Source organism: Microbacterium sp. SA39 (assembly GCF_000967865.1).
In the GTDB taxonomy this organism is placed as follows: domain Bacteria; phylum Actinomycetota; class Actinomycetes; order Actinomycetales; family Microbacteriaceae; genus Microbacterium.
Genome location: NZ_JXRU01000038.1, coordinates 112,402 through 226,043, shown reverse-complemented (window position 1 = coordinate 226,043; position 113,642 = coordinate 112,402). Strand labels below are relative to the sequence as shown.

113 protein-coding genes, 1 tRNA gene and 1 other RNA gene (2 of these 115 only partly in view) are annotated in these 113,642 nt (G+C 68.1%); 81 read left to right on the top strand and 34 right to left on the bottom strand.

Translation table 11 applies throughout. The annotated features are described in order from the left end of the window. Positions 1–1,312, top strand: partial view of a PhoX family protein gene (locus RS85_RS15895; RefSeq protein ID WP_046014435.1) — the 3' portion only. It extends 743 nt beyond the left edge of the window; 1,312 of the gene's 2,055 nt are visible here — the last part of the coding sequence; its start codon lies off the left edge, out of view; its stop codon occupies positions 1,310–1,312. Positions 1,313–1,352: 40 nt separating this feature from the next. Here the strand turns inward: RS85_RS15895 and RS85_RS15890 are convergent, their stop codons facing one another. Continuing rightward, positions 1,353–2,711, bottom strand: coding sequence for a flavin monoamine oxidase family protein (locus tag RS85_RS15890; RefSeq protein ID WP_082087671.1), 1,359 nt, complete (start codon positions 2,709–2,711; stop codon positions 1,353–1,355). Between the two features lie 132 nt (positions 2,712–2,843). Here RS85_RS15890 and nusA point away from each other — a divergent pair, with 132 nt between their 5' ends. The 5 genes from nusA (at position 2,844) to RS85_RS15870 (ending at position 9,865) form a co-directional block, all read left to right on the top strand. After that, entirely contained in the window at positions 2,844–3,830 is a 987-nt protein-coding gene (nusA, locus tag RS85_RS15885) for a transcription termination factor NusA (protein WP_046014434.1), read from the top strand. Positions 3,831–3,889: 59 nt separating this feature from the next. Then, positions 3,890–4,144 (top strand): YlxR family protein, encoded by a 255-nt coding sequence (locus tag RS85_RS19335; RefSeq protein ID WP_082087659.1) that lies wholly within the window; start codon positions 3,890–3,892, stop codon positions 4,142–4,144. A 94-nt stretch (positions 4,145–4,238) separates the two neighbouring features. Continuing rightward, positions 4,239–6,998: a translation initiation factor IF-2 gene (gene infB / locus RS85_RS15880; protein ID WP_046014433.1), complete on the top strand. Its 2,760-nt coding sequence runs from the start codon at positions 4,239–4,241 to the stop codon at positions 6,996–6,998. 111 nt (positions 6,999–7,109) lie between these two features. Beyond that, positions 7,110–7,535, top strand: a complete 426-nt coding sequence (gene rbfA / locus RS85_RS15875) for a 30S ribosome-binding factor RbfA (RefSeq protein WP_046014432.1) — start codon at positions 7,110–7,112, stop codon at positions 7,533–7,535. A 119-nt stretch (positions 7,536–7,654) separates the two neighbouring features. Then, on the top strand, positions 7,655–9,865 hold the full coding sequence (locus tag RS85_RS15870; RefSeq protein ID WP_046014431.1) for a helix-turn-helix transcriptional regulator: 2,211 nt from the start codon (positions 7,655–7,657) through the stop codon (positions 9,863–9,865). Between the two features lie 19 nt (positions 9,866–9,884). Here the strand turns inward: RS85_RS15870 and RS85_RS15865 are convergent, their stop codons facing one another. Further along, positions 9,885–10,763 carry an A/G-specific adenine glycosylase gene (locus RS85_RS15865; protein WP_046014530.1) on the bottom strand — a complete coding sequence of 293 codons (879 nt, stop codon included), beginning with the start codon at positions 10,761–10,763 and terminating at the stop codon, positions 9,885–9,887. Between the two features lie 57 nt (positions 10,764–10,820). On the opposite strand from RS85_RS15865, the gene RS85_RS15860 reads away from it, so the two are divergent. From RS85_RS15860 to RS85_RS15830, 7 genes are all read left to right on the top strand, one after another. Then, positions 10,821–11,252 (top strand): hypothetical protein, encoded by a 432-nt coding sequence (locus RS85_RS15860; RefSeq protein WP_046014430.1) that lies wholly within the window; start codon positions 10,821–10,823, stop codon positions 11,250–11,252. 46 nt (positions 11,253–11,298) lie between these two features. Further along, complete coding sequence (truB, locus tag RS85_RS15855; RefSeq protein ID WP_046014429.1) at positions 11,299–12,192, top strand: tRNA pseudouridine(55) synthase TruB; 894 nt, start codon at positions 11,299–11,301, stop codon at positions 12,190–12,192. Then, positions 12,189–12,557, top strand: a complete 369-nt coding sequence (locus RS85_RS15850; RefSeq protein ID WP_046014428.1) for a hypothetical protein — start codon at positions 12,189–12,191, stop codon at positions 12,555–12,557. Before truB ends, RS85_RS15850 begins: the two co-directional genes overlap by 4 nt. An 84-nt stretch (positions 12,558–12,641) precedes the next feature. Further along, positions 12,642–13,052 carry a hypothetical protein gene (locus RS85_RS15845; RefSeq protein ID WP_200894855.1) on the top strand — a complete coding sequence of 137 codons (411 nt, stop codon included), beginning with the start codon at positions 12,642–12,644 and terminating at the stop codon, positions 13,050–13,052. Then, a complete protein-coding gene (locus tag RS85_RS15840; protein ID WP_046014426.1) occupies positions 13,049–14,002 on the top strand; it encodes a bifunctional riboflavin kinase/FAD synthetase in 954 nt (317 codons plus the stop codon). The genes RS85_RS15845 and RS85_RS15840 overlap by 4 nt, the downstream gene beginning before the upstream one ends. Before the next feature lie 208 nt (positions 14,003–14,210). Then, positions 14,211–16,355 carry a DEAD/DEAH box helicase gene (locus RS85_RS15835; protein ID WP_046014425.1) on the top strand — a complete coding sequence of 715 codons (2,145 nt, stop codon included), beginning with the start codon at positions 14,211–14,213 and terminating at the stop codon, positions 16,353–16,355. A gap of 216 nt (positions 16,356–16,571) precedes the next feature. Next, positions 16,572–17,600, top strand: coding sequence for a 6-phosphofructokinase (locus RS85_RS15830; RefSeq protein ID WP_046014424.1), 1,029 nt, complete (start codon positions 16,572–16,574; stop codon positions 17,598–17,600). A 13-nt stretch (positions 17,601–17,613) separates the two neighbouring features. Here the strand turns inward: RS85_RS15830 and RS85_RS15825 are convergent, their stop codons facing one another. After that, the gene (locus tag RS85_RS15825) at positions 17,614–19,713 is read right to left on the bottom strand and encodes a S9 family peptidase (protein ID WP_046014423.1); all 2,100 of its coding nucleotides are present in this window, start codon (positions 19,711–19,713) and stop codon (positions 17,614–17,616) included. A 156-nt stretch (positions 19,714–19,869) separates the two neighbouring features. Here RS85_RS15825 and RS85_RS15820 point away from each other — a divergent pair, with 156 nt between their 5' ends. Continuing rightward, positions 19,870–21,228, top strand: coding sequence for an inorganic phosphate transporter (locus RS85_RS15820; protein ID WP_046014529.1), 1,359 nt, complete (start codon positions 19,870–19,872; stop codon positions 21,226–21,228). Then, entirely contained in the window at positions 21,225–21,560 is a 336-nt protein-coding gene (locus RS85_RS15815; protein WP_046014422.1) for a hypothetical protein, read from the top strand. Before RS85_RS15820 ends, RS85_RS15815 begins: the two co-directional genes overlap by 4 nt. A 21-nt stretch (positions 21,561–21,581) precedes the next feature. Here the strand turns inward: RS85_RS15815 and RS85_RS15810 are convergent, their stop codons facing one another. Then, positions 21,582–22,148, bottom strand: coding sequence for a TetR/AcrR family transcriptional regulator (locus tag RS85_RS15810; protein WP_046014421.1), 567 nt, complete (start codon positions 22,146–22,148; stop codon positions 21,582–21,584). A 62-nt stretch (positions 22,149–22,210) separates the two neighbouring features. Between RS85_RS15810 and RS85_RS15805 the strand changes: the two genes are divergently transcribed. Both RS85_RS15805 and RS85_RS15800 read left to right on the top strand, forming a co-directional pair. Next, positions 22,211–23,131: a phosphodiesterase gene (locus RS85_RS15805; RefSeq protein WP_046014420.1), complete on the top strand. Its 921-nt coding sequence runs from the start codon at positions 22,211–22,213 to the stop codon at positions 23,129–23,131. A gap of 60 nt (positions 23,132–23,191) precedes the next feature. Continuing rightward, a complete protein-coding gene (locus RS85_RS15800) occupies positions 23,192–24,652 on the top strand; it encodes an aspartate ammonia-lyase (protein WP_046014419.1) in 1,461 nt (486 codons plus the stop codon). 77 nt (positions 24,653–24,729) lie between these two features. Here the strand turns inward: RS85_RS15800 and RS85_RS15795 are convergent, their stop codons facing one another. Then, a complete protein-coding gene (locus tag RS85_RS15795) occupies positions 24,730–25,599 on the bottom strand; it encodes a fumarylacetoacetate hydrolase family protein (RefSeq protein ID WP_046014418.1) in 870 nt (289 codons plus the stop codon). 90 nt (positions 25,600–25,689) lie between these two features. Between RS85_RS15795 and RS85_RS15790 the strand changes: the two genes are divergently transcribed. Both RS85_RS15790 and RS85_RS15785 read left to right on the top strand, forming a co-directional pair. After that, the gene (locus RS85_RS15790; RefSeq protein ID WP_200894853.1) at positions 25,690–26,925 is read left to right on the top strand and encodes a PrsW family intramembrane metalloprotease; all 1,236 of its coding nucleotides are present in this window, start codon (positions 25,690–25,692) and stop codon (positions 26,923–26,925) included. Between the two features lie 41 nt (positions 26,926–26,966). After that, the gene (locus RS85_RS15785) at positions 26,967–27,674 is read left to right on the top strand and encodes an alpha/beta fold hydrolase (protein WP_046014417.1); all 708 of its coding nucleotides are present in this window, start codon (positions 26,967–26,969) and stop codon (positions 27,672–27,674) included. A 112-nt stretch (positions 27,675–27,786) separates the two neighbouring features. Here the strand turns inward: RS85_RS15785 and RS85_RS15780 are convergent, their stop codons facing one another. Next, positions 27,787–28,494, bottom strand: a complete 708-nt coding sequence (locus RS85_RS15780) for a cache domain-containing protein (RefSeq protein ID WP_046014416.1) — start codon at positions 28,492–28,494, stop codon at positions 27,787–27,789. A gap of 37 nt (positions 28,495–28,531) precedes the next feature. After that, positions 28,532–29,338, bottom strand: coding sequence for a FadR/GntR family transcriptional regulator (locus RS85_RS15775; RefSeq protein ID WP_152642444.1), 807 nt, complete (start codon positions 29,336–29,338; stop codon positions 28,532–28,534). A 114-nt stretch (positions 29,339–29,452) separates the two neighbouring features. On the opposite strand from RS85_RS15775, the gene RS85_RS15770 reads away from it, so the two are divergent. From RS85_RS15770 to RS85_RS15740, 7 genes are all read left to right on the top strand, one after another. Then, a complete protein-coding gene (locus tag RS85_RS15770) occupies positions 29,453–30,523 on the top strand; it encodes an ABC transporter ATP-binding protein (RefSeq protein WP_046014415.1) in 1,071 nt (356 codons plus the stop codon). 50 nt (positions 30,524–30,573) lie between these two features. Next, entirely contained in the window at positions 30,574–31,758 is a 1,185-nt protein-coding gene (locus RS85_RS15765; RefSeq protein ID WP_046014414.1) for an extracellular solute-binding protein, read from the top strand. A 61-nt stretch (positions 31,759–31,819) separates the two neighbouring features. Beyond that, positions 31,820–32,647 (top strand): ABC transporter permease, encoded by an 828-nt coding sequence (locus RS85_RS15760; protein ID WP_046014413.1) that lies wholly within the window; start codon positions 31,820–31,822, stop codon positions 32,645–32,647. Between the two features lie 7 nt (positions 32,648–32,654). Continuing rightward, positions 32,655–33,467 (top strand): ABC transporter permease, encoded by an 813-nt coding sequence (locus RS85_RS15755; RefSeq protein ID WP_046014412.1) that lies wholly within the window; start codon positions 32,655–32,657, stop codon positions 33,465–33,467. A gap of 40 nt (positions 33,468–33,507) precedes the next feature. After that, complete coding sequence (locus tag RS85_RS15750; protein WP_046014411.1) at positions 33,508–34,890, top strand: flavin monoamine oxidase family protein; 1,383 nt, start codon at positions 33,508–33,510, stop codon at positions 34,888–34,890. Between the two features lie 89 nt (positions 34,891–34,979). Beyond that, a complete protein-coding gene (locus tag RS85_RS15745) occupies positions 34,980–35,348 on the top strand; it encodes an FKBP-type peptidyl-prolyl cis-trans isomerase (protein WP_046014410.1) in 369 nt (122 codons plus the stop codon). Positions 35,349–35,529: 181 nt separating this feature from the next. Then, positions 35,530–36,084, top strand: coding sequence for a YceI family protein (locus tag RS85_RS15740; RefSeq protein ID WP_046014409.1), 555 nt, complete (start codon positions 35,530–35,532; stop codon positions 36,082–36,084). 31 nt (positions 36,085–36,115) lie between these two features. On the opposite strand, the gene RS85_RS15735 is transcribed toward RS85_RS15740, so the two are convergent. Beyond that, positions 36,116–37,408, bottom strand: a complete 1,293-nt coding sequence (locus tag RS85_RS15735; RefSeq protein WP_046014408.1) for an MFS transporter — start codon at positions 37,406–37,408, stop codon at positions 36,116–36,118. Between the two features lie 189 nt (positions 37,409–37,597). Between RS85_RS15735 and rpsO the strand changes: the two genes are divergently transcribed. The 3 genes from rpsO to RS85_RS15720 all read left to right on the top strand — a co-directional run bounded on the left by rpsO (position 37,598) and on the right by RS85_RS15720 (position 39,242). Beyond that, positions 37,598–37,867, top strand: a complete 270-nt coding sequence (rpsO, locus tag RS85_RS15730; protein WP_046014407.1) for a 30S ribosomal protein S15 — start codon at positions 37,598–37,600, stop codon at positions 37,865–37,867. A gap of 156 nt (positions 37,868–38,023) precedes the next feature. Beyond that, entirely contained in the window at positions 38,024–38,902 is an 879-nt protein-coding gene (locus tag RS85_RS15725; RefSeq protein WP_235282460.1) for a hypothetical protein, read from the top strand. Next, entirely contained in the window at positions 38,889–39,242 is a 354-nt protein-coding gene (locus RS85_RS15720) for a transcriptional regulator (RefSeq protein WP_046014405.1), read from the top strand. The genes RS85_RS15725 and RS85_RS15720 overlap by 14 nt, the downstream gene beginning before the upstream one ends. Positions 39,243–39,251: 9 nt before the next feature. Here RS85_RS15720 and RS85_RS15715 read toward each other — a convergent pair whose 3' ends face one another. Next, entirely contained in the window at positions 39,252–40,256 is a 1,005-nt protein-coding gene (locus RS85_RS15715; RefSeq protein WP_046014404.1) for an isopenicillin N synthase family dioxygenase, read from the bottom strand. A gap of 118 nt (positions 40,257–40,374) precedes the next feature. Here RS85_RS15715 and efeU point away from each other — a divergent pair, with 118 nt between their 5' ends. Genes efeU through efeB form a run of 3 tightly spaced genes read left to right on the top strand, consistent with a single transcriptional unit; the run spans position 40,375 to position 43,885 of the window. After that, on the top strand, positions 40,375–41,319 hold the full coding sequence (gene efeU / locus RS85_RS15710) for an iron uptake transporter permease EfeU (RefSeq protein ID WP_082087670.1): 945 nt from the start codon (positions 40,375–40,377) through the stop codon (positions 41,317–41,319). After that, the gene (efeO, locus tag RS85_RS15705; RefSeq protein WP_152642443.1) at positions 41,316–42,548 is read left to right on the top strand and encodes an iron uptake system protein EfeO; all 1,233 of its coding nucleotides are present in this window, start codon (positions 41,316–41,318) and stop codon (positions 42,546–42,548) included. Before efeU ends, efeO begins: the two co-directional genes overlap by 4 nt. A gap of 26 nt (positions 42,549–42,574) precedes the next feature. Next, entirely contained in the window at positions 42,575–43,885 is a 1,311-nt protein-coding gene (efeB, locus tag RS85_RS15700) for an iron uptake transporter deferrochelatase/peroxidase subunit (RefSeq protein ID WP_082087658.1), read from the top strand. Here the strand turns inward: efeB and RS85_RS15695 are convergent. Beyond that, positions 43,882–44,757 carry a serine hydrolase domain-containing protein gene (locus RS85_RS15695; RefSeq protein WP_046014402.1) on the bottom strand — a complete coding sequence of 292 codons (876 nt, stop codon included), beginning with the start codon at positions 44,755–44,757 and terminating at the stop codon, positions 43,882–43,884. The genes efeB and RS85_RS15695 overlap by 4 nt on opposite strands. A 9-nt stretch (positions 44,758–44,766) precedes the next feature. Then, entirely contained in the window at positions 44,767–45,897 is a 1,131-nt protein-coding gene (locus RS85_RS15690) for an acyltransferase family protein (RefSeq protein ID WP_046014401.1), read from the bottom strand. A gap of 110 nt (positions 45,898–46,007) precedes the next feature. On the opposite strand from RS85_RS15690, the gene RS85_RS15685 reads away from it, so the two are divergent. Next, positions 46,008–47,234 (top strand): LLM class flavin-dependent oxidoreductase, encoded by a 1,227-nt coding sequence (locus RS85_RS15685; RefSeq protein ID WP_046014524.1) that lies wholly within the window; start codon positions 46,008–46,010, stop codon positions 47,232–47,234. A gap of 1 nt (position 47,235) precedes the next feature. Beyond that, positions 47,236–47,880 carry an FMN reductase gene (locus RS85_RS15680; RefSeq protein WP_046014400.1) on the top strand — a complete coding sequence of 215 codons (645 nt, stop codon included), beginning with the start codon at positions 47,236–47,238 and terminating at the stop codon, positions 47,878–47,880. A 50-nt stretch (positions 47,881–47,930) separates the two neighbouring features. Here the strand turns inward: RS85_RS15680 and RS85_RS15675 are convergent, their stop codons facing one another. Together RS85_RS15675 and RS85_RS15670 are read right to left on the bottom strand one after the other, a co-directional pair. Continuing rightward, positions 47,931–48,626 (bottom strand): response regulator, encoded by a 696-nt coding sequence (locus RS85_RS15675; RefSeq protein WP_046014399.1) that lies wholly within the window; start codon positions 48,624–48,626, stop codon positions 47,931–47,933. Further along, positions 48,623–49,906 (bottom strand): ATP-binding protein, encoded by a 1,284-nt coding sequence (locus RS85_RS15670; RefSeq protein WP_046014398.1) that lies wholly within the window; start codon positions 49,904–49,906, stop codon positions 48,623–48,625. Before RS85_RS15670 ends, RS85_RS15675 begins: the two co-directional genes overlap by 4 nt. Positions 49,907–50,053: 147 nt before the next feature. Between RS85_RS15670 and RS85_RS15665 the strand changes: the two genes are divergently transcribed. After that, positions 50,054–51,490 (top strand): cation:dicarboxylate symporter family transporter, encoded by a 1,437-nt coding sequence (locus RS85_RS15665; RefSeq protein WP_046014397.1) that lies wholly within the window; start codon positions 50,054–50,056, stop codon positions 51,488–51,490. Positions 51,491–51,563: 73 nt separating this feature from the next. Here RS85_RS15665 and RS85_RS19760 read toward each other — a convergent pair whose 3' ends face one another. Then, positions 51,564–51,740 (bottom strand): DUF5302 domain-containing protein, encoded by a 177-nt coding sequence (locus RS85_RS19760; protein WP_160298640.1) that lies wholly within the window; start codon positions 51,738–51,740, stop codon positions 51,564–51,566. Between the two features lie 37 nt (positions 51,741–51,777). After that, on the bottom strand, positions 51,778–52,362 hold the full coding sequence (locus tag RS85_RS15660) for a DedA family protein (protein ID WP_235282458.1): 585 nt from the start codon (positions 52,360–52,362) through the stop codon (positions 51,778–51,780). 139 nt (positions 52,363–52,501) lie between these two features. Here RS85_RS15660 and RS85_RS15655 point away from each other — a divergent pair, with 139 nt between their 5' ends. Next, entirely contained in the window at positions 52,502–54,442 is a 1,941-nt protein-coding gene (locus RS85_RS15655; protein ID WP_046014396.1) for a GDSL-type esterase/lipase family protein, read from the top strand. Positions 54,443–54,455: 13 nt separating this feature from the next. Here the strand turns inward: RS85_RS15655 and RS85_RS15650 are convergent, their stop codons facing one another. Next, positions 54,456–55,766 carry a UDP-glucose dehydrogenase family protein gene (locus RS85_RS15650; RefSeq protein WP_046014395.1) on the bottom strand — a complete coding sequence of 437 codons (1,311 nt, stop codon included), beginning with the start codon at positions 55,764–55,766 and terminating at the stop codon, positions 54,456–54,458. Positions 55,767–56,133: 367 nt separating this feature from the next. On the opposite strand from RS85_RS15650, the gene RS85_RS15645 reads away from it, so the two are divergent. The 5 genes from RS85_RS15645 (at position 56,134) to RS85_RS15625 (ending at position 61,571) form a co-directional block, all read left to right on the top strand. Next, positions 56,134–58,410: a polyribonucleotide nucleotidyltransferase gene (locus tag RS85_RS15645; RefSeq protein ID WP_046014394.1), complete on the top strand. Its 2,277-nt coding sequence runs from the start codon at positions 56,134–56,136 to the stop codon at positions 58,408–58,410. A 220-nt stretch (positions 58,411–58,630) separates the two neighbouring features. Further along, on the top strand, positions 58,631–59,671 hold the full coding sequence (locus RS85_RS15640) for an aldo/keto reductase (protein WP_046014393.1): 1,041 nt from the start codon (positions 58,631–58,633) through the stop codon (positions 59,669–59,671). A gap of 70 nt (positions 59,672–59,741) precedes the next feature. Continuing rightward, entirely contained in the window at positions 59,742–60,344 is a 603-nt protein-coding gene (locus tag RS85_RS15635; protein WP_046014392.1) for a histidine phosphatase family protein, read from the top strand. 52 nt (positions 60,345–60,396) lie between these two features. Continuing rightward, complete coding sequence (gene dapB, locus RS85_RS15630; protein WP_046014391.1) at positions 60,397–61,137, top strand: 4-hydroxy-tetrahydrodipicolinate reductase; 741 nt, start codon at positions 60,397–60,399, stop codon at positions 61,135–61,137. Continuing rightward, the gene (locus RS85_RS15625) at positions 61,134–61,571 is read left to right on the top strand and encodes a hypothetical protein (RefSeq protein WP_046014390.1); all 438 of its coding nucleotides are present in this window, start codon (positions 61,134–61,136) and stop codon (positions 61,569–61,571) included. The genes dapB and RS85_RS15625 overlap by 4 nt, the downstream gene beginning before the upstream one ends. A 22-nt stretch (positions 61,572–61,593) precedes the next feature. Here the strand turns inward: RS85_RS15625 and RS85_RS15620 are convergent, their stop codons facing one another. From RS85_RS15620 to RS85_RS15610, 3 genes are all read right to left on the bottom strand, one after another. Then, positions 61,594–62,019: an OsmC family peroxiredoxin gene (locus RS85_RS15620; protein WP_046014389.1), complete on the bottom strand. Its 426-nt coding sequence runs from the start codon at positions 62,017–62,019 to the stop codon at positions 61,594–61,596. Between the two features lie 85 nt (positions 62,020–62,104). Next, positions 62,105–62,677 carry a DUF4395 family protein gene (locus RS85_RS15615; RefSeq protein ID WP_046014388.1) on the bottom strand — a complete coding sequence of 191 codons (573 nt, stop codon included), beginning with the start codon at positions 62,675–62,677 and terminating at the stop codon, positions 62,105–62,107. Positions 62,678–62,698: 21 nt separating this feature from the next. Continuing rightward, positions 62,699–63,112, bottom strand: a complete 414-nt coding sequence (locus RS85_RS15610; protein ID WP_046014387.1) for a thioredoxin family protein — start codon at positions 63,110–63,112, stop codon at positions 62,699–62,701. Positions 63,113–63,230: 118 nt separating this feature from the next. Between RS85_RS15610 and RS85_RS15605 the strand changes: the two genes are divergently transcribed. The 17 genes from RS85_RS15605 to dapF all read left to right on the top strand — a co-directional run bounded on the left by RS85_RS15605 (position 63,231) and on the right by dapF (position 79,342). Continuing rightward, the gene (locus RS85_RS15605) at positions 63,231–64,040 is read left to right on the top strand and encodes a thymidylate synthase (RefSeq protein ID WP_046014386.1); all 810 of its coding nucleotides are present in this window, start codon (positions 63,231–63,233) and stop codon (positions 64,038–64,040) included. Further along, positions 64,037–64,513 carry a dihydrofolate reductase gene (locus tag RS85_RS15600; protein ID WP_046014385.1) on the top strand — a complete coding sequence of 159 codons (477 nt, stop codon included), beginning with the start codon at positions 64,037–64,039 and terminating at the stop codon, positions 64,511–64,513. The genes RS85_RS15605 and RS85_RS15600 overlap by 4 nt, the downstream gene beginning before the upstream one ends. Continuing rightward, entirely contained in the window at positions 64,513–65,274 is a 762-nt protein-coding gene (locus RS85_RS15595; RefSeq protein WP_046014384.1) for an SDR family NAD(P)-dependent oxidoreductase, read from the top strand. Before RS85_RS15600 ends, RS85_RS15595 begins: the two co-directional genes overlap by 1 nt. Positions 65,275–65,340: 66 nt before the next feature. After that, a complete protein-coding gene (gene dapA, locus RS85_RS15590) occupies positions 65,341–66,318 on the top strand; it encodes a 4-hydroxy-tetrahydrodipicolinate synthase (protein WP_046014383.1) in 978 nt (325 codons plus the stop codon). A 53-nt stretch (positions 66,319–66,371) separates the two neighbouring features. Continuing rightward, positions 66,372–68,048 carry a ribonuclease J gene (locus RS85_RS15585; RefSeq protein ID WP_046014382.1) on the top strand — a complete coding sequence of 559 codons (1,677 nt, stop codon included), beginning with the start codon at positions 66,372–66,374 and terminating at the stop codon, positions 68,046–68,048. Positions 68,049–68,128: 80 nt separating this feature from the next. Continuing rightward, complete coding sequence (locus RS85_RS15580) at positions 68,129–68,623, top strand: GNAT family N-acetyltransferase (protein ID WP_046014381.1); 495 nt, start codon at positions 68,129–68,131, stop codon at positions 68,621–68,623. A gap of 72 nt (positions 68,624–68,695) precedes the next feature. Then, positions 68,696–71,407, top strand: coding sequence for an FtsK/SpoIIIE family DNA translocase (locus RS85_RS15575; protein ID WP_046014380.1), 2,712 nt, complete (start codon positions 68,696–68,698; stop codon positions 71,405–71,407). Continuing rightward, on the top strand, positions 71,407–71,982 hold the full coding sequence (gene pgsA / locus RS85_RS15570) for a CDP-diacylglycerol--glycerol-3-phosphate 3-phosphatidyltransferase (protein ID WP_046014379.1): 576 nt from the start codon (positions 71,407–71,409) through the stop codon (positions 71,980–71,982). Before RS85_RS15575 ends, pgsA begins: the two co-directional genes overlap by 1 nt. After that, positions 71,979–72,467: a CinA family protein gene (locus RS85_RS15565; RefSeq protein WP_046014378.1), complete on the top strand. Its 489-nt coding sequence runs from the start codon at positions 71,979–71,981 to the stop codon at positions 72,465–72,467. The genes pgsA and RS85_RS15565 overlap by 4 nt, the downstream gene beginning before the upstream one ends. A gap of 141 nt (positions 72,468–72,608) precedes the next feature. Next, the gene (locus tag RS85_RS15560) at positions 72,609–72,917 is read left to right on the top strand and encodes a helix-turn-helix domain-containing protein (protein WP_046014377.1); all 309 of its coding nucleotides are present in this window, start codon (positions 72,609–72,611) and stop codon (positions 72,915–72,917) included. A 22-nt stretch (positions 72,918–72,939) separates the two neighbouring features. Then, positions 72,940–73,164, top strand: coding sequence for a DUF3046 domain-containing protein (locus RS85_RS15555; RefSeq protein ID WP_046014376.1), 225 nt, complete (start codon positions 72,940–72,942; stop codon positions 73,162–73,164). Positions 73,165–73,431: 267 nt separating this feature from the next. Beyond that, entirely contained in the window at positions 73,432–74,481 is a 1,050-nt protein-coding gene (recA, locus tag RS85_RS15550; protein WP_046014375.1) for a recombinase RecA, read from the top strand. Beyond that, positions 74,481–75,359 (top strand): regulatory protein RecX, encoded by an 879-nt coding sequence (locus RS85_RS15545; RefSeq protein ID WP_046014374.1) that lies wholly within the window; start codon positions 74,481–74,483, stop codon positions 75,357–75,359. The genes recA and RS85_RS15545 overlap by 1 nt, the downstream gene beginning before the upstream one ends. 46 nt (positions 75,360–75,405) lie before the next feature. Next, entirely contained in the window at positions 75,406–76,953 is a 1,548-nt protein-coding gene (gene miaB / locus RS85_RS15540; RefSeq protein WP_046014373.1) for a tRNA (N6-isopentenyl adenosine(37)-C2)-methylthiotransferase MiaB, read from the top strand. Then, a complete protein-coding gene (gene miaA, locus RS85_RS15535; protein ID WP_046014372.1) occupies positions 76,950–77,864 on the top strand; it encodes a tRNA (adenosine(37)-N6)-dimethylallyltransferase MiaA in 915 nt (304 codons plus the stop codon). The genes miaB and miaA overlap by 4 nt, the downstream gene beginning before the upstream one ends. 34 nt (positions 77,865–77,898) lie before the next feature. Continuing rightward, positions 77,899–78,426 carry a dihydrofolate reductase family protein gene (locus RS85_RS15530; protein WP_046014371.1) on the top strand — a complete coding sequence of 176 codons (528 nt, stop codon included), beginning with the start codon at positions 77,899–77,901 and terminating at the stop codon, positions 78,424–78,426. Between the two features lie 43 nt (positions 78,427–78,469). Then, positions 78,470–79,342 carry a diaminopimelate epimerase gene (gene dapF, locus RS85_RS15525; RefSeq protein ID WP_046014370.1) on the top strand — a complete coding sequence of 291 codons (873 nt, stop codon included), beginning with the start codon at positions 78,470–78,472 and terminating at the stop codon, positions 79,340–79,342. Between the two features lie 21 nt (positions 79,343–79,363). Here the strand turns inward: dapF and RS85_RS15520 are convergent, their stop codons facing one another. Further along, positions 79,364–80,005, bottom strand: a complete 642-nt coding sequence (locus RS85_RS15520; protein ID WP_046014369.1) for a class I SAM-dependent methyltransferase — start codon at positions 80,003–80,005, stop codon at positions 79,364–79,366. Between the two features lie 244 nt (positions 80,006–80,249). Between RS85_RS15520 and hflX the strand changes: the two genes are divergently transcribed. Continuing rightward, a complete protein-coding gene (gene hflX / locus RS85_RS15515) occupies positions 80,250–81,584 on the top strand; it encodes a GTPase HflX (protein ID WP_442921984.1) in 1,335 nt (444 codons plus the stop codon). 6 nt (positions 81,585–81,590) lie between these two features. On the opposite strand, the gene RS85_RS15510 is transcribed toward hflX, so the two are convergent. Further along, positions 81,591–82,253: an SIMPL domain-containing protein gene (locus RS85_RS15510; protein ID WP_046014367.1), complete on the bottom strand. Its 663-nt coding sequence runs from the start codon at positions 82,251–82,253 to the stop codon at positions 81,591–81,593. 151 nt (positions 82,254–82,404) lie between these two features. On the opposite strand from RS85_RS15510, the gene ssrA reads away from it, so the two are divergent. Then, positions 82,405–82,774, top strand: a transfer-messenger RNA (tmRNA) gene (ssrA, locus tag RS85_RS19330). 71 nt (positions 82,775–82,845) lie between these two features. Here ssrA and RS85_RS19755 read toward each other — a convergent pair. The 4 genes from RS85_RS19755 to RS85_RS15495 all read right to left on the bottom strand — a co-directional run bounded on the left by RS85_RS19755 (position 82,846) and on the right by RS85_RS15495 (position 85,001). Further along, the gene (locus tag RS85_RS19755) at positions 82,846–83,016 is read right to left on the bottom strand and encodes a hypothetical protein (RefSeq protein WP_160298639.1); all 171 of its coding nucleotides are present in this window, start codon (positions 83,014–83,016) and stop codon (positions 82,846–82,848) included. An 88-nt stretch (positions 83,017–83,104) separates the two neighbouring features. Beyond that, positions 83,105–83,617: a GNAT family N-acetyltransferase gene (locus RS85_RS15505; protein ID WP_046014366.1), complete on the bottom strand. Its 513-nt coding sequence runs from the start codon at positions 83,615–83,617 to the stop codon at positions 83,105–83,107. A gap of 4 nt (positions 83,618–83,621) precedes the next feature. Further along, positions 83,622–84,188: a hypothetical protein gene (locus RS85_RS15500; RefSeq protein ID WP_046014365.1), complete on the bottom strand. Its 567-nt coding sequence runs from the start codon at positions 84,186–84,188 to the stop codon at positions 83,622–83,624. A 15-nt stretch (positions 84,189–84,203) separates the two neighbouring features. Beyond that, on the bottom strand, positions 84,204–85,001 hold the full coding sequence (locus RS85_RS15495) for an inositol monophosphatase family protein (RefSeq protein ID WP_046014522.1): 798 nt from the start codon (positions 84,999–85,001) through the stop codon (positions 84,204–84,206). A gap of 154 nt (positions 85,002–85,155) precedes the next feature. Between RS85_RS15495 and RS85_RS15490 the strand changes: the two genes are divergently transcribed. Together RS85_RS15490 and RS85_RS15485 are read left to right on the top strand one after the other, a co-directional pair. Next, positions 85,156–85,228 (top strand) — tRNA-Lys (locus RS85_RS15490). Positions 85,229–85,313: 85 nt separating this feature from the next. Then, entirely contained in the window at positions 85,314–85,754 is a 441-nt protein-coding gene (locus tag RS85_RS15485) for a protease inhibitor I42 family protein (protein WP_046014364.1), read from the top strand. Here RS85_RS15485 and RS85_RS15480 read toward each other — a convergent pair. The 4 genes from RS85_RS15480 to RS85_RS15465 are packed head-to-tail and all read right to left on the bottom strand — an operon-like array spanning position 85,738 to position 88,720. After that, positions 85,738–86,220 carry a YbaK/EbsC family protein gene (locus RS85_RS15480; protein ID WP_046014363.1) on the bottom strand — a complete coding sequence of 161 codons (483 nt, stop codon included), beginning with the start codon at positions 86,218–86,220 and terminating at the stop codon, positions 85,738–85,740. The two genes, RS85_RS15485 and RS85_RS15480, sit on opposite strands and share 17 nt — an antisense overlap. Before the next feature lie 13 nt (positions 86,221–86,233). Continuing rightward, positions 86,234–87,463, bottom strand: a complete 1,230-nt coding sequence (locus RS85_RS15475) for an MFS transporter (RefSeq protein WP_046014362.1) — start codon at positions 87,461–87,463, stop codon at positions 86,234–86,236. Next, entirely contained in the window at positions 87,460–87,897 is a 438-nt protein-coding gene (locus tag RS85_RS15470) for a MarR family winged helix-turn-helix transcriptional regulator (protein WP_046014361.1), read from the bottom strand. Before RS85_RS15470 ends, RS85_RS15475 begins: the two co-directional genes overlap by 4 nt. Positions 87,898–87,931: 34 nt before the next feature. Beyond that, positions 87,932–88,720, bottom strand: a complete 789-nt coding sequence (locus RS85_RS15465; RefSeq protein WP_046014360.1) for an IclR family transcriptional regulator — start codon at positions 88,718–88,720, stop codon at positions 87,932–87,934. A gap of 105 nt (positions 88,721–88,825) precedes the next feature. Between RS85_RS15465 and RS85_RS15460 the strand changes: the two genes are divergently transcribed. From RS85_RS15460 to RS85_RS15450, 3 genes are read left to right on the top strand one after another with little or no spacing between them, the layout of a single operon-like run. Continuing rightward, on the top strand, positions 88,826–89,614 hold the full coding sequence (locus tag RS85_RS15460) for a CoA transferase subunit A (protein WP_046014521.1): 789 nt from the start codon (positions 88,826–88,828) through the stop codon (positions 89,612–89,614). Position 89,615: 1 nt separating this feature from the next. Next, positions 89,616–90,284, top strand: coding sequence for a 3-oxoacid CoA-transferase subunit B (locus tag RS85_RS15455; protein WP_200894852.1), 669 nt, complete (start codon positions 89,616–89,618; stop codon positions 90,282–90,284). 7 nt (positions 90,285–90,291) lie between these two features. Continuing rightward, the gene (locus RS85_RS15450; protein ID WP_046014359.1) at positions 90,292–91,506 is read left to right on the top strand and encodes an acetyl-CoA C-acetyltransferase; all 1,215 of its coding nucleotides are present in this window, start codon (positions 90,292–90,294) and stop codon (positions 91,504–91,506) included. 31 nt (positions 91,507–91,537) lie between these two features. Here the strand turns inward: RS85_RS15450 and RS85_RS15445 are convergent, their stop codons facing one another. Together RS85_RS15445 and RS85_RS15440 are read right to left on the bottom strand one after the other, a co-directional pair. Next, positions 91,538–91,837, bottom strand: coding sequence for a hypothetical protein (locus tag RS85_RS15445; protein ID WP_046014358.1), 300 nt, complete (start codon positions 91,835–91,837; stop codon positions 91,538–91,540). 9 nt (positions 91,838–91,846) lie between these two features. Next, positions 91,847–93,052, bottom strand: a complete 1,206-nt coding sequence (locus tag RS85_RS15440) for an aminotransferase-like domain-containing protein (protein ID WP_235282457.1) — start codon at positions 93,050–93,052, stop codon at positions 91,847–91,849. A gap of 189 nt (positions 93,053–93,241) precedes the next feature. Between RS85_RS15440 and RS85_RS15435 the strand changes: the two genes are divergently transcribed. The 7 genes from RS85_RS15435 (at position 93,242) to ilvC (ending at position 102,064) form a co-directional block, all read left to right on the top strand. Beyond that, positions 93,242–94,507 carry an MFS transporter gene (locus RS85_RS15435; protein WP_046014357.1) on the top strand — a complete coding sequence of 422 codons (1,266 nt, stop codon included), beginning with the start codon at positions 93,242–93,244 and terminating at the stop codon, positions 94,505–94,507. A gap of 71 nt (positions 94,508–94,578) precedes the next feature. Beyond that, positions 94,579–96,009 carry an alpha,alpha-trehalose-phosphate synthase (UDP-forming) gene (locus RS85_RS15430; protein WP_046014356.1) on the top strand — a complete coding sequence of 477 codons (1,431 nt, stop codon included), beginning with the start codon at positions 94,579–94,581 and terminating at the stop codon, positions 96,007–96,009. A 26-nt stretch (positions 96,010–96,035) separates the two neighbouring features. Next, positions 96,036–96,833, top strand: coding sequence for a trehalose-phosphatase (gene otsB, locus RS85_RS15425; RefSeq protein WP_046014355.1), 798 nt, complete (start codon positions 96,036–96,038; stop codon positions 96,831–96,833). Between the two features lie 9 nt (positions 96,834–96,842). Further along, a complete protein-coding gene (gene ilvD, locus RS85_RS19910; RefSeq protein ID WP_046014354.1) occupies positions 96,843–98,561 on the top strand; it encodes a dihydroxy-acid dehydratase in 1,719 nt (572 codons plus the stop codon). 51 nt (positions 98,562–98,612) lie between these two features. Then, positions 98,613–100,415 (top strand): acetolactate synthase large subunit, encoded by a 1,803-nt coding sequence (locus RS85_RS19905; RefSeq protein WP_046014353.1) that lies wholly within the window; start codon positions 98,613–98,615, stop codon positions 100,413–100,415. A 3-nt stretch (positions 100,416–100,418) separates the two neighbouring features. Beyond that, positions 100,419–100,931: an acetolactate synthase small subunit gene (ilvN, locus tag RS85_RS15410; RefSeq protein WP_046014352.1), complete on the top strand. Its 513-nt coding sequence runs from the start codon at positions 100,419–100,421 to the stop codon at positions 100,929–100,931. Between the two features lie 104 nt (positions 100,932–101,035). Then, the gene (gene ilvC, locus RS85_RS15405) at positions 101,036–102,064 is read left to right on the top strand and encodes a ketol-acid reductoisomerase (RefSeq protein ID WP_046014351.1); all 1,029 of its coding nucleotides are present in this window, start codon (positions 101,036–101,038) and stop codon (positions 102,062–102,064) included. A gap of 123 nt (positions 102,065–102,187) precedes the next feature. Here ilvC and RS85_RS15400 read toward each other — a convergent pair whose 3' ends face one another. Beyond that, a complete protein-coding gene (locus RS85_RS15400; RefSeq protein ID WP_046014350.1) occupies positions 102,188–103,126 on the bottom strand; it encodes a hypothetical protein in 939 nt (312 codons plus the stop codon). A gap of 81 nt (positions 103,127–103,207) precedes the next feature. On the opposite strand from RS85_RS15400, the gene RS85_RS15395 reads away from it, so the two are divergent. The 3 genes from RS85_RS15395 (at position 103,208) to serA (ending at position 105,767) form a co-directional block, all read left to right on the top strand. After that, on the top strand, positions 103,208–103,681 hold the full coding sequence (locus tag RS85_RS15395; RefSeq protein ID WP_046014349.1) for a hypothetical protein: 474 nt from the start codon (positions 103,208–103,210) through the stop codon (positions 103,679–103,681). Continuing rightward, the gene (locus tag RS85_RS15390) at positions 103,678–104,010 is read left to right on the top strand and encodes a hypothetical protein (protein WP_046014348.1); all 333 of its coding nucleotides are present in this window, start codon (positions 103,678–103,680) and stop codon (positions 104,008–104,010) included. Before RS85_RS15395 ends, RS85_RS15390 begins: the two co-directional genes overlap by 4 nt. Positions 104,011–104,162: 152 nt before the next feature. Next, positions 104,163–105,767, top strand: coding sequence for a phosphoglycerate dehydrogenase (serA, locus tag RS85_RS15385; RefSeq protein WP_046014347.1), 1,605 nt, complete (start codon positions 104,163–104,165; stop codon positions 105,765–105,767). A gap of 68 nt (positions 105,768–105,835) precedes the next feature. Here serA and RS85_RS15380 read toward each other — a convergent pair whose 3' ends face one another. Further along, complete coding sequence (locus RS85_RS15380) at positions 105,836–106,378, bottom strand: TetR/AcrR family transcriptional regulator (protein ID WP_046014346.1); 543 nt, start codon at positions 106,376–106,378, stop codon at positions 105,836–105,838. A 63-nt stretch (positions 106,379–106,441) separates the two neighbouring features. Between RS85_RS15380 and RS85_RS15375 the strand changes: the two genes are divergently transcribed. From RS85_RS15375 to RS85_RS15350, 6 genes are all read left to right on the top strand, one after another. Further along, the gene (locus tag RS85_RS15375) at positions 106,442–107,977 is read left to right on the top strand and encodes an MFS transporter (RefSeq protein WP_046014345.1); all 1,536 of its coding nucleotides are present in this window, start codon (positions 106,442–106,444) and stop codon (positions 107,975–107,977) included. Positions 107,978–108,052: 75 nt separating this feature from the next. Continuing rightward, positions 108,053–109,096 carry a 3-isopropylmalate dehydrogenase gene (locus RS85_RS15370; protein WP_046014344.1) on the top strand — a complete coding sequence of 348 codons (1,044 nt, stop codon included), beginning with the start codon at positions 108,053–108,055 and terminating at the stop codon, positions 109,094–109,096. Positions 109,097–109,157: 61 nt separating this feature from the next. Then, positions 109,158–110,258, top strand: coding sequence for a branched-chain amino acid aminotransferase (locus RS85_RS15365; RefSeq protein WP_046014518.1), 1,101 nt, complete (start codon positions 109,158–109,160; stop codon positions 110,256–110,258). A 406-nt stretch (positions 110,259–110,664) separates the two neighbouring features. Further along, on the top strand, positions 110,665–111,426 hold the full coding sequence (locus RS85_RS15360; RefSeq protein ID WP_152642442.1) for a hypothetical protein: 762 nt from the start codon (positions 110,665–110,667) through the stop codon (positions 111,424–111,426). A gap of 117 nt (positions 111,427–111,543) precedes the next feature. After that, positions 111,544–112,320, top strand: a complete 777-nt coding sequence (locus RS85_RS15355; protein ID WP_046014342.1) for a fumarylacetoacetate hydrolase family protein — start codon at positions 111,544–111,546, stop codon at positions 112,318–112,320. Then, entirely contained in the window at positions 112,317–113,024 is a 708-nt protein-coding gene (locus RS85_RS15350; RefSeq protein ID WP_046014341.1) for an MFS transporter, read from the top strand. The genes RS85_RS15355 and RS85_RS15350 overlap by 4 nt, the downstream gene beginning before the upstream one ends. Positions 113,025–113,071: 47 nt before the next feature. On the opposite strand, the gene RS85_RS15345 is transcribed toward RS85_RS15350, so the two are convergent. Then, positions 113,072–113,642 carry the 3' portion of an acyl-CoA dehydrogenase family protein gene (locus RS85_RS15345; RefSeq protein WP_046014517.1) on the bottom strand. 674 nt of this gene lie beyond the right edge of the window, so 571 of the gene's 1,245 nt are visible here — the last part of the coding sequence; the start codon falls outside the window, past its right edge; it ends in the stop codon at positions 113,072–113,074.

Sequence of the window (113,642 nt, the reverse complement as noted above, 5' to 3'; positions counted from 1 at the left end):
GGGTCCGGCCGCCGGGTCCGACCTCGTCAAGACGGCCGCAGACCCCGACGGCCGGTGGGTGCACGGCACACTGGGAAACTGTGCCGGAGGAACCACGCCGTGGGGCACGATCCTCTCCGGTGAGGAGAACTTCCCGGGCTACTTCGCCTGGGCGGCGGACACCGCAGAGCAGAAGCGGTACAGCGGTACCAGCACGACGTCGACGTCGACCGGGTGGGAGAAGTACGACCCGCGCTTCGATGCGCACAACCCGGACTACGTCAACGAGCCCAACCGGTTCGGCTACATCGTCGAGATCGACCCGCAGGATCCCGAATCGACTCCGCGCAAGCACACCGCCATGGGACGATTCAAGCATGAGGGCGCCAACGTCCGCGTCGGCGAGGACGGCCGGGTGGTCGCGTACATGGGCGATGACGAGCGCAACGACTACCTCTACAAGTTCGTGTCGAAGAACCGCATCTCCGGATCGCGGAAGAAGAACCTCACGCTGCTGAGCGAGGGCGACCTCTTCGTCGCGAAGTTCACGGGTGACTCGCCGATCGATGAGATCACGGGCACGGGTGCGCTGCCGTCAGACGGCGCCTTCGACGGCACAGGGTCGTGGGTGCCGCTGACGCGGAACGGCGAGAGCATCGTGCCCGGATTCACGACCGAGCAGGTGCTCGTGTACACGCGGCTGGCAGCGGATGCCGTCGGCGCCACCAAGATGGATCGCCCGGAGGACGTGGAGCCGAGCCCCGTCACGGGCAAGGTGTACGTCGCGCTGACGAACAACTCTCAGCGTCGTGCGGTCGACGAGGCGAACCCCGTCACCGGCAACCGCTACGGACACGTCATCGAGCTCACCGAGACGGCAGGGCAGAGCGGCACGACCTTCGGGTGGAGCATCCTGCTGCTGTGCGGCGACCCGGCCACTTTCGGTGGGGCGTACTTCGCGGGATTCCCCAAAGAGCAGGTCTCACCGATCTCCTGCCCCGACAACGTCGCGTTCGACTCCGAGGGCAACCTCTGGATCTCCACCGACGGCGCCCCCGGCACCATCGGCTATGCCGACGGTCTCTTCAAGGTGCCGCTCACCGGGAGCGAGCGCGGTCATGTCCAGCAGTTCCTGGCGGTGCCGCGGGAGGCCGAGACCTGCGGTCCGGTCATCCACGACAAGGAAGGGCTGGTGTTCGTCGCCGTACAGCACCCGGGCGAGGACGGCACATTCGCCGCCCCGAACTCGCTGTTCCCGGACTACGGTTCGAGCGCCCCCGGCGACGTCGCGACCGCGCCCCGGCCGTCGGTCGTGCAGGCCTACCGCGGTTGAGCGCGCCGCCGCAGGCGGGGCGCGTTCGATGAGCGGATGCTCAGGCGCGGGGGGCGTCCGCCTCCCGCGCCCGTATCCCCGCCGCGAAAGCGACGAGGTCGACGGCACGGCCCAGGATGCGCTCGGCGGCACGGTGTCCGGAGTAGTAGGCGGCGCCCACCGTCGCGGGCTCCTCGCCCCAGGTGGCTTCCCCGGCGAGATGCAGCACGCCGTCCACCGGACCCGCGAGTTCGTCGTGGTCGTGGTGGGAGGATCCGACGGCGAGGTGCGAGTACGAACCGCGCGAGAAGTCGTCCTCCCCCCAGTGCGTGACCCAGTGAGCGACCGGGTCGCCGACCGCGTCTCCGTAGAGAGACCGCAGCGAGCGGACCACGTCGGCGACCACATCCTCGTCGGCGAGCTCCTGCATGTGACGCCCGAACGGCCCGGCGGCGAACGTCAGCAGCGTGGGGATGCCGCTCACGGCCGAGACGTCATACCAGGAGTGCCAGTGCTCGCCCGCCTCGCCGAGTGCCCGTATGACGTAGGTTCCCTCATCCCAGAAGCGCCGTGGGAACTGCAGGAAGATCTTGTTGAACACGCCCATGCCAAGACGTTCGATGGGGCCGGTGACGGCGTCCGGCAGAGCCGGCTCGAAGGCGATCGCCCTGGCTTTGAGCACCCCCAGGGACACCGTGACGACGACGTGGTCTGCTGCGAACACCCCGACGGCGGTGTCGACGACGACCCCGTCCGGGGACCGGACGACCCGCGTGACCGCATGGCCCAGGCGGATGTCGAGTCCCTGCGCGATGCGGCGAGGCAACTCGTCGTATCCGCGGGGGAAGATCACCTCGTCTCCGTCGATCGCGTCCTCATCCAGGCCGTGCGCGTCGAGATCTCCGATCCAGGCGCCGCACTGCTCCTCGACCCGATGCCGGAAGAACTCCCGCACGTCGTCGATGCGCTCCGGAGAGAGCGCAGATCGGTCCAGGGCGCGCTCCGTCACGTCGAGGTAGGTGTCGCCGGGGGAGGAAGTGCTGATCTCCTCGGCGAGCAGGCGCTCGGCGTGCTCGACATCGGCGATCCAGCCGGCAGTCGCCGCGGCATCCATCGCATTCCCGTCACCGTCGAAATTCTCGATCGGCCGGCCCCCGACCTGGAAGCTGCCGACCGTGTACTCCAGGGTCGGGATGTCGAGGGCCTGCACGAGATCCCAGAGGGGCGAGCCGTCGATGCCGTGCACCCAGGAGGCGCCGCGGTCGACGGGGAAGCCGGCCGCGCGGTCGGAGTGCATCCGGCCGCCGATGCGGTCGCGCGCCTCCAGGACGAGCACGTTCCGGCCGGCGTCCACCAGCATCCTGGCGGTCGTGAGGCCTGACATGCCGGCCCCGATCACGATGGTGTCGAACGTGTTCACGTGGTCCTCCTGCGGCGACTCCGTCGTGGCTGCGCGGCTGCCGCCGTGGCAGCGGGCGCGGATCACAGGGTATCGTGGTACGGATGTCGCGCGTGTGAACAGGCGCGACGAGAGCTGAATAGGGAGGCCGTCATGGACATCGAACTGAGTCTGCTGCGAGGCATCGAGAAGGAGAAGGCGATTCCCTTCGAGGAGCTCGTCTCGATCATCGAGCAGGCGATCATGACCGCCTACTCCAAGCATGTCGCCGTGGACGGCGACGCGCCCGAGGGCGTGCGTGTCGAACTCGATCGCAAGAGCGGTCACGTCGCCGTGCTCCAGGTCGTCAGAGACGAAGAGGGCGCCATCATCGGCGAAGAGGACGCGACGCCGGACGACTTCGGTCGCATCGCCGCGTTCGCGGCCAAGCAGGTCATCAGCCAGCGTCTGCGCGACATCGCGGACGACGTCGTGCTGGGCGACTTCAAGGACAAGGAAGGCGACATCGTCGCCGGCGTGATCCAGCAGGGGCCCAACCCCCGCATGATCCACGTCGACCTCGGCGCCGTCGAGGCCATCCTCCCGCCCGAGGAGCAGGTACCCGGGGAGGTGTACGCGCACGGCTCCCGCCTGCGCGTCTACGTCACGAGCGTGGCCAAGGGCCTCAAGGGGCCGCAGATCACCGTCTCGCGCACGCACCCCGGTCTCGTCCGCCGGCTCTTCGCCCTCGAGGTTCCCGAGATCGCCGCCGGTCTCGTCGAGATCGTCTCACTCGCTCGCGAGGCGGGCCACCGCACGAAGATCGCGGTGAAGGCCAACGACCCCTCGATCAACGCGAAGGGCGCCTGCATCGGCGAGATGGGACGCCGCGTCCGGGCCGTCACGGAAGAGCTGGCCGGCGAGAAGATCGACATCGTCGATCACGACCCGGATCTCGCGACGTTCGTCGCCCATGCCCTGTCGCCGGCGAAGGTGACGAGCGCCTTCGTCCTCGACGCGGGAACCAAAGCCGTCCGTGCTCTCGTGCCGGATTACCAGCTGTCCCTCGCGATCGGCAAGGAGGGGCAGAATGCCCGCCTGGCCGCCAAGCTCACCGGGGCGAAGATCGACATCCAGCCCGACAGCGTCCTGGACGACTGATCGCATCCGCCTCTCGACTCTCCGAGCGGGAGCGAGGGGCGGGGGAACGCAGGTGTAAGATGGAACCCGTACGAACGTGCGTCGGCTGTCGCATGCGTGCTTCCCGCTCCGCTCTTCTCAGAGTGGTGTCCCAGAACAACGTGCTCATCATCGATGAGCGTGCTGTCCTGCCGGGGAGGGGCGCATGGGTGCATCCGACAGAGGAATGCATGGATGCCGCTCTGCGGCGTCGCGCATTCGGACGAGCACTGCGCGTGCCCACTCAGCTGGACACGCGGAACTTCGAACAGCACCCACCAAGAAACAAAGGCTGAACAGCTATGGAAACAAAGTGAACGGCTCGAAATGAGACCCGTCCGCGACTAGTGGTCTGCCCTGTCTGGGTGGACCGACTCAGACAGGAGAATTGTGGCTGGTAAACCACGCGTACATGAGATCGCCGCCGAACTCGGCGTCGACAGCAAGGTCGCTCTTGCAAAGCTCAAAGAACTCGGCGAGTTCGTGAAGAGCCCGTCTTCGACCATCGAACCGCCGGTGGCGCGCAAGCTGCGCGCGGCGATCGAGGCCGACGGCTCCCTCAAGACCGGTGCGGATGCCGCACCTGCGGCGAAGGCTGCGGCGAAGCCCGCCGCCAAGCCCGCTGCCAAGCAGGCGCCGACCCCGGGCCCCAAGCCCGGCCCGAAGCCCGCTCCGGAGCCTGCTCCCGAGCCCGAGGCTCCGGCCGCGCCTGCACCGGCGCCGGCAGCAGAGGCTCCGGCCGCGTCGGCCGAGCCGACGGCAGAGAAGTCCGCCGAGGGTGGTGCACCGAAGCCCGGTGCCCCGCGCCCCGGCAACAACCCGTTCTCCTCCGCGCAGGGGATGGGCCAGCGTCCGGCGGGTCCCCGCCCGGGCAACAACCCCTTCGCTTCCGCGCAGGGCATGGGCCAGCGTCCGAGCCCGACGCCGGGTAACATCCCGCGTCCGCAGGCACCTCGCCCCGGCGCTCCGCGTCCGGGCGCTCCGCGTCCTGGTGGTCCCGGCCGTCCCGGCGGCGCAGGTCGTCCCGGTGGCGGCGGCCGTCCCGGCGGCGCACCGTTCCAGCAGCGTCCCGGCGGCCCTGGCCGTCCCGGCGGCGCCGGTGGACCCGGTGGAGCAGGTGGCCCCGGTGCACGTCCCGGCGGCGGCGGCGGTTTCGCCGGTCGTCCCGGTGTCGGCGGTCGTGGCCGTGGTCCCGGTGGAGGTACCGCAGGTGCCTTCGGCAAGGGCGGCGGCAAGAGCAAGCAGCGCAAGTCGCGGCGGGCGAAGCGTCAAGAGTTCGAGATGCGGAGTGCTCCGGTCGTCGGTGGCGTCAACGTCACCCGCGGCAACGGGGAGATCATCCGCATGCGTCGCGGCGCGTCCATCGCGGACTTCGCCGACAAGATCGAGACGCTGACCGGCTACACCGTGCAGCCGGGAACCCTCGTCACGATCCTCTTCAACCTGGGCGAGATGGCGACAGCCACCGAGTCGCTGGATGAGGCGACGTTCGAGGTCCTCGGCGAGGAGCTGGGCTACAAGATCCAGATGGTCTCGCCCGAGGACGAGGACAAGGAGCTCCTCGAGGGCTTCGGTCTCAACCTCGATCAGGAGCTGGAGGAGGAGAGCCAGGACGACCTCGAGATCCGTCCGCCGGTCGTCACCGTCATGGGTCACGTCGACCACGGTAAGACCCGTCTTCTCGACGCGATCCGTCAGACCAACGTCATCGAGGGCGAAGCCGGTGGCATCACGCAGCACATCGGTGCGTACCAGGTGTGGACCGAGCACGAGAACATCGAGCGCGCCATCACCTTCATCGACACCCCCGGTCACGAGGCGTTCACCGCCATGCGTGCCCGTGGTGCGCAGGTCACCGATCTCGCGATCCTCGTGGTCGCGGCTGACGACGGCATCATGCCGCAGACGGTCGAGGCGCTCAACCACGCCCAGGCGGCGAACGTGCCGATCGTGGTCGCGGTCAACAAGGTCGACAAGCCCGATGCCAACCCGTCCAAGGTGCGCCAGCAGCTCACCGAGTACGGTCTGGTCGCCGAGGAGTTCGGTGGAGACGTCATGTTCGTCGATGTGTCGGCACGTGCCGGCACCGGCATCCAGGAACTCCTGGACGCGGTGCTGCTCACGGCAGACGCAGGTCTCGACCTGACGGCCAACCCGAACAAGGCCGCTCGCGGTGTCGCCATCGAGGCGAAGCTCGACAAGGGTCGCGGTTCGATCGCGACGGTGCTGATCCAGTCCGGAACGCTCCGGATCGGTGACGCGATCGTCGCAGGCACGGCTTACGGTCGTGTGCGGGCGATGGCCGACGAGAACGGCGACGCCGTCCTCGAGGCCTACCCGTCGCGTCCGGTGCAGGTGCAGGGTCTCAACTCCGTGCCCCGTGCAGGCGACGTCTTCATCGTCACCGAGGAAGACCGCATGGCGCGCCAGATCGCTGAGAAGCGTGAAGCCGTCGAGCGCAACGCCCAGCTGGCCAAGGCCCGCAAGCGCATCTCGCTCGAGGACTTCACCCGTGCTCTCCAGGAGGGCAAGGTCGAGTCGCTCAACCTCATCATCAAGGGCGACGTGTCCGGTGCCGTCGAGGCGCTGGAGGAGTCGCTCCTCAAGATCGAGGTCGATGACTCGGTGCAGCTGCGCATCATCCACCGCGGTGTCGGTGCGATCACAGAGTCTGATGTGAACCTGGCGACGATCGACAACGCGATCATCGTCGGATTCAACGTGCGTCCCGACACGAAGGCGCGTGAGCGCGCTCAGCGTGAGGGCGTCGACATCCGGTTCTACTCGGTGATCTACAACGCCATCGATGAGGTCGAGAGCTCGCTCAAGGGCATGCTCAAGCCGGAGTACGAAGAGGTCCAGTCGGGCGTCGCCGAGATCCGCGAGGTGTTCCGCTCCTCCAAGTTCGGCAACATCGCCGGTGTCATCGTGCGCTCGGGAACGATCACGCGAAACGCCAAGGCACGTGTCATCCGGGATGGCGTCGTCGTCGGCGATGCCCTCGCCATCGAGTCGCTGCGTCGATTCAAGGATGACGTCACCGAGGTCCGCACGGACTACGAGGCCGGTATCGGTCTCGGCAAGTTCAACGACATCCAGATCGGCGACGAGATCGAGACGATCGAACTCGTCGAGAAGCCTCGCGGCTGATCAGCATCTCCGGTCGTTGAGCGAGAAGCGAAGCGACGAGACGAGACGTCTTGCATGAGGCGTCTCGTCTCGCTTCGCTCGCTCAACGACCGACAGTCCTAGGAGAGAACAATGGTTGGTGAACGACAGGCCCGTCTCGCGGACCGCATCCGTGTGATCCTCGCAGAACGCCTCGAGAAAGGGCTTCGCGACCCGCGGCTCGGCTTCGTGACGCTGACCGACTGCCGCGTCAGCGGCGATCTGCAGCATGCTTCCGTGTTCTACACGGTGCTCGGCACGGAGGAGGAGCGCATAGCGAGCGGCGAGGCTCTGACCTCGGCCACCGGGATGCTGCGCAGTGAGGTCGGACGGCAGCTCAGCACTCGTCTCGTCCCGACTCTCGAGTTCATCCCCGACGCGCTGCCGGAGAACGCCGATCACATCGGAGCGCTGCTGCGTCAGGCTCAGGAGCGTGACGCGGAGGTCGCGAGGCTCGCGTCTTCGGCGTCGCACGCCGGCGACGCCGATCCCTACCGCACGGACGACGAGCAGGACTGACCCTCGAACAGCACCGGTATGTGAGCCGCTGCGGCGACCGATGTACCGGTGCACCGGTATACAGCGTCGGCTCAGGTCTCTCCACGGGTGCCTGAGTTGCTAGCCTCACCTCTGCGGGATTGCTTCCCGCCGAGCTGAGGGGGATCGGCATCGAGGGTCTGAACGCGCAGGGAGTCGGGTCGACATCCTCCGACGCCGTCGAGACGATCCTCGACCACCTGCTCACGGACGGACTCGGCTGCGCGCCTCACGTTCTGTCGCGTCTGGTCGCGGAGCTCCGCGGAGACGAGCGGGCGATCCGTCAGATCGTCGAGCGTCTGACACCGGCGCAGCGGGGCGGCCTCCGCCCTCTGCCGATTCCGCTGCCTGTGGTCCCGGCCATCGCAGCGCTCTTCGGGGATCTGATCCTCCCGGCACGCGACAGGGACCTGCTGCTGGCGCTTTCCGTGTGTCTCGACGACGACCTCGGGCCGCTGGTCGAGTTCGACGGACGATCCGCTGCCGAGATCGCGGCGGCCCCGGTGGGCAGGCACCTCATCGTGCGCGCGGGTCGAACTCATTTCGCCGAACCGCGGCTGGCGATCTGGGTGCGCGGACGCACGGATCCGACCGTCGTGCGTCGGATCCACGACCGGCTCAGCGAGGTGTTCGGGCACCGCGGCGATCGTGTGAGCGCCGATTGGCATCGCGCTCGTGCCTCGCTCGACCGCGACCCCGCGGCGGCGGCCGAACTCACACGGATCGCGCGCGAGCTCTCCGAGGCCGGCCACCCCGATCGCGCTCTGCTGCTCGCCCGCGAGGCGACTGTGCACGCCGCCGGGGCCGCGCGTGACGAGGCGAGGCTCGTCGCAGGCGCATCGTCGGTGGGCGCAGGATTCGCAGTGGAGGCCGCCGAATGGCTGGGAAGCCTGTTTCCGGGCGGCACAGAGCGGTACCGCCTGCAGGGGCTCGCGGGGCTGATCACGGCGCGCGCGCACCTGCAGGGGATCGTGCCTGAGGTCGACCCGGACTCGCTGAGGCCTCGATCCGATGATCGTGACGACTGGTACGCGTGGACGCGCGCGGCGGCGCTGGCGGCTGTCCTGTGCGCGGAACGCGGCGATCGGTCCGGCATGAGAACGTGGCTGAAGGCTCTCCGCGCGGGCACGGCTCGAGTCGGAGCTGAAAGAGAGCTCCGAGATCCCGTGGTCGCCTTGAGCTGGCTCATCGTGGGCGAGCCGGATCTCGACGGTGCCGTCGGGACCGGGCCGCTCACTGGACGGATGCTGCGCGCACTGCGAGCAGCGATCGAAGGTGACGTCGACTTCGGCCTGCGGGTTCTGACCGCGGCGGACTCTCCTCTGAGCGCGGACCGAGATCCCCTTGTCGAGGGATTCGAGCACAGCCCGGTCGTGCGTGCCTATCAGGCGGTCGTCGAGGTGCTGCTGCTGATATGGCGCGGCGACATCGGATCGGCGGACGAGCGGATGCGATCCGCGGCGCTGGAGCTCCCGATCGGGATACCGCTCGCCGGGCTGGGCGTCGTGCTGGTGCGCCGGCTCGACCTCGCGGTGCGCGGCGAGCTCGGTCCGATCTCGCGAGCCCTCACGGCCTCTCTGCCGCCTGCCGCCAAGATCGACGTGATCGTGGACCGAGGGATCGAGTCCTTCCTCGCGGGAGCATTCGGCGGGGCCGCGTCGTCGATCCGGCTCTGGCTCGATCTGGGAGCGCCGCAGACCACCCTCTCGGTTCCCGGGCTGGACGAAGTGGCCCTCACGAACGAGATCGGAGACGCCGCTCCGACCTTCGTCGGTCCGCCCGAGGTCTTCCTCGCACACGAGCTGCGCATGCGGCTCGCGACAGCCACCGACGGCCGCTGGCGGATGGAGCACGACGCGGTGCAGGAGGCGGCCCGCACGCTCCGGTCGCCCTTCGCCCGCGGGCGGGTCGAACTGATGCTGGGCGCTCACTGCGCCATCCGAGACGAGTCGGCCGTCGCCCGTTCTCATCTGCTGGCCGCCCAGCATCTGTTCGAACTCTCCGGGGCGGTCGCCTGGGCGCGATCGGCAGGTGATCGACTGGCGAGGCTCGAGCCGGACGAGAGCGATGTCGCGGCGGTCGCCGACCCGCTGTGGTCATGCCGGCACGCGTGGACGCGACTGTTGACCGCCCGCGAGCTCGAGGTCGCGATGCGCGCCGTCGCCGGAGCCCCGAATCGAGACATCGCCGCAGCGCTGAACGTCTCGGTCAGGACGGTCGAGGTGCATCTCGGCCGGGTGTTCGCGAAGCTCGACGTGCGTGGGCGTGTGGAGCTCACGGCTCTCGCGCACCGCACCAACCAGCACCTGTAGACGGCACGACGGAAGCCGGTCACCGGGGGAGTGAGAGCGACTCGCCGTCCGCCTCGGCCAGGCCGTCGGCGATGAGTGAGTCGATCGCCCGGTCGCGCTGCCGGGCGTCGGGCCAGTCCGGGAGAACCGCGTCGAGCGGGACATGAGCGGGCGCGGCATCCCGGAGCAGCCGGAGTACCGCGCCGCGCGCCTGCCGATCGGAGCCCTCGAATGTCGCCTGGCGTCGTCGGGTGTCGCCGGTGTCAGGTCGCCCGGCGGAGAGCCACACGCAGGTACCGGCGAGGGGACAGGCCTCGCATCGCGGGGCGCGTGCGGTGCAGACGACGGCCCCGAGCTCCATCGCGCCGGCGTTGAACGCGGCGGCATCGGCATCCGATTCCGGCAGCAGCGACTCCATGAGCGTCAGATCCCGGCGCGACGGCGGGGACGGCTGGGCTCGTCCCTCCACCGCCCTGGCGAGCACGCGCCGGGTGTTGGTGTCCACGACGGGATGTCGCTCGCCGTATGCGAAGACTGCGACGGCCCTCGAGGTGTAGTCGCCGATGCCGGAGAGGGCGAGAAGGGCGTCGATGTCGCGCGGCACGATGCCGCCGTGACGTTCGTCGATCTCGATGGCCGCGCGGTGCAGCCACAGGGCCCGGCGCGGGTAGCCGAGGTTCGCCCACTGGCGTACGACGTCCGCAGTCGATGCGGCAGCCATCGCCGACGGCGTGGGCCAGCGCGCCAGCCACCTCTCGAGATGCGGAATGACGCGCGCGACCGGCGTCTGCTGCAGCATGAACTCGCTCACGAGCACGCCCCAGGCACGGAACTCGTCATGGAACGCCGAGCGGCGCCAGGGCAGATCGCGCGCCTCGGCCCGATACCATCGGAGCACTGGCTGGACGAGCTCCTCGATGGGGGTTGAGGAGATCGCGGACACGACGCCAGCCTATGCGACGCAGGTATCGGGCCAGTGGAACTGGGCGGCGACTTCGCCGCCAGGCTCGGTGCGCTTCCCGACACGTGGCGGAACGACGAGGTCTGCTCATGGACCGCGTGGTGGCAGGCCGACGATTCGTCGTACTGTCTGTTCGTCGTACGCGGGACTGAATCCGAGACCGCCCCCATCGGCGAGATGTCGGTCTACTCCGCCGCGCAGGACCTCGGCGGCGTCGAGGGTCCTCGCACCGCGGAGGGCTTGGGCGTCGGGGCGACGACGGACGAGGTGCTCGCGGCCCACCCCGATGCCGAACGGGGCACTGCGGGGATCGGAATCGGTACGTGGGTGCGTCTCGCGAGTGAAGCGGATGGACGCGTCTTCTTCCAGTTCCGAGAGGGTGGGGATGTGACGAGCAGCGTGGTGGTGACCACCCGGGACCAGCCTTCGTACGAAGTGTGCGGCTGAGCTGGGGATGCGCGGTCGCGCTGCACGCGCATCGTAGGCTGGGGGGATGGTCTCGCCCGGAATCCTCCTCGTCGACAAGCCCGCAGGGCTGACCAGCCACGACGTCGTCGCACGTGCTCGTCGCGCCTTCGGCACCCGCAAGGTGGGTCATGCCGGAACGCTGGATCCGATGGCGACCGGTCTGCTGGTGATCGGCATGGAGGGCGCGACGAGACTGCTCACCTATGTGGTCGGCGCGGACAAGACGTACGAGGCGACGATCCGCCTCGGACAGACCACGGGCACGGATGACGCCGACGGCGAGATCCTTGTGCAGGCCCCGACCGACGCGTGGGCGACGGTCACAGGCGAAGCAGTGAGCTCTGGTGTCGCGGCGCTGACGGGCGAGATCTCGCAGGTTCCGAGCGCCGTTTCTGCGATCAAGGTCGACGGGCGTCGTGCCTACGACAGGGTGCGTGCCGGCGAAGACGTCGTGCTCGCCGCGAGGAACGTGACCGTGTCCCGCTTCGAGGTGATCGCCCGGCGCCCCGGTGAGGGCGTGCTGGATCTCGACGTGATCGTCGACTGCTCGTCCGGCACCTACATCCGCGCGCTCGCCCGCGATCTCGGCGCCGCGCTCGGGGTCGGCGGGCATCTCACCGGTCTGCGCCGCACTCGCGTCGGCCCGTTCGAGGTGGCGGACGCCGTCGCCCTCGACGCGCTCGCGGATGCCCGGACCCTGACGCCGGCGGACGCCGCGAGCCGGATCCTGCCCGCATTGACGGTCTCGGCGGAGGAGGCGCGCGATCTCCGACACGGCAAGCGGCTGAGTGACCAGGCCGCACGGCTCGAGGGCGCACTCGCCGCGGCCATCGATGAAGAAGGCGTCCTGGTCGGGATCGTCGAACGACGAGGCGCCGATCTCAAGAGCGCCATGAACATGCCCGGGGGCGCGCCGTGATCATGTGGTTCACGATCATGCAGATCGTCGTCGCCGCGGTCGCCGGCGCCTTCTGCATCGTCGCGGGGCTCGGGGGTCGCCGACCGAGCGACTACAGCGTCGGCGCCCTCGCGATCGTCGAGCTGCTCCTCGTCATCCAGGTGGTCGTCGCGATCGTGTCGCCGCTCGCCGGCAATCCGCCCACCGGTGATCTGCTCGAGTACTGGGTCTACCTGGTCTCGGCCGTGCTGCTGCCGATCGGAGCCGTGATCTGGGCGCTGATGGAGCGCAGCAGGTGGAGCACGGTCATTCTGGGAGTCGCCGCCCTGGCCATCGCGATCATGCTGTGGCGCATGCAGGTCATCTGGTCCGTCCAGATCGCGTGACGCCCGAAGCGCGCGCGGAGTCCGGGAACCTCCCACGGCTCTAAGATGGAATGCGCTATGAGCACCACCGCCCCCTCCACTCGGATGACCGGAATCGGTCGCGTCCTCGTGATCGTCTACGCCGTCATGGCGCTGGCCGCCACGGGGCGCAGCTTCGTGCAGATCGTCCGCCGGTTCGAGGAGGCGCCGCTCGCGTATTCGCTGTCCGCCGTGGCCGCGGTCGTGTACGTGCTCGCCACCCTCGCGCTCGTGCTCTCGCGTCACCGCGGGTGGTACACCGTCGCGTGGATCGCGATCGTCTTCGAGCTCACCGGAGTTCTCGTCGTCGGGCTGCTCAGCATCCTGCTGCCCGCACTCTTCCAGCACGAGACCGTCTGGTCGCTGTTCGGTCGCGGCTATCTGTTCATTCCGCTGGTGCTCCCGGTCTTCGGCATCTGGTGGCTCCGCACCCATCGTCCGGCGCGCGCCGAACGGCCCGTCGAGGCCGCCGCATGATCGTCTTCCGGAGCCCTGCCGAGGTGCCGGACGACTTCGGCCCGTCGGCGGTGGCCATCGGCAAGTTCGACGGGGTCCACGCCGGACACCGCGCGGTCATCCAGCGCCTCGAGGAGGCGGCCGAGGCATCGGGTAGCCGCTCGGTCGCAGTGACCTTCGATCGCAATCCGCTGGCGGTCCTCCGGCCCGATCGGTGCCCGGAGAACGTCGTGACGGTCGATCGCAAGCTCGAGCTCCTCGGCGAGCTCGGACTCGACGCGACACTCGTGCTCACCTTCGACGAGGAACTCGCCGCACGCAGCGCGGAGGACTTCGTCGTCGACATCCTGGTCGATGCGCTGCATGTGTCGACGGTTCTCGTGGGGGAGGACTTCCGCTTCGGTCGCGGTGGAGCGGGGACCCCGGCGCTGCTGCGGGAGATGGGCCCGGCGCACGGGTTCACCGTCGAGGTCGTCGACGACGTGTATCTGCCGGGATCGGAGCGACGCGTCTCGTCGACCTGGATCCGCGAGCTGCTGATCGAGGGTGACGTCGCGGAGGCGACGCGCGTGCTCGGGCGCCATCCCGATGTGCGGGGCGAGGTCGTGCACGGACTCAAGCGGGGCCGTGAACTCGGTTTCCCCACCGCGAACCTGTCGACGATCGTCGACGCGTTCGTCCCCGCCGACGGCGTGTACGCCGGATGGCTGGTCGACCATGACACCGGCATCCGGCATCCGTCCGCGATCTCGGTCGGCACCAACCCGACGTTCGACGACGTCCTCGAACGTCAGGTCGAGGCGCATGTGCTCGATGAGACCGGGCTCGATCTCTACGGCCACGACGTCACCGTGGAGTTCGTGGAGCGGCTGCGCGGAATGGTCGCGTATGAGGGTATCGAGAAGCTCTCCGCTCAGATCGGCGTGGATGTCGACGATGCCCGGCGGGTTCTCGCGGACGCCGCGAGCTGAGATGTGACGCGCGGCGGAGAGGAAGTCTTCGGCGTCCCGGCCGGATGGCATAGACTGATGACCGGTTCACACCGATCCTCACGCGTACCGCGTGCATCGGCGGGAACCGGGAATTCTGTTCGTACGGTCCTGGCTCACGCCACACGCGGACATCGAGAACGGCTCGCGGCTTCATGAGGATGCCGGGGCCTTCACGCTCAGGAGGAGCATGCCGACCACGGCAACCGCCGCCACGCGGCGCAAGAAGACGTCCCGTCGAGACGACGAGGCCCCCCTCATCCCGATCCTCGCGCGCAAGGTGCGCGAGATCGAGGCGAAGTCGCAGCGAGGGAAGCTCGGTCCGACGAACCGGGTCAAGTTCCAGGTGATCGCCTTCCTGGTGCGCGAGGAGCGCGCCAGGGTGAAGGCGGATGCCGAGATCGGCGATCCCGCACGCGCCGAACTGCTCAAGCGCCTCGACGGTGTGGCGACGATCCTCGCGAAGACCGCCGCCCGCGACACCTCGCTCATCCAGCTGCTCGAGGCCGACCAGGCGACGTCGCCCGTGGCCAAGCGGATGCGCCGCGATTGGCTTCTCGAGTCCGGCGCCGAGCTGGCGCCGGAAGAGCTCATCATCGCGGATGCCGCCCCCGTGCAGATCTCCTCGGTGCCCGCCGCCATCGCCGAGCGGCAGGTCACGCCTCCCTCCGTCGAGTCTCGGCAGCTGGCCAACCCCTTCCTCGCGCCGGACCTGACGCCGCGGAGCACCGTGACCCCTCGCCGCCGCCTCGACGGGTGGGAGCTGATGGGTCCGCTCTACAAGGCGTTCGAGACCGGTGCCGGCGGATCCGCCGCCACCATGGAGCTGCCGCCCGCACCCGAGTACGACCACCTGTCGCCAAAGGGCCTCGAGGTGATGGTCCACCAGTCGCGCTTCCTCGAGGCCGTTCGCGCAGGACACCGCAGCTTCCTGCTGGCCGACGAGCCCGGTCTCGGCAAGACGGCGCAGTCACTGCTCGCGGCATCCGTGGCCGGTGCCTACCCGCTGCTGGTCGTCGTCCCCAACGTCGTGAAGATGAACTGGGCGCGCGAGGTGGAGCGGTGGACGCCGCAGCGCCGCGCGACCGTCATCCAGGGCGACGGTGACGACATCGACGCCTTCGCCGACATCTTCATCGTGAACTACGAGATCCTCGACCGTCACCTCTCATGGCTGTCGTCGATCGGACTGCTCGGCATGGTCGTCGACGAGGCGCACTTCATCAAGAACCTCTCCTCGCAGCGCTCGCAGAACGTGCTCTCGCTTGCCTCGCGGGTGCGCGAGCGCACGCCGGGCGGAAACCCGCTCATGCTCGCCCTCACCGGCACCCCGCTGATCAACGACGTCGAGGACTTCGACGCGATCTGGCGGTTCCTCGGCTGGACGACCGGTGAGAAGCCGGGGCCCGAGCTCATGGAGAAGCTCGACGCCACCGGCTACACGCCTGCGGACAAGGCCTTCTACCCCGAGGCGCGCGACGCCGTGATCTCGATGGGTATCGTCCGTCGCAAGAAGAAGGACGTCGCCGCCGATCTGCCCGACAAGCTCGTCGCCGACCTGCCCGTGCAGCTGGACGACGAGTTCGGCCGCAGCATCCGCCAGGCGGAGCGCGAGCTGGGGGAGCGACTGGCAGCGAAGTACCGGCGCATCATCGAGGCCCGCGGAGATCGCGGGCTCGCTCCAGGCGAGATCGACGAGGACATCGTCCGAATGGTCGCGCACAACGAGCTCGAGGAGTCCAAGGCCTCTGGCACGGGAGGCGACAACGTCTTCACGATGGTGCGTCGCATCGGACAGGCCAAGGCGCAGCTCGCCGCGGACTACGCCGCGCAGCTGCAGCGTTCGGTCGGCAAGGTCGTCTTCTTCGCGAAGCACATCGATGTCATGGATCGGGCGGAGGCGCACTTCGCGTCCGTCGGCATCCGCTCGGTCTCCATCCGAGGCGACCAGACGTCGACGGCGCGTCAGCAGGCGATCGACGACTTCAACAGCGATCCCGGAGTCGGCATCGCCGTCTGCTCGCTCACAGCGGCAGGTGTCGGACTGAACATGCAGGCGGCGTCGAACGTCGTGCTCGCGGAGCTGTCGTGGACGGCCGCCGAGCAGACCCAGGCGATCGACCGCGTGCACCGCATCGGTCAGGACGAGCCGGTCACGGCGTGGCGCATAATCGCCGCGCACACGATCGACACCAAGATCGCTGAGCTCATCGATCAGAAGCAGGGTCTCGCGGCGCGTGCTCTCGACGGGGAAGCGCTCGACGAGGTCGCCGCCGAGCCGGTGCAGCTGGCGGCGCTCATGCACCTGCTGCGGCAGGCGCTCGGCGCGGCATAGTCGTCGGTAGCGGCCGTCAAGATCTTCTGTTCTTAACGGGGAATCGGGGATCCTTTCGCTCTCCGCCGTCAAGATCTCGGATGCCGGGTCGGGAGTCTGTCAAATTCACCGGTTTTCGCCGTGCTCGAATGGCGCCGGAGCGCGTGGGGGCGCTAGTGTCGATCGAAGGCAGCGTCGCCACTTCCCCCCTTTCCCCGAACGTCTGAAGGCTCCAGCATGAAGATCGGCATCCTGACGAGCGGCGGCGACTGCCCCGGACTCAACGCGGTCATTCGCGGCATCGTGCTCAAGGGCACCACCACGTACGACCTCGAGTTCGTCGGCATCCGCGACGGATGGCGCGGCATCGTGGAGGGCGACTTCATGCCGCTCACCCGGCACGAGGTGAAGGGTCTCTCGAAGGTGGGAGGGACGATCCTCGGCACCAGCCGCACCAACCCCTACGAGGGCGAGCGCGGCGGCGCCGAGAACATCGCGAAGACCCTCTACGGGCACAAGATCGACGGCATCATCGCGATCGGCGGCGAAGGAACCCTGGCAGCCGCCGATCGGCTGTCGAAGGACGGCATCAAGGTGATCGGCGTTCCCAAGACGATCGACAACGACCTGCAGGCCACCGACTACTCCTTCGGCTTCGACACCGCAGTCAACATCGCCACGGACGCGATGGACCGCCTGCGCACCACCGGCGATTCGCATCAGCGCTGCATGGTCGCCGAGGTCATGGGCCGTCACGTCGGCTGGATCGCACTGCATGCCGGCATGGCGGCCGGTGCTCACGTCATCTGCATCCCGGAAGTACCGATGTCGATCGAGGACATCACCGCGCTCGTGTCGAGCGCACACGATCGCGGGCGGGCGCCGCTGGTCGTCGTCTCCGAGGGCTTCAAGCTGCTCGGTATGGAAGAGGCGTACAGCGACAAGGGCCTCGATGCGTTCAACAGGCCCCGTCTCGGCGGCATCGGCGACCGGATCGCTCCGGAGATCGAGCGGATCACCGGCATCGAGACACGCGCCACCATCCTCGGCCACATCCAGCGCGGCGGATCGCCGTCGGCGTTCGACCGCGTCCTCGCGACGCGTCTCGGCCTGCACGCTGCTGACGCGATCGTCGACGGCGCGTGGGGTCAGATGGTCGCGATGCAGGGCACCGACATCGTCCGCGTGCCCTTCGCCGATGCCCTCGGCGAGCTGCACACCGTGCCGCGCTACCGCTACGACGAGGCTGCCGCGCTCTTCGGCTGAACTCGCGCCGGCGTCACGCCTCCGCGAGGCCGAGGGTGTCGAGGAGCCAGGCCAGCTCGAACGCGCGTTCCTTCCAGGAGTTGTAGCGTCCGCTCACGCCGCCGTGCCCGGCGACCATCTCGCACTTGAGCAGGACGTCGGATGCTCCGGCCTCCCGGAGCCGGGCGACCCACTTCGCCGGCTCCACGTAGAGCACGCGCGTGTCGTTGAGCGATGTCACGGCGAGGATGCGCGGATACGCCACGCCCTCGCGGACGTTCTCGTACGGCGTGTACGACTTCATGTACGCGTAGACCTCGGGGTCGTGCAGCGGGTCGCCCCACTCGTCCCACTCGATCACGGTCAGCGGCAGCGACGGGTCGAGGATCGTCGTCAGTGCGTCGACGAAGGGGACGGCGGCGAGGATGCCGGCGAACAACTCCGGAGCGAGATTCGCGACCGCGCCCATCAGCAGACCACCGGCGCTGCCGCCCTCTGCGACCAGCCGCTCCGGCGTCGTGACACCCGACGCGACGAGGTGCTCGCCGCAGGCGACGAAGTCGGTGAAGGTGTTCCGCTTGTGCAGCAGCTTTCCCTCCTCGTACCACTGGCGTCCCATCTCGCCACCGCCGCGTACGTGCGCGACGGCGAACACGACGCCGCGATCGAGCTCCGAGAGTCGAGCCACCGAGAAGCCGGGGTCGATCGAGTGCTCGTAGGAGCCGTAGCCATACAGATGCGTCGGTCGCGGCTCGGAGCCCGGGTCGCCGAAGGACCGCTTCCAGACCAGGGAGATCGGAACCTTCGTGCCATCCGACGCGGTCGCCCAGTCCCGACGCTGCCCGTACTCGGCCGGCTCGTAACCCCCGAGCACGGTCGCCTGCTTGCGCAGCAGCAGTTCGTGTGAGGCGAGATCGAGCTCGTAGACGGTTCCCGGCGTGACAAACGACGTGTAGCCGAGACGCAGATAGGGGGAGTGCCACTCGGGGTTTCCGCTGACACCCGCCGAGTACAGCGGCTCGTCGAAGGCGATCTCCTCGACGGCATCCGTCGCGTAGTCGAGCAGGCCGACACGCTCCAGGCCCTCGCTGCGGTACTCCACGGTCGCGAAGTCGCGGAACGCGTCGGTCCCGAGGAGCCGCCTGCCGGGCTCGTGCGCGAGCACGACGTGCCGTTCACCCTGGGGGTCGGATGCCGCGACCGAGACGAGCTCGAAGTCGAGAGCATCGTCGTTGTGCAGGATCAGCAGACGGTCCTCGCCGTCGATCACGGCGTGCTCGAGCGAGTACTCGACGCCCTCACGACGCGGCCACACGATCCGGGGCTCAGCCGTGAGCTCGCCCGACAGGTCGACGAGGTGCTCCTCGCTGGTGATGCTCGATCCGACGCCGATCACGAGGTAGCGGCGGCTGCGGGTGATCCCGGCTCCGAGCCAGAACTTCTCGTCCGGCTCGTGGAACAGCGTGATGTCGTCCGCCACCGGCGTGCCGAGCCGGTGCAGCCACAGGGTGTCGGGCCGCCAGGCCTCGTCGCGGGTCGTGTAGATGATCCCGGTGCCGTCCGGCGTGAAGAACGCGCCCCCCGTGTTCGGGATCTCGTCGTCGAGCGTCACGCCCGTGGTCAGGTCGCGCACGCGCACCGTGTAGAGCTCGTCGCCCTCGAAGTCCGTCGACCAGAGCAGCTTCGTCGCGTCGTCCGAGGTGTCGAAGGCGCCGAGGGAGAAGAATTCGTGCCCCTCGGCCTCGGCGTTGCCGTCGAGGAGGACGACCTCGCCCGGCACCGGCACGCCCGGCTCGAGCAGCGGGGGAGTCCAGTCATCGGGCTCGGCGGCGGCCCGGCAGTGGATGCCGTACTGCGCGCCCTCTTCGGTGCGGCTGTAGTACCACCAGTCGCCGCGGCGCGTCGGCACCGACAGGTCGGTCTCCTGCACCCGTCCCTTGATCTCCCGGAACAGCTGATCGCGCAGGCCGGCGAGATGCGCCGTCCTCTGCTCGGTGTAAGCGTTCTCGGCGTCGAGGTGGGCGACGACCTCGGAACTATCCTTCGCGCGCAGCCACTCGTACGGGTCGTCGACGGTGTCTCCGTGGTGCGTGCGAGCGGTCGAGCGGCGGTCTGCGATGGGGGCGTCGGTCACGGTTCCACGCTAGCCCAGGTCGAGTTGACCGGCGCGGGGGAGGGTGGGAGGATCTACCGGGTCCGGTAAACGGAAGTGAAACCCACGGTGAACTCTTCGTTCGTCACGTCGATCCCGTCGACACGCCCTTTCTTCCTCAACGACAGAAAGCGAACGGTGGAAACCGCAGCCCTCCTCGTGGTGCTCGTCATAGCACTGGCACTCTTCTTCGACTTCACGAACGGTTTTCATGACACCGCGAACGCGATGGCGACGCCCATCGCCACCGGCGCGCTGAAGCCCAAGACGGCCGTCCTCCTCGCCGCGATCCTGAACCTGGTCGGAGCCTTCCTCTCGACCGAGGTCTCGAAGACGATCTCCGGCGGCATCATCCGCGAGGACGCGATCATCGATGCCGGCACCGATCTCTTCCTGTCACTCATCTTCGCCGGACTCATCGGCGCGATCACCTGGAACATGCTGACCTGGCTGCTCGGTCTGCCGTCGAGCTCCTCGCACGCCCTGTTCGGCGGTCTCATCGGCGCCACGATCGTGGGAGCGGGCCTCGGCGGTATCGACTTCGGCGCCGTGCTGTCGAAGATCGTGCTGCCCGCGCTCATCGCCCCCGTCACCGCCGGACTCATCGCTTTCGCCGCCACGAAGATCGCCTACTCGATCACGCGCCGCTACGACGGCAAGCCCGACGGCCGGGACGGCTTCCGCTGGGGGCAGATCTTCACCTCGTCCCTCGTGGCCCTCGCGCACGGCACCAACGACGCGCAGAAGACGATGGGCGTGATCACCCTGGCGATGATCACGATCGGCTGGCAGTCCGGTGCGCAACACGAGCCCGAGCTCTGGGTCATCATCGCCTGCGCGTTCACGATCGCGCTGGGCACGTATCTCGGCGGCTGGCGCATCATCCGCACCCTCGGCAAGGGCCTCACCGACGTCAAGCCGGCACAGGGCTTCGCGGCGGAGAGCTCGACCGCGGCGACCATCCTCGCCTCGAGCGCCCTGGGCTTCGCTCTCTCGACGACGCAGGTCGCCTCCGGTTCGGTGATCGGCTCCGGCCTCGGTCGTCGGGGTTCGACGGTGCGCTGGCGGACCGCAGGACGCATCGGCGTCGGCTGGCTGCTCACGCTGCCGGCGGCCGGTGGCGTCGGAGCCCTTGCCGCGCTGCTGGTCGTGTGGCTCGGCAACTGGGGTGTGGCGATCGACGCCGTTCTGGCGGTCCTGATCATCCTCGGCCTCTTCGCGCGCTCGCGCCGGAACGCCGTCACGTCGGCGAACGCCATGAGCGACGTCGCCGAGTCCCATCTCGCGGTCGAGGTTCCGAATACCCCGCCGCCCACGCGCCGTCAGCAGCGCATCGCGCAGGCAAAGGCCGAGGCGAAGGCGCGCGCAGAGGCGAAGGAGAAGGCCAGGACCGAGGCGAAGGCCCAGGCGAGGAAGAAGGCCGAGGCGAAAGCGGCCTCGAAGGCCGGAAAGGCGTCGAGGCCCGCCGACGCCGAGCGGGACGGAGAGTCCTCATGAGTGTGTCCATCGACTGGTACGCATTCCTGCAGGTGTTCGTCGCCGCCCTCGTCGGCGCGACCGCCATCGCCACGTTCTATGCGCTCGGCCTCCGACTGCTCGTCCGCAGCGGTCGTGCTCCGGTGGTGAGTCCGGCGGAGTTCACCGACGCGATCACCGTGATCACAGAGAAGGAACTCAAGCGCGCGTCGAAGCAGGCCGCGAAGGCGGCGAAGAAGAGCCCGTTGACGGAGACCCAGAAGTCCCTCGCGCTCGTGGGCGCCTACGGATGCTTCGCGCTGTGCGCGGCAGCGGTGATAGCCGGCATCCTGCTCCTCGTCCTCGGTCACTGACTCGAAGCCGAGGCCGAGGCCTCAGTGCAGGAGCCCTGCCACGAGGTCGTCGATGATGTCGTCGGTCGCCGTGTCCGGGTCGATCGGCGTCGTCAACCGGTCGAGCAGCAGTCCATCGATCGCGTAGTGGAACAGCGCGATCTCACGTCGGCCGCCGGGCAGACCTGCTGCGGAGTTGAACGCCACGTCGCCGTCGAGACCCGCTTGCTGCCAGGCACTGAGCACGGCCGCGATCTCGGGGCGACGACTGCTCTCCAGGCGCAGCTCGAAGAGTGCGATCGTCACGTCGCGGTCGTCGCTGAGGCGGCGCACGATGTCGCGGATGTAGTCGGCGAACAGTGCAGGGCCTGGCGGGACCGCCGCACGCCGCTCCAGTTCCTCCGGCGTCGGAGCCAGGCGCTCCCCGATGCGCTCGACGAGCCCGGCGACGAGGGCGTCGCGGCTTCGGAAGTAGTTCGAGGTGGTGCCGGTGGGCACGCCCGCAGCGAGGTCGACGGCCCGGTGCGTGAGCCCGCGCGACCCCTCGCCGGCGAGCACGGCGAGGCCGGCATCCGCGATGATCCGTCGTCTCGACTCGTTCTTGGCCATCCCTGCATCCTAGCTCTTGCACTACAGGCGCAGTAGTCGGTGGGTCGGCCTAGGCTGTTGCCATGTCCGCAGGAACCGGCACCGCCCACGCCTTCGGCCGACACCGGCCGGCCTCCCACGTGCTCATCCACGTCAGCGACCCGCATTTCCTCGCCGCCGGCGCCCGACTGGGGGGCCGCTACGACGTCGAGGCGAACTTCGCGCGCACGCTCGACGCGATCAGGGCCGTACATCCGAACCCCTCGGCGGTCGTGATCACCGGCGATCTCGCCGACCTCGGCGAGCCGGACGCCTATCGCCGTCTGCGCGCCGCGGTCGAGCCCGTCGCGGCGGAGCTGGGCGCGCCGGTCATCTGGGTCGCGGGCAACCACGACGAACGCCCGGCGCTGCGACGCGATCTCCTGGACCTGCCGCCGACCGAGGAGCCGGTCACGGGGGTCTGGGACCTCGACGGTCTTCGCGTGATCGCTCTCGACACGAGTGTGCCGGGATGGCATCACGGCGACCTCGACGCAGGTCAGCTCCGGTGGCTGGAGGAGACCCTCGCTCAGCCCGCTCCTCACGGAACGCTGCTGGCGATGCATCACCCGCCGCTGCCGAGCCATGTGCCGCTCTTCGACATCCTCGAGCTCCGCCATCAGGACGAGCTCGCCGCCGTCATCCGGGGCACCGACGTTCGCGGCATCCTCGCCGGCCACCTGCACTACTCCTCGCACGGGATGTTCGCCGGAGTCCCGGTGAGCGTGTCATCGGCCACGTGCTACACGATGAACGTCTCGCGGCCGGCGGCCGAGGTCAACGGAATGGATGCCGCCCAGGCGTTCCAGCTCGTGCACGTGCATCCCGACACGATCACGCATTCTGTCGTCCCGGTCACCGATGCGACGACCGGCGACTACTTCTCCGAGGAATGGCTCGAGCGCATGGCGGAGCTCACACCGGAAGAGCGCCTCGAAGCCTTCTCCCGGAAACCCGGTCGGTGAGCCGCGTAGACTGGAGGCATCCCCCACACACTCACCCGCCACGACCCACAAGGATGTGACATGGCTTCTGCCGCGCCTGCCCTTACCCGTACCGAGACCGATTCCCTGGGGACGATGGAGATCCCCGTCGACGCCTACTGGGGCATCCACACCGCCCGCGCCGACGCGAACTTCCCCATCACCAAGCGCCCGATCTCGGTCTACCCCGACCTGGTGATCGCGCTCGCGATGGTGAAGCAGGCGAGTGCCAGGGCGAACCGCCAGATCGGTGTGCTGGACCCGGAGCGGGCCGATCTCATCGACCGGGCAGCGCAGCGTGTCATCGACGGCGAGTTCCACGACCAGTTCACGGTCGGCGTCATCCAGGGCGGTGCCGGTACCTCGACCAACATGAACGCGAACGAGGTCATCACGAACATCGCGCTCGAGATGGCGGGCCACGAGAAGGGCGACTACGCGTTCCTGTCGCCGATCGACCACACCAACCGCAGCCAGTCGACCAACGACGTCTACCCGACAGCGGTCAAGATCGGCCTCTCCCTGACGCTGCGCTCACTGCTCGAGGAGCTGGACCTGCTGCGCCTGTCGTTCCTGGCGAAGTCGCGCGAATTCCACGATGTGCTCAAGGTCGGCCGCACCCAGCTGCAGGACGCTGTGCCGATGACACTCGGACAGGAGTTCCACGGATTCGCCTCGACGCTCGGGTTCGATCACACCCGTCTCACCGAGAACGCGTCGCTCATGTTCGAGATCAACATGGGTGCGACGGCCATCGGCACGGGCATCACGACGCACCCGGACTACGCACCGGCCGTGCTCAAGCACCTGCGCGAGATCACCTCGCTCGATCTGATGACGTCGGCGGACCTCGTGGAGGCCACGAGCGACACCGGATCCTTCATGTCGTTCTCCTCGACGCTCAAGCGCAACGCGATGAAGCTGTCGAAGATCTGCAACGACCTGCGTCTTCTCTCCTCGGGCCCGCAGGCGGGCTTCGGCGAGATCAACCTGCCCGCCATGCAGGCGGGCTCCAGCATCATGCCCGGCAAGGTGAACCCGGTCATCCCCGAGGTCGTGAACCAGGTCGCCTTCGCCGTCGCCGGCGCCGACATGACCGTGACGATGGCGGCCGAGGCGGGGCAGTTGCAGCTGAACGCCTTCGAGCCGGTGATCGCTCACTCGATCTTCCAGTCGATCACCTGGATGCGTCAGGCGATGTGGACCCTGCGCGTCAACTGCGTCGACGGGATCTCCGCCAACCGCGATCGTCTCGGCGCGATGGTGGGTGCATCGGTCGGAGTGATCACCGCTCTGACGCCGTTCATCGGGTACGCGGCGGCTGCCGCGCTCGCGAAGACCGCCCTCCTGACGAACCGCAACGTCGCCGACCTCGTCGTCGAGGCCGGCCTGATGTCGCGGGATGAGGTCGTCAAGCAGCTGTCGCCTGCTCGTCTGTCCGGACTCGAGGCGATCACCGCCGCGATCCCCGTGATCACGCCGGAAGACCTCGTCGAGATCTGATCCGCTGAGACGACGGAGGGGACGGATGCAGCTTTGAACTGCTCGTATCCGTCCCCTCCGTCGTTCGTGCCGCGAGGTCAGCCGGTGATGCGGCAGTAGGTGGTGAGTTCGCCTATCCCGTCGATCCCGACGGTGACCGTCGAGTGATCGCGGAGGAAGATCTGCGGATCGCGCGAGTACCCGGCGCCACCGGGGCTGCCGGTGGAGATCAGCGTGCCGGGAAGCAGGGTGAGCGACTGGGAGAGGTGGGCGATCAGCTTCGCCACGGACCGCACCATCTGACCCGTACTGGCATCCTGCACGGTGTGGCCGTCGACGACCGCCCAGATGTGCAGGTCCTGCGGGTCGGCGATCTCGTCGGCCGTGACGGCGAACGGCCCGGTCGGGGTGAACCCGTCGAACGACTTGCACCGCGACCACTGCGCCTCGGAGAACTGGATGTTGCGGGCCGTGATGTCGTTCACGACGGTGTAGCCCCAGACGTGCGAGAGCGCATCGGCCTCGCTCACGTTCTTCGCGGGGGTACCCATGATGACGCCGAGCTCCGCCTCGTAGTCGACGGCCTCGCTGAGCGCGCGGGGCCATGACGTGATCTGCTCATTCCCGGTCAGGGAGTTGGGCCACAGGGTGAACACGGTCGGCGCGGCGTCGGTCTTGAGTCCGAGCTCGCTCGAGTGCGCGGCGTAGTTCAGGCCCACGGCCAGGACGGCCGGGGGAGCGAGGATGGCTGAGGAGTACTCCCATTCGCCCAGCGGATGCCGGGGCGCGGTGCCGTCGGCGAGGGCGGTGCGCAGCTCGGCGAGCACCTCGTCTCCTCTCTCGATGAGCTTCTGCAGAGTCGCAGGAGCATCGTTGAGGAGGTCAGAGACGAGGATGGCGTCCGAATCCTGCACCACGGCGAGCACCGCGGTGGGGGAGTCAGGACGGCGCAGATGAGCGAACCGCATGGTTCTACGCTACCCGGTGGCGGGGGATCGCCGCGTGGAGGTGATCGCCAGAACGAAGCGATGACGCTTGTGACCAATATGCTTCTGCTTATGAGTTTCGGAGGACCGCCCCAGCCGCAGCACCCCTCGCCGTACACGCCGCCTCCCGCGTTCTCCGCACAGCCCGCCTACGCCTCGGCGCTGGCTCAGCCGACGCCGTACGCTCCTCCGGCCCCCGTCGCCCCTTCGCCGGCGCCGTCGCTGCCCGCACTGCCGGTGCCGACGAAGAAGGGACGGACCGTCTCGTTGTGGCTGTTCGCGTTCCTGGGCTTCCTGATGCTCGCGCTGATCGGCTACTTCGGCTGGGCTCTCGGGCCGCTCGCCTCCGTGATCGGCCTGGTGCTCGCGCTCATCCCGCTCACGATCGTGTTCCTGGGCGTGCGGATCATCGACCGCTGGGATCCGGAGCCGAAGCGACTCGTCTTCTTCGCCGTCGCGTGGGGCGCCATCGCGGCGATCGGACTCACGCTGCTCGTCGACATCGGGCTGACGCTGCTGGTCGGCCTTCGCGACGACACGTTCTCCGCGGTCGTCCAAGCGCCGATCGTGGAGGAGTTCTGGAAGGGACTCGGCGTGTTCCTGATCTTCGTCGTCGCCAGAAGAGCGTTCGACGGCCCGGTCGACGGCGTCGTCTACGGCGCGCTGGTGGGTGCGGGCTTCGCCTTCACCGAGAACATCCAGTACTTCGCGATCAGCCTGATCGAGGGCGGCGGCTCCCAGCTCACGGTCACGTTCGTGGTGCGCGCGCTGCTCTCTCCGTTCGCCCACGCGATGTTCACGGCGCTGACCGGCTTCGCCATCGGCCTCGCTGCGCGCCGGTACGCGTCCGCAGGCGCCGCGCTCGGAGCAGGGCTCCTCGGGATGCTCGGGGCGATCCTCCTGCACGCACTGTGGAACGGGTCGGCCACGTTCGCCGACTTCTTCGGGCTGTATTTCACCCTTCAGGTGCCGCTCTTCCTGGCGTTCATCTTCGGGATCATCGCACTGCGGCGCGAGGAGGCGCGTCTCACGAAGTCGCGTCTCGGAGAGTATGCCGCCGCCGGCTGGTTCACGCCCGAAGAGATCACGATGCTGGCGACGCCGGCAGGACGCAAGGTCGGACTCAACTGGGCCGCACAGCTGCGAGGTGACCGCCGCCCGCTCATGCGCGAGTTCATCAAGGACGCGACCGCTCTGGCCGCCGTTCGGCAGCGCGCGATCACCGGACGCGATCCCCTCGCGGCGGAAGACGAGCGCACACTGCTCATCCGCACCAGGGCGACCAGGGCGGCTCTGCTCGCGTACTGAGGTCTCGGCCGGTAGCCTCGCGGAAGAGAGGCGGTTCGACGATGAGCACGTTCGCACTGATCCACGGGGGTGGAGACGTCGGCTGGTCCTGGCATCTCGTCGTCGCCGAGCTCGAATCGCACGGACACGAGGTCATCGCGCCCGACCTTCCGGCGGATGACGACTCCCTCACTCTCGACGACTATGCGGATGCCGTCGCTGCGGCTGTCGGCGATCGGCGCGACGTCGTCGTGGTGGGACACTCGTTCGGCGGGTTCACCGCGCCTCTGGTCGCCGCGCGCCTCTCCGCCGACGCGCTGGTGCTGCTGGCCGGCATGATCCCCGCACCGGGTGAGCCGCCGGGACAGTGGTGGGAAGAGACCGGATACGGAGCGGCCGTCGCGGCGCAGTCCGCCCGCGACGGCGGACTGACCGGCAATGACGACCCGTATGTGAGCTTCTACAACGACGTTCCCCACCCACTCGCCGAGGAGGCGTTGAGCAAGGAGCGAGCGCATCCCTCTCAGGCCGCGATGGAGCAGCCCTGGCCGCTCGACGCGTGGCCCGATGTGCCGACCAGGTTCATCGTGTGCGCCGACGACCGGTTCTTCCCCGCCGACTTCCTCAGGTCGCTCGCACGAGAAAGACTCGGGATCGTCGCGGACGAGGTCCCCGGAGGACACTGCGCGATGCTGAGCCACCCGGCCGAGATCGCCGCGCTGCTCATCCGATACGCCGAAGAGGAGTCGCAGCGGCACTCCCGAGCATGACTCAGCGCCCGGTGCTGCGGCGATGCCTGCGAGTCTCCCGGGCGCTGAGTTGGTCTGTAAACAGGGTGCACCCGGCCATCCGGGGTGTCAAGAGCGACTTGCGCGCGAGGCGTCAGATGGCGTCGACGATCACGTCGAGCGCGACACCCCGGCAGGTGAGACGGGGGAGCTCGGCCAACCGGCCGCCGCGCACGGAGTCCCCGGTCGCGCACCGCGGGTCGGTCGAGACCACGACGCGTCCGAGGTCGTTGGTGAGGGTGACCTCGTGACCCAACGCGGCGAATCGCGGGATGAGTTCGCGCTCGACGGCCGACACCAGGAGGTCGAGACCCGCGACGCCGACGCGTTCGCCGTCGACCTCTGCGGGAACCGCGATCGTGATCGTGTACTCGTCGCTGCAGAGGTAGTCCACGTAGGGGCCCGCCACGTGCGGTCGACCGGTCTCCATCGGCACGCGGTACCACTCGAGCGCGCTGTAATCGATGTTCTCCTTGTTCACCGACTGCGAGGCGAGGACGAGTTGCCGACGGTCTTCGCCCTGCCACCAGGCCAGGTGGCTGTGGGTGTCCGAGAGGAGATCGATCGCCGCGATGAAGCCGGCGCCGTAGACGGGAGCGTCTCGCAGGGCGAGGGTCGTCAGCGCGTGCGGCTCGACGAGCGCGTCGAGCCTGGTCCTCGTGAGGGGACCTGCGAGCCGCGCCTCGGCCACCTCCTCGGCGAAGGGCGTCACCCATGCGAGCAGGCTCTGGGTCGGAGAGGCGAAATACTCCTCGACGATCGTCGCAGCGCTGCGTATCGCGGTATCGGTTCCTGTGGTCATCGCGTCCTCCTGTGCACGTCGATGTCACCCAGCACGGTCAGTCGGTCTTCGGCTGGAGCTGGAGTTGGATCAGGGCTTCGATGGTCTCGGCCACCATCGACTCGGTGCGGGCCCCGGCGGCGTCGGCATCCGCGGCTTCCACCGCATCGATCACCGCGCTCAGATGCGCCGCCTGGCGCCCTCTGTCCTCGGCCGTGTACGCCACGAGACGCATGTACGGCGACATCTCCGCCTGGAGCTTCATCTGCTCACGGGTCAGTCGTGCGGACTGGCTGAGCGCCACGAGCTCGATCTGGATGTCGTCGAGGAGCCGCCGGTGCGATTCCCCGTCGAGCGCTTCGAGACCCGTCATGCGACGGCGGACGCGCTGCGCTTCGGAGGGATCGGCTCGCCGCGCCGCGTACCTGACGCATGCACCGGTGATCGCGGCGTAATGGGCTCCCAGATCGCGCAGAGCGAGGCGCGACGAGCGGTGGACGGCTTCTCTGGCGAAAGAGAGCGGATCGGCGTGATCGGCCACGAAACTGCCGCCGTTGCGGCCTCGACGGGTGACGACGAGACCGCGTCCCCGGAGGGCGAGCAGTGCCTCTCGAACGGTGACGGGTGCGACGCCGAGACTCTTCGCCAGGTCGTTCTCCGACGGGAGGCGTTCGCCGGCGCGCACGTGGCCGCGCGTGATGGCGTCGACGAGGCGACGCTCGACGAGTTCCGCACGGCCCTCGTCACCGATCGGCTGGAACAGCACGCCCTGCAGCCGATGCGGGAAGTGAGCCAGGCGCTCCGTCGGAGGAGAGGGAGGCTCGATGGAGTCGGCGACCTGAGGCGGCGGCGACATCGATTCCATCCTGCGATTCTCCACCTTCCTCGGAATCCGGCAAAACTGCTACTTGAAATATTACCTCTAGGTTTATATGTTCATGCAATCTTCCGAGATCGACGCAGACCCGAGGAGCGCGAGATGATCGCCACCGCACCCGAAGCACCCGGCGCAGAGCGCGCTCACCCCACCGACGGATCGGTCACCCTGACGGGTGTCACCAAGTCGTTCGGCGACCTCACCGCCGTCCGCGACCTGCACCTGGAGGTCGGATCGGGGGAGTTCCTCTCGATGCTCGGACCTTCAGGATCGGGGAAGACCACGGTGCTGCGCATGATCGCGGGCTTCGAGGATGTGACGAGCGGGAGCATACGGCTCGCCGGGGTCGACGTGACCCGCATGCCGCCGCACACCCGTCCGGTCAACACCGTCTTCCAGGACTACGCGCTTTTCCCGCACCTGACGATCGCCGAGAACGTCGGCTACGGACTCAGGGTCCGCGGTGCCCGCAGGTCCGACCAGGAGCAGCGTGTTCGCCAGTCCCTGGAGCAGGTGCGCCTGGAGCACCTCGCCGGCCGCCTCCCGCATCAGCTGTCCGGAGGGCAGCGTCAGCGCATCGCTCTTGCGCGGGCTCTGATCCTGCGCCCGCAGGTGCTGCTCCTCGACGAGCCGCTCGGCGCGCTGGACAAGCAGCTTCGCGAGCAGATGCAGATCGAGCTCAAGCAGATACAGCGCGAGGTCGGCATCACCTTCATCTTCGTGACTCACGACCAGGAGGAGGCGCTCACCCTGAGCGACCGCGTCGCCGTCTTCAACGGTGGATGCATCGAACAGATCGGCACCGCCCGTGAGGTCTACGAGTTCCCGAAGACCGAGTTCGTCGCGCGGTTCCTCGGTCTCTCGAACCTGATCGCCGGAGAGGTCGCCGAGACCCTCACCGGCGAGCGCCGGACGATGAGCATCCGCCCGGAGAGGGTCCGTCTGATTCCGCCCGCCGAAGCACCGGCCGACGGAGAGGTGTCTCTGACGGGCACGATCCGCGAGGTCGTGTACACGGGACCCGCGACGCGCTTCCTCGTCTCCACGGATGCCGGCGTCGAGATCATCGCCGAACAGCCCAACACGCATCACCCCCTCGCCGAAGCACACTTCGGTCGGGGGGACCACGTCCGTGTCGCCTGGTCCCCGGACCGCGCGGCGCGGCTGCCCTGAAAACCCTGCACCGTCTGAAAAACCCTGCACCGATCACGAAGGAGCGATCCATGCGAAACAAGATCCTGACCGTCTCGGCGATGACCGCCGTCGCCGTCCTCACCCTCTCGGCCTGCGCGCCGAGCACCGAGACCAGCACAGGGGGGTCCGGTGAACTGCAGATCGATGTTCCCGACATCCCCACGCAGGAGAAGCTCGGCGACTACGAGGGGGAGGTGAACATCGTCGCGTGGAGTGGCTTCGTCGAGGCGGATTGGAGCGACGCCTTCACCGAGGAGACGGGGTGTGTGGTCAATCGTCGCGTCGCGGGTACGAGCGACGAGATGGTGCAGCTGATGCGCACGGGCGACTACGACCTCGTATCTGCCTCGGGCGACGCGAGCCTGCGTCTCATCGCAGGAGGCGACGTGCAGCCGCTCAACCTCGATCTGATCCCCAACTTCGGAGACGACATCGTCGAAGGCATGAAGGGCCAGATCTACGACACCATCAACGGCAAGTCGTACGGCATCCCGATCGGCCGAGGCGCGAACATCCTGCAGTACGACAGCGAAGTGGTCACCGAGGAGCCGACGAGCTGGGATGTCGCCTGGGAGAAGGACAGCCCTTACGCGGGCAAGGTCATCGCGTACGACGCGCCGATCTACATCGCGGATGCGGCGGTCTACCTGATGGCACACGAACCCGATCTTGGCATCACCAACCCGTACGCCCTCGATGAGGGGCAGCTCGCCGCCGCGGTCGACCTGCTGAAGCAGCAGAACGAGATCGTCTCGGAGTACTGGTCCGACCCTGCGGCGCAGATCACGTCCTTCGCCGGCGGAACCTCCGTGCTCGGAACCTCGTGGGAGGTGCTGCGCAAGCTCACCGAGGACGACCGGTTCAAGAGCGTGCTCCCCGAAGAAGGATCGACCGGCTGGTCGGATGCCTGGATGCTCGCGACCGAGGCGAAGAGCCCGAACTGCGCGTACGCCTGGATGGACTACGCATCGGCACCCGAGGTGAATGGCGCGATCGCCATGAACTTCGGCATGGCACCCGCGAACGCCGCGTTCTGCGAGACGAGCGCCGAGGCGCAGGCGCACTGCGACTACTTCAACGCCACGAACGAGGAGTACTTCGAGAACGTCTGGTTCTGGACGACCCCGATCGAGCAGTGCATCGACGGCCGCACGGATGTCACCTGCACCAACTTCCAGCAGTGGACGGACGCCTGGCTCTCCGTCAAGGGCTGACCTCCGGCGAGGGGGCGGCTGAACCGCCCCCTCGCACCCTCCGAACTCGAACGGAATCGACATGAAGCGCCGCATACGGATCGCAGGACTCCTGGCACTGCCGATGGCCTGGCTCATCGGGATCTACATCTTCTCCCTGGTCATGCTGCTCGTGACCGCCTTCTGGGTGACGGACCCTTTCACCTCGAAGGTCAAGCCGGGATTCACGCTGCGCAACTTCGAGCAGCTCCTCCTCAATCCGGCATATCTGTCGACATCCCTGCGCACCCTCGGCATCGCGCTGGCCGTGACGCTGTTGTCGATCCTCATCGCGATCCCGCTGGGGATCTTCATGGCGAAGATCGCCTCACCGTGGCTGCGCGCTCTGCTCGCCGTCTCGATCACGCTCCCGCTCTGGGCCGGGTACCTCGTGAAAGTGCTCGCGATGCGGATCACGTTCACGGAGCAGGGCTTCTTCAACTGGATGCTGTCGCCGTTCGGCATCTCCGGTCCGGGCTTCACTCTCATCACCGTCGTGCTGACGCTGACCTACCTGTGGCTGCCCTACATGGCGGTGCCGGTGTACACCGCGATCCGACAGCTCCCGCCGAACCTCTTCGACGCCTCCGCCGACCTCGGGGCGGGAGCGTGGCGCACGATCCGCACCGTGGTGCTGCCCCTGATCAGACCGGCGATCATCGCCGGATCCGTGTTCACCTTCTCGCTCAGCCTCGGCGACTACCTCGTCGCACGGTTCGTGGGGGGCGACACCCAGATGATCGGCAGCGTCATCGCCTCGAACATCAACCTGAACCCGCCGCTGGCCGCCGCGTACTCGCTGGTTCCCATCGCCTTCGTCGTCGTCTACCTGGTGAGCGTGCAGCGCACCGGTGCTCTGGAAAGGATGTGAGCGACTCGTGTTGAGACTCTCCCGCACTTCGAAGCTCATCCTCGGTGCGCTTGTCGCGGTCATCCTGGCCTTCATGTACGTTCCGCTGGCGCTCGTCGTGCTCAACTCCTTCAACTCCGCCCGGATCGTCAGCTGGCCGGTGACCGGGTTCTCGCTCGAGTGGTGGGGGCGAGCGTTCTCGAGCGAACCAGTGCGCGTGGCCCTTCTGAACTCCGTCCTGGTCGCCACCGGAGCGACGATCATCGCCTTGCTGCTCGGCACGCTGGTGGCGTTCGCGCTGCAGCGCTATTCCTTCTTCGGACAGCGGGCGGTGAACCTGCTCGTCGTGCTCCCGATCGCTCTCCCCGGCATTGTCACCGGAGTCGCGCTGAACAACACCTACAACCAGATGCTCGAGCCGATCGGCATCCAGGTCGGGTTCTACGGGATGATCATCGCCCACGGCACGTTCTGCATCGTGATGGTGTTCAACAACGTCCTCGCTCGCCTGCGCCGAATGAACCCGAGTTTCGAGGAGGCTTCGCAAGATCTCGGGGCCAACCCGTGGCAGACATTCCGGCTCATCACGTTCCCCCAGTTCCGCAGCGCGATGGTGGCCGGCGCCATCCTCGCCTTCGCCCTCAGCTTCGACGAGGTCTACGTGACGATCTTCACCGCACCGCCGGGCGTCGACACGCTGCCGCTCTGGATCATGAACCAGATGGCCAGGCCCAACGAGGCGAACGTCGTGAACGTGGTCGCCACGATCGTGATCCTGGCGTCGTTCATCCCCGTCTGGGTCTCGCAGCGCCTCTCCAGGGACGTCGACGAGCGCGACTGACCTTTCACTCTCACCTCACCACGATCAAAGGAGTTCGTTGATGGAAAAGTCTCTGAAGGACGTCGTCTTCTCGCGGCGCGCGCTGTTGGGCGGAATGCTCGGAGCGGGGGCGATCATGCTCGTCGGGTGCGGGCCTGACGACGCATCGCCCTCGCCGTCGGGCGGGAGCGGTACGTACGACGTCATCGTGATCGGGGCGGGTTCTGCAGGCATGGCGGCCGCGCGAGAGCTGATGGATGCCGGCAAACGAGTGATCGTGCTCGAAGCGCGAGACCGCACCGGTGGGCGTATGTGGACTGATCGCACGTTGCTGTCTATCCCGCACGAGCGCGGCGCCTCGCTGTGCCACGGCGGACCGGACACCGAGACCTGGGCCTGGGCGCAGAAGCTCGGGATCAAGGGACGGAAATTCGACAACAAGTTCTCGCGCTACAGCGCGAGCACACCCTGGGTCGCCTGGGATTCACCCGACTTCTACGCGTTTCCGGAGGGAACGCCCGCCATCGCGCTGCCGTTGCCGGAGCCCACAAAGAAGGAGTCGGCGCAGCAGTACCTGGACCGGCTCGGGATCGCTCCGAGCAACTACCCGCTCGCGCTGCTGGGAATCCAGGTGGACACCGAGCAGTTCGCCGTCTACCCGGCGTACGGGGTGGTGGACACGCTGACCGCGTGCTTCACCGTGATGCAGACCGGAAAGGTCGAGCCCGACGGCTATGCCGGCGACTACAAACTGCTCGCGCCGTACACCGACATCCTCGACGCCGTCGGCGAAGGCGTCGAGGTGCGCCTCGAGACGCCGATCGAGGCCATCGACTACTCGGGATCCGGCGTCAGCGTGAAAGCCGGATCCGACACCTTCGAGGCGGACGCGTGCGTCGTGACGGTGCCCATCGGCGTGCTGCAGGAACGGTCCATCACCTTCTCGCCTCCGCTCGAGAACGACCGGATGGCGGCCATCGATGCGGTGAAGCAGACCGTGGCTTACAAGACCGTGCTCGAGTTCGACCATGCCGTGCGGCCGGTCGAATTCGACATGGTGAACCAGCACGACGAAGGGCCGTGCCAGTTCTGGGACGAGTCGACGGGCATGCCCGGATATGACGGCCAGCTCATCGTCGCGTGGGACACCGGCGACCGCGCGCGGGAACTGCTCGCGCTTCCCGAGAAGGAGCGCTTCGACGCGGCGCTCGCCGGAGTGCGTAGGCTCGCCGGCGATCAGGGTCTTGCGTATGTCAACGCGTCGAACTACGACTGGCGCGATGATCGCTTCGCGCTCGGCGCTTACGCGACGGGGAAGCGCGACGAAGACGCGATCTACCGCCCTGTCAAGAACTCGCTGTTCTGGGCCGGTGCGGTCAAGAGCTCGGTGGCGAGCGCCCACTCGAGCGGCCTGGAGGTGGCGAAAGCCGTTCTGTCGGCGTGAATCTGCCTGCGGTGAGCTTGTCGAAGTGTTCGCTGTGAGCAGGTCCCCTCGCGTTGACCCGTCACCGGGGCTCGGGGTTGGATGGAGACATGACTGATCGCACAAAGCCCGAATTCGACGCCCCCGCCGGACCCGCACCCGAGGAGCTCGTGATCCGCGACCTCATCGAGGGTGACGGCGACGAGGCGAAGCCCGGCGACACCGTGACCGTCCACTACGCCGGCGTCGAGTTCGACTCCGGTGAGGAGTTCGACTCGTCGTGGGGACGCGGTGAGACGATCCAGTTCCCGCTGCGCGGCCTGATCCAGGGCTGGCAGGACGGCATCCCCGGCATGAAGGTCGGCGGTCGTCGCGAACTGGTCATCCCGCCTCACCTCGCTTACGGGCCTACCGGCGGCGGGCACTTCCTCTCCGGCAAGGCGCTGATCTTCATCATCGATCTCGTCGCGGTGGGCTGATTCGAACACCTGCAGCATCCGGCGCCTCGCTCCTTCGGGAGCGAGGCGCCTCTGCGTGTCGCGAGCGAATTCGCATTCAGGGGAATACATGCTTATGAATGTAAGTTGTCACACCTGATGCCGCGCCAGCGGTCCCATGTCCCTCGCCGCAGCAGCGGCTGACATCTCCAGAGGAGAAATCATGACCAGCATCGACATCCCCGGCTACCGTCCCGGCACCTGGGTCCTCGACCCCTCGCACAGCGAGGTGACCTTCAGCGTGCGTCACATGATGATCTCGAAGGTCCGCGGCACCTTCGGCGTGAAGAACGCCACGCTCATCGCCCCGGAGAACCCGCTCGAGGCGAAGGTCGAGGCGAGCGTCGACGTCACCTCGATCGACACGAACGACGAGGGCCGCGACGCGCACCTGCGCTCCGGCGACTTCTTCGACACCGAGAACTTCCCGACCATGGAGTTCGTCTCCACGGGCGCGCACGTCAAGGGCGACGAGCTGTTCGTCGACGGCGACCTCACGATCCGCGGCATCACCAAGCCGGTGAGTTTCGAGCTCGACTTCGGCGGCTTCGGCACCGACCCCTACGGCAACTACAAGGCCGGCGCCTCGGCCAAGACCGTGATCAACCGCGAGGACTTCGGCCTCACCTGGAACGCCGCGCTCGAGACCGGCGGGGTGCTCGTCGGCAAGGATGTCACGATCAACCTCGACCTGCAGGGCGCTCTGCAGCAGGACTGATCTCGTCAGTTCGATTCGAGAACCCCGGGCCTCAGGGCTCGGGGTTCTCTGCGTCGTAGTCGCGGAAGCGGTGGCTGCGGCGTGCCAGCAGCGCCACGAGGACGATCACGAGGATGCCCCCGAGAAGGGGCGGGAACCAGAGTGTCGTCACGGTCGCCAGAGTTCCCGCGTACAGCGCTCCGACCCGGGGTCCGCCGGTGACCACCACGATGAAGACGCCCTGCAGGCGCCCGCGCATCGAGTCGGGTACCGCGGCCTGCATCATGGTGTTGCGGTAGATCGAGCTGACGTTGTCGGAGGCGCCGGACAGCGCGAGAGCGATGCAGGCCGCGACGATCAGCGCGACGTTCGGGGAGTGCTCGCTGACAGACCCCGAGAAGGCGCCGACGAGCAGAACCACGCCGAACAGCACGATCGAGGCGCCGTACGCTTCGACCGCGCGCTCGATGCCGCGGCCATGCCAGCGGTAGTGCACGACCCGGCCCGAGAACAGGCTCGACGCGAACGTTCCGACCGCGACCGCGGCGGTGAGGATGCCTGTCGTGAGCGCACCGCCGCCGAGCAGGACCGTGCCGAGGGCCGGGAACAGCACGAGCGGCTGTCCGAAGATCATCGCGATGATGTCGATGACGTACTGCATCCGGATGTTGCTCGCGCGGCGGAGGAATCGCCAGCCGTCGACGAGCGATGCCAGTCCCGGGCGAACGACGTCCCCCTCCGGCCGAAGCGCCGGCAGCGTCCACAGGCCGAGGAACATCGACAGCATGAGGACGACGTCGATCGTGTACGTCCAGCCATAGCCGGTCAGAGCGACGAGAAGACCCGCGAGGGCAGGCCCGGCCATCACGGTGACGCCGAACGCGACTCCGTTGAGAGCGGATGCCGCGGCGAGCATGTCACGCGGGATCAGGCGCGGCACGATCGCGGTGCGGGTCGCCATGCCGACCGAGTTCGCGGCGGAGTTGACGATGCTGAGAACGTACAGCCACCAGATCGTCTCGTTGCCCGTCCAGGTGAGGGCCGCGAGCAGAGCGGTCGAGGCGAAGGTCACGGTGGCTGCCATCAGCGCCACCCGTCGGCGATCGAACGCGTCCGCGAGCATCCCACCGTAGAGCCCGGCGAGCACCATCGGAATGAGTCCGGCGACAGCGATCATCGAGACCGCGAAGGTGCTCTCCGTCAGCGCGAAGACGTGGAGCATCACGGTGACGATGGTGAGCTGGCCGCCGATGCCCGCGAGGGTCGATCCGATCCACATCCGGGCGAACGCGGGGCTGCTCTTGAGCGGCGTGAGATCGATGAGATGTCCGCGCGGCCCGCTCACTCCGTCACTCTGTCCCGCATTCCTCCGAGCGTAGTCGAGCGCGGCCGGCGGGAAGGGTGGAGCCGTGTCGCTGGGCGGTGTCGCCAACTGGTAGACTCTTCAGGTTGCCGTTTGATCGGCCGCGGATAAAGAGAGCCCTTCGCATCAGGCGTCGGGCGCCGCGCAACGAACTGAAAGGGGATCCCATCTATGCCACTCGAATCAGACGCCAAGAAGGCGATCATGGAAGAGTACGCGACGCACCCCGGTGACACCGGATCCCCCGAGGTGCAGGTCGCGATGCTGACGCAGCGCATCAAGGACCTCACCGAACACCTCAAGGAGCACAAGCACGACCACCACTCGCGTCGTGGCCTGTTCCTCATGGTGGGTCAGCGCCGTCGTCTGCTCGGCTACCTCCAGGACATCGACATCGAGCGTTACCGTTCGCTGATCGAACGTCTTGGTCTCCGCCGCTAAGAGGCAGAGCGCCCCAGCGTACTATCGCGCAAAACATTCTTGAGAAGGCCGCCCCACGGTGTGGGGCGGCCTTCTGCTTTGTCTGCTGGTTGACCTCTGCTCTGCTTTCCACTAGGAAAGTAGGAGAGCTTTCCCCTTGGAAAGTCGAGGAGGTCGATGATGGATCAGAACCCCGTACCCGGACAGGACGCGCTCGCGCCACCGGATGCCGCGATCGCGCAGCGCTACCTCGACGAGGCGCGGATGGTGGCGACGCGTCGAGACCGCGCCGTCGACAGGCGGGCACTCGCGTGGCTCCAGATCGCCAATGCCGCGGTGACGGCCGTGTATCTGACAGCGTTCGCCTGGGTGCTCGAGAGCGCGGGCTCGCTGGTACCGCAGGTCATCCTGTTCGTGTTCCTGGTGTGGATTCAGATCGCGAGCGGGATGGCGCAGCGGAACGGCATGCAGTGGCGTATGACGCGGTCGCGGTGGCTGTGGATCGCGGTCTGCGCCGTCGTCCTGATCACCTCGCGCGTGGTCTTCGGCTTCGCGGTCGTCGATCGCTCGCTCCCGCTCTTCGTCATGTTCCTGCCCGGCGGGCTCGTGCTGGTGGCCCTCGGAGGCTACGGCCTACTCCAGCTTCTCAATGCATCCCGCGACCCGCGACCCCCGCGACCTGCTCGCCGGCGTCTCCCTCTCGGCGTCCGCATCGGCACGATGTTGCTGGGTGCAGCCTTCGGCGTGCTCATCCTGCTGCTCGGCGCGCCGGACGGCGTGGTCGCCAGCACGATCCTGCTGCTGATCTTCCTGCTGCTGCTCGCGTTGATGTTCGCCTCACGATCCGACCTCGGACTCCCCGCGATCGGTGCGGCCTGGCGATGGCCCCATGTCCTTGTCTTCGCCGTGACGGCATCCGCTCTGCTCATGCTGGTCATGGTCGACGCAGCTGGTGAGAGGCCCGTCGGCCTCGGCGCGACTGCGCTGATCGGCGCGGGCGCCGTGCTCCTGTTCGTCGGCGCCGCGTTCATCCCGGGGCGTGATGCTCGTGAGTGAGCCCGGAGCGGCTCCTCATCCGCGCACTCGACTCGACGATCACTTCGCGTCACCCATCCGGTTCTCCCTCATGGCATCGCTCGGAGAGGAGATCGAACTCGACTTCGCCGCCCTCCGGGAGATCCTGCAGTGCGGAGACTCGGCCTTGAGCAAGGCGATCAGCCACCTCGAGACCGCCGGTTACGTGATCGCGCGCAAGGACAGGCTGGGAAGCCGACCGCGCACGTGGGTGCGTCCCACCCGCGTCGGGCTCGACGCGTTCGACGGACACCTGCAGGCCCTCCGCGAGATCGTGTCCCTCGGCGGTGGCGCTACCAGGGGCGGCACGCCGGAGCTGTGACGCCTCGCCTCAGACGGGAGCGCCCACGAGGTCGGCGTGGTGGATGGCCGCCACATCCGGGTGCGCGCGCAGGCGCGACTTCAGCGCGTTCTCTCCGTAGAGCGCATGGATGGGGTTGTTCGGGTCTTCCGTGACGCCGTTCGCCTCGGCCGCGAGCTCGGCGGGGAGCTCGATCAGCGGGAGGCGCTTGTCGAGGGCGGGGTTGAAGAAGAAGGGGATCGAGATGCGCTCGTCGGGTGCCTTCGGCGAGACGACACGGTGGTTGGTGGCCTTGAGGTAACCGCCCGTCGCGTACTCGAGCAGCTCGCCGATGTTGACGACGAATGCGCCGGGAACCGGGGGAGCGTCGACCCAGGAGCCGTCGCGCTCGACCTGGAGCCCGCCCTTTCCGGGTTCCACCCAGAGGAGCGTCAGCACGCCGGAATCCTTGTGCGCGCCCACGCCCTGTTGCGGCTCGGGTTCTGTCGAACCCGGGTAGCGGACGATCTTGATCAGGGTCGACGGCTCTCCGAAGTGATCGTCGAAGTACGTCTCGTCGGCGCCGAGGGTCTGCGCCCAGGCGCGAAGAAGCTTGCGAGCGACCTCGGAGAGCGTGGCATGCCATTCGGCGACCACGTCCTGCAGCTCCGGCTGGGCAGACGGCCACAGGTTCGGACCGATGAGGCGGTTGAATGCCGGTCCCTCCTCGACGGGCTCGCGCTCCGGCCCGATGTCGATCTGCTCGCGCCAATCGACCTTGCCCTGCGTCCGCTCTCCGCCGACACGGGTGTAGCCGCGGAAATGCGGGCTGTTCACGTTCTCGATGGCGAGCTTGTCGGCCTCGGGGAGTGCGAAGAAGTCCAGCGCCGCGCGGTGGAGACGCGCCTCGAGTTCGGGGGAGATGCCCGTTCCGGTGAGGTAGAAGAACCCCACGTCGTGGGTCGCGGCGCGCAGGTCGTCGCGGAATCGAGCGGCGGCGTCGAGGCCTTCGTCGAGCTGGGAGAGGTCGAGGATGGGGAGCGAGAGTTCAGCCATGGACCGAGGCTACGTCGGGTTCCGAGACTGGTGGGCGTGTGTTGCGCCGCATTACCCGGTGCTAGAGTCTTCGAGGTAAGGGATGCCTTACCTCAGTCTTTCTCCAGAGAGTCGTTCCGTGCTCGCCACTTTCCTCATCGGTCTTCGTGAAGGCCTTGAAGCCGCCCTTGTGGTCGGCATCCTCGTCGCCTACCTCCGCAGGCTGGGCCGCCAGGACGCGCTGCCGAAGCTCTGGACCGGCGTCGGCCTCGCCACAGCCGTCGCCCTCGGCATCGGCGCCGTGCTCACTTTCGGGGCGTACGAGCTCACCTTCACCGCGCAGGAGCTGATCGGCGGCGGGCTCTCGCTGCTCGCGGTCGCCATGGTCACCTGGATGATCTTCTGGATGCAGCGCGCCGGTCGCACGATGAAGGCGACCCTCGAGGGTGGGATCGACCGGGCCCTCACGGCAGGCGGTCTCTGGGCGCTCATCGCGATCGGCTTCGTGTCGGTCGCCCGCGAGGGGATCGAGACCACGCTGCTGCTCTGGTCGATGGTGCAGTCCTTCGGCGATGCGCCCTCGGCGCTGCTCGGCGCTCTGCTCGGGCTCGTCGCGGCAGTGATCGTCGGCTGGCTGATCTCTCGCGGCGCCGTGCGACTCGACCTGCAGAGGTTCTTCGCATGGACGGGCGGCTTCCTGGTGATCGTCGCGGCGGGCGTGCTCGCCTACGCCGTCATGGATCTTCAGGAGGCCGGCGCTCTGCCCGGTCCGTTCACCGCGGCGGCCCCGATCGACGCGGTGACCGGCGGCGTCGTCGTCGGCGCCGCCGGGTTCCCGTTCGGCTGGGCGTTCGACGTCTCAGCCACGATCGCGCCCGGCGGACCGCTGGCTGTGATTCTGCAGGCGACCGTCGGCTTCATGCCGGCGATGACCTGGCTCCAGGTGACCGCCTGGACGCTCTACATCCTCACCGTCGGATTCCTGTACATCCGCGGCCTCCGCTCGCGGCGTCCGTCGAAGCCCGAGGCTCCGACGAAGCCGCAGCTCGTCTCGACCTCCCCCTCATCACAAGGAGCAGCATGACCACCTTCCACCGGATCCTCGGGGCGGTAGCCGCCACCGGTGCCGCCGCGCTCGTCCTGAGCGGCTGCGTCGCGAAGAACGACGTCGACGCCACCGCGGCCTTCGACGTCTCCTCCACCGACGGCGACTGCGCCGTCTCGGCCACGACGGCGAAGAGCGGCACCCTGACGTTCGACGTCACCAACGACACCGGGCAGGTCTCCGAGTTCTACCTCCTCGCCGAAGACGGTCTGCGCATCGTCGGCGAGGTCGAGAACATCGCCCCGGCCGCCTCGCGCACGCTCACGGTCGTCGCTCAGCCCGGCGACTACTTCACGCTGTGCAAGCCCGGGATGATCGGCGAGGGCGTCGGCAAGACCGCGTTCACCGTCACGGGTGACCGCGTCGCCGTCGATGGTCCGGATGCCGAGCAGAAGCAGGAGGCCGTCGACCTCTACGCCGCCTTCGTGAAGGATCAGGTCGGTCAGCTCGTTCCGGCTGTGGAGGACTTCGTCGCCGCCTACGAAGCGGGCGACGACGAGACCGCGCGAGCCCTCTTCCCGCAGGTGCGTGCCTACTACGAGCGCATCGAGCCGGTGGCCGAGGCGCTCGGCGACCTGGACCCCCGGATCGACTACCGCGAGGTCGACGCCGTCGCCGAGGGACTCGACTGGACTGGCTTCCACCGCATCGAGAAAGACCTCTGGGTCCCGGCTCAGGACGCGCTGAACGCGGACGGCGAGACCCCGGCCTGGCAGGACTGGGCACCGTCCACGCCGGTGGAGCGCGCCGACTTCGGTGACCTGCTCCTCGCCGACGTGCAGGAGCTCTACGACTACGTGCACTCGGACGACTTCACCACAGCCCTGGACGACCAGGGGATCGGCGGCATCTCGAACGGCGCCATCGCGCTGCTCGACGAGGTCGCCACCGGCAAGATCTCCGGCGAGGAAGACTGGTGGTCGGGTACCGACCTCTACGACTTCGCCGCGAACGTCGAGGGATCGAAGATGGCGTTCTCGCTCGTCCAGGACTTCGCCGCCGCGCAGGGCGACGACGGCGAGGCGCTCGTCGAGGAGATCGAGGCCGGTTACGCCGCGCTCGAAGAGTCGCTTGCGGCACACGGCTCGCTCGCCGACGGCTTCGTGGGCTACGCCGAGCTCACAGAGGAGAACAAGCGGGAGTTCACCGATCTGATCAACGCGCTGGCCGAACCTCTTTCGCAGCTCACCGGCACGGTCCTGGACTGACCGACGCAACGGATACGATCGCGGACGTGAACGAACCAGAAGCGGATGCCGCAGCCGACCCGGAAGCGGGCGACACGGCCGCGGCATCCGCTCCCACCGGGCTGAGCCGTCGTGGCCTTCTGGGCCTGGCGATCGGCGGCGGTGTCGCGGGTCTCGCGGTCGGAGCGGGCGCCGGTCTCGCCGGTGGTGTCGCGGTCGGGCGCGCCCAGGCGCAGGAAGAGGCGCGGCCCGTCCACGAGTTCTTCGGCGAGCACCAGGCCGGTATCACGACCTCGGTGCAGGATCACCTGCACTTCGCGAGCTTCGACATGATGCCGCGCACCGACCGTGATGACCTCATCTCGCTGCTGCAGGACTGGTCGTACGCCGCCGCTCGCATGACGCAAGGGCTCGAGGTGAGCGCCAGCGGTGCGGTCGGAGGTCCGGCGGAGGCGCCACCCGACGACACCGGCGAGGCGCTCGGACTCCCCGCTGCCGGCCTCACCATCACCTTCGGCTTCGGTCCCGGGCTGTTCGAGGACGAGGACGGCGATCGTTACGGCATCGCCGCCCTCCGTCCGGCGGGGCTGGAGCGCTTGCCGGCCTTCCTGGCCGATGATCTGAATCCGCAGGCGTCGCACGGCGACCTGTGCATCCAGGCGTGCGCCGACGACCCGCAGGTGGCGGTGCACGCGATCCGCAACCTGAGCAGGATCGCATTCGGGCGCGCACGGCTGCGCTGGTCGCAGCTGGGATTCGGCAAGACGTCGCGCACGACCTCGGAGCAGGCGACGCCACGGAACCTCTTCGGCTTCAAGGACGGGACGGCCAACATCCTGGCCGACGACCAGGCGGCTCTCGCGGATCACGTCTGGGTCGCGGCCGACGACGAGCCCGCGTGGCTCACCGGGGGCTCGTACCTCGTGGCGCGCAAGATCGCCATGCTGATCGAGACCTGGGATCGGGTGCGTCTGGCCGAACAGGACACGATCATCGGCCGCGACAAGGGGGAGGGCGCCCCGCTCTCCGGAGGGAACGAGTTCACGGCGCCCGATTTCGGCGGGGCATCGATCGATGCGGACAGTCACGTGCGGCTCGCGCACCCCGAGCAGAACGGCGGCATCCGGATCCTTCGCCGCGGATACAACTACGTCGACGGCAACAACGAGCTCGGTCGACTCGACGCCGGACTGTTCTTCCTGTCGTATCAGCGCGATCCGGAGCAGTTCATCTCTCTGCAGCGGCGACTGTCGACCGACCTGCTGAGCGAGTACATCCGGCACGTGGGTTCCGGCATCTGGGCGATCCCTGCCGGCGTGAAGCCCGGGTCGTACGTGGGCGCGGACCTGTTCGCCTAGAGGAAATCGGGTTCCTCGATCGCCTCCACGACGAACTCGGCGATGGCGTCAGCGCCGAAATGATCGGACGCGCTGATCGTCACCACCGCGTCCTCCGCGAAGATCAGCAGCTGGCCATGGGCGCCGTGGAGTCTCCAGCCTCCGCCAGGCCCTGCCCAGCCCGCGAGCGCGTACCGGTCGTAGCCCGGACCGGTGCCCGCCGGTGCCCAGGCGCCATGCATCGCGTCGACCCACGCGGCTGACAGCAGGCGTCGCTCTTCCCACACGCCGCGGTCGCGGATCAGTCGTCCGATGCGGGCCATCTCCTCGGTGCGCAGCGGGAGTCCGCCGCCGGCTGCGATCCGGCCGTTCGGGCAGCGCTCCCATTCGACGTCCCGGATGCCGAGCGGTGCGAGCAGCCGCGTGTCGATGTAGTCTCCGACATCGCCGACGCGGGCGCCGAGCGCCGTCATCGCGGTGTAGGTACTGGCGTTCGAGTACTGGAAGACGCGACCCCGCGACGGGCGGCCGAGGAACTCACGCGCGAGATCGGGCCAGTCGGTCATCATCGTCTCCGACCACGGGAAGTCGACGCCGCTCGACATGCTCAGAAGACGGCGGAGCGTGACGTGTTCGACCCCGCTGCCGAGGATGAAGCCGGGAAGGTACGCCGAGACCGGCTCGTCGAGATCGACCAGGCCCTCGTCTGCGGCGATCCCGGATGCCAGGACGCAGACGCCCTTCGCCACCGAGTGCACGTCCTCACGGATGTCGGCGGTCCAACGGTGCTCCGCGACCTCGGCATCGACGAGCACGTGCAACCCGTGCGCCCCGAATCCGGTGTCCTCGACCCTGCCGACGATCCGATCGCGGAGGGTCAGCGCGCGGGTCATCCGCTCAGGCTATCGCGGCCTGCGGGATCCGGTCGGATCGTTCCTGCGGCCCTCGCGGGAGGCGAGAGCGGGATCTGCGAAGAGCCACGTCGGCCGTGGTTCGACGAGCGGACGGAACAACCGCCGCACGGGCTTGGTCGCGAGGGCCAGAGCGACCACCACCGACAGCAGCGTGACGAGAGGGAGCCAGATCCACGTCGGTTCGAGGTCACGCAGGGCGCCGGTCTCACGGAAGGGGTACAGGACGAAGGAGTGCAGCAGGAACACATACATCGTGTACTGACCGAAATGCGTCCACCAGTACGTCCCGCGGGGGATCAGGGCGAAGAAGGCCGCGCACAGCACGACCGCGAGGAGCATCAGCGCCAGTCGGACGCCGCCGGCCCACCACTGCTCCCCGCCGAGGTCGGCGTACGAGTCCTCGTAGAAGAGCCAGTGACGCAGGTCGACCGCCTGCCAGACGGGGAGCCAGTTCCATGCGGCCCAGCCGGTCGCCGCGAGCACCGCCAGGGCCACGACCCGCACCCACCAGGGACGGAAGTCGAGCAGTTGGAGGCGGGCGACGACGTCACGCTCTCGGAGCCACCATCCGAATGCGAAGAACGGCAGCAGGCCGAGGGTGCGTGAGAGCGAGAAGGTGCTGTCCACGTTCGGGAGGTATCCGACGCCGATCGAGATCACGACGGTCCAGAACAACGGCCAGCGCAGGAGGGCGAGGTAGGGCAGCACGAGTCGGAAGATCCCGAGCGCGAGCAGGAACCACAGCGTCCAGGACGGCTTGGTGATGTTCGGGTTCGCCTGGCCCTCGACGAGCCACTTGGTGAGCGTCCAGAGCACCTCGAAGATCACGTACGGCACGATGATGTCGGTGATGACGCGCGCCATCTGGGTCCGGGTGGGCGAGCCGGATTTCGAGAAGTAGCCCGAGATGATCGCGAACGCCGGCATGTGGAAGGCGTACAGGGCGAGGTAGAACGCGAAGGCGATGTCCGAGTCGTAGATGAGCCGCTGGATCGCGTGGCCGAGCACGACCAGCACGATGCAGGCGTAACGAGCGTTGTCCCAGAACGGAACACGGCGGCGAGGGCGGGCGGTCGCCCCCGTGGTGGGGCCCGAGGGGGCCGCGGCTGCGTTGCTCATCCTTCGAGGCTACCGCCGGGAATAAAGTTGGCCCCACCGCGTTGACTCATATACATTCAAGTGAATAGAAGAGGATGCTCGGCATCCGATTCGAGGAAGATGGAGTGATCATGAGCGAGCAGTCAGGCGCGCAGGCGATGCAGTTCGGCATCATGTCGGTCAGCGACATCACGCGCGATCCCACCACGGGCGAGACGCCCAGCGAGCAGGAGCGCATCAAGGCGACCCTGACCATCGCCACGCACGCCGAGGAGGTGGGACTCGACGTCTTCGCGATCGGCGAGCACCACAACCCGCCCTTCTGGTCGTCCAGCCCCACCACGTTCCTCGCGGCTCTCGCCGCGCAGACCGAGCGATTGATCGTCTCGACCTCGACCACGCTCATCACCACGAACGACCCGGTGCGCATCGCGGAGGAGTACGCGATGCTGCAGCATGTGTCAGACGGACGCATGGACCTCATGCTCGGTCGTGGCAACACCGGGCCCGTGTACCCGTGGTTCGGGCAGGACATCCGCCAGGGACTGCCTCTCGCGATCGAGAACTACGCGCTGCTGCACAAGCTGTGGCGCGAGGACGTCGTCGACTTCGAGGGCAAGTTCCGCACTCCGCTGCAGGGCTTCACCTCCACCCCCCGTCCGCTCGACGGCATCGCGCCCTTCGTCTGGCACGGCTCGATCCGCACGCCCGAGATCGCCGAGCAGGCCGCCTACTACGGTGACGGGTTCTTCGCGAACAACATCTTCTGGCCGAAGGAGCACTACCAGCGGCTGATCGAGCTCTACCGCCAGCGCTACGCGCACTACGGTCACGGCACACCGGAGCAGGCGATCGTCGGTCTCGGCGGTCAGGTCTTCATGGCGGCGAACTCGCAGGACGCGGTGAACCAGTTCCGCCCCTACTTCGACAACGCCCCCGTCTACGGTCACGGTCCGAGCATGGAGGACTTCACCGAGATGACTCCGCTCACGGTCGGATCCCCGCAGCAGATCATCGACCGCTACGCCGCCATGCGCGAGCACTATGGCGACTACCAGCGTCAGCTGTTCCTCATCGACCACGCGGGTCTTCCGCTGAAGACGGTGCTCGAGCAGCTCGACATCCTCGGCGCTGAGGTCGTCCCCGTGCTGCGCAAGGAGCTCGCGAAGGACCGCCCGGAGGCGGTGCCGGATGCTCCGACCCACGCCGCGCGCGTCAAAGCGGAGTTCGGCGACGGCCCGACCCGTCAGGCCCGGCCCGGTGCGAACCGGGGCGACAACCTGACCGGCGATTCGCCCTACCAGGACACCCCGGCTCCCGCAGGCGCGGCGTTCGGGCTGAGCCGGAAGGGTGCCTGAGATGACCGTTCGTCGCATCGCGGTCGTCTCCGCCGGGCTGTCGAACCCGTCTTCCACGCGCATGCTCGCTGATCGGCTCGCGGCCGAGACCGTCAAAGCGCTCCGTGAGCGGGACATCGAGACCAGTGTCGACGTGATCGAGTTGCGCGACTATGCGCACGACATCACCAACAACCTGCTCACCGGGTTCGCGCCGCCGGCGCTCGAGACGGCGATCAACACCGTGGTGTCGGCCGACGCGCTGATCGCGGTGACGCCGATCTTCTCCACGAGCTATTCGGGACTCTTCAAGTCGTTCATCGACGTGCTCGACCCCGATGCGCTCACCGGGAAGCCGGTGCTGATCGGCGCGAACGCAGGGACGGCTCGGCACTCGCTGGCGATCGACTACGCGATCCGTCCGCTGTTCGCCTACCTGCACGCCGAGGCGGTCTCGACGGGCGTGTTCGCGGCGTCGAGCGACTGGGGCGGCTCGGGCGACGATGTCGCTCCGCTCGCCACACGCGTCGAGAAGGGTGCGCGCGAGCTCGCCGAGGCGATCGCCCGTCGCGACGCCGCTTCGGCAGCCGACCCGTACGACCCGGCCACCTATCTCGGTGAGGGTCGCTCGTTCGGTCATCTGCTCGGGGGCCTCGCGGGGGAGTGACCTCCGTCGTCCGGTTCGGTTCTCGACGCAGGGCGCCTTCCCCGTTGAACTCAGACGCCGTGGGCTGCTCCGCGGTTCCAGCGATACTCGGTCTCCGGGCGGCCACGGGCGCCGTATCGCGCGCTCCGGGTGACGACGCCCTCGGCAGCGAGGTGCTCGAGGTAGCGCCGCACGGCCACGCGTGACATGCCGAGGCGCTCGGCCGCTTCGCTCGCCGACAGCGGACCGGTCGCGCGCACGGCGGTCGAGACCCGATCGAGGGAGGCGGCCGACAGGCCCTTGGGGAGCGAGATCGTGCCCGTCGAGCGTCCGAGCAGCGCGTCGATCTCCGCCTGAGTCGCTTCTCCGTCGGTGGTCCTGGCCTGCTCCCGATGCGACCGGTACTGCTCCATGCGCTCTGCGAAGACGGCGAAGGGGAACGGCTTCACCAGGTAGTGGAAGACGCCCAGCGCGGCCATCTGCCGCACGGTCTCCGCGTCGCGAACCCCCGTGACGGCGATCACGTCGACCGAGGCGGCGCGGGCACGGAGTGCGCGGAGCACGTCGATCCCCGACCCGTCCGGCATGGTGATGTCGAGCAGAATCAGATCGAAGGCTTCGGCCCCCTGGCGATCCAGCACTGCGCTCACCGCCGCGCGGGCGCCGCTGCATTCGCCGACCACCTCGAAGCCGTCCAGGCGCGCAACATAGTCGCGGTGCAACTCGAGGGTGAGTGCATCATCGTCGACCAGCAGCGTGCGAATCATGCGCGTCGTCTCCGCGAGCCCGCCGCAGGCAGCACGACGCGGAACGTCGTCGGATCCTCCGTGACCGTCACCGTGCCACCGGCATCCGTGACGACAGAGCGCACCAGCGCCAGCCCGATGCCGCGCCCCTCGGCATCCGCCGGTTTCGTCGAATAGCCCCGCTGGAAGATCTGCTCGCGCCGGTCGTGGGGAATCCCCGGTCCGCTGTCGGAGACTTCGAGATCGATACCGCCATCCGCCGTCGGCCGCAGGGAGACCGCGACCCAGCGGTCGTCCGACTCGGCGGCGGCATCCATCGCGTTGTCGATGAGGTTGCCGAGCACCGACACGCTGTCGACCGTCGAGAGCGGCGACCGCGGAGTGGCGGGGTCGATATGGACCCGCCAGTCGATGCCGCGCTCCTTCGCCTGAGACGCTTTCCCGAGCAGGAGGGCGCCGACGGCCGGGTCGCCCTGGCTGCGTGCGGTGACCTGATCCACGAGCGACTGACTCTGCCGGGAGGTCTCGGTGAGGATCTCGATCGCCTCATCGCGTCGTCCGAGTTCGAGAAGAGCCACGGCGGTGTGCATGCGATTCCCGTGTTCGTGGGTCTGCGCGCGCAGCGCTTCGCCGAGCGTGCGAATGGACTCGTAGGAGGACACCGCGTCGCGCAGCTGGCCGGGAGGCAGGTCGCCGGCGATGCGCCGAGTGAACCAGCGGGCCAACACGGCCCCGCCTGTGCCGAGCGCGACGAGACCGAGGGTTATGCCCAGGGAAAGCGGGAGCCGCCGGACCAGGGTCTCGCTGATCGACTCGGTCGTCACCCCCGCGGCGACCCAGCCCCGAAGCGTGCCGCCGGCATCCTCGACAGGAACGATCGTCCGCACGGAGGGCCCGAGAGTTCCCGTGAACTCCTCGGTGAGGGTCTGCGGCGATGCAGGAATCGTCCCCAGGTATCGTCCGCCGATCTGTTCGGCGTCGGGATGCGTGACGCGGATGCCGTCGACGGTCATGACGGTGATGAAGTCGAGGCCGGCCTCGTCGATGACGGCCAGCGCGTAGGGCTCGAGCCGCCGCGTCGCCTTGTCTTCGTCCCCGGCGCTCAAGGCCGACACGACGTCCGGCGAGGCGGCGAGCGACACCGCGGTCGCCGCCGTCACCCGCTCCGCCTCGGCGCGGATGGCGCGCTGCGCTTCGACGACCAGGAACACCGCGACCAGCACGCCGATCACGACGGCGGCGCCGAGGAGCACGACGAAGACCCGTGATGCCGTGCTGCGGCCGTCAGAGAGGTGAGCCATCGCATCCTCCGGTCGTCGGCGATCTGGGTAGTGACCAATACGACCACAAATCGCGCCGTCGCGTGAACTCGGCGACGGTGGATCTCATCGGCGACGCGGAAGCCGCCGCACACATGACACGACGACGTTCATGATCGAGGAGGAAACATGGCCATCACAACGGGGTTCAGTCTGCCGGGGTTCAACTGGCGACGCGGAAAGCAGTCCTGGGATCGGCACACCTGGCTGTACGTGTCCGTGATCATCGCGGTGGTGCTCGGCGCCCTCGTCGGGCTCATCTGGCCGGAGGTCGGGCAGAGCTTCGAGCCGCTCGGCAAGGGCTTCGTGGCGCTGATCAAGATGATGATCGCGCCGATCATCTTCTGCACGATCGTCGTGGGCGTCGGATCCATCGCGAAGGCGGCGACGGTCGGGAAGATCGGCGGGCTCGCGCTGCTCTACTTCATGGTCATGTCGACCTTCGCGCTCGCGATCGGCCTGGTCGTCGGCAACATCATCCACCCTGGCTCCGGCCTCGACATGGCCGGCTCCACGTATGAGGCCGAGGGCGAGGCGAAGACCACGCAGGAGTTCATCCTCGCCATCATCCCCGCCACCTTCTTCTCGGCCTTCACGGGGGAGAGCGTGCTCCAGGTGCTGTTCATCGCGCTGCTGGTCGGGTTCGCCCTGCAGGGGCTCGGCGACCGGGGCGCTCCGATCATGGACGCGGTCAAGCAGCTCCAGAAGCTGGTGTTCCGCATCCTCGGCATGATCCTGTGGCTCGCTCCGATCGGCGCGTTCGGTGCGATCGCGGCCGTGGTGGGCAAGACCGGGGTCGCGGCGATCTGGAGCCTCGGCATCCTGATGGTCGCCTTCTACATCACCTGCATCCTGTTCATCGTGGTGGTGCTCGGCGTGCTGCTCTGGGCCGTCACGCGGGTGAACATCTTCTCGCTCATGAAGTACCTGGGACGCGAGTACCTGCTGATCGTCGGCACGTCGTCATCGGAATCCGCGCTGCCGCGACTGATCGCGAAGATGGAGCACGTCGGCGTCTCGAAGCCCGTGGTGGGCATCACTGTTCCGACGGGGTACTCGTTCAACCTCGACGGCACCGCGATCTACCTGACGATGGCATCGCTGTTCATCGCGACGGGAATGGGCCAGCCGATGTCGATCAGCGAGCAGATCGGCCTCCTGGTGTTCATGATCATCGCGAGCAAGGGCGCTGCGGGAGTGACCGGCGCCGGCCTCGCCACCCTCGCCGGTGGGCTTCAGGCGTACCGCCCGGATCTGGTCGACGGCGTCGGCGTGATCGTCGGTATCGACCGGTTCATGTCGGAGGGGCGCGCGCTGACCAACTTCACGGGCAACGCCGTCGCCACCCTCCTCATCGGCACCTGGACGAAGCAGATCGACCGGGATCGCACCCGCCGGGTGCTCAGCGGAGAGCTGCCCTTCGACGAGTCGCTGATGGACGGCGTGGATGCGCATGGGATGTCGGATGCTCCGCAGGCGGCGGGGGTGCAGGAGCTCAGCGAGTCCGCCGTCGCCGAGATGTCCGCGAAGGAGCAGCGGGCCAGAGATCGCGCGGCACAGGCCTGAGCCCTGCGGGACTGATCTCGCGAGCGAAGAGAGGGATGCGGGGCCGGATGATTCCGGCCCCGCATCCGTGTGGTCAACCGCTCTTGCGTCGGAACTCGCGCCGCGTCTGCGGGGCGGCTGCGCCGTGCACGGCGGAGTCGCCGTCGAGGTGCGACTCGCCCTGTCGGTGCTGCGCGTTCTTCTTCTCGAGCGCTTCCTTGAACTTGCGCTTCATCTCCTCAGCGGAGGTGGCGCCTTCTTCGGTGCTCATGCCCCGAGCCTAGAGCACGCTCGCGAAGAGGAGGTGTTCACGTCCGTCGTCTGCGGGTGAGGGCGTCGATCAGCAGACCGACGCCGATGGCCACCGCGATCGAGACCGGCACGGCCACGAGAGGTCCGCCGGGCACGATCGCGGCGACAGCGGCACCGATCGCCGCCTGGTAGACGGCCCACCCTGTCGCAGCCAGAGCGACGAGCGCGAGATAGCGCGGGGGATGGATGCGCGATGCTCCCGCCACGAGGTTGATGGCGAGCCGCGCGAACGGCACGAAGCGGGCGGTGAAGAGCACGGTGGCCGTGCCGCTGTCGAGACGCCGCCTCGCCCACGCGAGCGCCTGCTGCACGCGCGGTGCCCGCATCCAGCGCCAGCGGTCCGTGCCGACCAGCCTTCCGATCAGATAGCAGCACACGTCGCCGACGGTCGCGGCGACCGCCGCGCAGACGATGACGGCCCACAGCAGCGGCGCGCCGGTCGTGACCGCGAGGGCACCGAGCGCCGTCACCGCGACCTCGCCCGGGATCACCACGAGGAAGGCATCGCCGACGACGAGGAGGCTCATCAGCACCAGGCTCCACGGGCCGGCGAGCGTTTCGGCGAGCAGGTCGGTCGACACCGCTTCACTGTGCCGTGCGACGGTGAACGGGAACCAAAGGCCGGATAGCCGGTGACCTGCGATCCAGCATCCGGTGAACATCTGGTGGTTCGTCCCGTTTCCGGCGAGAGCGGTGTCTTCCCGCCGTCATCCTGAGGGTGTGAGAGTAGCGATCATCACGGAATCCTTCCTTCCGCACATGAACGGCGTCACCGGATCGGTGATGCAGATCCTGCGGCACCTCGAGCAGCGCGGGCACGAAGCCCATGTGATCGCGCCCGCAGCCGTCGGCATCCCCGAGGAGGTCAGCGGCGCGCGCATCGAGGCCATCCCGAGCCTCGCCCTCCCGGGGTACCGCAATGTGCGGGTCGGAACGTCGCCGGCCCATCGGGTCGCGGCTTCGCTCCGCCGCTTCGAACCCGACGTCGTTCACCTCGCCTCGCCGTTCGCGCTCGGCTGGCGCGGTGTGCTCGCCGCCGAGAGGCTCGACGTGGCATCCGTCGCGGCGTACCAGACCGATGTCGCCGCCTACACCGAGCGATATCGGATCGCGGCGACCACGGGCCTCGCCCAGACGCATATCGCCCGCCTCCACCGACGAGCGACCCTGACCCTCGCCCCCTCCGCGGAATCGGCGCAGCAGCTCGCAGCTCTCGGCATCGACCGGGTGCGCCGATGGGGGAGAGGCGTGGATGCCGAGCGCTTCCAACCTTCACGACGCAGCGGCGAACTGCGCGCGTCGTGGGGTGCGGAGGTGGTGATCGGCTATGTCGGCCGACTCGCACCGGAGAAGCAGGTCGAGGACCTCGCCGCCCTGCACGGCATCCCTGGCACGCGTCTCGTCATCGTGGGCGACGGACCGACCCGGTCACGGCTCGAGGCGCTGCTGCCGGACGCCCTCTTCCTGGGACACCTCGACGGCGATGCGCTCGCCGCCGCCATGGCGTCGTTCGACCTGTTCGTGCACCCCGGGGAGAGCGAGACCTTCGGTCAGACCCTGCAGGAGGCTCACGCGAGCGGCGTGCCCGTGATCGCGACCGGCCGCGGCGGCCCGCTCGATCTCGTCCGCATGGGGATCGACGGCTGGCTCTACCGGCCGGGCGACCTCGACGACATGAGGATGCGGGTGGCGGACCTCGCCGGGGATGCGCGCAAGCGCCGGGCGTTCGGCGATGCCGGACGAGAGGCGGTGCAGGGACGCAGCTGGGCGAGTGTGTGCGACCAGCTCGTCGGACACTTCGAGGATGCGCGGATGCTGCACGGCGTGGACGCGCGCGCCCGCGCTCGCCGAGTGGTGAGGCCGGAGCCCACGGCGTCGGTGACTCCACGGCGATGGCGGCGCTACGTCGCACTCGGCGACTCCCTGACCGAGGGCTTGTGCGACCCCGCTCCGGATGGCGCCCTGCGCGGATGGGCCGACCGGCTCGCCCTGCTGCTCGCCGCGCGCGGCGGACTCCACTACGCCAACCTCGCGATCCGCTCGAAGCGCGTGAGCGACGTGTGCGGGACACAGCTGGAGCGCGCGCTGCAGCTGCGTCCCGACCTGGTCTCGATCCTCATCGGCGCCAACGACCTCGTGAAGCACCGGGTTGACATGACGGCGCTCGCCGCGCGTCTCGAGGAGGCCGTGGTCCAGCTCCGCGAGATCGGTGCCGATGTGGTCCTCGTCACGCCGTTCCTCCCCGCACGACGTGCCGCCTCGATCTACACGCGCCGCTTCTCGGCCTTCGCGACCGCGCTCGCCGGGGTCGCCGCGCGCACCGGCGCGATCCTGATCGATACCGACCTGCACCCCTCGCTGCCGGAGCGTCAGAACTGGGGCGAGGATCTCGTGCATCTGAGCAGCCGGGGGCACCGGTTCCTCGCCTATCGCGCGGCCGAGGTCCTGGGTGTTCCGGATGCCGACGCGCTCGGCGCGCTGGATGCGGCGCTGCACGAGCATGAGACGATCGGCGCCGGTGTCTGGTGGCGCCGCCATGCCCTGCCCTGGGTGTGGCGACGGCTGCACGGTCGAGCAGCGGGGGACGGGCGCTCCGCGAAGCACGAGGATTACGTCTACCTCGGTCGGTCATCCGCGACGCGAGGCGTCTCGGTTTCCTGAGGGCGAATCGCGCTCAGCGACGGCCCATGCCGTGGTACTGCCAACCGGCAGCGCGCCAGGCCGCGGCATCGAGGCAGTTGCGCCCGTCCACGACGATGCGACCGCGCACCAGCCCTCCGGCGTGCACAGGGGAGAGATCGCGGCGGTACTCGTCCCACTCGGTGACGATCACGACCGCGTCCGCCTCGCGCAACGCGTCGTCGCGCTCTCTCGCGTATCCGAGTTGCGGGTGCGCGGCCTGTGCGTTGTCGATCGCGGCCGGATCCGTCACGACGACGTCCGCTCCGAGTCCCCGGAGCCGCACCGCCACATCGAGGGCCGGGGAGTCGCGGATGTCGTCGCTGAATGGTTTGAACGCCGCTCCGAGCACCGCGATCCGGCGCCCGAAGACGAGGCCGTCGAGAGCGTCGACGACGAGCTGGACGGCGCGGTCGCGACGACGCAGGTTGATGGCGTCGACCTCGCGCAGGAATCCGACGGCCTCGCCGCGGCCCAGTTCCTCGGCGCGCGCGGCGAATGCCCGGATGTCCTTGGGCAGGCAGCCGCCCCCGAACCCGATGCCGGAGCCGAGGTAGCGGCGCCCGATGCGGTCGTCATGGCCGAGCGCGTCGGCGAGGAGTGTCACGTCCGCCCCTGCGGCCTCCGCGATCTCGGCCATGGCGTTGATGAACGAGATCTTGGTGGCGAGGAACGCATTGGCGGCGCCCTTGACGAGCTCGGCCGTGGCGAGGTCGGTCACCAGGAACGGCGTTCCCGCATCGACGGCGGCGGCGTACGCCTCACGGAGGACACCGACCGCGCGGGCGCCGTCGTCGCCGGGGGCGGCACCGACGACGAGCCGATCGGGTGTGAGCGTGTCGTGGACGGCCCAGCCCTCGCGGAGGAACTCCGGGTTCCAGACCAGCGTCGCCCCCGTGCCGGAGACGCGGTCGGCCAGTCTTGCGGCCGTGCCGACAGGCACGGTCGACTTCCCGGCCAGTACGTCGCCGGGGCGGAGATGGGGGAGGAGCGCCTCCACCGCCGCATCGACAAAGCGGAGGTCGGCAGCGTGCCCGCCTGCGATCTGGGGTGTGCCCACGGCGAGGAAGTGCACGTCGGCGCCGGCGGCATCCGCCATGCTGCTGCTGAAGCGCAGGCGTCCGGATGCGAGGCCCTCCGCGAGGAGCTCGGCGAGCTGGGGCTCGAAGAACGGCGCCGTCCCCGCCGTGAGGGAAGCCACTTTCCGCTCGTCGACATCGATGCCCGTGACCTCGTGTCCGAGGGAGGCCATGGCTGCGGCATGCACGGCACCGAGGTACCCGCAACCGATCACTGACATGCGCATGCGCTCAGCACAGCGGATGCCGCGCACGACGCGGCATCCGGCCGGTGAACGGAGGGTGGCGGGGGCGTGACCGATCCGCTCCGCCCCCGGTCGCACGGGTTTCCGCGGCATCCGCTGATAGGCTGAGAGAGGTCGGCCTGTGTCGACCGCACAATTTCATATCGACTCACGGAGCGAGCGGCGGAGAAGCTGGTCCCCTGTGGTGGGTTCCTCGGCAGGCGTTGTCGGGTGACTTTCTACTGGTGGCCAGCGCAGGCGTCATTCGCGGGGCAACATGCCCGCGCGCCCGGACCCTTCCGTTCCGCTCCTTTGAACATGCTCGCGCGTCATACGGACTCGCGAGTCTAAACAAAGAAGGAGAGACCTCTTGGAAGGTCCTGAAATCACCGCCACCGAGGCCGTTCTCGACAACGGCCGCTTCGGCACCCGCACCATCCGCTTCGAGACCGGCCGCCTCGCGCAGCAGGCTCAGGGCGCAGTCGCCGCGTACCTCGACGGCGAGACCATGCTCCTCTCGGCCACCAGCGCAGGCAAGCACCCGCGCGAGGGCTTCGACTTCTTCCCGCTGACGGTCGACGTCGAGGAGCGCTCCTACGCCGCCGGCAAGATCCCCGGCTCGTTCTTCCGTCGCGAGGGTCGCCCCTCGACCGAGGCGATCCTGGTCTGCCGTCTGATCGACCGTCCCCTGCGCCCGTCGTTCGTCGACGGTCTCCGCAACGAGGTCCAGGTCGTCATCACCGTGCTGTCGATCGCTCCGGGCGAGTACTACGACGCGCTGGCGATCAACGCTGCTTCCGCCTCGACGCAGATCTCCGGTCTGCCGTTCTCGGGCCCTGTCGCCGGTGTGCGCCTCGCGTTCATCCCCGGCCACGGCGAGAACGCCGACCAGTGGGTCGCGTTCCCGAACGCCGAGCAGGTCGGCGAGGCCGTGTTCGACCTCATCGTCGCCGGTCGCGTCGTCACCAAGTCCGATGGCACGGAAGACGTCGCCATCATGATGGTCGAGGCTGAGGCCACCGAGGGCAGCTGGAACCTGATCAAGGCCGGCGCCACCAAGCCGAACGAGGAGATCGTGGCCCAGGGCCTCGAGGCCTCGAAGCCCTTCATCGCTCAGCTGGTCAAGGCTCAGGCCGAGCTCGCGGCGACCGCGTCGAAGGAGCCGGGCGTCTACCCGGTCTTCCCGGCGTACAGCCAGGAGGTCTACGACTTCGTCGCAGGCCGTTCCTACGACGACCTCGTCGGCGTGTACCAGATCGCCGACAAGACCGAGCGTCAGAGCGCCGACGACTCGATCAAGGACCGCGTCCGGGCACAGCTCATCGAGGCCACCGAGGCGAACGAGCTGCCTGCCGGAGCCCCGCTCGAGTTCTCCGCGGCGTACAAGTCCGTCACGAAGAAGATCGTCCGTGGTCGCATCCTCACCGAGGGTTCGCGCATCGACGGTCGTGGACTTGCGGACATCCGTCCGCTCGACGCCGAGGTGCAGGTCATCCCGCGCGTGCACGGCTCCGCGATCTTCCAGCGCGGTGAGACCCAGATCATGGGCATCACCACGCTGAACATGCTCAAGATGGAGCAGCAGATCGACTCGCTGTCGCCCACGACGAGCAAGCGCTACATGCACCACTACAACTTCCCGCCCTACTCGACCGGTGAGACCGGTCGCGTGGGTTCGCCGAAGCGTCGCGAGATCGGGCACGGCTTCCTCGCCGAGCGCGCTCTCGTGCCGGTGCTGCCGAGCCGCGAGGAGTTCCCGTATGCGATCCGTCAGGTGTCCGAGGCGCTGAGCTCCAACGGCTCGACCTCGATGGGCTCCGTCTGCGCGTCGACCCTCTCGCTGCTGAACGCCGGTGTGCCCCTGCGCGCACCGGTCGCCGGCATCGCGATGGGCCTCGTGTCCGACGAGGTCGACGGTGAGACCCGTTACGCGGCGCTCACCGACATCCTGGGTGCCGAGGATGCTCTCGGCGACATGGACTTCAAGGTCGCGGGTACCGGTGAGTTCATCACCGCCATCCAGCTCGACACGAAGCTCGACGGCATCCCGACGTCGGTTCTCGCGGGTGCGCTGACCCAGGCGCGCGACGCGCGTCTGACGATCCTCAACGTCCTGAACTCCGCGATCGACGCTCCTGACGAGATGGCGCCCACCGCGCCTCGCGTGATCAGCGTGCAGATCCCGGTCGACAAGATCGGCGAGCTGATCGGCCCGAAGGGCAAGACGATCAACTCGATCCAGGACACGACCGGCGCGCAGATCTCCATCGAGGAGGACGGCACCGTCTACATCGGTGCGACGGATGGCCCCTCGGCCGAGGCCGCGCGTGCGCAGGTCAACGCGATCGCCAACCCGACCAACCCGGAGATCGGCGAGCAGTTCCTCGGAACCGTCGTGAAGATCGCCACTTTCGGCGCCTTCATCTCGCTGCTGCCCGGCAAGGACGGACTGCTGCACGTCACCGAGGTGCGCAAGCTCGCCGGTGGCAAGCGCGTCGAGAACGTCGACGACGTGCTCTCCGTCGGTCAGAAGATCCTCGTGAAGATCACGAAGATCGACGACCGTGGCAAGCTCTCGCTCGAGCCCGTCATCGACGAGGCGCCCGCCGCTGAGGCTGCGCCCGCGGAAGACGCCGCCGCCGAGTAAGCGTCACGATCGAACCGGAGCCCGGGTCCGTCCGCACAGGACGGGCCCGGGCTTCGTCGTGCGAGACGTGATCAAACCGTTATCGGAAGTTTTCGCGCCGTTCCCCGGATTGGTCGGGGTGTTCGCCGATGTCGCTTACCCTCGAAGTACGCACCGGGGGGTGCACCAGAGGCAGTGACGCAGGTCGGAAACGCACCGATCGACGCGGGGGTGAGAGAGTATGCGGTTGTTCAGCGTAGGCGCAGGAGCGTCGGACGAGCGAGCCCGCGGGGCTGCCGAGCAGGCGCCTGCCGAGCACCCATCCGCTCCGATCCCGATCGTCGGACCCGGAGTCGGCGAGACCGTCCGCATGCCGCTGGGCGAGACCGGCTTCGAGACGTTCCCGCTCATGCTCGGCGCCGCGGAATTCGGCTGGAACGTCGACCTCGAGACCAGCCACGGCATCCTGGACCGCTACGTGGAGTTCGGCGGCAACGCCATCCACACGGCAGACGGCTTCTCCGGCGGACGAAGCGAGCACATCATCGGTCAGTGGCTGAGGTCGCGCGGTCGACGTGAGAGGGCGATCCTCAGCGTGCGCATCGGCGCCCATGCCGACAATCCGGGCCTCGGCTCGGTGAATCTCGTGCGCGCCGTCGAAGGATCGCTGACACGACTCGGCGTCGAGCGGATCGATGTGCTGTACCTCGACGCGACGCTCGACAGCACGACGAACGTCGAAGACACTCTCGCGACGGTGGAATGGCTCAAGGACGCCGGCAAGATCGGCGCCGTCGGCGCCTTCGGGTTCGCACCGGAGCGACTCGTCGAGGCGCGCATCCTGGCGTCTGCCGGATACCCGCGCATCGAGGTGATCGACGCGCCGTACAACCTGCTGCGCCGCCAGCCTTTCGAAGGCGACCTCCGTCTGGTGGCCGGCGCGCAGAACCTGGCGGTCACGCCCTCGCATGCCCTGGAGCACGGATTCCTGTCCGGTCGCCACCGCAGCAAGGCACTGACGTCGCAGGGCGTTCGCGGCGAGCAGCTGCGCGGTCATCTCAACCGTCGCGGCATCAAGATCCTCAAGGCGTTGGACCAGGTCGCCGCCGATCTCGCGGTGCCGGTAGCCGCCGTCTCCATCGCGTGGCTGCTGGCACAGCGCACCGTCGCCGCCCCGATCGTGAACACGTTCGCGACGGATCACGTCGACGAACTCATGCAGGGAGCGGGCGTCACCCTCTCGCGCACGCAGGTCGCCGACCTCACACGCGCGGGGAACTGAGTATCGTCCGACCCGTGACATAGGGTGGACGAGAGGCCCGGCGGATGCTGGCGATGAAGCGAGCGAGTTTGTGACGCACTACATATATCTGGTCAGACACGGTGAACATCAGGATGCCGAGCACGGCCTCGCCGACGGACCCCTCTCGCCGCGAGGGCAGCGTCAGGCCGAGTTGATCGCGGATCGGCTCTCGGGTCTTCCGCTCGACGCCGTCTGGCATTCACCGCTGCTGCGCGCCAATGAGACGGCGCGCGCCATCGCCGGCCGGCTCCCGTCGGTCGACCCGGAGCCCACGGCGTTGCTCTTCGACTGCGTCCCCACAGGCATGACGGAAGAGACTCCCGCCGCGTTCGAGCCGTTCTTCGGCTCGATCTCGGATGCCGAGATCGATGCCGGTCGAGCGCAGATGGCCGATGCCGTGAACGAGTTCCTCATGCGCAAGAACGGCGAGGTGCACGAAGTTCTCATCACGCACAACTTCGTCATCTCCTGGTTCGTGCGCGAGGTGCTCGGTGCGCCGGAGTGGCGTTGGATGACGCTCAACCAGGCCCATTGCGGTCTGACGATCATCGCGCAGAAGCAGGGACGACCGTGGACGCTGCTCAACCACAACGACACCGGGCATCTGCCGGTCGAGCTCCGCACGGGCATCCCCGACCCGGTGCCGGTCTGACGCCTCCGCGCGCCCGAGCCGGATGCGCACGCCCGCTCCATAGACTGGAGCCATGACCTCTCAGGTGGCACTCGTCGGCGGAACCGGGAAGCTCGGAAGGATCATCCACGCGGTGATCGACGAGCTCGAGGGGTTCGAGGTGAGCCGTGTCTTGACCTCGTCGAGCGATCTCTCCGAGCTGCAGGGGGCTGACCTCGTGGTCGACGCCTCCTCGCCGCAGATCAGCATCGACGTGGTTCGTGCCTCCGTCGAACGCGGGATCAACGTCCTTGTCGCCACCTCGGGCTGGTCCGCGGAGCGCATCGCGCTCGTGCGCCCGCTCGTCGAGGCCGCCGGCACCGGCGTGGTCTTCATCCCGAACTTCTCCCTCGGATCAGTCCTCGGTTCGGCGTTGGCCGCAGCTGCCGCGCCGTTCTTCGGTTTCGCCGAGATCGTGGAGGCTCATCAGGCGACCAAGATCGACTCGCCCAGCGGCACTGCGGTGCGCACCGCTGAGCTCATCGCCGCCGCCCGCGCGGAGCAGGGGCCGGTAAGTGCCCCGCACGCGGATCAGCGCGCCCGCGGCCAGCAGGTCGGAAGCGTGCCGATCCACTCGCTGCGTCGTCCTGGCGTCGTCGCCAAGCAAGAGGTCATCCTGTCCGGCCCGGGCGAGTCCCTCACGTTCACGCACGACACGGTCGAGCCGGCGCTCGCGTATGCGCCCGGCATCCGTCTCGCGGTGCCGTTCGCGCGCGAGGCCACGGGCGTGATCGTGGGCCTGGAGCACATGATCGACATCGGCATCGGCCGATGATGTCGCGCATCGGCGTCGGCCTGATGGCGGCCGCGCTGCTGGTCTACCTGGCCGTCGCCATCTGGCTCGCGGTCATGTTCATCTCGGTCGGCTCGCCGGTCTCCGTCGGCATGGGCATCACGCTTCTCGTGCTCGCGCCGATCGGCGCGTGGGCGTTGATCCGGGAGATGCAGTTCGGCTTCGCCGCCGACCGCCTCGGTCGAACGCTCGACGCCGAAGGCGGGATGCCGCCCGTCGAGACTGAGCTGACTCCGAGCGGTCGCATCGCGCGGGCGGACGCCGACCCGCTGATCGAGCGCTATGCCGCGGATGCCGAGGCGGCGGAGGGCGACTGGCGCGCCCGCTACCGCCTGGGCATCGTGCAGGACGCTGCGGGCCACCGCAGAGACGCCAGGGCGAGCATCCGCGAGGCGATCCGGCTCGCCCGCCGCTGAGACGACGGGCGAGGGACCGGACTCAGGCCAGGGTGGCTTCGAGCGTGATCTCGATGCCGGAGAGTGCCTGAGATACCGGGCAGCCGGTCTTGGCCTCGGCGGCGATCTCCTGGAACTTCTCCGGGGTCAGTCCCGGGACGACCGCGTTCACATTGAGGTGACTGCCGGTGATGCCGACACCCGGCTTGAACGTGACGGAAGCGCTGGTGTTCACCTTCTCCGGCGGGGTGCCGTTCTCGGCCAGCGCGTGCGAGAGCGCCATGCTGAAGCACGACGAGTGGGCGGCCGCGATGAGCTCCTCCGGCGTGGTCGTCGTGTCGCTGCCCTCACTGCGGGCCTTCCAGTTGATCGGGAAGGTACCGAGGTTCGACGAGGAGAACGCGACCGTCCCCGACCCCTCCATGAGCGATCCGGTCCACGTGCTGGCGGCTTCGCTGGTGACGGGCATGATTCCTCCGGTTCTCGCTGAGTGCTCGGTGTGCGCTCCGCGTCGCGGCCAGCCTATCGACCGGGCGGAGCCGACGGAACCGGATTCAGGCGGTCGATGCCGCTCGGCCGATCAGACCCGCTCGCTGCAGGAGCAGATACAGCTGGCAGCCGAGGCAGAAGGCGAAGGCCGCGTTGAGGAACGCGGCGATGAAGGCCGCGGCCGTGGCGACCGGCAGCGCCCACGGGACTCCGCTCAGGTGCAGAACGAGGCCGACGCCGACGACGAAGAGTCCGACCCCCTGGGAGAAGCGCGGTGGGCGCGGGTCCTCGAGCTCTGCCGGGGGAGCCAGCCGCGGACGCACCAGCTGGCGGAACAGCACGCCCCAAGGCGCGGTGTCGGGCGACACGACGCTCCAGAGGAACAGCAAGGCGATGACGACGGTGAGCAGGAAGCCCGGGTCCAGAGCACGCTGCAGGAGAGTGGCCGCCTGGATCGCCCATGGGTCGCCGCCGACGAAGGCGAAGTCGAACCCCGGCGCGAAAGTGAGCCACGTGCCGGGGAGACGCGCGGTCGAGATCCCGATCAGCGCCAGGAACGTCGCGACGAGCAGCAACACAGCAGTGATCGTCGCGGCGAACCGCGGACCGCGCGGATCGATGCCTGCGGGAGTGGTCATGAATGCTCCAGTCTTCGTGCCTCAGACGGAGGCGAGGGCTTCGGTGAGGGCGTGACGATGCGGAACGCCGTGGAATCGGGCGCGGACGGCGCCGGTGCGGTCGACCACGAAGGTGGTCGGCGTCTGCAGCACCTTGTATCGCGCCGAAAGGTCCGGCCGATGGGTCAGATCGACCTCGACATGTCGCAGCCCGTCGTGATCGGAAACGTAGGCGTGCAGCATCCGTCGTACCTGCGGGCACCGTGCGCACATCTCGGTGCTGAACTGCACGAGCGTCGCGCGGGAACCGAGCTCAGAAGTCGCGGCATCCGCCGGGTCGAACCGGAGGGCTCCCGCGTCGCGCCGGCGTCCGTCGCGGCGCCGCAGGGTCACCCCGATCACCGTGGCGAGCACCAGGAGTGCTGCCGCGATCCCTCCCGCGAGTGCCGGCGACATGGCTCGAGAGTACGTCGCTCCCGGGGGTGCGAGGGTCGATGTTTCCGACCGTGACGATCGGCATCCAAGACACACGGCATCCGCCCGCGCGCTCGGACCTGCGGGTATCGTGGCTGTCATGAGCGCAGCCGTCCCGACCCCGTATGAAGACCTGCTCCGCGACGTCCTGGAGACCGGCACGCACAAGTCGGATCGGACCGGGACCGGCACGACGAGCGTCTTCGGACGGCAGATCCGCTTCGACCTCTCGAAGGGCTTCCCGCTCATCACCACCAAGCGGGTGCATTTCAAGTCGATCGCGTACGAACTCCTCTGGTTCCTTCGCGGCGATTCGAACGTGCGCTGGCTGCAGGAGAACGGCGTCACCATCTGGGACGAGTGGGCCGACGAGACGGGCGACCTTGGCCCCGTCTACGGCGTGCAGTGGCGCTCCTGGCCGACGCCCGACGGCGAGAGCATCGACCAGCTCTCGCAGGTCATCGACCAGATCCGCCAGTCTCCGGACTCCCGCCGGCTCATCGTGTCGGCCTGGAACCCGGCCGACATCCCCGACATGGCCCTCGCCCCGTGCCACGCCCTCTTCCAGTTCTACGTCGCCGACGGCCGGCTCTCCTGCCAGCTCTACCAGCGCAGCGCCGACATGTTCCTCGGAGTCCCGTTCAACATCGCCTCGTACGCGCTGCTCACGATGATGATCGCCCAGCAAGTCGGTCTCGAGCCGGGCGACTTCGTGTGGACCGGTGGCGACTGCCATATCTACGACAATCACCTCGAGCAGGTGCGCGAGCAGCTCACCCGCGAGCCCTTCGCCTACCCGACGCTCCGCTTCGCCCGCACCCCGGAATCGATCCTCGACTACCGGTACGAGGACTTCGTCGTGGAGGACTATCAGCATCACGCGCCGATCCGCGCGGCGGTGGCGGTATGACCTGGGTCGGCCTGATCTGGGCGGAGGCGCACGGCGGCGTCATCGGTGCCGAGGGTGGAATGCCCTGGCACGTCCCTGAGGACCTGGCGCACTTCAAGCAGGTCACGCTGGGCGCCCCGGTGGTCATGGGCCGCAAGACCTGGGACTCGCTTCCGGAGCGATTCCGGCCCCTGGAGGGTCGCGAGAACATCGTGATCACGCGTCAGCAGGACTGGACTGCTGACGGCGCGCGTCGGGCGGCGAACGTCGCCGAGTCCGTCCGCGGCAAGGACCGGGTGTGGATCATCGGCGGGGCCGAGATCTTCCGCCTCGTCATCGCCGAGGCCGACCGGCTCGAGGTCACCGAACTCGACCTTGAGGTCGACGGCGACGCGTACGCTCCCTCCAAGGCCGGATGGCGTTTGGTCGACGAGGGGGAGTGGCAGACCTCGCGCACCGGCATCCGCCACCGCTTCCTCGGATACGTGCGCTGATGCCCACCGCACTGATCACCGGAGCGAGCGCCGGGCTCGGCGCCGAGTTCGCCCGGCAGCTCGCACGGCGACGGGCGGACCTGATCCTCGTCGCCCGGTCGCAGGACGCGCTCGACACCCTGGCCGCCGAGCTGCGCAGCACGCACGGGGTCGCGGTCGAGGTGCTCGTCGCAGATCTCGCCGAGGAGGAGGGCGTCACGAAGGTCGCCGATCGGCTGCGGGATGCCGCGGACCCGATCGACCTCCTGGTGAACAACGCCGGCTTCGGGCTGCCGCTGCAGTTCGCCGACAACGACATCGACGACGAGGTCCGCCACCTGCGCGTGCACGTCGAAGCCTCCATGCGGCTCATGCACGCGGCGCTGCAGACCATGCGCGGTCGCGGCGGTCGCATCATCAACGTCGCATCCGTCGCCGGCTTCATCTCCCGCTCCACGTATTCCGCGTGCAAGGCGTGGCTGATCGGCTTCAGCCGCTGGGCGAACGCCGAGTACGCGCGCGACGGTGTCAGCGTCACCGCGCTCTGCCCGGGATTCACGCACACGACCTTCCACGAGCGGATGGGGCTCGCCGCCGGGCACGAGGGCGTCCCGGCGTTCATGTGGCTGAACGCCCCCGATGTGGTTCGCGCGGGGCTGCGCGACGCCGCCCTCGGCCGACCCGTGTCGATCCCGTCACTGCGCTACAAGGCGATCGTGGCGTTGACCCGCCTGCTGCCGAGCTCGCTCACGTCGGGTGTCGCCCGGCGCGGACGGGTCTGATCGCCGGAGCCGTCATCCGAATCGTCGCGTCCGCGAGAGCGGCATGCGAACCGATACGCTGGTCCTATGACGCACTCGGGCAACCCTTTCGGACAGGTTCTCGTCGCGCTCGTCACTCCGATGACGGCCGACGGCGAAGTCGACTGGCCCGCCGTCGAGAAGCACATCGATGACGTGATCACCGCGGGCGCGGACGGCATCGTCGTGACGGGAACGACCGGCGAGACCTCGACCCTGACGGACCCCGAGAAGCTCAAGCTCGTCGAGGTCGGGAAGTCCGTGGCCGCCGGACGCGCCAAGATCATCACCGGCGGTGGATCCAACGAGACCGCCCACGCGATCGAGCTGTACAAGGCCAGCGAGAAGGCCGGCGCCGACGGCATCATGATCGTCACCCCGTACTACAACAAGCCGACGCAGGCCGGCATCCTCACCCACTTCCGCATGGTGGCGGACGCGACCGATCTGCCGGTGATCCTCTACGACATCCCCGGCCGCACGGGCGTGCCGATCAAGTACGAGACGATCCTGCGCCTCGCGAAGCATCCGAACATCCTCGCGGTGAAAGACGCCAAGGGCGACTTCTCCGAGGTGAGCCGCGTGCTCAACCAGACCGACCTCATGTACTTCTCCGGCGACGACGCGAACGCGCTGCCGCACCTCGCGATCGGCGCCACGGGCCTGATCGGCGTCACCGCGAACGTCGCGCCAGGCCCGTACCGCACGATCATCGATGCGGTGAACAACGGGGACCTCGCAACGGCCACTGCGGAGCACAAGAGGCTCGAGCCCCTCGTGCGCGCCGTCATGACCCACGTTCCCGGCACCGTGGCAGCGAAGTACATCCTGCATGGCCTCGGACGCATCTCGAGCCCCCGCGTGCGACTTCCCCTGGTCGGTCCGGAGGAGTGGGAGGCCGCGCTCATCGAAGACGAGCTCGACCTCGTGAAGAATGTGCCCGGCGCCGATTTCTCGAACTTCCGACCCGACCGCAATGCGGCTGCGGGTGGTGCCCTGCCGAAGGTGCACGGCACGACGCGCTGAGTCGCGTCGCCACGAACGAACGGACGCGCACAGTGTCCGACTGAGGAGACAGCATGTCCATTCCCCTGTCAGAACCGTCCGCCCTCGACGAAGGAACGCTGCGGGTCATCCCGATCGGCGGTCTCGGCGAGATCGGCCGCAACATGACCGTGTTCGAGTACGACGGCAAGATCCTGATCGTCGACTGCGGGGTGCTCTTCCCTGAGGAGCACCAGCCCGGTGTCGACCTGATCCTGCCCGACTTCGAGCCCATCCGCGATCGCCTCGACGACATCGTCGGCGTGGTGCTCACGCACGGTCACGAGGACCACATCGGTGCGGTGCCGTACCTGTTGCGTCTGAAGAGCGACATCCCGCTGATCGGCTCCGGACTCACCCTCGCGCTCGTCGAGGCGAAGCTCAAGGAGCACCGGATCAAGGCGTTCACCCTCACGGTGACGGAGGGGCAGGAGGAGCGGGTCGGTCCCTTCGACCTCGAGTTCGTCGCGGTCAACCACTCGATCCCGGACGCCCTCGCCGTCGCCATCCGCACGCCCGCGGGGATGGTGCTCGCGACCGGCGACTTCAAGATGGACCAGTTGCCGCTCGACGGTCGGATCACCGATCTGCGAGCGTTCTCACGCCTTGGCGAGGAGGGGGTGGACCTGTTCCTCGTCGATTCGACGAATGCCGACGTGCCCGGCTTCACACCCACCGAGCGCTCGATCGGGCCGGTCCTCGACCAGGTGATCGCCAAGGCTCCGCGCCGGGTGATCGTGGCGAGCTTCTCCAGCCACGTGCACCGCGTGCAGCAGGTCATCGACGCCGCTTCGTCGAATGAGCGCCGCGTGGCGTTCCTCGGACGCAGCATGGTCCGCAACATGACGATCGCGGAGCAGCTGGGCTACCTCAAGGTCCCCGCCGGCGTGCTCATCGACTACAAGAAGGCCCGCGATCTTCCGGACGACCAGATCGTCTACATGTCGACCGGGTCGCAGGGCGAGCCGATGGCCGTGCTCAGCCGGATGGCCAACCTCGACCACGCGATCGAGGTGAGCGAGGGCGACACCGTGATCCTCGCGTCGAGCCTGATCCCGGGGAACGAGAACGCCGTCTACCGCGTGATCGACGGACTCACCAAGCTGGGCGCGAACGTCGTCCACAAGGCGAACGCGAAGGTCCACGTCTCCGGCCACGCGGCCGCGGGCGAGCTGCTCTACTGCTACAACATCCTGAAGCCGAAGAACGTGCTCCCCGTGCACGGCGAGTACCGCCACCTGATGGCGAACGCGAAGCTCGCGCAGGAGACCGGCATTCCCGAGGCGAACACGATCATCGCCGCCAACGGCACGGTGATCGATCTGAAGGACGGCGTCGCTCGCGTGTCCGGCCAGCTCGACATCGGATTCGTCTACGTCGACGGGTCGACCGTCGGAGAGATCACGGATGCCGACCTCAAGGACCGACGCATCCTCGGCGAGGAGGGCTTCATCTCCGTCATCGTCGTGGTGGATGCCGGAACGGGCCGCATCATCTCCGGGCCGGAGATCCACGCGCGCGGCGTCGCGGAGGACGACTCGGTCTTCGACGACGTCACCCCGAAGATCGTCGCTGCGCTCAAGGAGGCAGCGGGCAACGGAGTGCACGACACGCATGCGCTGTCACAGGTCATCCGCCGGACCATCGGTCGCTGGGTCAACCAGAAGCTGCGTCGCCGTCCGATGATCGTGCCCCTCGTCATCGAGGCGTGATGCGTGTCGGTCCGTCGCGAGTGCACGCACTCCCGGCGGACCGACACACCCCCGTAACAGCCGCCGTCTAGGCTCGCGCCATGGTTCAGGGCTTCTCGACCCGGCGCGCGCTGCAACCGGACGCGGTCTTCCTCGGCGACATGCTCGTCGAGGCCGCGAACTGGCGCGCCGGTGGGATGCGGCCGCGGCACGAGGTGCTGACATCGGCGGACCATCGGCGCTACCTCGCGGGATGGAAGCGATCGGCCGACGACGGGCTCATCGCAATCGCCGACGAGGGAATTTCGGTGGGCGCGGCCTGGTATCGCCTGCTGCCGCAGAACGAGCCAGGCTTCGGATTCGTGGGTGGCGCGGTGCCGGAGCTCATCATCGGAGTGCACCCGCTCTGGCGTGCCCGCGGCGTCGGTCGCACGCTGCTGCGCGGCATCGTCGAGCTCGCGGGATCGCAGGGTCATGCACGGATCAGTCTGAGCGTGGAACGGGACAACTTCGCTCGCAACCTGTACCGCGCTGAGGGGTTCACCGTCATGACACAGGGTCCGCTCCGCGACACGATGGTGCGTCGCACCGCCTGACGTGACGGGCGAGATCGGCGCGAAGCCGCGTCGTGACGCGGATATGTCGGCGGTTCGACGTAACGTGAGACCATGGCCAGGAGTTCCACGAAGACCGAGCGTGCGTCAGCGAGCGCACCGTCGCGCCCCAAGCGGCAGACGGCTTCCAAGGCCCAGCCCGCGCCCAAGAAGTACATCGACGAGCAGGACAAGCCTCCGATCGCGGTCCGCGCATGGACGGGACTGGCGCACGGCGTCGGCGGACTGTTCCGTGCGTTCGGCCCGGAGACCCTCGAGAAGGACGACCGCCGCGACGGCTTCCCGCTCCTGCTCGTGCTGCTTGCCGTCCTCGGCGCGGTCGACGAATGGTTCTTCATCGGCAACGAGGTCGCCGCGAACATCAGCGCGTTCTCCGTCGGCCTTTTCGTCGGTCGCGTGGCTTTCTTCATGCCAGTACTGCTTCTGTTGCTGGCCGGATGGTTGTTCCGGCACCCTTCGTCGGTCCATGACAACGGCCGAATCGGAATCGGTTTCGGTCTGTTCGTGCTGGCGCTTGCGGGGATGTTCCACGTCGCCGGTCCGCGTCCACATCCGAACCAGGGCATGCTCGCGCTCAGCGAATCGGGCGGCCTCTTCGGATGGATGCTGGGCCAGCCGCTCACGTATCTCACCGACATTCCCGCGTACCTCGTCCTGTCGCTCCTCGCTGCGCTCAGCACCCTGATCCTCACCAAGACCCCGCCCAACCGCATCGGCGCGCGTCTCGGTGACCTGTACGCCTGGATGTTCGACGCCGAGCGTCCGGAGAAGCCGGCGAAGGATGCCGCGGCGATCGACGACGCCGACAAGGTCGACGATCCCGACGTGCTGCCCTGGTGGCGGCGCAACAAGACCGGCCGCGAGGAGGACCCCGACGAGGGGACCCTCGGCTCGGACGACATCACCGCGCTGCTGAGCACGGCGGATCCGACGCCGGCCTACGACCAGGCGGTGGTGGTCGAGAACCCGTACGATGCCGCGACCGAGGTGCTGACCGACGTCCGCTCCGTGACCGACTCTCTCGCGGAGCAGCAGGCCACGGCCCTGCTCGACGACGAGTCCGACACCGGCGAGATGCCGGAGCTGCCGGGCCTCGACGGCTTCGGCACCGAGGGGCCGGGGGAGCGGGGCCCGCAGGCTCCTGCTGCGCCGTACATCCTGCCGTCGCCCGGCCTGCTGGTCGAAGGGCCGCCCCCGGTTCTCCGCTCCGAGGCGACTGACAAGGTGATCGAGCAGATCACCAACGTCCTCACGCAGTTCAAGGTCGACGCCAAGGTCACCGGTTTCTCGCGCGGGCCGACGGTCACGCAGTACGAGGTCGAGGTCGGCCACGGCGTCAAGGTCGAGAAGATCCTCCAGCTCAGCAACAACTTCGCGTATGCCGTCGCGTCGAACGACGTCCGCATCCTCTCGCCCATCCCGGGCAAGAGCGCGATCGGCATCGAGATCCCGAACGCCGACAAGGAGATGGTCGCGCTCGGCGACGTGCTCCGTTCCCCGGCGGCGCAGAAGAGCACGCACCCGATGACGATCGGCGTGGGCAAGGATGTCGGCGGCAACATCGTGATCGCCAACCTCGCCAAGATGCCGCACCTGCTCGTGGCCGGTTCGACCGGATCCGGTAAGTCGAGCTTCGTGAACTCCATGATCACGAGCCTGCTGATGCGGGCACGGCCCGCCGACGTGCGCATGGTGCTGATCGACCCGAAGCGTGTCGAGCTCACGAGCTACGCGGGTGTTCCGCACCTCATCACACCGATCATCACGAACCCGAAGAAGGCGGCCGAGGCGCTGCAGTGGGTCGTGAAGGAGATGGACATGCGGTACGACGACCTCGCATCGTTCGGCTACCGTCACATCGACGACTTCAACCGCGCCGTGCGCGCCGGCGAGGTCGTGCTGCCCGTGGGCAGTGAGCGCGTGCTCAAGCCGTACCCGTACCTTCTCGTGGTCGTCGATGAGCTCGCGGACCTCATGATGGTCGCCCCTCGCGATGTCGAGGACTCGATCGTGCGCATCACCCAGCTCGCCCGAGCATCCGGAATCCACCTCGTCCTGGCCACGCAGCGCCCGAGCGTCGACGTCGTGACGGGTCTGATCAAGGCGAACGTCCCGTCGCGCCTCGCGTTCGCTGTGACCAGCGTGACCGACAGCCGTGTCATCCTCGACAGCCCAGGCGCCGACAAGCTCATCGGGCAGGGTGACGCCCTGTTCTCGCCGATGGGCTCCTCCAAGCCGTTCCGCCTGCAGGGTGCCTGGGTGGACGAGAAGGAGATCGACGCGGTCGTGAAGCACGTCACGCGTCAGGCGCGGCCGGACTACCGTCCAGACGTGCAGGAGGCTCTCGAGCCGACAAGGAAGAAAGAGGTCGACGAGGACATCGGCGACGACCTCGAGCTGCTGCTCGCGGCCGCCGAACTCATCGTGTCGTCCCAGTTCGGGTCGACGTCGATGCTGCAGCGCAAGCTGCGCGTCGGGTTCGCGAAGGCCGGTCGTCTTATGGATCTGCTCGAGTCTCGCGAGATCGTCGGACCCTCCGAGGGGTCGAAGGCCCGCGACGTCCTCGCCACGGCAGAGCAGCTTCCGCAGGTGATGGCCAAGCTGCGCGGTGAGGACGCTCCGGCTGCTCCTCCCGCGCCCGCAGCGTCGTCGCCGTCGTCCTCCGGCCCGGCATACGACGACCCGACAGAGTCGCAGTTCAACCGGCTCCCTGTCGTGGAGGCCGAGGGCGACGAAGACGCCTGGGGCCTGACGGGGCGCGACTGATGGCCATTCCTCGGCAGCTGCCCAACGCGATCACGATCGCCCGCATCCCGCTCGCGGTCATCTTCTTCGTTCTGCTCCTCCTCGGCGGCACCTACGGGCTGCCCGAGCCCGCGATGCGCTGGATCGCCGCGATCCTGTTCATCGTCGGCATCTCCACGGACTGGGTCGACGGCTACCTTGCGCGCAAGTACGACATCGTCAGTGACTTCGGCAAGCTGTGGGATCCCATCGCCGACAAGCTGCTGACGGGCGCGGGCTTCATCGGTCTCGCGATCCTCGGCGAGGTTCCGTGGTGGATCGTCGTCATCATCCTCATCCGTGAGTGGGGCATCACCGTGCACCGCCTCATGGTCGCGAGCGAGCACGTCGTCGCCGCCGCCTGGATGGGGAAGATCAAGACCGCCTTCCAGGCCGTGGCGCTGGGCTGGGCGCTGTTGCCTCTGTACGTCGTCATCGACCTGGGACCCTGGACGCTGATCACCTTCGTGCTGATGATCATCGTGCTCGTGCTCACCGTGGCCAGCGGGATCGACTACATCGTCGCGCAGGTGCGAGGGGCGCGGCGGAAGTCGTGACTGCCTCGCCGGCATCCGAAGTGCTGACGGCATTCGAACGCCGCGGCTGGACTCTCGGAGTCGCCGAATCCCTCACCGGCGGCGCGGTCTGCGCCGAATTGGTGTCAGTGCCGGGTGCCTCGGCTGTGCTGCTCGGGGGAGTGGTCGCGTACGCCACCCCGGTCAAGCACTCTGTTCTCGGTGTGGAGGCGGAGCTGCTCGCCGAACATGGACCGGTGCGTGCCGCCGTCGCGCTGCAGATGGCCGACGGGGTGCGAAGTGCCGTGGCCGTCGACGGGAGGATCGCCGATGTCGGGATATCGACCACGGGAATCGCAGGCCCCGAGTCGCCGGACGGGCAGCCGGTCGGGACGGTTCACGTGGGTGTCGTCACTCCCGCCGGGGGGTGGACCAGAGAGCTGCACCTCGAGGGGGATCGCGCTGCGATCCGGGCACAGACCGTCGTCGCCGCCCTCGCATTCGTGCTCGAGAAGGTCGAGGAATAGTCGGGTGCATTTCTCGGTTATGACTGATGTGCTCACACTGAAACCACAGAGTGCAGGGGTAGATTCTGTGCACGCCAGGAGGACTAGACTGGCTGTCTCATCGAGTGGGATCTCGGTGAATCGAACGGGGAGGAGGTTCCGATGATTCTTGTACGACAGGAAATCGGCGATGTGCTGAGGGACTTCCGCCTGCAGAAGGGCCGCACCCTCCGGCAGGTCGCAAGCAAGGCCTCCGTCGCGCTCGGATACCTCAGTGAGGTCGAGCGAGGCCAGAAGGAAGCGTCGAGTGAGATTCTCGCCTCGGTCGCAGATGCGCTCGACGTACCGATCTCGACGATCATGCGCGAGGTGGGCGATCGCATCTCCGTTCTCGAGGGCATTCAGGTCTTCCCGGATGTCGTTCCCGATGACCTCGTGGCGTCGATCGAGCCCGAGCTCTCCCTCCGCTGAGCTCCGGCCGGTTCCCGACACGATGCGCCGCAGCGAATTTCTCCGCGCCGTCGATGACGAGTTCCAGGCACGAGCTTCGTCATTGGTGAACGACCTCGTGCTGGGTCCGCTCGGCAACAGGACGGCTCTCGAGGCGCTCGAGGACGGTGCGCCGCCGCGTGACATCTGGCTCGCGCTCTGCGCGGAGATGGACGTACCCGAGAACCGCCGACACGGCGCGGGGCGCCTGGAGCCACGGCGCCGCTGACGGTGCGTCGCGCGTTCGAGTCGTCCAGATTCTGACACGCCGATCGCGGCGTGTTGTCGAAGATCTGTTCGAAGCGGGCGTAGTCTTCTGCACAAGTGGTTCCCGAGTTCCGTTCCGCACGGTTCGCGGAGATATCGACCCAATGTCGGTGGCTCCTCGTACGGTGAAGAACAGGCCCAGAGCCACACGCCTTGCCGGAGAGTTGTTCCCACTCGGGAGCGCCGCGGCAGCCTACAGGCGGCACCACGCGAGCAGAAGGAGCACACCATGCCATCACCCGCCGACCGCGAGAAGTCCCTCGAGACAGCACTCGCCCAGATCGACCGTCAGTTCGGCAAGGGCTCCGTCATGCGGCTGGGCAGCGATGATCGTGCCCCCGTGGCGGTCATCCCGACCGGCTCCATCGCCCTCGACGTCGCTCTCGGCGTCGGAGGCCTCCCGCGTGGTCGCATCGTAGAGATCTACGGACCGGAATCCTCCGGTAAGACCACTCTCACTCTGCACGCGATCGCCAACGCGCAGCGCGCCGGCGGCATCGCCGCATTCATCGACGCCGAGCACGCCCTCGACCCCGACTACGCCGCGAAGCTCGGGGTCGACATCGACGCCCTTCTCGTCTCGCAGCCCGACACCGGTGAGCAGGCGCTCGAGATCGCCGACATGCTCGTCCGCTCCGGGGCGATCGACCTCATCGTCATCGACTCGGTCGCGGCGCTCGTGCCACGTGCCGAGATCGAGGGTGAGATGGGTGACTCGCACGTGGGCCTTCAGGCTCGACTGATGTCGCAGGCGCTGCGAAAGCTCACGGGTGGTCTGAACCAGACCAACACGACCATGATCTTCATCAACCAGCTGCGCGAGAAGATCGGCGTGTTCTTCGGTTCCCCTGAGACCACTGCCGGCGGTAAGGCGCTGAAGTTCTACGCGTCGGTGCGACTCGACATCCGTCGAATCGAGACGCTGAAGGACGGCACCGACGCCGTGGGAAACCGCACTCGTGTCAAGGTCGTCAAGAACAAGATGGCGCCGCCCTTCAAGCAGGCGGAGTTCGACATCCTGTACGGCATCGGCATCTCGCGCGAGGGCAGCCTGATCGACTTCGGCGTTGAGCACTCCATCGTGAAGAAGTCGGGTTCCTGGTACACCTACGACGGTGACCAGCTGGGGCAGGGCAAGGAGAACGCGCGTACGTTCCTGCTCAACAACCCCGACATCGCCCTGGCCATCGAGACGCAGATCAAGCAGAAGCTCGGTATCGGAGGGGCTACCCCGGCTCCTGCTGCTGCCGACGAGCTCGCCGAGCGTCGTCCGGCCTGATGAATGACACACGTGGGGGCGATTCCGAGCGGATCGCCCCCATCATTCCTCTCTTCGGCAAGAAGTCCGCAGATCGAGCGGATGTGACGCCGATGAAGCCATCCGCCACCGACCCGGGTCGGTCCGCGGATGCTGATCCTCGCCGCACAGGTGGCGACGAGTCGTGGCGGTCGACCTGGCACAGCTCAGCTGAAACCACACCGCTCGGCGACGTCAGCGACGCCGGTACACCCAGCGACAGGCATCCCGCTCGGGGCGCGGCGGCGAAGTCAGCGGCATCGGATGCGCCGGTGGCCCCCAAGCTCCGAGCATTGCGTGACCCTCGCGGTGACGGCGGCGCTGGCGACGACTCCGAGCCGGTGCGTTCCCCGGATGAGATCCGCGCCGCGGGGGAGGAAGCTCTGCTGCGCAAGCTGCGGGGCAAATCGCTCTCGATCTCTGAGGCCCGTCTGGTGCTGAGAGGTCACGGCCTCGACGGCGGGCAGGTCGATGACGTCGTCGATGACTTCTGTCGGCGCCAGTATCTGGACGACGCTGTCCTGGCGAGCCTGCTCGTCACTTCGGGTGTGGAACGAAAAGGCCAGGGGCGGGTCGCGCTGTCGCGCGCGCTGTCCCAGCGGGGGCTTCCGCGAGACGTGATCGATGCCGCGCTCGACGAGCTGCCGGATGACGATGCCGAGCGCGCTCTGGAGTTCGCCAGGTCGAAGGCCCGGTCGATGGCCAGGCTCGACAACGACACTGCACTGCGACGGCTCGTCGGACAGCTGTCGCGACGCGGATACAACGGAGCCGTGGCGATGAATGCCGCGAAGACGGCTCTGCGCGAGGTGTCGTCGGGCGGTTCCTCATCAGGCGTGCGGTTCGTCGATTCCGACTGAGCGACTCAGTCCAGTCCTCGAGATCCGCTCGTACAATGGGATCATCATGACTATCCCCCGCAGCGAGCCGACGATCATCAGTGCATCGTCGGCGGCCATCGATGTCGACGGCCGACAGCGATCCTACGAAGTACGCACCTTCGGGTGCCAGATGAACGTCCACGATTCGGAGCGGCTGTCGGGTTCTCTCGAGAGTGCCGGTTACGTGCGTGCGAGTGACGGCATCGAAGCCGACGTCGTCATCATCAACACCTGCGCGGTGCGAGACAACGCGGCGGGAAAGCTCTACGGTACCCTCGGACACCTGGCATCCGTGAAGCGCCGCAAAGACGGCATGCAGATCGCCGTCGGCGGCTGCCTCGCGCAGATGGACAAGCAGGCGGTTCTCGACAAGGCTCCGTGGGTGGACGTCGTGTTCGGCACCCACAACATGGGCTCCCTCCCGGGTCTCCTGGAGCGCGCGCGTCACAACGGAGATGCCGAACTCGAGATACTCGAGTCGCTCGAGGTCTTCCCGTCGACGCTGCCGACCAAGAGGGACTCGGCGCACAGCGGCTGGGTGTCCATCTCGGTCGGGTGCAACAACACCTGCACTTTCTGCATCGTTCCGAGCCTCCGAGGCAAGGAAAAGGATCGTCGCCCCGGTGACATCCTCAATGAGATCCGGCTGCTCGTGGACGATGGCGCGATCGAGGTGACCCTGCTCGGTCAGAACGTCAACTCGTACGGCGTCGAGTTCGGCGATCGGCAGGCGTTCGGCAAGCTGCTGCGCGCCGCCGGCGAGATCGAGGGTCTCGAGCGCATCCGCTTCACCAGCCCGCACCCCGCCGCCTTCACCGACGACGTCATCGACGCCATGGCCGAGACGCCCAGCGTGATGCCGCAGCTGCACATGCCCTTGCAGTCCGGCAGCGACCGCATTCTCAAGGCGATGCGGCGGTCTTACCGCAGCGAGAGGTTCCTCGGAATCCTCGAGCGAGTACGCGATCGCATCCCGCATGCGGCGATCACCACCGACATCATCGTCGGGTTCCCCGGGGAGACGGAAGAAGACTTCGAAGACACCATGCGGGTCGTCGAGCAGGCTCGCTTCTCGAGCGCGTTCACCTTCCAGTACTCGATCCGCCAGGGAACGCCGGCCGCCACCATGGAAGATCAGGTTCCCAAGGCGGTCGTGCAGGACCGATACAACCGGCTTCTCGCGCTCCAGGAGCGGATCTCGCTCGAGGAGAACCAGAAGCAGATCGGTCGTCAGGTCGAAGTGCTCGTCTCGACCGGCGAAGGCAAAAAGGACGCGGAGACCCACCGTCTCACCGGCAGGGGCGAAGACAACCGCCTCGTGCACTTCGAGGTGACGCCGGGCTCCGACCTTCCGCGGCCTGGTGATGTCGTGACCGTGACCATCACCCGTGCGGCGCCGTTCCATCTGCTCGCCGACGACCCCACCGGCGCGCCGCTCCGCATTCGACGGACGCGCGGCGGAGACGCCTGGGATCGCGCGCAGGCAGAGTCGTGCGCCGTACCAGCCCCTGTCTCGGACGGCGGGCCGCGGGCGGTCTCGCTGGGTCTTCCGACCCTGCGCGTCGGCGTGTGACCGTCGACCCGCGCCTCTGGGTCATCGTCGGCGCCACCGGCACCGGTAAGAGCGATCTCGCTCTCGATCTCGCGGAGGTGCTGCGCGCAGAGGGCAATCCCGCCGAGATCGTGAACGCGGATGCGATGCAGCTCTACCGCGGCATGGACATCGGCACGGCGAAGCTTCCCGTGGCTGAACGTCGGGGTGTTCCGCACCACCTGTTCGATGTGTGCGAGGTCGACCAAGAGGCTGCGGTCGCCTGGTATCAGCCGAAGGCGCGCGCAGCGATATCGTCCATTCACGAGCGCGGCGGAGACGCGATCCTCGTCGGGGGGTCAGGTCTCTACGTCTCGAGCGTGATGTACGAGTTCGACTTCCCTCCCCGTGATCCGGCCATCCGGGAACGTCTGGAGAGCGAGCTGGAGTCCGAGGGTCTGGCAGCTCTCCTCGGTCGGCTACACAGGCTGGATCCGGCGACCGCAGAGCGGATCGATCCCCGCAACGCCCGACGCGTCATCCGCGCGCTGGAGGTGCTCGAACAGGGGAGCGAGACGCATCGGGCCGCTTTGCCGGAACATCCCGAGCTCTGGCATTCACGCACCCGCGTGATCGGGCTCCGCTCCGATCGTGCGGAGCTGGTCGCGCGCCTCGACGCGCGCGTGGTGCGAATGTGGGCGGCGGGGCTCGTCGACGAGGTCGCGCGTCTGCGCGAGCAGGGACTTGAGCGCGGTGCCACCGCGGCGCGAGCCATCGGGTACGCCCAGGCCCTCGGCCAGCTCGACGGCCGCCTCTCCGAGGCGGAAGCCATCGCAGAGACGCAGGCTCTCACTCGTCGTTACGCCCGCCGTCAGGTGTCGTGGTTCAAGCGCTACCGCGAGGCCGAGTGGTACGACGCTCCCGCCGACGTGCAGGAGATCTCGAAAGCCTGAACCGGGTGTCGGTGGCTGCTGGCACGCTGTTCGCATGACCACACACTTCTTCACCGCTTCGAGTCTCGACGGGTTCATCGCCACGGCCGACCACTCTCTCGACTGGCTGCTGAAGCAGGACATCGACCCCGACGGTCCGATGGCCTATCAGGGGTTCGAGAAGACGATCGGAGCCTTGGCCATGGGCGCATCGACCTTCGAGTGGGTGATGCGGCACGAAGAGGGGCGCTGGGGCTACACGCAACCCGCCTGGGTGTTCACGCATCGAGAGCTCGAGGTTCCCGACGGTGCCGACATCCGTCTCACACAGGACGACATTCCCCGGGTGCATGCGCAGATGGTCGAGGCCGCGGGCGACAGAGACCTGTGGGTGATCGGCGGGGGAGACCTGGCCGGGCAGTTCGCCGACGCCGGCCTGCTCGACGAGGTGTGGGTGCAGTATGCGCCGGTGACACTGGGCTCCGGCGCCCCGCTTCTGCCGCGCGCACTGGATCTCGAGCTTCTCGACGTCGCCCGCAACCGCGACTTCCTATGCGGTCGCTACCGTGTGCTCAACGGCTGAGCCGTTGCGCGGACGGGCGTTTCGCACTCCCTAGACTGGGCTCATGGTCGCATTCACCAAGGGACATGGCACCGGCAACGACTTCATCATCATCGCCGACCCCGACGGGGAACTCGACCTGTCGGTCGAGCAGGTCGCCGTTCTCTGCGATCGTCACTTCGGCATCGGGGCGGACGGCATCCTTCGGGTGGTGCGATCGTCGGCGATCCCCGAAGGAGCCGCCTCTCTCGCTGAGGAGCCCGACGCCGAATGGTTCATGGACTACCGCAACGCCGACGGCTCGATCGCCGAGATGTGCGGCAACGGCATCCGGGTCTTCGCGCACTTCCTGGTGCGCGCGGGGCTCGCCACGATCGAGCAGGGCTCGACGCTGCCGATCGGCACGCGCGCTGGCGTACGCGACGTCACGCGTAGCGCCACGGGATACCAAGTTGATCTGGGACTCTGGAAATTGTCCGGCGATGACCCGCTCGTGCGCGTCGACGGGCTGCCTGTCACGCGTCCCGGTCTCGGTATCGACGTCGGCAACCCGCATGTGGTCGTCGCTCTCGCCTCCGAGGCCGAGCTCGCCGCCGTGGAACTGCACCGCGCTCCCGATGTCGACCCGGTGCTCCCGGCCGGAGCGAACATCGAGTTCGTGGTCCCGGAGGAGCCGCTCGTGCGCGACGGCGTGGGGCACGTACGCATGCGGGTTCACGAGCGCGGCGTCGGCGAGACGCTCAGCTGTGGCACCGGCATCGCTGCCACGGCCCTCGCGGTGCGCTACTGGGCAGGCGAGCAGGCTCCGAACAACTGGCAGGTCGAGGTGCCTGGCGGCACGTTGAGCTTGCGGATGTTCCCGGCCGAGGACGGGGAGCACGTCGGCCTCGCGGGGCCCGCGCAGCTCGTGTTCCAGGGCGAGGTCGATCTCATCTGATCTGACTGTCGTCAGAAGGCGTCAGCGGACGACGATCGGCTCTGTCTGCGGATTCCCGTGCTTGCGGACTTTGAGGATGCGGTAGCCCTTGCCCGTGGCGGTGCGGTGCACGCTGTACCCGGGATGGAAGGTGGCGCCGATCCAGCGCTGCAGCGAGTCGGCGCCCAGGTTCCGCTGAACCACGAGCCAGGCGTCGCTGCGGTCATCGAGTCGCGGGATCCAGCGCTCGAGGAGGCCGTGCAGCTCGTTCTTACCGACGCGGATCGGCGGATTGGACCGGATCGTGCGGAACGTGACGTCCTGGGGAACATCGTCGGGCAGCGATGCGTTGACATTGGTAAGCCCGAGAGCCGCGGCATTGCGGCGCACGAGATCCAGGGCTCGCTCGTTCACGTCGACGGCCCACACTGTCGCATGAGGAGCGGCGAGGGCCATCGAAAGACTGATCGGCCCCCAGCCGCTGCCGAGGTCGAGAAGATTGCCTCCCGGAGGTACCGGGGGCATGTTGGTGAGAAGCACTGCAGTACCGGCATCCAGCCGATCCGGGCTGAACACGCCACCGGCAGTGACGACCTCCAGCTCACGGCCTGCGAGCGACACACGGATCGAACGCAGATTCTCGGGGCTTGCCGGGGCCGCAGTGAAGTAGTGATCTGACCCCATACGGTGAGCGTACCGGACCGCCCGGGCTAAGGTTAAGGCTCGCGACGAAAGCAGAGATCAGGAACGGATGACGGAGACCACCACACACTCCACCGATGACGAGGCCGTCGACCGCGTGCTCGCGAACGCAGAGAAGCGCTCCGAGGTGCGTGTCTTCGGCGCCGCTCAGGCGCTGCAGGACGAATCGACCGCCGCGCACTCGACGACAGACGGCAACCAGTGGGATCTCGAGGATCGCCACGCCCTGCGCCGGGTCGGTGGACTCTCGACCGAACTGGAAGACGTCACAGAGGTCGAGTATCGGCAGCTGCGACTGGAGAACGTCGTGCTCGTGGGCGTCTATCCGCAGGGTTCCCAGGAAGACGCCGAGAACTCGCTGCGCGAGCTCGCTGCCCTCGCCGAGACCGCCGGTGCCGTCGTGCTCGACGGCGTGCTGCAGCGGCGACCGCATCCGGACGCCGCCACCTACATCGGCCGAGGCAAGGCGCAGGAGCTCAAGGACATCGTCGCGGCGGTCGGTGCCGACACTGTCATCGCCGACACCGAGCTCGCACCGAGCCAGCGCCGCGCGCTGGAAGACGTGGTCAAGGTGAAGGTCATCGACCGCACCACCGTGATCCTCGACATCTTCAGCCAGCACGCCAAGAGCCGCGAGGGCAAGGCCCAGGTCGAGCTCGCCCAGCTCGAGTACCTGCTCCCGCGTCTTCGCGGTTGGGGTGACTCGATGAGCCGCCAGGCCGGTGGACAGGTCGGCGCCGGCGGCGCCGGTATGGGCTCCCGAGGTCCCGGTGAGACGAAGATCGAGCTCGACCGTCGTCGCATCCGGACCAAGATGGCTCTGCTGCGGCGTCAGATCCGCGACTTCGGTCCGGCCCGCGAGGCCAAGCGCGCCGAGCGCAAGCGCAACACGATCCCCTCCGTGGCCATCGCCGGCTACACGAACGCCGGGAAGTCGAGTCTGCTCAACGCGCTCACCAGCGCGGGCGTCCTGGTCGAGAACGCCCTGTTCGCGACCCTCGACGCCACGGTGCGTCGTTCCGAGACGGAGGACGGTCGGGTCTACACGATCACCGACACGGTCGGCTTCGTCCGCAATCTGCCGCACCAGCTGGTCGAGGCGTTTCGCTCGACGCTGGAAGAGGTCGGGCAAGCGGATGTCGTGCTGCACGTCGTCGATGGATCGCACCCTGACCCTGCCGGTCAGCTGCAGACCGTGCGCGATGTGTTGGGCGATGTCGGCGTGCGCGACCTGCCGGAGATCGTCGTCTTCAACAAGGCCGACCTCATCTCCGAGGACGAGCGACTGGTGCTGCGCGGCCTGCAGCCGCATGCGCACTTCGTCTCGTCGCGCTCGGGGGAGGGCATCGCTGACCTGCGCGCCACCATCGAGGAGGCGCTGCCGAAGCCGGCCGTCGAGGTGCATGCAGTGGTCCCGTACGATCGCGGCGATCTGATCGCGGCGATCCATGAGACCGGGATGCTGCTCTCCGTCGAGCACCGGGAAGACGGCACGGCCGTGCACGCGCGCGTCTCGGAGCGTCTGGCTGTCGACCTGGCGCCGTTCACCAGCCGGAGCTGAGCGGCCTCACCGGGCGGAGAAGCGCGCCTCGACGGTGGCGGAGATCACGATGTCCTCCGGCTCGTACTCCATCGCGGGTGCAGAGTCCGCCGCGAATGCAGCGCCCCGGACCTTCATCATCGGTGCCGCCGGTGACGGCTGACCACTCGAGATCAGGCCGACGTCGGCGATCTCGAGCGGGGTGACCTCGCTCCGCCCCAGGGCGCGGGCGTAGGTCTCGGCGCGGGTGACGGCGACGCCGACCGCCTGTGCCGCTACCTCGCTCTCGATCCGAGCGTTCGTCTCCGGAGTGAGGTGCCAGTTCACCCAGCCGACCTCGACTCCGTCCCACGGGGAGATGTCGGACACCAAGATGGACAGTTCGGATGCTTCGACGAAGGTCGCCGTGAAGTCGATGCTCGCGTAGTACACGGGAGCGAGTCGCTTGCCCTCGTTGTTCCACGGTCGCTCCGCCCGGACGGAGAGGCGCTTGCTGGTCCAGTCGACGACGGTGCCGGCATCCGCTCGTCCGTTGATGCTGCTGCGCACCGGCTCGGCGAGGTGCATGACATGTTCGACGACCGCGGTGCGCTCAGGACCTTCCGCGCGGACGCTGACCCGGATGGTGGCGCGCTCGGGCGCGACACGCGCCTCGTGCTCGCCGCGGACGGTGACCGTGACATCGCTCATGCGCCGACTCTACGCCAGCGGTCTCAGCGGATGATGCCGGAGGGAATGGCACGGGCCGGGTATCCGTTGTATCCTGAGAAGCTGAGGTTCTCGGACCTCGGGAAGTGACAACTCCACAGTGCGACAGCGGCTCCTTCGAGAGAAGGACTACGGGGCTGATCGGTTTCGACAGCGCCTGTATATCCACGAGAAGCGGGCCGAGGATGCAGAGTTATCTCGTAAACGCTCTCTGCAAAAAAATAGTTGCCGAAACCAAGCGCAACGACTTCGCCCTCGCTGCATAAGCGAGCCCGATAGTCCGTCAGACCGTGTGTGATTCCGACACGGACCCTGGCGTCATTTAGGAATCTTGCTGTGTGACGGCGTCTGGACGTCACGCGGGACTCTTCCCAGGCTGGGCTCGTCGACTTAGGTGTCTGTGACAAAGGTCGGAGCCGAGTAGAACGTCTTTACAGACTGCGCCCGGAGAAGGTGTGGATTTTCAGCGTTGGACGGGGGTTCGATTCCCCCCAGCTCCACCCAGCCGTTGTCGCAGAGAAAAAGCCCCCGATCCCGTGGAAACAGCGGGATCGGGGGCTTTCTCCGTCGACCGTCAATCGTCCGCCGGGTCCTGCGCGGACACGTCGTCGTCGGTCGAATCGTTGCCGGAGGGCGGAACAGTGGGCGGGGTTCCCTTGCCGTCCTCGGCGCCGAGGTTGTCGTGCTCCTCAGGACCGGGCGAGGGCTCCGTGCTGATGTCGTTGCGGTCGCTGTCAGTACTCATGAGGGTGTCCCTTCGTCGTCGAACAGCATCAGTCTCGCGCCCGGCTGTTCCTCGGGCCAGCGCCTTGACAATCCCACGGTCGGACCGCCTACGCGGCGTCGCGCGGCGCCGTGAGGTCGTAGACCCATTCGTTCACCGTGAGCTCCGCGCCGCGGAATGTCTCGGTCGAGGAAGCCGTGAGCTCGAATCCCGCGCGTCGGCACACGGCATTCGACGGGGGATTATCCACGGAAGGGAAGGCGACGAGGCTGTCGCGGCGTTCCGGGTGTCGGCGCACATCATCGATCAGAAGGGCGAGGGCTCGGGCTGCGACCCGCTGTCCTTGGGCTTCGGGCAACACGAACCAGCCGGTCTCCCATACATCCCGATCCTTCCAACGCAGCCTCCAGTAACCAACCGAACCGACCGGCTTAGAATCGAGGAGGATCGCGAACATCCGCGCCTCGCCTGATTTGGCGTACCGCAAGTAGCGCGCATGCCGGTCGGCGATCTGCTCGTCGGTCTCCGGTCCGTTGAGATGCGACGTCATCTCCAGCGTGTTCGCACGGTGCAGCAGGGGCAAGTCGTCATCGTGCCACGGCCGAAGAGCGAGGGGCTCCATCTGCTCAGCCGGTCCATTCGATGAGGACCAGACCCTGCTTGGTGTCGGCGAGTTTCACCCAGCCGTCGCCGAAGAGGTAGGTCATGCCGTAGCCCTCGTCGTCCGTGCCCATCGAGTACTGGGGGTCCTCGGTGAAGTAGACGCCTTCCGGGCCGTCTTCGCGCTGCCAGCCGCCTGCGACCAGTGCCGTCTGCGCCGTTGCAGCGTTCTCCTCCGTAAGTGGCGACCACCCGTAGAGCTGGCCGTGATCCGAGCCGACCGAGTAGTCGGCCCAGAAGCACAGCAGTCCTTCGGTGAGCTCGACGTCGCCGATCACGAACTCCTTCGGTTGCGCTGTCCACCCGGCCTTCGAGAGAGCGTCGACGGTTCCTGCCGAGATCATCGACTCGCAGGAGATCTCGGCGGAAGTGGCGCTCGGCTCAGGGGTGCCCACCGGTGCGACCGCGGCGGGTGTCTGCGTCGCGGAGCGCGAGGGCGTCGGCGCAGGCGCCTCCGCCGGGGCCGCGCACGCCGTCAGCGTCGCCAGGGCGATGAGCCCTGCGGCTGCGGCGGAGATGATGCGGCGGGACACGAGGGGGTCTTCGGTTCAGCGGTGCAGGAGTGTCAGGAAGGCATCGTGCAGGATGCCGTTGGTCGCGAGCGTCGAACGCGCGGAGATCGTGTCCTCGCCGTCGAACGAGGTCATGCGACCGCCTGCCTCGCGCACGATCGCGACCGCCGCGGCGATGTCGTACTCCTTCACGTCGAACTCGGCGACCATGTCGATCCGGCCTTCGGCGAGAAGCATGTAGGCGTAGACGTCGCCGTAGGCGCGGTCGCGCCAGACGTTCGCCGCGAGTGCGAGCAGGGAGTCGAGCCGACCTGCATCCGACCACTGCGCGATGCTCTGGAAGCTCACGCTGGCCTCGTCCAACGACGCCACCGACGAGGTCTGCAGACGTCGAGGGCCCGCGGCGGTCGCAGTCCATGCTCCGCTGCCCGTGGAGGCCCACCAGCGACGTCCGAGCGCCGGCATGCTGACGACTCCGACCTGCGGTACGCCGTCGATCGCCAGCGCGATCATGGTTCCCCACAGAGGCACGCCGCGGAGGAAGTTCGCCGTGCCGTCGATCGGGTCGATGATCCACTGGCGCTCGGTGCTTCCCTGCGCTCCGTACTCCTCGCCGAAGATGCCGTCATCCGGACGTTCGGTCTCGAGAATGCCGCGGATCGCGCGCTCCGTCGCGAGGTCGGCATCCGTCACGTGCGACTTGTCCGCCTTCGTCGAGATCTCGAGGTCCGCCGCGTCGAAACGAGGGAGCGACTGCGCATCGGCAGCGTCGGCGAGACGGAGAGCGAGCTCGAGATCGCGGGACAGGAGCTCGGCGCTGGGGGTGGCGGTCACCGTCTCAGAATAGTCGTTCGTCGAGAGCGGCCAGAGGGACGTTCCGCCAGGTTTCACCCGGTGCTTTCGACGGCCACGCCCGGGGTCGGCTCGATTTCGCCTCGGACCCATCGGCTGGTAATGTAATTCCTCGGTCGGGGTTCTCCCGGGCCACGCACCTCTAGCTCAATCGGCAGAGCAACTGACTCTTAATCAGTGGGTTCTCGGTTCAAGTCCGAGGGGGTGCACGGATCAGCCTCGGAAACTCTCGCCAGTTTCCGGGGCTTTTCTGCTTCTTGCGGTACCGTGTGCCTGATCACGGAGGGACCACTGATGCGAGGAATCATCGGGACTGCAGGGGGCATCCGCGGCGTGATCGCGCTGGCGGCCGCGCTCGTCTCTTGCGCCGGCGCACCGGAGAAGACCGTGGACTACACGGAGACGTCCGTCACGCTCGCGCCCGGCGAGGCGTTGGTCGTCGATTTCGGTGAAGTCAACGCGACGGTGGGCCAGGAGTGGGTGCTCAGCGCAGAGCCGGATGCCGTGGTGCTCGGACCCGGCGAGGAGCGGTCGCGCTACCTGGGCGAGGACGGCATGACCGGCGCGCCCAGCGAGGTCACGTACCGCTTCGCTCCGGTGGGTGAAGGCGCGACCGTGATCGAGTTCGAATACCGTTTCCGTGGCGAGGTGCCCGAGGACCCTGAGGATCAGGAGACGGCGCGCATCGAAGTCACGGTGGAGAGATCCCCGACCGCACTCACACCACCGCGATGACCTGACCGTCGGTGAGGCGGCGCAGCTCGTCGAACGTCAGCGGCATCACGGTGTGCGGGTGCCCCGCGGCCGCCCAGATCACGTCGAACCGCTGCAGATCCGCATCGACGAACGTGCGCAGCGGCGCGGGATGGCCGACCGGCGCGACCCCTCCGATCGCCTGACCGGTCGCTTCGCGCACGACGGAAGCCGGTGCCATCACGACCTCAGCCACGCCGATGCTGCGGGCGAGCACATCGAGGTCAGCGCGGTGCCCGCCGCTGGTCATGACGAGCACCGGCACGCCGTCCGCGAGGAACACGAGACTGTTCGCGATCGCCGCGACCTCGCACCCGACCGCGGATGCCGCTTCGGCAGCCGTGCGGGCGGAATCGGGGAGCACGCGGATCTCCGCGTCGACCCCGGCATCCGACAGATGCTGATGCACGATGCGACTGCGCTCGGGGAGGTGGGGCACGTCGACCATCACTCCACCGTACTCAGGCCGCGTCGCCGATCAGGATCGCGGCAGCGTCTGCGACCTCGGCGTCCGCCGGCTCATCGTCGATGTGGGCGAGCACGCGCCGACCCAGGAACACGGTCAGAGCGGCGAGCAGCACCGACACCGCCGCGAAGGCGTACGGCACCGTGGCGTTGAACGCGTGCCACAGCAGCGCGGCGATGGGCGGAGCCATCGCACCGCCCAGGAACCGCACGGCGGAGTATGCCGAGGACGCCACAGAGCGGGGGAGATCGGTCGCTTCCATCACGGCCTCCGTCAGCACGGTGTTCATGATGCCGAGCAGCAGACCGCCGATGACGATGCAGGCCACCAGCGCTCCGGCGTTCGCGACCACCACCCCTGCGGCGACGAGGTCCAGCGCGAGCAGCGGGAGGACGATGAGGATGATGCGGGTTCGCGGCATCCGGCGCATCAGGACCGGCGCGACCCAGACGCTGGTGACCGCGAGCGCGACGCCCCAGCCGAAGAACGTGAACCCGATCCCCATCGCGCCGAATCCCAGCGGGAACGGCGAGAAGGCGAGGAGCACGAAGAACCCGATGTTGTAGAACAGGGCGGCGACGGCGAGAATCGCGAGCGCGGGGCGGCGAAGAGCGGTGAAAGGTGCCGAGAACGGCACGGGCACGCGCTTCTCGCGCGGTCCGCGCAGGAGGACCAGCACGGCGACGAACGCGACGGCCATGAGGGCGACGACGCCGAAGAACGGCCCGCGCCAGCTCTGCTCCCCGAGGAGTCCGCCGAGGAGCGGACCGATCGCGATGCCGAGTCCCAGCGCGGCCTCATAGAGGATGATCGCCGCGCTGCTGCCGCCCGATGCTGCACCGACGATCGTCGCGAGCGCGGTGGAGATGAAGAGGGCGTTCCCGAGTCCCCAGCCGGCGCGGAACCCGATGACCGCATCGACGCTGCCGCTCAGCGCGCACAGGAGCGAGAAGGCGACGATCAGCGCCAAGCCGATCAGCAGTGTGGCCTTGGCGCCGATCCGGCTGGAGATCCAGCTCGTCACCAGCATCGCGAGCCCCGTCACCAGCAGGTAGCTGGTGAACAGCAACTCGGTCTCGACGGGGGACGCCTCGAGCGACCCGGCGATCGCCGGGAGGATCGGGTCGACGAGTCCGATGCCCATGAAGGCGACGACGCAGGCGAACGCGACGGCCCAGACCTTCGCGGGTTGCTTCCACACGGAGGGGGTGGCGGCGGCGTTCAACGGGCTTCTCCTGTCGAGTCGGGGGCGGTGTGTGCGGCGAGGATCTCCGCTGCACGGGCGAGGGCGGACCAGTCGTCGTCACTCAGGTCGGCGAAGCGCGGTGCGAGGGTCGTGCGGAACTCCTGGAGCCACGCAGCGAGAGTGTCGGCACCGCTGACCGTGATGTCGACGACCGTGGCGCGTGAATCGTCGGGGTCGGGGGAGCGGAGCACGAGTCCGTCGCGCTCCAGGGTGCCGATGAGCCGCGTCATCCCTGGCTGCGTCGTGCGTGCCGCGGCCGCGAGTGCGCCGACGCGCTGCGGGCCGCTCTGCTGGAGCAGGCTCAGGACGCGCCACTGTGCGGCCGGCGCGTCGTTGCCGGCATCCTGAGCGGCGATGCGGCCCAGCGCGTAGCCGGACAGCACCAGAGAGGGGATGACATCTGAACGATTCATACCATCCAGTATATACCGCATGGTATGTATTGGATCAGCGTCGGGCGCTGGCGATCCGCGCGGACAGCTGATGCGCGTGTGAGAGCAGCGTGCGGCCGAGCTCCGCGATGCGGTCGGGCCCGAAGCGGAACTCCACACCGGTGAGGCTCAGCGCCCACTCCGGCCGTCCGGCGCGGTCGAACACCGCCGCACCCATTCCCCAGCTGCCCTCGACGATCAGCCCGGGATTCACCGCGTAGCCGCGCTCCTTCGTCTCTGCGAGTCGGGTTCGCAGGGGGACCGCGCCGTGGGCCCGTCCCCAACTGCCTTCAAGTTCCGGGTGCCGCTCCAGGTAGGCATCCACATCGTGGTCGGGCAGGAAGGCCAGGATCGCGAGTCCGGCGCTCGCGACACCCAGAGGGAAGCGCACGCCCTCGCTCAGCACGAAGGAGCGGATCGGGAACGCGCCTTCCTCCCGCAGGAGGCAGACCGTCTCGTCTGCTCGGCGCACGGAGAAGAAGGCGCTCTCCTCGGTCTTTACAGCCAACGAGCGCACGATGTCGCGGGCGATTCCCGTCACGTCATATCGCGCGGCTGCCACCGAGCCCATCAGGAAGAGCTCGGGGCCCGGCATCCATCGCGTGCTCTCGGCATCGCGGTCGACGAGCCCCTCCGCCTTCAGCGCGCTCAGCAGACGGTGCGTCGTGGAGCGGGAGAGGTCGGCCGCTCGCGCCAGCTCTTGGAGGCCGGCACCGTTCGCGCCCGACGCCGTGACGAGACGGAGCAGATGGGCGGCGCGTGCGATCGCCTGAGCGCCCGGCACGGTTCTCGAGGGTGATTCCATAATGTGGACGCTACGCCGAGGTTCGCCCACATCGCAAGAACTTGGTTCCGCTCGGCGCGTGGAAGGCGGATGCTGGAGGGAAGCACGTATTCCGAAGGAGCAGTCGTGATCGACAAGCAGTGGGAATCGGCGGCCGCCGCCGTCGCGGACATCTCGGACGGAGCGTCGCTCGCCGTCGGCGGATTCGGCCTCTCCGGCAATCCGATCGCTCTCATCGAGGCACTTCTCGCGCAGGGGACGAAGGGCCTCAGTGTCGTGAGCAACAACTGCGGAGTCGACGACTGGGGCCTCGGCGTCCTGCTCGCGGCGCAGCGCATCCGCAAGATGACCTCGTCGTATGTCGGTGAGAACAAGGAGTTCGAACGGCAGTTCCTCTCCGGCGAGCTCGAGCTGGAACTGACCCCGCAGGGGACGCTCGCCGAGAAGCTCCGCGCCGGCGGATGCGGCATCGCTGCGTTCTTCACGCAGACCGGTGTGGGCACGCAGGTCGCCGAGGGAGGACTGCCTCGTCGGTACAACCCCGACGGATCGATCGGCGTGGCCTCGCCCGTGAAGGACGTGCGCACGTTCGACGTGAACGGCGAGCCGAAGGAGTTCGTCCTCGAAGAGGCGATCACCACCGACTACTCGCTCGTGCATGCCGCCTACGGCGACCGGCACGGCAATCTCGTCTTCAACAAAGCGGCTCGCAACTTCAACCCCCTGGCGGCCATGGCCGGCCGCGTATGCATCGCGCAGGTCGAGCGTCTCGTGGAACCGGGAGACCTCGATCCCGACAGCGTCCACCTCCCCGGTGTCTTCGTGCACCGCATCGTCGAGGTCGGCACCGACATCCCCAAGCGCATCGAGCGGCGAACTGTCTCAGAACCGGCAGTCGCCGCGAAAGGAGCCTGACATGGCGCTCACCCGTGACCAGATGGCCGCCCGTGCCGCCGCAGAGCTCGAGGACGGGGCCTACGTCAACCTCGGCATCGGCCTGCCCACCCTCGTGCCCAACCACGTGCCCTCCGACGTCACCGTGGTGCTCCAATCCGAGAACGGCATCCTCGGCGTGGGGCCGTACCCCCGGGAGGATGTCGTCGATCCCGACCTGATCAACGCGGGGAAGGAGACGGTCACCGTGCTCCCGGGTTCCGCGTTCTTCGACTCAGCGACCAGTTTCGGCATGATCCGCGGCGGCAAGATCGACGCCGCCATCCTCGGGGCCATGCAGGTGTCGGCATCCGGCGATCTCGCCAACTGGATGATCCCCGGCAAGATGGTGAAGGGGCCGGGCGGCGCCATGGACCTGGTGCATGGAGCAGGCCGCGTGATCGTCCTGATGGAGCACGTGGCACGCGACGGATCGGCCAAGATCGTGAACGACTGCTCACTGCCGCTCACCGGCCGGGGCGTTGTCGACCGGATCATCACCGACCTCGCGGTGATCGATGTCACCGCCGACGGCCTGGTGCTGGTCGAGCTCGCTCCAGGCGTCACGATCGACGAGGTCGTCACCGCCACCGAACCGCCCCTCGTCATCTCGGACACCCTCACCGACGGAAGGGCCACAGCACATGGTTGAGAACAGCATGGTTGAGAAGAGCACGGTCGAGATCACCACGGCTGCAGACGATGTCGTCATCGTCGCCGCCGCCCGCACCCCGCAGGGACGCCTGAAGGGACAGCTCGCGTCGTTCACCGCCCCGCAGCTCGGCGCCTTCGCGATCCGCGGAGCTCTCGAGCAGGCGTCCATCGACCCCGCCGACATCGACGCGGTCATCGTCGGGCAGGTGCTCGCCGCGGGATCAGGGCAGAATGCCGCCCGTCAGGCCGCGATCGGCGCGGGCATCGGCTGGGACGTCCCAGCGCACTCGGTGAACAAGGTCTGCCTGTCCGGCCTCACTGCCATCATCGATGCGGCCCGGATGATCCGCACGGGTGACGCGCTGGTCGTCGTCGCCGGCGGGATGGAGTCGATGACACGCGCACCGCACCTGCTGATGGGTTCGCGCGACGGCTGGACGTACGGCAGCGTCGAGGTGCTCGACCACATGGCCTACGACGGGCTCACCGACGCGTACGACCGCGAGAGCATGGGCGCGTCGACCGAGCGTCACAACGCCCGCTACGAGCTCACGCGCGAGGCGCAGGATGCCGTCGCGGCACTGTCGCACCAGCGCGCGGCCGCCGCTCAGGAGTCCGGCGCGTTCGATGCCGAGATCGTCACCGTGTCGGTACCGCAACGCCGCGGGGAACCCGTGCTGGTGACCAAGGACGAGGGCATCCGCCCGGAGACGACCGTCGAGACTCTCGGAGGACTCAGGGCGGCCTTCGCCGAAGGCGGCTCGATCACCGCCGGGAACTCCTCGCAGATCTCCGACGGCGCCTCTGCCGTCGTCGTGACGACTCGCGCTGTGGCCGAAGCGAAGGGCTGGCCCGTGCTGGTGACGGTCGGTGCCAGCGGACAGACGGCCGGCCCGGACAACTCCCTCCAGGCGCAGCCGGCGCGGGCGATCGAGCGGGCCTGCGAGAAGCAGGGCATCTCTCCGGCCGACCTCGACCTGGTCGAGATCAACGAGGCCTTCGGAGCCGTGGTCGCCCGGTCGCAGGTGGAACTGGGCCTCGACGGCGAGAAGGTCAACATCCACGGCGGCGGCATCGCGATCGGTCATCCGATCGGTGCGTCGGGGAACCGGCTCGTCGTGCACATCGCGCATGAGCTCGCGCGTCGAGGCGGCGGCACTGCGGCCGTCGGCCTCTGCGGTGGCGGAGGTCAGGGAGAGGCGCTCATCCTCACGCGCTGACCGCGCTCAGAGGGAGCGCGTGGGGATCGCCTCAGTTGCGACGATCCTTCGCGTGGCCCTGCGCGTCGGCGAGCGCCTTCTGCGAGCGGAACTGCAGGCGCTGGGCCTTCCGGGACTTCTTGACCGACTGGGGCGAGTCGGCGTCGACGAGCACGCCGCGCCGCTCGCGGTTCATGTCGACGACCGCGCCGACGGCGAGAGCCATCGTGATGCCCCAGCTCACCCAGGAGAGCGCCGCGCGCCACGTGATGGGTTCCTGGCGGGTGCCGCGCAGCAGCGAGATTCCCGCGGAGATCGCAGCGATGAGTCCGGTGCTGAAGAGGTAGCGCATGCCCCTACGCTACCCGCCTGCACCCCAGGCCGTCCCGAGCCTTGACAACCCCTCGCGGATGCTGGCAGGGGGATACGTCGTGAACGAGAGCCGGAGCGTGCGTTCATCGGGCTCACCCGAGAAGAAGGCGGCTCCGGGAACATAGGCGACGTCCCGGGCGAGGGCGGCGCCGAGCGTCGCCGCGGCATCCATTCCCTCAGGCAGTCGCACCCAGACGAACATGCCGCCGTCGGGGCGGTTCCACGAGCTCCCCTCCGGAAGCGCTGTCGGGAGCGCCTCGAGCATCGCGTCGCGCCGCTCGGCGTACGCGGAGCGGATCCGTTCGAGCGCCGGTTCGCCCCGGCCGGAAACGAGATAGTGAGCCGCAGCAGCCTGGTCGACGGTCGACGTGTGCAGGTCGGCCGCCTGCTTCGCGATCGTCACCGTCGGACGGATGTCGGGTGTCGTGCGGATCCAGCCGATCCGGAGTCCGGGCGCGATCACCTTCGAGAAGCTGCCGAGGCTCACGACGTGGTCGGGGGCGAAGGCCGCCAGCGAGGGCAGGGCTTCGCCGGAGTAGCGCAGCTGGCGGTACGGCTCGTCCTCGATGATGCGGAAGCCGTTCCGCTGCGCGGCATCCGCGATCCGACCTCGGGTGTCGACGTCGTGGGTGCGGCCGGTCGGGTTCTGGAACGTCGGCACGGTGTAGAAGAACTTCGGCGCGTTCTCGGCGGCGAGCCGATCGAGCGCGTCGAGATCCAGCTCGTCCCCGACGTACGGGACGCCGATCACGCGGGCTCCAGCCAGGGCGAACGTCTGCAGCGCCGCGAGGTAGCACGGCTCCTCGACGAGGATCGTGTCGCCCGGGTCGATCAACGAGGTGGCCAGCAGTCCGAGACCCTGCTGCGAGCCGGTGGTGATGATCACTTCGGATGCCGCTGTCGCGAGGCCGTCGACGGCGTAGCGCCGCGCGACCTCCTCTCGGAGAGCGCCGCTGCCCTCGGACGTCGAGTACTGCAGCACGCCGGGGGAGCCGAGCACCGCATCGAACGAGGCGCGGATCCCGTCGAGGTCGAACAGCTCAGGGGCGGGGAGACCGCCGGCGAAGGAGATGACCTCCGGCCGCTCGGTGAGGGCGAGCAGGTCGCGCACCGGCGAGGTCTTGGCGGAACCGGCGCGCTGCGATCGCGAAGGCAGCGCACGGGCGGAGGCGGTGGTGTGCGGGGGAGTGGGCAACGGCTGCTCCTGAAGGCGCGGGAGTGCGGGCACGGCGAGGCGGTGCCGCCCAGGATAGCGGTGCGCACGGCGCGGTAGAATCGACGTGTCGCGGCTCGTCCGCGGCCGCATCACCGTGTAACTACCGGCCGCGGGCATTCCCGCGGACAGCGGCGGCACCCGACATCGCGTCATCGACGCGCGAGAGCCATGACACACGCATCACCGCAGTCTCCGACGCAGCCCGCCGACACTTCCAGCCTGTTCCGCCTCGTCGGCCTCCCGTACTTCCTCCTCGCGTTCATCGCGAGGTTGCCCTTCGCCATGATGGTCGTCGGCGTGCTCACGGTCGTCGTCTCGGCACGTGGCTCGCTGTCGCTGGGCGGTCTCACCTCCGCCGCCGTCGGCCTCGGCACCGCGTGCTTCGGCCCCCTGCTGGGAGCGGCAGCCGACCGGTTCGGACAGCGCGGGGTGCTGCTCGCGCTCGCCGTCGCCAACGGCACCATGCTCGTCATCTTCACCGTCACCGTGTACGGGGCGGGCGCAGACGGCTTCGTGCTCCTCGCGGCCGTCGGTATCGGCGCGACGGCGCCTCAGGTCGCGCCGCTCTCGCGCTCGCGGCTGGTCACGATCATCCGGGAGCGGATGCCCGAGGCGCAGCGGACGCGCACGCTCTCCGGCACCATGGCCTACGAGTCGGCCGCAGACGAGACGGTGTTCGTCTTCGGGCCGTTCCTCGTCGGCATCCTCGCGTCCGCGCTCGCGCCCTGGGCGCCGCTGGTGGGAGCGGCCGCGCTGACCGTGGTGTTCGTCGGCGCCTTCGCCCTGCATCCGAGCGGGCGCCACGTGTCCCTCGAGCGTGACGCCGACGGGAAGGCGCCGTCGGCGATCTCGGATCTCTTCCGCCCGCAGCTGCTCATCGTCGTGCTCGGCATCCTGGGAGTCGGGATCTTCTTCGGCGCCATGCTCACCGCGCTCACGTCGTTCATGGCCGACCGCGGCGCACCCGAGCAGGCCGGCCTGCTCTACGGCGTGATGGGCGTCGGCTCCGCGATCCTGGCCCTCGGCGTGGCCTGGTTGCCCCCGGTATTCACTCTGCGAACCCGCTGGCTCGTCTTCTCCGGCATCCTGCTCGCGGGTACGGCGCTCCTCCCGTTCGCGGACTCGCCGGCCACCATGACGATCGCACTCGCGATCATGGGGGTCGGCATCGGCCCGACCCTCGTCACCCAGTACAGCTTCGGCGCCGCGCGCAGCCCGATCGGGCGTTCGGCGACCGTGATGACGATGCTCGGCTCTGGCGTGGTCGTCGGGCAGTCGCTGGGTGCGGCGACGACAGGCGGGATCGCGGAGAGCATCGGAACGGCTCCTGCCCTGTTCATTCCTGTGATCGCGGCGCTCGTCGTCTTCGTCGCCGGAGTCGTGAACTGGTTCCTCAGCCGCACGGCGCCGCGCGCCGCGCGTACCGTCGCCTGACGACCTGGCGAACAGCGGGCGTCAACATCGGTAGCCTGGGGAGCATCCACCCCCTGTCGTGAGGAGTCACCATGGCCGCCGCAGATTTCGTCGTGGTCGCCAATCGGCTTCCTGTCGATCGTGCCGCAGGACCCGACGGCGAAGAGGTGTGGCGCACGTCGCCCGGCGGACTCGTGGCCGCGTTGGAACCCGTCATGCGCAGCGTCAACGGCGCCTGGGTCGGCTGGCCGGGGCAGGCCGACCTCGAGCTCAAGCCGTTCACCTCGGGAGGCATCAGGCTCATCCCGATCACGCTGAGCGAGCAGGAGATCGCCGAGTACTACGAGGGCTTCTCCAACGACACGATCTGGCCGCTCTATCACGACGTCATCGCGCCACCGCAATACCACCGGGAATGGTGGGACGCGTACGTCGCGGTCAACCGCCGGTTCGCGGATGCCGCCGCCGCAGCTGTCGCTCAGGACGGCACGGTCTGGGTGCACGACTATCAGCTGCAGCTCGTGCCGCAGATGATCAGGGCGCTGCGTCCGGACGTGACCATCGGATACTTCCACCACATCCCGTTCCCGACGCACGGCCTGTATGCGCAGCTCCCGTGGCGCGGGCAGGTCCTGCGCGGACTGCTCGGAGCCGATGTGATCGGCTTCCAGCGCGCCACCGACGCCACGAACTTCCTCAACGCGATCCGTCGACGCCTGAAGTACGACATCAAGGCCTCGACCGTCACCGTGCCGTCGGGCAACGGCGAGATCGACGACCGGGGGGAGTCGCACAAGGCGCTGGTGAAGGCGTTCCCGATCTCCATCGACACCGAGCCCTATCTCGAGCTCGCCGCGCGACCCGACATCCAGGCGCGCGCCGCCGAGATCCGCGAGAGCCTCGGCAACCCGAAGCGCATCCTCCTCGGCGTCGACCGCCTCGACTACACCAAGGGCATCGGGCATCGCATCAAGGCGTACGGAGAGCTGCTCACCGATGGTGTCCTCTCTGTCGAGGACGTGACCTTGGTGCAGGTGGCGAGCCCCAGCCGCGAGCGCGTCGACGCGTATGCCAACCTGCGCGACGAGATCGAGCTCTCCGTCGCCCGCATCAACGGCGACACCGACACGATGGGCCACACCGCCATCCGGTACCTGCACCAGGGCTACCCCCGCGAGGAGATGGTCGCGCTGTACCTCGCCGCCGACGTGATGCTCGTGACCGCCCTGCGCGACGGCATGAACCTGGTCGCCAAGGAGTACGTCGCCACACGCACCGACAACAGGGGAGTGCTCGTGCTGAGCGAGTTCGCCGGCGCCGCCGACGAACTGGGCAGCGCGATCCAGGTGAATCCGCACGACATCGAAGGCCTCAAGGAGGCGATCATGCGCGCCGTCGAGATGCCCCCGCGGGAGCAGTCCCGGCGGATGCGGTCGATGCGGCGCCGCGTGCTCGACCACGATGTCACCGCCTGGTCCGACTCGTTCCTGTCCGCCCTTTCCGCAGCGCGCCGCGCGCGCTGACCCACCGACTCGAAAACGGAGAACACGTGACCCGCGCCTGGACCCCCGGAGCCCCTGACGCCGATCTGTCGGCGCTCGCAGCGACCCCCCGCCTGGTCGTCGCCCTCGACTTCGACGGCACGGCATCCCCTCTCGTCCCCGACCCGATGGCGGCCCGGGCTCTTCCCGAGGTCGCCGCGCAGGTCGCGCGGCTGGCCGCGCTGCCGGACACGGTGGTCGCGTACGTCTCCGGACGCAGCATGCATGACCTCCGCGAGATCACCGAGCACTCCGACGACTCGGTCATCGCGCTGGCCGGTTCGCACGGCGCCCAGTACTGGTTCCCGGGCGAGGGCGACGCCGCAGAGTCGGGCGAGGCCACCGAGGACGGCGCGCGCGAGGAGCTGTGGGCAGCCGCCCGTCCGATCATCGAGCGCTACGAGGGCGCCGAGTTCGAGCCGAAGACATTCGGCATGGGCGTGCACACGCGCCGGGCAGACCGCGAGACCGAGGAGCGCGTCTTCGCGGACATCGACGCTCTGGTCGCGGAGCGCTTCCCGCACTGGCGCCGTCGCGCGGGGCACCGCGTCCTGGAGTTCTCATCGCGCTCCGAGGGGAAGGATGCCGCCGTCGCGGCACTCCGCGAGCGCTTCGACGCCACCGGCATCCTGTTCGCCGGCGATGACGTGACCGACGAGGACGCCATGCGCGTGCTGCAGGCGGGGGATCTCGGCGTGCGGGTCGGCCCGGGCGAGAGCGCGGCCATCCTTCGTGTGGACAACCCACAACAGATGGGCGCGCTTCTGGAGGCCCTGGCGGACGAGCGCTCCTCACTCCGGCAATAGACTTCGGTCATGTCATCGCACGATCCTTCTCCCAGCGCGTCCATCGACATCAAGCCCCGCAGCCGAGTCGTCACGGACGGCATCGAGGCCACGACCTCTCGCGGCATGCTTCGCGCCGTCGGCATGGGCGACGCGGACTGGGAGAAGCCGCAGATCGGCATCGCCTCCAGCTGGAACGAGATCACCCCCTGCAACCTGAGCCTCGACCGGCTCGCGCAGGGTGCGAAGGAGGGCGTGCACTCCGGGGGAGGCTACCCACTGCAGTTCGGCACGATCTCCGTCTCGGACGGCATCTCGATGGGGCACGAGGGCATGCACTTCTCGCTCGTCTCGCGTGAGGTCATCGCCGACTCGGTCGAGACCGTGATGATGGCCGAGCGCCTCGACGGATCGGTCCTGCTCGCCGGCTGCGACAAGTCGATCCCCGGCATGCTCATGGCCAGTGCCCGCCTCGACCTGTCCAGCGTGTTCCTCTACGCCGGCTCGATCGCTCCTGGCTGGGTGAAGCTGTCGGACGGCACCGAGAAGGACGTCACCATCATCGACTCGTTCGAGGCGGTCGGCGCCTGCCGGGCCGGCCTGATGAGCGAGGAAGACCTCAAGCGCATCGAGTGCGCGATCGCGCCGGGCGAGGGCGCGTGCGGCGGCATGTACACCGCGAACACCATGGCATCCGTCGCCGAGGCGCTCGGACTGAGCCTTCCCGGTTCGGCCGCGCCGCCCGCCGCGGACCGCCGACGCGACTACTACGCCCACCGCTCCGGCGAGGCCGTCGTGAACCTGCTGCGCCAGGGCATCACGACCCGCGACATCCTCACCAAGGAGGCGTTCGAGAACGCGATCGCACTGGCGATGGCTCTCGGCGGCTCGACCAACGTCGTGCTGCACCTGCTGGCCATCGCCCGCGAGGCCGACGTTGATCTGAACCTCCACGACTTCAACCGCATCGGCGACAAGGTGCCCCACGTCGCCGACATGAAGCCCTTCGGTAAGTACGTCATGAACGACGTCGACCGCCACGGCGGCATCCCTGTGATCATGAAGGCGATGCTCGACGAGGGACTCCTGCACGGCGATGCCCTCACCGTGACCGGCAAGACTCTCGCCGAGAACCTCGCCGACCTGAACCCCGAGCCGATCGACGGCACGGTCATCCACACCTTCGACAACCCGATCCACGCCACCGGTGGCCTCACGATCCTGCACGGGTCGCTCGCTCCCGAGGGCGCGGTCGTGAAGACCGCGGGCTTCGACGCAGCCGTCTTCGAAGGGCCGGCCCGCGTGTTCGAGCGCGAGCGCGCCGCGATGGATGCCGTCGCCGAGGGCGAGATCGAAGCGGGCACCGTCATCGTCATCCGCTACGAGGGGCCCAAGGGCGGACCGGGAATGCGCGAGATGCTCGCCATCACCGCGGCCATCAAGGGCGCTGGACTCGGAAAAGATGTACTACTCTTGACGGACGGACGATTCTCAGGCGGCACAACCGGCCTGTGCATCGGCCACATAGCACCCGAAGCGGTGGACGCAGGTCCGATCGCCTTCGTGCGCGATGGTGATCTGATACGGGTCGATATCGCAGCTCGCTCTCTCGACCTACTCGTCGACGACGCTGAGCTCGCCTCCCGCCGCTCTGGCTGGGAGCCGCTTCCCCCGCGCTACACCCGAGGCGTTCTCGCCAAGTACTCGCGCCTCGTGCGGTCCGCCGCAGAGGGAGCGACCACAGGCTGATCCGGATGCCACCGGCATCCGGAGTCTCCACAGACCACCAGAAGGAATCTCATGACTGCTGACTCCGTCTCGGCCGTGCCGAGGCCACCTGCCCGTCAAGCCTCTGCGCCGGAGATGTCCGGCGCAGAAGCCGTCGTCCGCTCGCTCGTGCTTCTCGGCGTCACGGATGTCTTCGGACTTCCGGGCGGCGCGATCCTTCCTGTCTACGATCCGCTGATGGATGCCGACGATCTCCGCCACATCCTCGTGCGCCACGAGCAGGGCGCGGGTCACGCGGCCGAGGGTTACGCGTCCGCATCCGGCAAGGTCGGCGTGTGCATCGCGACCTCCGGCCCCGGTGCGACGAACCTCGTCACCGCGATCGCCGACGCCTACATGGACTCGGTGCCGCTGCTGGCCATCACCGGCCAGGTGTTCTCCACCCTCATGGGCACGGACGCGTTCCAGGAGGCCGACATCGTCGGCATCACGATGCCGGTGACGAAGCACTCGTTCCTGGTGAAGGATGCCGCCGAGATCCCGGGCGCCCTCGCAGCCGCCTACGAGATCGCCTCGACCGGTCGCCCCGGTCCCGTGCTCGTGGACATCACCAAGGACGCCCAGCAGGCCATGGCGCCGTTCGTCTGGCCGCCGAAGGTCGACCTGCCCGGCTACCGGCCTGTGACGAAGGCGCACGGCAAGCAGATCCACGCCGCAGCCGCCCTGTTCGCCGAGGCGAAGAAGCCGGTGCTGTACGTCGGCGGCGGCGTCATCCGCGGCCGCGCGTCCGCCGAGTTGCTGCAGCTCGCTGAGACGACCGGTGCACCCGTCGTCACCACGCTCATGGCACGCGGCGCGTTCCCCGACTCGCACCCGCAGCACCTCGGCATGCCGGGCATGCACGGCACGGTTCCGGCAGTGCTCGCGCTGCAGGAGGCCGACCTGCTCATCTCGCTCGGTGCGCGCTTCGATGACCGCGTGACCGGCAAGGCCGCGCTTTTCGCCCCGAACGCCAAGGTCGTGCACGTCGACATCGACCCCGCCGAGATCTCGAAGATCCGCACGGCCGATGTGCCGATCGTGGGCGACGTGCGCGACGTGCTCACGGATCTGGATGCCGCCTACCGCGGCGCGATCGGTGACGGGAAGCCGGACACCGAGGAGTGGTGGTCCTACCTCGACGGACTGCGCAACGAGTTCCCCCTCGGCTACACGCCCCCGACGGACGGGCTCCTGGCTCCGCAGCACGTGATCCAGCGGATCGGCGAGCTCACCGGCCCCGAAGGCGTCTACGCCTCGGGTGTCGGCCAGCACCAGATGTGGTCGGCGCAGTTCATCAAGTACGAGCGTCCGAACTCCTGGCTGAACTCCGGCGGCGCCGGAACCATGGGGTACGCCGTGCCCGCAGCGATGGGCGCGAAGGTCGCCGAGCCGCACCGAGACGTATGGGCGATCGACGGCGACGGCTGCTTCCAGATGACCAACCAGGAGCTCGCGACCTGCACGATCAACAACATCCCGATCAAGGTCGCGATCATCAACAACTCCTCGCTGGGCATGGTGCGGCAGTGGCAGACGCTGTTCTACGACGGCCGCCACTCGAACACCGACCTGAACACGGGGCACGGCACCGTGCGCATCCCCGACTTCGTCAAGCTCGCGGAAGCCTACGGGTGCCTCGCGATCCGGGTGGAGAGGGAGGACGAGGTGGATGCCGCGATCAAGCTCGCCCTCGAGACGAACGATCGTCCGGTGGTGATCGACTTCGTGGTGAGCGCCGACTCCATGGTGTGGCCCATGGTCCCGCAGGGAGTCAGCAACAGCTATGTCCAGTACGCGCGCGACCACGCGCCCAGCTTCGACGAGGAGGACTGATCCATGTCGACCCATGTGCTGAGCCTGCTGGTGGAGGACCGTCCCGGTCTGCTCACCCGTGTCGCCGGGCTTTTCGCCCGCCGCAGCTTCAACATCGAGTCCCTCGCCGTGGGCGTGACCGAGGTTCCGGGTATCTCCCGGATCACGGTCGTCGTCGACGTCGAGGAGCAGCTCCCTCTCGAGCAGGTGACGAAGCAGCTGAACAAGCTCATCAATGTCATCAAGATCGTCGAGCTCGACTTCGCCACCTCGGTGCAGCGCGAGCACATGCTCGTCAAGGTGCGCACCGACAACTCCACACGCTCGAACGTCATCGAGGTGGTGAACCTGTTCCGTGCCTCGGTCGTCGACTACGCCGCGGAGGCGCTGGTGATCGAGGTCACCGGCGACAAGGGCAAGGTCGAGGCGATGCTGCGGGCGCTCGAGCCCTTCGGCATCAAGGAGATCGCCCAATCGGGTCTCCTCGCGATCGGCCGCGGCGGCAAGAGCATCACCGAGCGCGTCCTGCGCGGCTGAACCAGTACATCAATCCAGAAACTGCGAGGATTCGCCCGGTCGTTGAGCGAGCGAAGCGAGTCGAAACGCAGAGACGAAACGCAACGAACAAGGAGAAACACACCGTGAGCACCGAGATCTTCTACGACGCCGACGCCGACCTGTCCCTGATCCAGGGCAAGAAGGTCGCGATCGTCGGTTACGGATCGCAGGGTCACGCCCACGCGCAGAACCTGCGCGACTCGGGTGTCGAGGTCGCCATCGCGCTCAAGGAGGGCTCCAAGTCCGCCGCGAAGGCAGAAGAGGCCGGATTCGCGGTCAAGACCGTCGCCGACGCCACCGAGTGGGCCGACCTCATCATGATCCTCGCGCCGGACCAGCACCAGCGCACCATCTACAGCGAGTCGATCGCGCCGAACCTGACCGAGGGCAAGACGCTCGCCTTCGCGCACGGCTTCAACATCCGCTTCGGCTACATCGACGCTCCCGAGGGTGTCGACGTGATCCTCATCGCACCGAAGGCTCCTGGCCACACGGTCCGTCGCGAGTTCGTCGCCGGCCGTGGCATCCCGGACATCATCGCCGTCGAGCGCGACGCCTCCGGGCACGCCTGGGATGTCGCCCTGTCGTACGCCAAGGCCATCGGCGGCACCCGCGCCGGCGTCATCAAGACCACCTTCACCGAGGAGACGGAGACCGACCTCTTCGGCGAGCAGGCCGTGCTCTGCGGTGGCGTGAGCCACCTCGTACAGGCCGGTTTCGAGACCCTCACCGAGGCGGGCTACCAGCCGCAGATCGCGTACTTCGAGGTGCTGCACGAGCTGAAGCTCATCGTCGACCTGATGTGGGAGGGCGGCATCGCCAAGCAGCGCTGGTCGATCTCCGACACCGCCGAGTTCGGCGACTACGTCTCCGGCCCGCGCGTCATCGACGCCCGCGTCAAGGAGAGCATGCAGGGCGTTCTCGCCGACATCCAGTCGGGTGCCTTCGCGAAGCGCTTCATCGACGACCAGGACAACGGGGCCGAGGAGTTTCTGGCGCTGCGCGCCAAGGAGGAGACCCACCCGATCGAGGTCACCGGCAAGGAGCTCCGCTCGCTCTTCGCCTGGAAGCAGCAGGATGAGGACTACGTCGACGGCAGCGCTGCGCGCTGATCTGATCTGAGAACGAAAGAACGGGCACCCCACGCGGGGTGCCCGTTCTTTCGTTCCCCCCTCAGGGACGGGGGAGCGGCTGGTCGACGCGCTCGGAGTGGATCAGGCTCGCTCAGCGCGCGGTCACTCGGCCGGCGCCTCCTCGACCTGAATCGGCGCATCGGCCGGATCCGCCCAGACGGGGGCGGGGAGCAGGGTGTCGACCTGTCCGGCCTGGATGGCGCGGAGGGCTTCTGTGATCTCCTCGTCGTTCTCCGGCACGGCGAGATCGCAGGCCCGCAGCTCGGAGGCGAACTGCAGGGTGAGGCGGATCTTGCCCGCCTCGACGGCCTCCGCCGTCGTGCCTGTGCGGATCTCGCTGCCGGTCTGGATCGCAGAGACCTCATCGCAGACGTGGTAGACCTCACCGCCGTCCACCCAGACGACCTCGTCCTTGCCGAGGAGCTGGATCACGGCCGACTGGTCGGCGGTGTACTGCTCGACCGAGGGCGGATCGAAGTCGATGCCGAGGACCACGGCGAGGGCAGCGAGAGCGATGCCGACGATGCCGGCCGTCGTCTTCTGCCCCTTGTCCATGTCCTTGTTGAGGAAGATGAGGATGATGAGCGGCAGGAAGGCCACGACGGCGATGATGGCGCCGAGCTGGTTCTGCACGAAGAACCGCGTCTTGTCGGACTTGCGCGCAGGATCGAGGCGGTTCGCCTTCTTCCAGAGCACCGAACCGGTGATGGAGAGCGCAGCGATGACGACGAGGAGCACCAGGAGCGCGATGAACGCCCACTGCGGGAACTGAGCGGTGACGCCCTGCTCCTGCAGGAGACCGGTGTCGGGGTCGCGAACGAGCGTGCCGTCCTCTCCGACGAAGACGCGCTGACGGAGGAGCCAGAAGATGCCGACCGCTTCGCCGATGATCGCGAGCGCCCAGAGCACCCCGGCGATCCAGCGGAAGGTCGTCGCCTTCTTCTTCGCATCAGCCGTCGGGGTCCATCCTGCACGCGGCTCGGACCCGTCGTTGCCCGGCTCTTCCCGCTCGACGCGATCGACCTTCTCGTTCTCAGCCACAGCGTTCCCTTCCCCCTGCCGAGGGCCTCCGTGGCCCGATGCACCCCGAGCATAGTGGACGGCGTGTCCTACTCTGGGGGGATGACTTCCGATTCCGACGACGCCCTCAGCTGGGACGGCGATGAGGCCTCGACGCCGAAGGATCCGGCGGCAGATCCGGCGTTGCCGCGCGGGTGGAATGCGGTCGGAAAGGGCAGCGGCGATGTCGGCAGGGTCGCAGACGACGGGACCGTCACGCCCGCCGATGACACGGACCGCGGACTCAGCAACGCGATGCTGCTGGTGCTCGGCGTGGTCGGCGGGGTGTACCTGCTCTACACGATCGGCTGGGTGGTGGCGGGCCTGCGACTGCGGCCGCTGGCATCCTTCCTCGTCGACGACTTCATGTTCCTCCCGTGGTTCGTGCTCGCGATCGCCGCGCCCGCGCTCTGGTTCCTCGCGAGCTGGGTGCTGACGCGGGGGAAGGCGGCGTGGATCCGCATCTCCGTCCTGATCGCCGGTGTGGTGCTCCTCGTGCCCTGGCCCTTCGTCACCGTGGGGGTGATCGGCGCATGAGCGACTCGCAGCCCACTCCGGTCTCCGCCGGGTCTCCGCGCTGGCTCGTCGGTCTCGTGATCGGGCTCGCCGGGCTTGTGTACGCGTACGCCCTCTGGAACGCGGTCGCGCATCTGATCAACATGGCACGGACGGGACTCACCGGAACGGGATGGATCACGCTGCTGTTCGGCGTTCTGTTCCCCGCTCTCGTCTTCGTGTTCGCCTACCTCATCGGGCGACGGCGTCGGGTGGGCGAACTGACTCTCACGTTCCTGGCGGGCCTCGGGATCGTCGCGGTCTTCTGGCTCAACCTCATCGCGCTGAGCCTGACGCTGCCCAGCGCCTGACGCGAGCAGCCCTGACGCGAGCCGTCCTGACGCGAGCCGTCACACGCACGGAGCGGCGCGACCGCTCGGGTACAGTTGAGGTGATCGCGCCCCCCTCTGGTGTGCGGCGCATCGGCCCCTCCCGCCTGTCGTGCTGCCCCGAAGGAATCTCTGTGCCGAAGCCCGTTGTGCTCATCGCCGAAGTGCTCTCTCCCGCCACGATCGAGGCTCTCGGCCCCGACTTCGACGTCCGCAACGTCGACGGCACCGACCGAGAGGCACTGTTCTCGGCGCTGTCCGACGCGGATGCTGTGCTGATCCGCTCGGCGACGCAGATCGACGAAGAGGCGCTCACGCACGCGCCGAAGCTCAAGGTGGTCGCCCGCGCCGGCGTGGGACTCGACAACGTCGACATCAAGGCCGCGACCGCAGCCGGCGTCATGGTGGTGAACGCGCCGACCTCGAACATCGTCTCGGCCGCCGAACTCACGGTCGGCCACGTCCTCAGCCTCGCGAGGCGCATCCCCGCCGCTCACGCGTCGCTCGCGGCCGGCCAGTGGAAGCGCAGCTCGTTCACCGGGGCCGAGCTCTTCGAGAAGACCGTCGGCATCGTCGGTCTCGGACGCATCGGCGCGCTCGTCGCCGCGCGTCTCGCCGCGTTCGACATGCGCGTCGTCGCCTACGACCCCTACGTGACGTCGGCCCGCGCGCAGCAGCTCGGTGTGCAGCTGCTGTCGCTCGACGAGCTCGTCGCCGAGGCCGACTTCCTCACGATCCATATGCCGAAGACGCCGGAGACCACCGGGATGATCGGTGCCGAGCAGTTCAGGGCCATGAAGCCGACCGCCTTCGTCGTCAACGTCGCCCGTGGGGGACTCATCGATGAAGAGGCTCTTCACGCCGCGCTCGTCGCTGGAGAGATCGCCGGTGCAGGTCTCGACGTCTTCACCTCCGAGCCCCCTGCCGAGGGCGGCACCGCACGTCCGCTGCTCGACCTGCCGAACGTCGTCGTCACGCCGCACCTCGGCGCGAGCACCGAAGAGGCGCAGGAGAAGGCCGGCGTCTCGGTCGCCCGCTCGGTGCGACTGGCTCTCGGCGGCGACCTCGTCCCCGACGCGGTCAACGTCGCCGGCGGGGTCATCGATCCCTACGTGCGCCCGGGCATCTCGCTCGTCGAGAAGCTCGGCCAGATCTTCGCCGCGCTCGCGACCTCGCCGCTCACCAGCCTCGACGTCGAGGTGCACGGCGAGCTGAACGAGTACGACGTGAGCGTGCTCAAGCTCGCAGCCCTCAAGGGCGTGTTCACCAACATCGTCAGCGAGACCGTGTCGTACGTGAACGCGCCGCTGCTCGCCGAGCAGCGCGGCATCGCCGTGCGTCTGCTGAAGGATGACGTGAGCGACGAGTACCGCAACGTCATCACGCTCGCGGGTGCCCTCTCGGACGGCTCGCAGCTCTCGGTCTCCGGCACGCTGACCGGTCCGAAGCAGGCCGAGAAGCTGGTCGGCATCAACGACCACGCGCTCGAGCTGCCGATCGAGAAGCACCACGTCGTCATGCTCTACACCGACCGCCCCGGCATCGTCGCGGTCTATGGTCAGAAGTTCGGCGAGGCCGGCATCAACATCGCCGGCATGCAGATCGCCCGCGAGGCCGCCGGCGCCCAGGCGCTCAGTGTGCTGACGCTCGACTCGCCGCTCTCGGACGAGCTGCTGGACGACGTGCGCGACGCGATCGACGCCGACCTGTTCCGTCAGATCGAGATCACCGACATCTGACTGCAGCTGCACAGAGAGCGCGGGGATGCGAAAGCGTCTCCGCGCTCTTCGCGTTCCAAGGCGGGCCCCTAGGACGTGGTCTTCAGGACCAGCGCGATCAACGCTGCGAGCTCATCGTCATGAGGGACCAGTCGTTCCGGTCCGTGCACGTCGAGGGAGTTGTTGAAGTAGAGGCCGTCGCTGAGCAGCATCACGAGGTCGAGGCTCGTGCGGTCGCGCACGTGCGGACGGATCGCGTCCTCCCAGCGGCGTCGGTTGTTGCGGAGGCCCTCCGCCGCGGCGACCGAGCCGCCCTGCGCGAGACGTGAGGCCGCGATCAGGGCGCGGTCGAGCGCCTCGTCCTCCATCACCGAGGTGCGGATGTAATAGGCCACGGGCCCTTCCTCCGCGGACTCCATGATGGCGAGATCGGCCGTGGTGAGAGTGTCGAGTCGCTCGAGCAGACCGGCCGCGAGCTCTTCCTTCGATGCGAAGTGATACAGCAGCCCGCCCTTCGAGACACCGGCCGCCTTGGCAGTGGCGTCGAGTGTCGCGGCGCGTTCTCCTTCGGCGATGACGATCATCTCGAAGGCGTCGAGAACCTTCTCGCGGGCGAGGGGAGGTCGGGGCATGTCTGTTACTATACCATCTGGACGGTTTAGTAACGATGCCGCCGTGATCCTGAGAGGTGTTCCATGACCCGTACTGCGTCGATCCCGACGACAGAGACGGATGCTCCCCGCGTCGGAGCCCGAGGCTGGGCGGCGCTCGTCGTCCTCATGCTGCCGGTGCTGCTGGTGTCGGTGGACAACACGGTGCTGAGTTTCGCGCTCCCCGAGATCTCCATCGCGCTCGCGCCCACCGGCGCCGAGCAGCTGTGGATCATCGACGTGTACCCGCTGGTGCTGGCCGGACTCCTCGTCACGATGGGCACTCTGGGCGACCGCTTCGGCCGCCGCAGGATGCTGCTGATCGGCTCCATCGGGTTCGCCGCCGTCTCTGCGCTGGCCGCGTTCGCTCCTACAGCCGGACTGCTGATCGCCGCCCGCGCGCTGCTCGGCTTCTTCGGCGCGATGCTCATGCCGTCGACCCTCTCGCTCCTGCGCTCGATCTTCCAGAACCGTGACCAGCGCCGCATGGCGATCGCTGTGTGGGCGTCGGCCTTCTCGGCGGGCGCCGCACTCGGCCCGATCGTGGGCGGTTTCCTTCTCGAGCATTTCGCCTGGGGATCGGTGTTCCTCATCGCCGTCCCGGTGCTGATCCCACTCGTGGTGCTGGCGCCACTTCTCGTGCCGGAGAGCCGCGACCCGAATCCCGGACGCATCGACCCTGTCAGCATCGTGCTGTCGATGGCCGCGATGGTCCCGGTGGTGTACGCGATCAAGTCGCTGGCCGTCGACGGTCCGTCGCTGGTCGCCGCTGGCTGGGCGGTGCTGGGCATCGCGATGGGAGTGTTGTTCGTGCGTCGGCAGAACCGCACCGTCGTCCCCATGCTCGACATGGCGCTCTTCCGCCGCGGCTCGTTCTCCGGGGCGATCATGGTCAACCTGCTCAGCGTCGTGGCGCTGGTCGGCTTCCTGTACTTCGTGTCGCAGCACCTGCAGCTCGTGCTGGGCCTCTCGCCGCTGCTGGCGGGGGCGGCGCTGGTACCCGGTATGGCCGCGATGATCGTCGCCGGCCTCACCGTCGTCCCGGTCTCACGCCGGGTGCCCCCGCATGTGCTCGTGCCGAGCGCCCTGCTGTTCTCGGTCGCCGGCTACCTGATCGTCGCGTTCACGACGCACGATCACGGTGTCGCGCCGCTCATCATCGCCTTCGTCGTGCTCGGCATCGGCATCGGCGCGGCGGAGACGATCTCCAACGAGCTGATCCTGTCGAGCGCACCGGCTGAGAAGGCGGGAGCGGCGAGCGCGGTGTCGGAGACGGCGTACGAGCTCGGCGCCGTGCTCGGCACAGCTGTCCTCGGCGGCATCATCACCGCCTTCTACCGCGGCGCCCTCGCATTGCCTGACGGGTTGCCCGCAGAGGCTGCGCAGTCGGCGCGCGAGACACTCGCCGGCGCCTACACCGCGGCCGACGAGCTGCCGGCGAAGCTCGGCGATGCGCTCTGGGATGCCGCGGCATCGGCCTTCGGATCGGGTGTCATGATCACGTCGCTGATCGGCGCCGTGCTCGTCGTCGCGGCCGGCCTCATCGCAGCCGTCACACTGCGCAAAGCCCCCACGCACTGACCGGTACGCTGGATGAACCGGCCCGTTCGACACCACTTCGAGTGCGGGCCGGTTCATCCCGGTGCAAGGAGTGTCATGTCGCGTGTCGTGAAGCTGGCCGTCATCCCCGGAGACGGCATCGGTCCCGAGGTCGTCGCTGAGGCCGAGAAGGTTCTCGAGGCCGTCACAGCTCAGAGTGACGTGGTGTTCGAGAAGACCCGCTTCGCGCTCGGAGCGGCACGCTACCTCGCGACCGGTGACACTCTCACCGATGATGACCTCGAAGCCATCTCCGCTCACGACGCCATCCTGCTCGGGGCGGTCGGCGGCACCCCCGGAGACCCGCGCCTCAAGGACGCGAACATCGAGCGTGGACTCCTGCTCAGACTTCGCTTCACCCTCGACCACTACGTCAACCTGCGTCCGTCGAAGCTGTTCGCGGGCGCGCCCGGCCCGCTGGCGAGCCCCGGCGACATCGACTTCGTCGTGGTCCGCGAGGGCACGGAGGGGCCGTACGTCGGCAACGGCGGCGCGATCCGCAAGGGCACGCCGCAGGAGGTCGCCAACGAGACCTCCGTCAACACGGCCTTCGGCGTGGAGCGCGTCGTGCGCTACGCCTTCGAGCTCGCGGAGCGCCGCGGCAAGAAGGTCACGCTCGTGCACAAGACGAACGTGCTCGTGCATGCCGGCGGGATCTGGCAGCGGGTCGTGAACGAGGTGGCCGCGTCCCACCCCGACGTGACGGTCGACTATCTCCATGTCGATGCCGCGACGATCTTCCTGGTGACCGACCCGTCTCGTTTCGACGTGATCGTCACCGATAACCTGTTCGGCGACATCCTCACCGATCTGGCCGGTGCGGTCACCGGCGGCATCGGTCTCGCGGCATCCGGCAACATCAATCCCGACGGCGCGTTCCCCTCGATGTTCGAGCCGGTCCACGGCTCAGCGCCCGACATCGCCGGACAGCAGAAGGCTGACCCCACCGCGGCGATCCTGTCGGTCGCCCTGCTGCTCGACCACCTCGGCCTCGCTGACGAGTCCGCCCGCGTCAGCGCGGCGGTCGAGGCCGACATCGCCGCCCGGACGGCGGCACGCACCACCGCGGAGATCGGCTCCGCGATCACTGCCCGCCTCTGATCTGCGGGCGTAGGCTGAGACGGCGCGACGATGCGCCCACCCACGAGGAATGGATGATGAGATGACGACCATCGATGCTGAGGCGACTGTGGCTCCACTGGAGTTCGCTGTGACCAAGAACCTCACCGCGGCTTCGCGTGCGCGAGTGGCCGAGGTTCATGAGAACCCGGGGTTCGGCGTCGTCTTCACCGATCACATGGTCGACATCTGCTGGTCGGCCAAGGGCGGCTGGCACCGTCCGCGCGTGCAGCCCTACGGTCCGATCCCGCTGGACCCCGCGGCATCCGTCCTGCACTACGCGCAGGAGATCTTCGAGGGCATCAAGGCCTACCGCCACGAGGACGGTTCGATCCACACGTTCCGGCCCGATCGCAATGCGGCGCGGATGCAGTCCAGTGCCCGGCGCCTCGCCCTGCCGGAGCTCCCGACCGAGTACTTCATCCAGTCACTGCGTGAGCTGGTCGCCGTCGACGGGCACTGGGTGCCGTCCGGGGTCGACCAGAGCCTCTACCTGCGGCCGTTCATGTTCGCCAAGGAGGCCTTCCTCGGCGTCCGGGCGGCGCAGAAGGTCGCCTACTACGTGATCGCGAGCCCCGCGGGAGCGTACTTCTCCGGCGGAGTGAAGCCGGTGCGCATCTGGCTCTCCGAGGACTACGCGCGCGCAGGCAAGGGTGGCACCGGCAAGGCGAAGACCGGCGGCAACTACGCGTCCAGCCTGCTCGCGCAGAGCGAGGCCAGCGCCAAGGGCTGCGACCAGGTCGTGTTCCTCAACGAGCACCGCAACGTCGAGGAGCTCGGCGGCATGAACGTCGTGTTCGTCTTCAAGGACGGACGTGTCGTCACCCCGGAGTCGGACAGCATCCTCGAGGGCATCACTCGCGACTCGCTGCTGCAGCTGGCTGAGGACCGCGGATACACCGTCGAGAAGCGGCCGATCTCGATCGACGAGTGGCGTGAGGGCGTGGCATCCGGCGACATCGTCGAGGTCTTCGCCTGTGGCACGGCTGCGGTCGTCACCCCGATCGGCGCGCTGGTGGGCGAGGGCTTCGACGAGCCGCAGCCGCTGGGCGAGCTGGCTCTGTCGCTGCGCGAGGAGCTCACCGACATCCAGTACGGCCGCCGCGAGGACCGGCACGGCTGGCTGCTGCGTCTCGACGCCTGACACCGGAGGCCGGATTCGCCGAGACCCCGCTTTCCCGCCGACACCCCCGCTTGTCGGCGTACGCAAGGCGGGGCCTCGGCAATAAGGCGGGGTCTCGGGACGAACGACATCTCCTGCACAGGCGAGGGTGCATTGGTTTGGGCTGTGGAATGGACGTCACGATGGACGCGTCGAGCACATGATGGTGGATGCCCCGACGCATCACCATCGAACAAGCACGCGACCTCGTCCGCTCGCGGGACGAGGTCCTTCATTCGGGAGCCACCGAGCGCGAGCTGAGGAACGGTGTCCTCGACGGTTCCCTTCGGCGTGTCCACAGGGGTTCTACGTCGACGGCGCGGTCTGGGCTGACCTCTGGACGGAAGGCCGCCAGATGGTCCGACTGCTCGCGGTGCACCGTGCCAGCATGGGCGAGGGACCAGTGTTCTCGCATACCTCTGCGGCCGTGCTCTGGGACTTACCTCTGTTCGGCAAGACGGCCGACTTGGTTCATGTCCTCCTTCAGGGCCGACGGCACTCGCGCACCGAAGCCGGTGTGAGACGGCACGATCTCGAGATCCCCGACACCGACACCGTTCAGAGGCACGGGATGCGCTGCACGTCCCTGGCTCGCACCGTCTTCGATCTCTCTCGCACACTCAGTGCCGAGGCCGCGATCTCTGCTGCCGACGCCGCGCTTCGCTCGGTCGCCACGCGATCGAGACGCATCGATGCCGACGTCGATTCGGCATGGAGGGAAGAGCTGCTCTCGCTGTGTTCTCCGGGACTGCGCGGAGTGCGTCGTGCACGCTGGGTCGCGGAGTTCGCCGACGGACGAGTGCAGCTTCCGGGAGAGAGCGTCAGCCGTCTGCAGCTGGACCGACTCGGGTTTCGCGAGGTCGGGCTGCAGGTTCCCGTGGTCGGCTCGGGAGGGGCGCAGTACTTCCTGGACTTCGGGTTCCGCCGCTCGCGTGCCTTCGGCGAGTTCGACGGTGAGGGGAAGTACCTGGAGTCTGCGCTACGCAAAGCGCCGACGACATCGGATGCCGTCCTCGAGGAGAAGCGCCGGGAGGATGACATTCGAGGCGTGACGGGATGGCGCTTGGTCCGGTGGGGCAGTGCGCATATCGGCTCGGCGGATCTTCTCGGCAACCGATTGGCGGCGTTCGGCATCCACCCGCCCGGGTGAACACGCACTGAGACCCCGCCTTCACGACGAAACCCCGCTTTGTCGGCGCAAATCGCGCGGGGTTTCGACGACAACCCGGGGTCTCGGCATGACGGGGGCGCTCGCTAGGCTGGATCCATGAAGATCGCCCGGTTCAGCCACGACGACGCCATCATGTACGGGATCATCGACGGGTCCGACCTCGTCGTGCTCGCCGGAGACCCCATGTTCACGGGGTACGAGACGACGGGCGCGCGCGTTGCGCTGGCGGATGCCGCGCTGCTCGCCCCGGTGATCCCGCGGTCGAAGGTCGTGTGCGTGGGCAAGAACTACCACGATCATGCGGCCGAGATGGGGGGAGTGGCTCCGGAGGAGCCGCTGCTCTTCCTCAAGCCGAACACCGCTGTGATCGGACCGAATGACACGATCGTGCGGCCGACGCTCTCCGAACAGACCGAACACGAGGGCGAGCTCGTCGTCGTGATCGGCAAGATCGCGAAGAACGTCAAGGCTGAGAACGCCTTCGACTACGTGCTGGGCTACACGATCGGCAACGACGTGACGGCACGCGATCTGCAGCGCAAGGACGGTCAGTGGTCGCGCGCGAAGGGCTTCGACACGTTCTGCCCGCTCGGGCCCGTCATCGAGACCGACTTCGATCCGGCATCCGCGACGATCGAGACGCGCGTCAACGGCGAGATCCGCCAGCAGGCGCCACTGACCGACATGATCCACTCGATCCCCGCGATCATCGAGTACGCCTCGGCCGTGTTCACCCTGCTGCCCGGTGATGTCATCATGACCGGCACTCCGGCAGGGGTCGGCCCCTTCGTCGCGGGCGACGTCGTCGAGGTCGAGATCTCCGGTCTGGGCATCCTCCGCAACACAGCACGCGACGCCGCTCCGGCGTCATGACCGGAGTCGCCCTGACGGCGGCACAGCAGTCCGCCGTGCAGCGGCGGACCGTCTTCGTGCTGTCGCTCGGGCAGGTGCTCGGCGGCATCGCGTTCGGTGCCACGGTCTCGCTCGGCGCTCTGCTGGCTGCCGACATCTCGGGTAGCGACGCGCTCTCGGGTCTCGCCACCGCGTCGGTGACGCTCGGTGCGGCCATGTGCGCGATCCCGCTCGCACGGCTCGCCGCGCGCGTCGGTCGTCGACCTGCGCTCGCCGACGTCTCCGCCCTCGTCGGCATCACGATCGCGCTGCACGTCGGCGGGATGTACGCGCTCTCGCCGCTCTTCGGCGTGCTCGCCGACCGCTGGGGGAGGCTGCGGGTGGTGCTGCTCGGCCAGGTCCTCCTCGCAGCGGCGCTGGCATTCGCGATCTTCGTCGGCACCGAGCAGTGGGGCGTGATCGTCGCGCTCATCCTGCTGGGACTCGGATGGAGCGCGGCGACGGTCGCCGGTGCCGCCCTTCTCACCGAGGCCTCGGCGCCCGAGGTCCGCACTCGGCGGCAGGGGCGCAGCGACTCGCTGATGAGCCTCTCGGCTGCGGCCGGCTCGGTGCTCGCGGGCGTGGTGCTGTCGAACTTCCAGTACGCGGGGCTCGGCGTCGCGGCATCCGTTCTGGTGCTGGCGATCGTCGTGCTGTCGCCGCTCGGGCGGATTCGGCCGCAGTGAAGCCCGATGCAGGGGCCTTCGCGCTCCAGCATCGGGCCGCGCCGCGCTCAGGTGTACCAGGTCGGCTCCGGTACCTCGTTCAGCAGAACGAACTGTCCGACCTCGCGCTTCTTGTACGCGATCGGGTCGTGCAGGCTGTGCGTGCGGAGGTTCCGCCAGAAGATGTCGAGGCCGACCGAATTGGCGGAGGCGCGGGCACCCGTGAGCTCATAGATCTTCGTGGCGACCTCGAGGCCGTCGTCGACGATGCGGAGCTTGCCGGCCGCGATCCGGACCGCGATCTCGCCACGGCGGCGTGCGGTGAGCTCCTCGCGCGGAGCATGGAGCACGGCGCTGATCTCGGAGCCGACGGCATCCAGCAGGGCCTCGTCCGCCCAGAGCTTGGACGCCAGGGTGCCGTACCCCTCGAGCAGGTACCACTCGTCGGTCGCACGCTGCTTGTCGTCTCCGCCGTACGGCCAAGGACGAGTCGTCGTGCGCGTGTACGCCGACGCGGTCTCGAGCGCGCCCTGCGCGATGCCGAGGTAGAAGTTCGCGAACACCGGCTGGATCGCCGGGACATTCAGCGTGTTGTAGATGAGTGGCTGGAATTCCTTGTCCACGAACCCGGCGGCGGAA

Coding starts and splice junctions, on each gene's coding strand:
- nusA (WP_046014434.1), top strand. CDS start 2,844: ATGGACATCGAACTGAGTCTGCTGCGAGGCATCGAGAAGGAGAAGGCG.
- RS85_RS19335 (WP_082087659.1), top strand. CDS start 3,890: ATGGAACCCGTACGAACGTGCGTCGGCTGTCGCATGCGTGCTTCCCGC.
- rbfA (WP_046014432.1), top strand. CDS start 7,110: ATGGTTGGTGAACGACAGGCCCGTCTCGCGGACCGCATCCGTGTGATC.
- truB (WP_046014429.1), top strand. CDS start 11,299: ATGGTCTCGCCCGGAATCCTCCTCGTCGACAAGCCCGCAGGGCTGACC.
- RS85_RS15845 (WP_200894855.1), top strand. CDS start 12,642: ATGACCGGAATCGGTCGCGTCCTCGTGATCGTCTACGCCGTCATGGCG.
- RS85_RS15840 (WP_046014426.1), top strand. CDS start 13,049: ATGATCGTCTTCCGGAGCCCTGCCGAGGTGCCGGACGACTTCGGCCCG.
- RS85_RS15835 (WP_046014425.1), top strand. CDS start 14,211: ATGCCGACCACGGCAACCGCCGCCACGCGGCGCAAGAAGACGTCCCGT.
- RS85_RS15830 (WP_046014424.1), top strand. CDS start 16,572: ATGAAGATCGGCATCCTGACGAGCGGCGGCGACTGCCCCGGACTCAAC.
- RS85_RS15815 (WP_046014422.1), top strand. CDS start 21,225: ATGAGTGTGTCCATCGACTGGTACGCATTCCTGCAGGTGTTCGTCGCC.
- RS85_RS15810 (WP_046014421.1), bottom strand. CDS start 22,148: ATGGCCAAGAACGAGTCGAGACGACGGATCATCGCGGATGCCGGCCTC.
- RS85_RS15805 (WP_046014420.1), top strand. CDS start 22,211: ATGTCCGCAGGAACCGGCACCGCCCACGCCTTCGGCCGACACCGGCCG.
- RS85_RS15800 (WP_046014419.1), top strand. CDS start 23,192: ATGGCTTCTGCCGCGCCTGCCCTTACCCGTACCGAGACCGATTCCCTG.
- RS85_RS15795 (WP_046014418.1), bottom strand. CDS start 25,599: ATGCGGTTCGCTCATCTGCGCCGTCCTGACTCCCCCACCGCGGTGCTC.
- RS85_RS15790 (WP_200894853.1), top strand. CDS start 25,690: ATGAGTTTCGGAGGACCGCCCCAGCCGCAGCACCCCTCGCCGTACACG.
- RS85_RS15785 (WP_046014417.1), top strand. CDS start 26,967: ATGAGCACGTTCGCACTGATCCACGGGGGTGGAGACGTCGGCTGGTCC.
- RS85_RS15780 (WP_046014416.1), bottom strand. CDS start 28,494: ATGACCACAGGAACCGATACCGCGATACGCAGCGCTGCGACGATCGTC.
- RS85_RS15775 (WP_152642444.1), bottom strand. CDS start 29,338: ATGGAATCGATGTCGCCGCCGCCTCAGGTCGCCGACTCCATCGAGCCT.
- RS85_RS15770 (WP_046014415.1), top strand. CDS start 29,453: ATGATCGCCACCGCACCCGAAGCACCCGGCGCAGAGCGCGCTCACCCC.
- RS85_RS15765 (WP_046014414.1), top strand. CDS start 30,574: ATGCGAAACAAGATCCTGACCGTCTCGGCGATGACCGCCGTCGCCGTC.
- RS85_RS15760 (WP_046014413.1), top strand. CDS start 31,820: ATGAAGCGCCGCATACGGATCGCAGGACTCCTGGCACTGCCGATGGCC.
- RS85_RS15750 (WP_046014411.1), top strand. CDS start 33,508: ATGGAAAAGTCTCTGAAGGACGTCGTCTTCTCGCGGCGCGCGCTGTTG.
- RS85_RS15745 (WP_046014410.1), top strand. CDS start 34,980: ATGACTGATCGCACAAAGCCCGAATTCGACGCCCCCGCCGGACCCGCA.
- RS85_RS15740 (WP_046014409.1), top strand. CDS start 35,530: ATGACCAGCATCGACATCCCCGGCTACCGTCCCGGCACCTGGGTCCTC.
- rpsO (WP_046014407.1), top strand. CDS start 37,598: ATGCCACTCGAATCAGACGCCAAGAAGGCGATCATGGAAGAGTACGCG.
- RS85_RS15725 (WP_235282460.1), top strand. CDS start 38,024: ATGATGGATCAGAACCCCGTACCCGGACAGGACGCGCTCGCGCCACCG.
- RS85_RS15720 (WP_046014405.1), top strand. CDS start 38,889: ATGCTCGTGAGTGAGCCCGGAGCGGCTCCTCATCCGCGCACTCGACTC.
- RS85_RS15715 (WP_046014404.1), bottom strand. CDS start 40,256: ATGGCTGAACTCTCGCTCCCCATCCTCGACCTCTCCCAGCTCGACGAA.
- efeO (WP_152642443.1), top strand. CDS start 41,316: ATGACCACCTTCCACCGGATCCTCGGGGCGGTAGCCGCCACCGGTGCC.
- RS85_RS15695 (WP_046014402.1), bottom strand. CDS start 44,757: ATGACCCGCGCGCTGACCCTCCGCGATCGGATCGTCGGCAGGGTCGAG.
- RS85_RS15690 (WP_046014401.1), bottom strand. CDS start 45,897: ATGAGCAACGCAGCCGCGGCCCCCTCGGGCCCCACCACGGGGGCGACC.
- RS85_RS15685 (WP_046014524.1), top strand. CDS start 46,008: ATGAGCGAGCAGTCAGGCGCGCAGGCGATGCAGTTCGGCATCATGTCG.
- RS85_RS15680 (WP_046014400.1), top strand. CDS start 47,236: ATGACCGTTCGTCGCATCGCGGTCGTCTCCGCCGGGCTGTCGAACCCG.
- RS85_RS15675 (WP_046014399.1), bottom strand. CDS start 48,626: ATGATTCGCACGCTGCTGGTCGACGATGATGCACTCACCCTCGAGTTG.
- RS85_RS15670 (WP_046014398.1), bottom strand. CDS start 49,906: ATGGCTCACCTCTCTGACGGCCGCAGCACGGCATCACGGGTCTTCGTC.
- RS85_RS15665 (WP_046014397.1), top strand. CDS start 50,054: ATGGCCATCACAACGGGGTTCAGTCTGCCGGGGTTCAACTGGCGACGC.
- RS85_RS19760 (WP_160298640.1), bottom strand. CDS start 51,740: ATGAGCACCGAAGAAGGCGCCACCTCCGCTGAGGAGATGAAGCGCAAG.
- RS85_RS15650 (WP_046014395.1), bottom strand. CDS start 55,766: ATGCGCATGTCAGTGATCGGTTGCGGGTACCTCGGTGCCGTGCATGCC.
- RS85_RS15640 (WP_046014393.1), top strand. CDS start 58,631: ATGCGGTTGTTCAGCGTAGGCGCAGGAGCGTCGGACGAGCGAGCCCGC.
- dapB (WP_046014391.1), top strand. CDS start 60,397: ATGACCTCTCAGGTGGCACTCGTCGGCGGAACCGGGAAGCTCGGAAGG.
- RS85_RS15625 (WP_046014390.1), top strand. CDS start 61,134: ATGATGTCGCGCATCGGCGTCGGCCTGATGGCGGCCGCGCTGCTGGTC.
- RS85_RS15620 (WP_046014389.1), bottom strand. CDS start 62,019: ATGCCCGTCACCAGCGAAGCCGCCAGCACGTGGACCGGATCGCTCATG.
- RS85_RS15615 (WP_046014388.1), bottom strand. CDS start 62,677: ATGACCACTCCCGCAGGCATCGATCCGCGCGGTCCGCGGTTCGCCGCG.
- RS85_RS15610 (WP_046014387.1), bottom strand. CDS start 63,112: ATGTCGCCGGCACTCGCGGGAGGGATCGCGGCAGCACTCCTGGTGCTC.
- RS85_RS15605 (WP_046014386.1), top strand. CDS start 63,231: ATGAGCGCAGCCGTCCCGACCCCGTATGAAGACCTGCTCCGCGACGTC.
- RS85_RS15600 (WP_046014385.1), top strand. CDS start 64,037: ATGACCTGGGTCGGCCTGATCTGGGCGGAGGCGCACGGCGGCGTCATC.
- RS85_RS15595 (WP_046014384.1), top strand. CDS start 64,513: ATGCCCACCGCACTGATCACCGGAGCGAGCGCCGGGCTCGGCGCCGAG.
- dapA (WP_046014383.1), top strand. CDS start 65,341: ATGACGCACTCGGGCAACCCTTTCGGACAGGTTCTCGTCGCGCTCGTC.
- RS85_RS15585 (WP_046014382.1), top strand. CDS start 66,372: ATGTCCATTCCCCTGTCAGAACCGTCCGCCCTCGACGAAGGAACGCTG.
- RS85_RS15580 (WP_046014381.1), top strand. CDS start 68,129: ATGGTTCAGGGCTTCTCGACCCGGCGCGCGCTGCAACCGGACGCGGTC.
- RS85_RS15575 (WP_046014380.1), top strand. CDS start 68,696: ATGGCCAGGAGTTCCACGAAGACCGAGCGTGCGTCAGCGAGCGCACCG.
- pgsA (WP_046014379.1), top strand. CDS start 71,407: ATGGCCATTCCTCGGCAGCTGCCCAACGCGATCACGATCGCCCGCATC.
- RS85_RS15560 (WP_046014377.1), top strand. CDS start 72,609: ATGATTCTTGTACGACAGGAAATCGGCGATGTGCTGAGGGACTTCCGC.
- RS85_RS15555 (WP_046014376.1), top strand. CDS start 72,940: ATGCGCCGCAGCGAATTTCTCCGCGCCGTCGATGACGAGTTCCAGGCA.
- recA (WP_046014375.1), top strand. CDS start 73,432: ATGCCATCACCCGCCGACCGCGAGAAGTCCCTCGAGACAGCACTCGCC.
- RS85_RS15545 (WP_046014374.1), top strand. CDS start 74,481: ATGAATGACACACGTGGGGGCGATTCCGAGCGGATCGCCCCCATCATT.
- miaB (WP_046014373.1), top strand. CDS start 75,406: ATGACTATCCCCCGCAGCGAGCCGACGATCATCAGTGCATCGTCGGCG.
- RS85_RS15530 (WP_046014371.1), top strand. CDS start 77,899: ATGACCACACACTTCTTCACCGCTTCGAGTCTCGACGGGTTCATCGCC.
- dapF (WP_046014370.1), top strand. CDS start 78,470: ATGGTCGCATTCACCAAGGGACATGGCACCGGCAACGACTTCATCATC.
- RS85_RS15520 (WP_046014369.1), bottom strand. CDS start 80,005: ATGGGGTCAGATCACTACTTCACTGCGGCCCCGGCAAGCCCCGAGAAT.
- RS85_RS15510 (WP_046014367.1), bottom strand. CDS start 82,253: ATGAGCGATGTCACGGTCACCGTCCGCGGCGAGCACGAGGCGCGTGTC.
- RS85_RS19755 (WP_160298639.1), bottom strand. CDS start 83,016: ATGAGTACTGACAGCGACCGCAACGACATCAGCACGGAGCCCTCGCCC.
- RS85_RS15505 (WP_046014366.1), bottom strand. CDS start 83,617: ATGGAGCCCCTCGCTCTTCGGCCGTGGCACGATGACGACTTGCCCCTG.
- RS85_RS15485 (WP_046014364.1), top strand. CDS start 85,314: ATGCGAGGAATCATCGGGACTGCAGGGGGCATCCGCGGCGTGATCGCG.
- RS85_RS15480 (WP_046014363.1), bottom strand. CDS start 86,220: ATGGTCGACGTGCCCCACCTCCCCGAGCGCAGTCGCATCGTGCATCAG.
- RS85_RS15470 (WP_046014361.1), bottom strand. CDS start 87,897: ATGAATCGTTCAGATGTCATCCCCTCTCTGGTGCTGTCCGGCTACGCG.
- RS85_RS15465 (WP_046014360.1), bottom strand. CDS start 88,720: ATGGAATCACCCTCGAGAACCGTGCCGGGCGCTCAGGCGATCGCACGC.
- RS85_RS15455 (WP_200894852.1), top strand. CDS start 89,616: ATGGCGCTCACCCGTGACCAGATGGCCGCCCGTGCCGCCGCAGAGCTC.
- RS85_RS15450 (WP_046014359.1), top strand. CDS start 90,292: ATGGTTGAGAAGAGCACGGTCGAGATCACCACGGCTGCAGACGATGTC.
- RS85_RS15445 (WP_046014358.1), bottom strand. CDS start 91,837: ATGCGCTACCTCTTCAGCACCGGACTCATCGCTGCGATCTCCGCGGGA.
- RS85_RS15435 (WP_046014357.1), top strand. CDS start 93,242: ATGACACACGCATCACCGCAGTCTCCGACGCAGCCCGCCGACACTTCC.
- RS85_RS15430 (WP_046014356.1), top strand. CDS start 94,579: ATGGCCGCCGCAGATTTCGTCGTGGTCGCCAATCGGCTTCCTGTCGAT.
- ilvD (WP_046014354.1), top strand. CDS start 96,843: ATGTCATCGCACGATCCTTCTCCCAGCGCGTCCATCGACATCAAGCCC.
- RS85_RS19905 (WP_046014353.1), top strand. CDS start 98,613: ATGACTGCTGACTCCGTCTCGGCCGTGCCGAGGCCACCTGCCCGTCAA.
- ilvN (WP_046014352.1), top strand. CDS start 100,419: ATGTCGACCCATGTGCTGAGCCTGCTGGTGGAGGACCGTCCCGGTCTG.
- RS85_RS15395 (WP_046014349.1), top strand. CDS start 103,208: ATGACTTCCGATTCCGACGACGCCCTCAGCTGGGACGGCGATGAGGCC.
- RS85_RS15390 (WP_046014348.1), top strand. CDS start 103,678: ATGAGCGACTCGCAGCCCACTCCGGTCTCCGCCGGGTCTCCGCGCTGG.
- RS85_RS15380 (WP_046014346.1), bottom strand. CDS start 106,378: ATGCCCCGACCTCCCCTCGCCCGCGAGAAGGTTCTCGACGCCTTCGAG.
- RS85_RS15375 (WP_046014345.1), top strand. CDS start 106,442: ATGACCCGTACTGCGTCGATCCCGACGACAGAGACGGATGCTCCCCGC.
- RS85_RS15370 (WP_046014344.1), top strand. CDS start 108,053: ATGTCGCGTGTCGTGAAGCTGGCCGTCATCCCCGGAGACGGCATCGGT.
- RS85_RS15365 (WP_046014518.1), top strand. CDS start 109,158: ATGACGACCATCGATGCTGAGGCGACTGTGGCTCCACTGGAGTTCGCT.
- RS85_RS15360 (WP_152642442.1), top strand. CDS start 110,665: ATGGGCGAGGGACCAGTGTTCTCGCATACCTCTGCGGCCGTGCTCTGG.
- RS85_RS15355 (WP_046014342.1), top strand. CDS start 111,544: ATGAAGATCGCCCGGTTCAGCCACGACGACGCCATCATGTACGGGATC.
- RS85_RS15350 (WP_046014341.1), top strand. CDS start 112,317: ATGACCGGAGTCGCCCTGACGGCGGCACAGCAGTCCGCCGTGCAGCGG.